Genomic DNA, 114,630 nt, shown 5'->3' with positions numbered 1-114,630 from the left:
CGATAACCCATCACGGTCGAGAAGCGGACGAACACGGGCGTTTTCGTGCCGGGCGTGAAGACCTTGGCCGTCGTCAGGTCGCTGATGTCGGCGCTCGGCACGAATTCACCGAACGCGCCGGTGCCGCGGGCATGCACGACACGCTCGGGGATGCGTTCGCGATCGAAGCGCTGGAGTTTTTCGATGAGATGCGAGTCTTGCAGGAGCACCGGCCCGTTCGGCCCGGCTGTCTGCGAATTCTGGTTGTCGCCGACGGGCGAGCCGTTGTCGCGCGTCAGTTCGGCAGCGTGTGAGGAAGAGGCCAATGCGACGCAGGCCGCGGCAATCATGCTCTGCAAGAAGCGATTCGCGGTGTTTGACATATCGATGAGGTTCCTTGGATGAAATTCGGGGGAAGACCCCGCCGAACTGTAGTCTCGTCGACATGCTCGATGCCAATTGAATCTCCCTAATTGAGTGATAGGTGATCGTTGGTTCTTGCGGATGATTCGGTTAACTAAGTTATTTTATGGTCAGTTGCCGGGCAGCAAGTCAACGCGATACGGGCCACGGATGCTCCATCGATCTGAAGCCGCGCGGTACGTGCATGGAACCGGATCGACGACGCGACGACCATGCCGACTGCAATGCCGCTGGAGATGATCGACAACGCGCGCGGTAGCAGCGGCGGCGGCACGAGGTGCGCCGCCGCGCCCGCACCACTTCAGCCGTCAGCGTCCCGCGTCGTCAATACGCGGATTCGCCGCCGCCCTGGTCGGTGACGATCGCCACTCCCGAGCTCGTGCCGAGCCGCGTCGCGCCGGCCTCGATCATCGCCAGCGCGGCCGCGCGGTCGCGCACGCCGCCCGATGCCTTCACGCCGAGCACGGGGCCGACCGTGCGGCGCATCAGCGCGACATCCGCGAGCGTCGCGCCGCCGTGGCCGAACCCGGTCGACGTCTTCACGAACGCGACGCCGAGATCGCGGCACATCTCGCACACGCGCACCTTCTCGTCGTCGGTCAGCAGCCCCGTTTCGAGGATCACCTTGAGCGGCACCGCACCGCAGGCGCGGTGCACGGCTTCGATGTCGGCCTTCACGTCGTCGGCGCGGCCGCTCTTCAGCGCGCCGATGTTGATTACCATGTCGATCTCGCCGGCGCCCGCCGCGATCGCGGCGGTGGCTTCGAATGCCTTGGCGGCCGACAGCCCCGCGCCGAGCGGAAAACCCACCACGGCGCAGACGAGCACGCCGGTATCGGCCAGCTCGCGCGCGGCGAGCGGCACGTTCGCCGAATTCACGCAGACCGAGTAAAAGCGATGCTCGGCCGCCTGGCGGCAGAGGTCGCGGATCTGCGCGTCGCTCGCGTCGGGCGCGAGCAGCGTGTGATCAATGGTTTGAGCGAGTTGGGCGTTGGAAAGCGGCATGTTTCAGGACTCCACGGATCGTGTGCCGGAAGGGCACACGGAAAGTTGATGTTTTCACATCGGTTTGTTACAAATACGACATTCCGGCCGGGCCTGCGCGCCCGGCACGACAAGCGACGGACGCGGCGCGCACGCAGGATACTGGCATGGAAACGAAGAAGGGCGAACGAATCAAGACGCTGATGAACGTGCTGCAAGGGCAGAACGCGATTCATCTGAAGGAAGTCGCCGAGCTGTTCGGCGTATCGGAAATGACGATCCGCCGCGATCTCGCGGACAACCCGCACGGCCTCAGCCTGATCGGCGGCTACGTGACCCGCCACTTCGCCGCGCAGCGCAGCGACATCGGCGAGTACGTGGTCAGCGCCGAGAACAACCGGCAGACCGAGGAGAAGCGCCGCATCGGCAAGCTGGCCGCGCAGTTCGTGACGACCGGCGACACCATTTTCGTCGACTGCGGCTCGACCACGCCGTTCGTCGTCGACTTCATTCCGGACGACCTCGAATTCACCGCCGTCTGCAATTCGCTGAACGTGTTCGCGAAGCTGCAGCAGAAGCCGCATTGCAGCGTGATCCTGTGCGGCGGTGCGTACCATCGCAAGAACATGGTGTTCGAGTCGGTGGCCGAGACGGGCATCCTCGATACCGTGCGCGTGTCGAAGGCGTTCATCTCGGCGGCCGGCGTGAGCGACCGCTGCGGCGTGACCTGCTTCAACTTCCACGAAGTCGACGCGAAGAAGAAGGTGATGGAACGCGCGCAGAACCGCTTCCTGCTCGTCGACCACACGAAGTTCGACGAAGTGCGCGCGGCCTATTTCGCCGAGCTGACCGACTTCAACTACGTGATCTCGGACGGGCAACTGAGCGGCCGCTACGAAACGGCGATCCGCGAACACGGGATCGCGCTCGTGACCTGACGCCGCGCGGGCGGGCATCGCGCTTTGCATCGCCTCAGGCATGGCGGGCTTCCGCCGCGCTCAGGTAGCCGGTGACGACTTCGAAGCGGCGCGTCGCGCCCGGCGCGAGGGTCGCGACATGGCCCTTGCGGCGCTCGGCCTGATAACCCTCCGGCTCGCAGGTCGACGGCAGCGCGAACGCGGCGACCTGCTGGTCCGCGTTGTGCAGGATCCACCGCGTCGCATGCGGGAATTGCTCGGGGCGGTACGCGGTGTGGAATGCGCCGCCGTCCGGATGCTCGAGCCGGAAATGCGCGACGCCGCCGGCATCCGTTTCCGCCTCGTTCATGAAGAACACGATCTCCGGGTCGTACAGCGCGGGCGCATCGAGCGTGTGAAGCCGTTGCGGTTCGCGCGCGAGCGTGGCCGTGTAGTCGCGCCATGCGGCGGTCGGCTTCACGTGCGCGGGCACGCTGTCGCGCAGCCGCAGCCCGTTGTGCGGCAGCGACTGCACGAAACGGCCGCCGGGCACATACGCGTAGTTCAGGTGCGCCATGTACATCAGGTCCATCGGCGCGCCGCCGAGATTCGTCACGTCCATCGAGATCGTCATCTGCGCGTCGTGCTCCGTGAGCCGCACCGACGGACGCGCCATGTAGTGGCTGCCGAAACCCTGCACGTATTCGTACTCGCCGGTCACTTCGACGAACGCACCGCGCGCATCCGCGCCGATGACCAGGCTCGCGCGGTCCATCGGCGCGCACGGCATCTCGCCGTGCAGCGCATGCGTGTCGTCCGGCCCCGGGCAGCCGTTGCGCAGCAGCCCGCTGTGGAACATGAAGCAGCCGTAGGTATCGAGGATCGAAGCCGCGCGTTTCGGTTGCCGGAACATGTGCTTCATCGTCAGGTCGCGGCCGTCGAACGCGGCGGCCCAGATCATCTGGCCGAGATACGGCAGCACGACGAGATGGCCGCGCCGGTTCTCGAGCTTCAGCGCCTCGACGCCGGACGGATACGCGAACGCGGTGACGGTCAGGCCGTCGGTGCGGTACAGCGTGCGCGGCGTGTCGCGGAAGTCGTCGCGCCGCAGTTCGATTTCGCCTCGCATGCTCATGCTCCCGACGTGTTGCGCGTGGCGGCGTAGCGCGCGGATGCGTGGCCGTCGGCGGTTGTGTCGGGCGTCGCGGCCGGCAGGTGGCGCAGGCAGTAGAAGCCGTAGTAGACGATCACGACGAAGCAGGCGAGCGGCACGACGAACGCGAGCTGCATGTTGCCGCCCGTGTGGTCGGAGATCAGCCCCTGGATCAGCGGCACGACCGCGCCGCCGACGATGCTCATCACGAGGATCGAGCCGCCGTATTCGGTGTCCTTGCCGAGCCCGTCGATCGTGAGGCCGTAGATGGTCGGCCAGCACGGGCCGAGGAACACACTCACGCCCACGGCCGCATAGACGGCCGTGATGTTGTGCACGCTGATCGTGTACGCGAGCAGCGCAATGCACAGGATGCCGTAGACGATCAGCACCTTGGCCGGGCCGACGCGCTTCATCACGAGCGTGGCGACCAGCTTGCCGACGAAGAACGCGAAGAACGTCGCGAGCAGGTAGTGCGACGCGCCGCGCTCGGTGAGGCCGCCGATCTGCATCGCGAGCCGGATCGTGAAGCTCCACACGCCCACCTGCGCGCCGACGTACAGGAACTGCGCGACGACGCCCGCGACGAAGCGCCGGTTGCCGAACAGGCGCGCGAGCGTGCCGCGTGCGTCGATCCGGTGCGTGGCCGCGCCGGGGCCGTTGCCCTTGCAGGCCGGGTAGGGCGTGAGCGCGAACACGATGAACACGGCGACGAGCACGACGATCAGCCACTTGTACGGCTCGAGCGTGGCCTGGATCATCGCGAGCTGGTGCACGTGGGCTTCGGCCGCCGACATCGCGGCAAGCTGCGCGTGCGACGCATCGCCTTCCTTGAAGATCAGGAAGCTGCCCATGTAGACGCCGGCCATCGCGCCGAACGGATAGAACGTCTGCGAGATGTTCAGCCGCCGCGTGCTGGTTTCGCGCGGGCCCATCAGCGTCGAATACGAGTTCGACGCGGTTTCGAGGAACGATAGGCCTGCCGCGATCACGAACAGCGCGACGAGGAACATCCCGTACTTCGCCATCGACGCGGCCGGGAAGAACAGCAGGCAGCCGGTCGTGTAGAGCAGCAGGCCGACCAGGATCGTCGTCTTGTAGCTGAACTTCTTCACGACGGTCGCGGCGGGAATCGCGAGGAAGAAGTAGCCGAGATAGAACGCGGACTGCACGAACGCCGATTCGAAATCGGACAGGAAGAACGACTTCTTGAACTGTGCGATCAGCACGTCGTTCAGGTTCGCGGCGGTGCCCCACAGCGCGAACAGGCAGCACAGCAGCGTGAAGGCGAAGAGCGGCGTGCGGTTCAGGTAATAGCCGTCGGGTGTGTGTTCGATTCTGGCTCGGCCCATGGGTGTCTCCTTCCTGGTTGTCTCGTCGATGAAGGCGCCGTTCAGATGCCGGCGTCGCGGAGGAAGCGTTCGAACGTCGCGGTGTCGGCGTATGACTTCTGCGTGCCGAGGCCCGTGACCGAATGCGCGGCATACGCGGACGCGTAACGCATCGCGTCGAGCGCGTTGCGCGATGCGGCGTAGCAGCGCGCGAAGCAGCCGATATAGGCGTCGCCGGCGCCCGTCGTGTCGCGCGCGTCGACCGGCACGCCGGGCACGTGCCGCACGCCGTCGCGCGAGACCAGCAGCGAACCGTCGCTGCCGAGCGTGACGAGCACGTGCTTCAGCCCGCGCGCGACCAGCGCTTCGGCGGCGCGTGCCGCGGTGTCGCGCGAATCGACCGGCATGCCCGACACGATCGCGAGCTCGGTTTCGTTCGGCACGAAGAATTCGACGGTGCGGATCCGCTCGAAATCGAGATCGGCGACCGCGGGTGCGGGGTTCAGCAGCACCGGGATGCCGTGGCGTGCGCCGAAATCGATCGCGTGATAGACGGTGTCGAGCTCGATCTCGAGCTGCAGCACGATCAGTGCGCATTCGGCGAGCTGCGGCGCGGCCGCGTCGATGTCGGCCGGCGTCAGGTGGCGGTTGGCGCCCTTGACGATCAGGATGCTGTTGCTCGAATCGGGCTCGACGAAGATCGGCGCGACGCCGCTCGGCACGCCGGCGACCTTGCGCACGTGCGTGGTGTCGATGCCTTCGCGCGCGAAGTTGCGGATCGTGTTGTCGGCGAACACGTCGTCGCCGACCTTCGTGACCATCACGACGCGCGCGCCGAGGCGGGCGGCCGCGACCGCCTGGTTCGCGCCCTTGCCGCCGCAGCCCAGTTCGAAATTCGGCGCCTCGAGCGTTTCGCCCCGGGCGGGCATGCGTGCGACGTAGGTCACGAGGTCGACCATGTTGCTGCCGATAACGGCGATTGTCTCCATCTGCGTCTCTTCCTTGGTATGGGGTGCGCCGCGCGGGTGGTGGGCGGCGGCATGCACGATGTGATAATAAAATCACATTGAATGTGAAAATGCAATCACATGATGTTTGAAGGGTTACGCATCGGCGCGCGATGTGCGATGTGGATGCGGTCGCTCACACAACTAAAGTCGTGTCTAAATTTCAACGAAAGTTGTATTGATCGAACGCTCGCTTCTGCCCCGGCCCCCTGCAGCACGCGGGCGCAGGACATTGCGTCTTGCCAGGCCTTGGTTCGCGGCCAATCCCCGGCGGCAAGATCGGCGCGGTGAACTGACCAGCGCAGGTGGCCGCACGCCCGGGAAGCTCCGCCGATCGACCAATTGCGACACCACATGAGTTGAAACTGCGTATTGGGTTAGAGCTTGAGTTGACGCAGTCTTGCCGCTAGACACAATTTTTGTTGAAGCGCGATTTCCTGCTGAGCCTTGCCAGGCATCGATTGGCGGGAATATCTTCGGCGCGGTGATCGGCTGCACCGGTTTTTCCGAGGAAACGAAGCTTTATCACGAAAGCAAAATTATCGGAAAGCGTAGTCGCGAAGTACTGAACCCAACGCCTGGGAGTACAGGGCAACGACATGGGCAGCAAGCGATATCGAGGGGAGCGCTGCGTACACTGCGGCCGCGAGGGTGCGCCCGACACGTGCGACCACGTGATCGCTCGGGGCTTCTTCCTGCCATCGGAGAGCACAGGTGCCTGCCTGCAATCAATGCAACAACGAACAATCACGCATTGAGCATCACCTTTTGATCGTCCTGTCGTTTGGTGCGCGGCACACCGCGGAGGTTCGTACACTTAATGAACTTGAGTCAGGACGCCTCCAGAACAATGAACTGACCTGCGCCGCAATCTTCTCGATGCATGGAACCGGCAATGGCTTGGGGCGTATGCTTAATGATGGACAGGGCACGTCGCGCTGCCACTCGGCAGCAGTCTGGCCAACTCCAAACTGTCCTTCGTGTCCGGTTGCACTCGGTGACTTCAAGACGTTCATCATCAACTGCGCGGAGGCATTCGAACGGTTGGCCGCTGCTGAAATCGGCCCTTCGCTTGCGCCATCACGAATGATCTCGACACCCGGATGAGGGAGGCGTTTGCATGATCACGTCAGTATCCCTGGCCTGCCTTATCTCAGTGCGTGGGGGGATGACCGAACAATCAGGTTGGAAGGAATGGTCGCATGGTCAGCATCTAAACAGCCATCTATAAGCAGGAAACTACAATCGTCCTTCGGATTGTTGGCGCCGTCTGTTTCGCGGTATCGATAGCCGTCTGTCGCCAGCACCCACGATCCAGAAGCATTCGCGGAAATCACTTGGACTTCTGGCTCGTCGAATCGCCTCGCATTCAGCGTGCGTGTGACCGTGTGACGCTTCGATGCATCCACTTCCATACCGAGTTCCTCCAGTGCATTTATCAGCGTATGCGGGCGGGTCAGCCACTCGATGCTCCCATCTTGTGATCGGAGGCCAAGTGTGCAATCGCCGCAGCAAAAGGCATATGCCTCTTGTGCATCGCGTGGAAGCAGGAAGGCGATATACGAAGCTTTCTCGGCGAAGTAGCGCTCGGCCCGAAGATGCTGTTGAGCCTCATGAAGTGCCGAAAGGACGGAAGCTATCGACGGCAGGTCAGGACTCATACGATCAAGCACCTGGGCGATCCAGCATGCATTGAACTGGACGCCACGTTCACCGCGAGGGGCGGCATCCATGACGATAGAGAACGTGTAGGTTTCGGATTCAAAGATGCCGCAGGCATCCCGATTTTCGGAGCACGTCGCTCCTTGTGTGCTGTACCACTGCCAGATAACAGGGATTCGGTCATTCATGTGAGCTTCGCAAAGGAGACGAGGACCTCGACGCGCTGGCTAATCACTTCTTCTCGCGCAGTATCTCCGTTACTTGCCGCCTCGATCGCATATTCAAAATCCCGGTGCTCCTGCAGCGCTGCGAGTTGCGTACCGATGTATGTGCGCATTTCGGCGTCTGCAGCCAATATCTCGTCGGCAATCTCGGGGCGCCCATCGAGCAACGTCAAAATATCTTCAACATCATGACTGTCCAACGGATCATTGTTGCCACGTGAGAGATAAGCTGCAAGTTTGGTGGCGACAAAGTGTGCGGGGCGCACAATTCTCACCGTGACGCCTTCGCCGATATCATGGCTTTCCGCACTGGTAAGCGCGTCCCGGTACCAAGCATTCCCAAAGTTCAGAATGGCTTCATCATCGGGCATGAAGTCGACGCGCAGTCCTGCCAGGAACATGGCGCAGATCGGTGCGTCTTCGTCTGGTTGTTCCCGAAAACCCTTTTGGCGGAGTTGCTCTTTCAAGTTCTCCCAGTGGGCATAGCTCATGACATGCACGATGAGGTCAACGTCATCGGTGTGCCTGACTTGTTGCTTCGTATAGAGATCGGTCAGCAATAGGGCCGTCGTGCAGCCACCGACAAATGCTATTTCCTGACAGAGTTCCGGGCCGATTGCATTTGCAACCGCTCGAATCATTGCTTTGTAGTCGTCGAGGGTTGCCATTTCAGAAATTCAAGAGCCCGTGGAGTTGGGTGATCGCGAGTTTGCGCTCGCGCGGTTGACCCAGTCGGATCGAATCGACTATGGCCAGCAGCTTATACAGCGTTTCGTCGTCACGCGTCGCAGTCGTGACGGTCTTGTATAGCGGTTCCACGGCGAGACCAAGCGTTTCGCCGTGCGGATCCGGCCAGACCGGCCCATGCTCCCCGGCGCTGCGCAGGATGCCATCAAAAATGGGGGCAGTGAGTCCTGTTGGAATGCCGCGTGTGAGACTCTGCATTTGAGCGGGAAATACGAACCTGATGCCGTACGAGAGGAATTCCTCAAGGCCGCGCCGATTGACGGTTGGACCGCCGCCATGCCGTTGAGGTTTGGCGAGGCCGTTGGCATAGCAGCGCCCAAGTGCGTTACTCACTTCGGATTTGCTGATGCCGGTGGCGCTGGACAGGCCGCGTACGCTGTAGGGATCGAGGTCCGGCAACGCGTTGCCGGTGTCTTCATCGAGCACGCCGAATGTAAGAAGTTCGGCAATTCGGCCGCGACGGAGTGGCGTGTTGGCGGGTTTGTCCGCAGCATGCGCTTGCCGCTCCAGTGACACGAGCTTGAGCAGCAACAGGATGTCTTGACTTTTCATCAGTCGCACATGATATGTGTCCACAGTCCATGGACGATGGACGGATTTTTTCGCTCTTTGCCGGTTCTGTCAACACTTTGTCAACACATTGGGTCGAGTAATTGGGGCTAGATACTAAATCCGCAGTCCCGGTCCACGGTCCATGGACGAGGGACGCGCCGATGATGGTGACTCGAAATTGTCAAGTCGAGGTTGGCGAGACGGACTTGCGTCACCGCAGCGGCTCGTTGCCGCGCTTCGATCGGCGGCTTGCCGACTCGTTGATCGAAAGGATTTCCCGGCATCATCCATTCCGGGTCAGGTGCAGGGGATGCGTGCCGCCGATACAGGAAACGAAGCGGACATTATTCATCGATGAAAATAGGTCTGGCACTTTTAGGTGCGGATCGATCTGATCAACGTCGCTCGAGCGGGGCGATGGCGTGTCGAAGTTGCGCTGGCTCGAGGTTTCCCTCATGGGCTGTCCGTGTCCGATCTTCCCTGCACTAGCCGCAGCGCGACCGGGGGAGACAGCACCGCGCTATGAGAACGATTGCAATGATCGGCAGCGTCAAGCTGCACAACGAGCAGATCCAAGGGATTTACCGTGCGCTGCGTGAAGCAGGGATGACCGTGATGATGCCGTAAGGCGACTGAGCTTCCTCTGAAATTTCGCCTTCCAGCAGGTCGATGACAGGTGACGTACGGGTTGCGCCGAACCGGCCGCTGCGGAACAACAATCGCAGAATCGTCACCGCAGCGGCGTATTCGCGAACGTTGTGCGCCCGAGGAACGCGGCGATAGCTGCATTCGGCGCCCCTACACGTTGACGACGCCGCGCCCGAGTTCGATCACGCGCCCGCCGACACCGATCTTGCCGTTTGCACTGACCGACAATCGCAGCAGGCAAGGCCGACCGACGGCTTCCCCCTGCTCGACCTGAAACGCGGCGGGCTGGTCGCGGTTCATCGCCAGCAGCCACCCGCCCAGGTTCGCGCAGGCCGACCCCGTCCCCGGGTCTTCCGACACGCTGCCTTGTTTCACGAAGAAGTAACGCGACACCACCGTGCCCGGCCGCTCGGCATCGAACGCGAATACATACGCGGTCTTGCGGCCGAGGCTGCTGGTCGGCCAGATGCCGATGCCCGCGCTGTCGGGCTGCGCGCGGCGCACGGCGGCGGGGTCCTTCAGCGCGACGAGCAACTGGTCGGCGCCGGTATCGACCCAGATTGGCGGGGCGAGCAGGTCGTCTTCCGTCAGCCCCAGCAGGGCCGCCGTCCGGGCATCGGACAACTCGCAAGCCGCCGTCTTCGGCATGCCGGCATGCGGCGCGGTAAACGTCCACACGTCGCCGTGCGCGCCGACGTCGACCACGCCGGCCTTGAATTCGAGCGCGAGTTCGTTGCCCGCGCCCAGAAGGTCGCGCACGACATGCGCGGTGCCGAGCGTCGGATGGCCGGCAAAGGCCATCTCGTAGCCCGGCGTGAAGATGCGAACCCGCGCATGCGCGCGCTCCGACGGCAGCACGAAGGTCGTTTCGGACAGGTTGAACTGCACGGCGAGCGCCCGCATGGTCGCGTCGTCCATGCCGCGCGCATCCTCGAATACGCAAAGCGGGTTGCCGCCGAACGTCGATTCGGCGAATACGTTCAGCAGGCGGAAGGCATAGGCGGTCATTGGACGCTCGCGTCAGTGGGGTGATTCACGTACCGGGGTGGAGTGCGCGCCGCGCGATGCGCGGGCAGCCGCGCAGGGTCGTATGGGTCAGCTCGCCTTGTCGAGCGGTGCAAGCATCGCCTGCATGTCGGGATGCTTCAGGACTTTCCGGTACTCCGCCGGGCTCATTGCATCGATCAACACGCGCCCGCTCACGTCCGCCTTGATGTACTCGACCGCGAGCAGCGCAATGACCGGGTTGGTCGTCAAGGTGGCGTGATCGGGCGAATGATCGCCGAATTCCGCCACCACGGCCTCGGTGTTGTCCGCCACGGCGACGGCGAGCCGGCGGCCGGACAGCCTGAGCCGCGCGCTGGCGCCGCATTTGGCCATGTCGTAGTGGCGCGGCCCGTTGAGCGTGCGATTGCCGTAAATCGCCACGTGCGTGTCGACGCCGCGTGCCGCGGCGGCCTCGAGCAGCGGCCCGAGGGCGTCGATCTCCTCGTCCCAGACGCCCGCGAAGATCTGCGTTTTCGCATTGACGATGACGCGCGCGAAGGCGCTGGCGATCGCTTCCCGCCCGCTCAGCGACCAGACGAGCCCCGGCTCCTGTTGAACCGGCAGCCGGTCGAGCGCGCCCGCGGCCGTTTCGAGATCCGCATTGAAGCGCTTGCGCAAATCCTCGAGCAACGACCGGTGGGGCACGGCCGCGTAGCGGACGGGCTCGGAACGGTTGACGAGCACCGCACCGCGCGCCTCCAGGCGGCCCAGCGTTTCGTAGATCTTCGAAGGCGGCATGCCGGCGCGCCGGCCGACTTCCGCCCCCGTCAGCGCGGCCTGCCCGACGAGGGCCGCGTAGGCCTGCGCTTCGTACTGGGTAAATCCAAGCCGGATCAACGACGTGATCAGCTCCGTGTTTTCGCTCATGTGTATCGGCTCCGGCTCTTGCGCCCACGGCGACTTGCATGGGCCTGCTTGATTAACTACTGGAGTAGTATACAATCGCTCCAACTTACTACCCAAGTAGTAGGCGACGCTTCTCAACCTGACTGGAGAGATCTTCAACATGCGAAAACGGATCAGCACCGGCTCCCCGTGGGAGCCCAAGGTCGGCTACTCGCGCGCGGTGGTCGTCGACAACACCATCTACATTTCGGGGACGGCCGGCAAAGGCGCGGACGTGTATGCGCAGACACGCGATGCGCTGGCGACGATCGACCGGGTGCTGGCGGACAGCGGGTTCTCGTTGTCCGACGTCGTCCAGAGCCGCCTGGTGGTCGCGGACTTCGACAACTGGGAAGCCGCCGCACGCGCGCACGGGGAGATCTACGGCGATATCCGGCCGGCGTTTTCGCTGGTGCATGCGCTTCCGTTCGTCGATCCGGAGATCCTGGTCGAAGTCGAGGCGATCGCGGTCAGGCCCGCGGCATGACCGACGCCGGCAACCGCGGGCCGCTGTCCCGCACCGCGACGGCTGCGCTTGCGCTGGCGGCCGGCGTGGCGATCGCCAACGGTTATGCGTTGCAGCCGTCGCTGTCGGCGATCGCGAGCGAGTTCGGGGTGGCGGCGTCGCGCATGGCGGCGCTCGCCTCCGTGACGATGCTCGGTTATCTGGTCGGCCTCGCCGTGCTGGTGCCGCTGGTCGACCGCTTCAGCCCGCGCGTGCTCGTCTCGATGCAGATGGGCGCGCTCGCGGTGTTGCTCGCGTGCGCGTCGTTGTCGCCCGGGCCGTTTGTGCTCGATGCCGCGTTTTTCCTGATGGGCGCGGCAACGACGGTGGCGGCGCAATGCAGCGCCGTCGCCGGAAAACACGCGGATCCGCAACGGCGCGGTGTGGCGATGGGAGCCGTGTCGGCGGGCATTTCCGCGGGAATCCTGCTGAGCCGTTTCGCGGGCGGCGTGTTGTCGCAATGGTGCGGATGGCGCGGCGCATTGCTCGTGCTGGCCGGATGCGTTGCGCTGGCCGCCGTCGGCGGTGCGGTGCTGTTGCCGGGCGGCCGGCCGGAAGGGCTGCCCGGCCGTGCGAACGCGATCGGTGCGCTTCCGCGGTTGCTGCGCGACAGTGCGTCGTTGAGGCGTCGTACCTGCGCTGGCATGCTCTGGTTCTTCGCGTTCAACCTGGTCTGGGTGGGGCTCGCGCTTCGTCTGGCCGAGCCGCCGTATAACCTGGGTGCCGCCGCGATCGGTGCATACAGTCTCGCGGGCGTGCTGGGCCTCGGCGTGACGCGCGTTGCCGGAAAACTCGCCGATCGATTCGGCGATCGCGCGGTCATCCGGGGCGGGCTTGTCGTGGCGGCCGTGTCGGCCTTGCTCCTTGCCGGTGCGCTCGGACGTCCCGGATGGCTGGCTGCCGGGCTGGCGTTGTTCGATGCCGGTTGCTTTGCCGCGCAGGTCGCGAACCAGACGCGTGTCGTCGCGATTCAGCCGGCCCGCGCCGGGGCCTTGAGCGCAGCGTACCTGACGCTGTACTACGCGGCCGGTGCCGGCGGTGCCGTGGCGGCCGGGCTGCTCAACGCGCGGGTCGGGTGGGGCGCGATGATGATCGTGACGGCAGCGGCCATCGCGGCGGCCGGGTGGATCGGAACCGCGTCGGCAAGTATCGATGCGCGGAGCGAGCCGACATCCGTCGCTTGAGCGAGGACGCGACGTGCGCGCGCGGTCGAACGGAATCCCGCTTTTTCGTGCATGATCGGTTTCTCCGTTGATCGACGGCGATCGGGTTTCGGCATTCAATCATCCGCAACGCTGGCGGATATTTTTACGCCGGAGCAGACAGTCGCGCACCCGCGCGTGTCATTTGCGATCGCACGCGAACACCGGTTCATCGGATTGACCACAACGACGCCGTGCCCATGCAACACGTGTCGGGTTCAGTGTCGTGCAGCGTGTGCAGGTGCCGCACGCAGGAGGCAGACATGGAACCAGACAGAGGCGTCGTGAATACCGGCGCCGGGTTGGCAAGCGCGCACGCGGAAGCCGGCTCGCCGCAGGCCGTGCTGGACGCGATCGTCCGTGGCGTCGAAGGTCACGGCATTCCTGCCGGCACCGACTGGCCGACGGCGAAGCAATTCCTCGCGGACAACGACGGACAGTGGAAATTCTCGGCGGTGCTGGTCGCGATCGTCGCGCGGCGCGAGCCGACGATCCTGTTGACCCGGCGCGCGTCGAATCTCAGCGAATACTCGTCGCACGTGAGCTTTCCGGGTGGACGCCCGGCGGAAGCCGACCGCGATATCGGCGCGACCGCGTTGCGCGAGGCGTTCGAGGAGATCCGCCTCGCGCCCGGCGCGGTCCGCGTGGTCGGCAGCTTGCCGATCCATAAAACCAGAAAGCGCCACCACGCGATCTTTCCCGTGATCGGCATCGTGCCGGAAACGGCGACATGGGAGGCCGCGCCCGCGGAAGTCGCGGAAATCTTCGAGTTTCCGTTCGCCGCGCTGCTGAATCCGGATCTGCCGCGCCAATACACGGACGGCGAACGCATGGGCGCGTGGTATTGGGCGGAGCAGACCCAGGACATCTGGGGCGTGACGGCCTTCATCCTGAATTCGCTCGCGGGCCTGGCACGCGATGCCGCGCACGGCGAGCCGGCGCGCCGCGCCTAGTTCATGCACCGGGCCTGCGTCCGGCAAGGGTGATTCATGGAGATCGCGGAAACGTTCGGCGACGACGGATTCGACATCCCTCGCCGCTATTTTGCGGCCGTCGCGATTCTGGTCGGCGTATTCATGTCCGCGCTCGACAGCGCGATCGCCGCGCTATCGTTTTTCGCGAGCGTCGCGCGCATCTATCGGCAGCGGGGCCGGATGTGGCCGACGACATGCGGCGCGCGGGCCTGGCGCGGTACCCGATTCAATGCGACGACACGAACACCGCATCGTCGAATGCCGCCGGAATGGCGAAGCTCTCGCGCATGCGCTGCGTTTCCTTCGCTGGCGTCAGGCCGAACAGGCGTTTGAATTCGCGGCTGAACTGCGACGGGCTCGTATAACCGACCGCGTAGCCGGCCGCCTCCGCCGTCAGGTCCTCGCGCACCATCAGCAACCGCGCCTGATGCAGGCGTGTCGACTTCAGGTACTGCATCGGCGATACCTGCGTGATTGCCTTGAAGTGGCTGTGAAAGCTCGGCACGCTCATGCCGGCTGCGTCGGCCAGTTGCGGCACGTCGAGCGGTTGCGCGTAATCGGCGTGAATCACGCGCAATGACCGGCCGATCCGGCCGAACTGCCCGCGCATCGCCAGCGCGCTGCGCATCGCGCTGCCCTGAGCACCGGTGAGCACGCGGAAATACAACTCGCGCAGCAGCGCCGGGCCGAGCACCGCGGCATCGAGCGGCCGGCCCATCGCCTCGACGAAACGCAGCACTGACGCGTGCATCGTTGCATCCATCGGCGTCGACATCATGCTCCTGGGCGCCTGCACGGGCTCCGCGATGCCTTCGCGGTCGATCTGTGCCGCGAGTTCGGCGGCCATCGTGAAATCGAGGTGCAGATACAGCGCGAGCAGCGGGCGCTCGGGCGTGGCGTCGGTTTCCATGCTGAACGGCACGGGCACGGACACCGCCAGGTAGTGATGCTCGTCGTACAGATAGCGCTCGCCGCCGAAGTAGCCGCGCTTGCAGCCCTGGCACACGATCACGATGCCCGGGTCGTACAGCACCGGCGTGCGCGACAGCGCGCGGTTCGACCGCAGGATGCGCACGCTCGGCAATGCCGTCAGGTTGTAGCCTTCGTCGGGCGCCAGCGCGCGCAGCAGCGTCACCAGGCGCTTCCGGTCGCGCGGCGGCAGCGATGGGGATCGGGCGGAGGCGGGCTCGAGGCTCATAGTTTTGTGCAAGAAAATCAGCGGAATCGGGCTTATTCGACGGGGTTCGTCAGACTAGTATGCACGCTCCAATCGATATACGGGAGAAGCTCACATGGCATCCGCAAACCTCATGCTCATTACCGGCGTCAGCAGCGGCTTCGGCCGCGCGCTCGCGCAGGAGGCGCTCGCGGTGGGTCACACGGTGGTCGGCACCGTGAGAAGCGCGCAGGCGGCGCAGGCTTTCGAAGCGCTGTCCGCGCGGGCATTCGCGCGCGTGCTCGACGTGACCGACTTCGATCGCATCGACGGTGTCGTTGCCGAAATCGAGGCGAACGTCGGGCCCGTCGACGTGCTGGTGAACAACGCCGGCTACGGGCACGAAGGGATCATGGAAGAAGCGCCGCTCGCGGAGATGCGCCGGCAGTTCGACGTGAACGTATTCGGCGCGGTGGCGATGATGAAGGCGGTCGTCCCGTTCATGCGCGAGCGGCGGCGCGGGCGCATCCTCAACATCACGTCGATGGGCGGCCACATCACGATGCCGGGCATCGCTTACTACTGCGGCAGCAAGTTCGCGCTGGAAGGCATTTCCGAAGCCGCCGGCAAGGAACTCGAGCCGTTCGGCATCGCGGTGACGGCCGTGGCGCCGGGTTCGTTCCGCACCGACTGGGCCGGCCGGTCGATGATGCGCACGCCGCGCTCGATCGCCGATTACGACGCGATCTTCGACCCGATTCGCCAGGCGCGCGAGGAGAGGAGCGGCAAGCAACCGGGTGATCCGGTGAAAGCGGCGCGGGCGATACTCGCCGTCGTTGCGGCACAACATCCGCCGGCCCATCTGCTGCTCGGCAGCGATGCGCTGCGGCTCGTGCGCGGCAAACTCGCGGCGCTGGACGAGGAAATCCGGGCGTGGGAGGCGGTGACGGTATCGACGGATGGTTGAAGGGCGTAAGTCGAGATGTGAGCTGTCAGGCAGTCGGCGTCAGGTCGGGTCTGGGATTGCTTCGTTGTTGCTTCGTCAGGGGGCCGGGATCGGCCACGACCCGACATTCGCGACTGTCGGTTTTCGGACAGGTGACGAGCACCGTTGGGGAGTGCTCAAGACACTGTAATCAAAGCCCGTAGAGGTGGGTCAGCTCGCGCTGCAGAAGGTGGAACGACGCTTCGACGGTTCCCTTAGGGAAAGGCGAGTAGACCAGACCGTAAAGGTTCGAAGGAACGTTGACGCCTTCCTCGTGAAGCAGGATGACACGACCACGACCGTAGCGGCCTTGAAAGAAACCGATCTCGTGCATGACGTTCTCTCGGGCGCGCTTAACCCCAGCGCCGTCCACATCGTCGCCTGTCCAAACGATCACGGCCGAGTCGCAGCGATCCGCGTTCGCGATCAGCTTCTCGATGATCGTTTGACGACCGTTGTACTCCTGGGCAAGTTCGATGGTCTCGATCCGCACATCCTTCTCAATGAACGGCTGAACCTTGCGCCACTCTTCGGTATTGCCGTGAGTTATAAACACTCGACGAGGCTTCTCTGCTGCTGCGGGTGCTGCAAGCTCGCTATTTGCGCGAATCTCAAAGATCTGCGAGATGTCGCGAGCGAGTGCGAGCATCTGGGCGCGGCTGTACATATTTGATGGCGGATCAGTTGCCATCGGAGTGTCCGGCTCGGTGTCGATCGTCCGAAGCTCGCCGAACAATTCTGGCATCGCGGCGCGTAAGGTTTCAACGTGTTTCGATGTCTGATCAAAGTAATGACCGACGTCGCTGCGCTTATGGTGATGTCGCGGCTGCTTTGTGATGCCGAGTCCTACTAACTCATCTGCGGCGTTTTGAATCGCCTTCAATAGGTCGGCCAGTTTTGCCAGAGTTGCTTGAATTTCGGCCATACATGCTCCCTGATTGGCGCTACGTTATTCGCAGTGGTCACGACTACTTTACAGCAGGATCCATCCGTCGAGCACATGCTCACTCGACGTCCGGTCTCGGGCAAGTTGGTCGGATCGTTGAGTGGCAGATCCGGGTGGTGGATTCAACCGGTCGAGCCGCACCGAGCGCCAACCGGCGCCAACCGGCGACTTCCGGCCAAGAGCCGTAGTGCGCCTTCCCTGCGATCGGACCGTCGAATGGCAGCTACTGTTTGAGGATCAGCCCTTTCAACATCGATCTTCGTGGTTTCGCCAAAGAGACAGTCGCGAGTATGATTTCAACTTGTCTTTTGTAGAACACCAGAAAAGTGGCCCCGGCAGCCGGAAATGCTACTTCTGTCAAGCTAATACTCTTGGCGTGTATTGAGAAAAATGGCAAAGGCATCCTCAACAGATATCGAAAGCGAACTTGTTCAGGCTAAAGCTCGGAGAGGGTACGGCTTTGTTGAGGGCTCGTATTACGAGACGATGGACCGATTGGTGACGTTGGAGCGTTCGCTCGCAAAACTCGGAACTGAGGCAGATGCGGAATTGTACCGTCACTTTCCGGTAGCAGCGATATCAGCCCTTGAGACTCACTTTAAGGTCACGGTGGCGACGATTATCGACAGCGGATCCCCTTATTTTGAGAGGGGGCTTGCGCTTGGCCGCGATAAACTCATGTCTGTTGCTGAGGTGCTGCCGCTGCTACATAGACAGAACGTTAGCGTTGGAGATTTGGTCAGTCATGTCCTTCCTTTTAATTCTGTCGCCAGCTTGGAGAGAGCGTTCTCAATGTTGTTCGGTGAGGATCTGAAGTCACTGGCTAAACGAGTTGAAGATCCCTATTTATTAAGGGCGATGCTTCAGACGGGAGGTCCGATCATAGAGGACGTCTCAACGTTATGGGCTGGATTAGCCAAAACATTTGAACGTCGCCATATTCTTGCGCATGAATCGGCCTCGCAGTATATCGTTGCCTTCGACGATGCAAAGCTAGCACTTACTTCCATCGCAGAATTCGCCAAATTGATCGATGCGATTCTCTGGATGACCGTTTGGAAGGACAGACCTCTTACACAATATGAAATGAATACGTCTGCTGCGAAGAAAACGCAAGACACCCGTGCGATATTGGCAGCGCGTGTGAGGAGGGCATTGCGAATTTCAACCGAAGATGGGCAGCGTGCTAGGTTTCGATCGATGTATCGCGCGTGGCGCCACTACTTTGATGCGTGGATCGGATGGCAAGATGAGAATTTCATTACTGGAAGCATCCGTCCGCTATTTGCTGCCACGAACAGGACTTTGGCGTACAAGTGCCAAATTAAGGAGTTGTCCAACTGGATGGCTAATATGAGGCTCGGCGATCCTCCCGAACCAGAGATCGACTTGTGATGTAAAGACCACATGAAAGAGCCGATAACCACGCTGCTTGCCTTCACGACTCTATTCGTTGGCCTGCGCGCATCCTTGCTTTGGTACAGAGCAAGCAAAGTTGAGATCATTCCCGAAACAAAGTCGCCGTGGAGCGGGATGATAGACCCTATGGATTACGCGTCATACATCGCAGGAGAGGAATCGAAAAAGCGCGTCGCGATTGAGAAAGCATATCAACAAAGCGGGGCGCTGAACGCAAATGCAGCTCTCTGGACAGCCATCGCGGTGTTCGTTGGCACGCTTACGACGTTAGCGGGGATTCCGGGGTGGTGAGCAAGACGTGTGTGGCTGCTCTAGCTTCGAGGCGGCCGTTGGCGTGGCGCAGGGTCGAAGGACCGTTGTGGGTCGGGTGCTGCCGCCTACGTCGGGCAGCAGTCGGCCATGAAGAGACCTACGCCCGACGTAGTCACGTGGACACTCAAGAGGCAGTTTCATTCACCGAACGGTCGCTTGGTCGCCAAGAGCCAGGGCCATGTCGTCGGACTTCCTTATTATTAAGTGGTTAAGATTGAGAAAAATGGATATCATAAAATTTAAAAGACTTGTGGATGAGTCTCTGGCCGCAAAGAAGGATGATAATAAAGCTACAGATATTCCCACATTGCATTACCAGAAAGTCTATGAGCGCGTAGCTCAACTCATTGGCGGCACGAAGGATTGCGGGAAGCGCGTCGGTGCAATACGGAGTGAAATACTTCGTCGTAATGTGGCTTTTGGGGAAGCATTAAACCCCTATCATGGATTCGCCGCCGTCATCGGCGATATATGCCGACAAAGTTATCCTCTCCGCGAAGTTACTGATGCTGACTGGATAGAGGCGATCACCTTAATTTGGGAAAATAGGGCCGCCTTGTATGGAATAAATAAAGACGAATCTACGCTTGAGGCAATTCACAAAAACGACTTCGCTGTCGGCCGCGCAGTGCGAACCCTGATCGACCAAGGATTTCCGGTTCAGATAGACGGTACAGATGTTCCTATGGAACCAGCCGTTCAGTCGGCGTTAGCGCAGAAATTCGATGCGTTGGCGAAGTCAGTTGGGGGCCGACGGCTACTGGATATGACGCTTGCCGACATGCAGCGGACGATTCCGTTTCAATCTAATGTCGGCCAGTTTCTCATGGGGCGCCGTCTTGGGCCGATTACCAGTTCGCCGGATCCGCAAGTCCCATGGGGATTTTTGATGAATTTGGCCATGAAGCACATCTCGGCCGAGCCAAAATGGATTAGTTCATCAGCCTATGACACGCTGAAGGCGCTAAGCTTAGCAGTCTTGGCGGTAGAAGAACTTCAGCCTTACTCTCATTGGGAGGAAGTCTTCGTTGATGCAGACCAGCTACTGTCCTACATGCAGAAAAGTGTCCTGTATGACTCAATCTTCACCTTGAGCCAGATGAAGTGTAAGCACGCTCAATGGCTTTACCAGAAGTTGTGGTCGGAGGAAGAATTGAGAGAGCTCAAATTCGAGGGGCTACATCTCACCTTTCTCATAAAGCTTGCTGATCGAATTCTGGCTCAATCGTCGAATCTGAAGATAACCATAATTTCCGTTTCGAGTATGGCCAGCGCAATGGGGTGCGGGAAAGACAAAATGGCCGGCTATCTTGATTCTCTAAGCCATGTGTTAGCTGGTCCAAATCAAGAGTTGCACTTCCCAGTGCAATTTAAGGTGGATTATAAGAAACGCCCGCTTCTGAAGTTGCATAGCGAAGAATATCTTGTTTTGCCTAGCTCCTTTGTTGCCCCACTTTTGGCGGAGCATGTGGTGGAGTTCTGCTGTACAGCGAGGAAAAGCATTAGAGACACGTTAGGAACTTCGGTCGAGCGCTTTCTACGCGCGCAACTCCTGCAGCGTGGCATAGCGTCAATTTCTGGAGTGTATGACTATAGGAAATCGAAGAGGTCCGATGAGAAGAATAAGGCTGGAGACTGTGACTTTGTGGTAGAGGGTGGGAGAACGACGGTATTTTTTGAATGCAAGAACAAATTGCTTACCTATAGCGCTCGGTTTGGAAATGATGTTGACCTCGTCATCGACATGGCGAAAAGCTTCATCCATTCGCAAACCCAAGCTATGCAGCACGAACAGCTATTGGTTTCAAGAGGAAGTTTGGAGCTGAAGGGGGAGGATGGAAAGACAGAAACACTTCTCTACAAGAACGAGCAAGATATCGAGCGAGTCTCAATATCGCTATGGGGGTTCGGCAGTTTGCAAGCAGATATATTCGTCACGAAATTTTTGCGATTGTGCGTGTGGAACAAATTGTCTTCCAACCAACCCGAGGCTTCGGTGCGAATTGATGATATAGAGAAGAAATATTTGGTGCCATTACGAGAGATGGCTGCAGGAGTAGCCGACTTTCAAAGTGATCGCATAAAATGGCCTCTCCTATCGATGCGATTTCTCTCTGTAGCGCATCTGCTTCTCGCGCTGGATTACTCGACGGATACCGAAAGCTTTGTGAAGGAAACGATGCGTGCAAAGCGAGCTCAGACCGGAACGAGAGATTTCGTCAGTGAATATGCGAATTCTCTGAGACTTGGATAAGGTATTCCTGATAGCTGTTAGCCGACCATTCAAGTGACCGCTTCGCCCCGATAGTGGTCTTTGAAACCGCGACGGCATGACCGGCGGCAACGGGCCGAACTGCGCCGCTCGCGCGTTGTAGAGCGGCGGCCAGCCGCGTTCGACCAGCCGGGATGAAACATCGGCAGGCCGCTTCGATTGATCAAGCGGCCTTTCATCGTCATCTCTTCAAATGGGCTGCGCCGTCGAGAATGCGTGTGCCGCAGCCATCGTATCCAGTGCCTCGCGCAACAGCAGGATTTTGCCGTCGCGTGCCACCAGCCGCCCTGCGTACAACTGGCGATAGATTTTCCCCGTCGATGGAACGAGCGCTTCGACTTCATATTCGGCGAATACCTGCTCAGGCGTTTCGATCAGCAGACGCACATTTCTGAACGCAAAATCCGGCACTTTCGCGAGCAGCGAGGCGATGAAGCCTTCGATCGCTTTTGGCCCCTGTGCTCGCCCGTCAATGCCAAGCGACTTCAGATAAGGGAGTTCCAGAACACCGTCGTCGGCAAACAGTGCGCCGGCCGCGCGTGGGTCACGAATCGATTCGAGGTAAGCGAAAAGCAGTTGTTTGGCGTTGTTCATGATCGGCTCGATAAAGGCGTGAAAGGATGCGATTCATTGCAGACGCGTCTTCAACGCAGTCGCCATCTGCTGCACGGCGGCGCGCGTCGGTGCGTCGGCAGCAAGCACGTTGAGCAGGCCAAAGTCGTGGATCGTGCCTTTGTACCGGGTCGTCGTCACGTCGTTGCCCGCCTGGTCGAGCCGATATCCATATGCCTCGCCTTCGTCGCGCAGCACGTCGAACTGCGCCGTCCGGATGAGCGCGGGCGGCAAGCCCTTCAATTCGTCGAGCGAGGCGCGCAGCGGCGACGCATAGCGTTCGTTGCGCTCGGCTTCGTCGATCGGGTAGGCATTCCAGAACCACTTCATCATGTCGCGGCTCAGGAAGTAGCCATTGGCGAAGGCGTCGTACGAGGCATTGTCGAACGCGTGGTCGGCCACCGGCCACATGAGGCCCTGGAAGCGGATTGCCGGGCCGGTGGCGTTGTTCAGCGCGCCGGGGAAGGCAACCGTCGCGGTATCGGGCGTGTTCGGTGTGACTTGCGTGTTCGTCGTGATTCTCCTTTGCCTGGTCGAGTGGCTTGCGACGTAATGTCGTGCAGCCGGTGGAAAGGAGAATACGGATCGGACGTTATTGTCGAAATAGAATCGTTTGAAATCCATCATTGCATGAATGCAACGATGGACGCCGGCAGATCAACCGCGCCGATCGATCATTTCGGCCACCGCCATGTTGGCTCGGAAAGGTGCTCGGCAAAATAATCCGACAGCGCCGCGACTTTCGCGGGCCGCGCGCGCGCCGACGGCGTAACGAAATAAAGACCGCCCTTCGTCAGCGACCAGTCGGTCAGGATCGCCTCGAGGCGGCCATCGGCCAGATATTCGCCCGCGATGAATTCAGGCAGCTCGGCGATCGCCAGGCCATCGAGCAGCGTCGGCAGCAGCGCATCGGAATTGGTCACGCGCAGCGGGCCCGTCGGCATCACCGGTTCCTCCTCGCCTCGGTCGTTCGTGAAGCGCCATACAGCGCTACGCGCGCGGTACGCGTACGAGAGACAAGGACGATCCGCCAGTTCGCGCGGATGCGTGGGCCGTCCTTCACGCCTCAGATATTCCGGCGACGCCACCACGAATTGCGTCACTGCGCACAACCGCCGCGCGACCAGGGATGAATCCGGAAGCGCGGCGATACGCAGCGCGGCGTCGAACCCATCGGCGACCAGATCGACCGACGCATCCGATAGATGCAGGTCGATCGACACCTCTGGATAAGCGCGAAAAAAGCCCGGTAGCAGCGGCGCAACCCAGCGCAGCCCGTACGACATCGGCACGGCCAGACGCACCAGCCCGCGTGGCTGCACCGACATTTCGCGCGCCGAGCTTTCCGCTTCCTCGGCCTGGCGATAGATCTCGCCGGCTTTCTCGCTGATTGTCCGGCCGAACTCGGTGAGCGACAGCTGGCGCGACGTGCGATTGAACAGCCGTGCGCCCAACCGCTCTTCCAGGCGGGCGACACCGCGGGAGACCGTGGCGACCGACACCCCCGTCGCACGCGCCGCAGCCGCAAACGACCCATGCTCGGCCACCTTCGCAAACATCGCGAGCCCTTCGAAATCAGGTAGTTGAGCCATTTCCCCTCATCATTTCATTTATGCAACGTTTGATTGCGATTAATTCTATTTCGAAACGATCAGGCCGTCGATATTCTCCTCACATCGCAGCACGCAACACCGAACGCAGTTACCCACTTACCAACCGCAAGGAGAATCACCATGGCACGCAAACTCGACAACAAGATCGCACTCGTCACCGGCGCAACCAGCGGTATCGGTCTCGCCACCGCTCAACGCTTCGCGGCGGAAGGCGCTCACGTCTATCTCACGGGCCGCCGCCAGGCGGAACTCGATGCCGCCGTGCAGGGCATTCGCGAAGCCGGCGGCAAGGCGACCGGCGTACGTTCGGATTCCACCAGGCTGGATGAACTCGACGCGCTGTATGCGCAAATCAAGGAAGAACAGGGGCACCTCGACGTGCTGTTCGTGAACGCCGGCGGCGGCTCGATGTTGCCGCTCGGCAGCATCACCGAAGCGCACTACGACGACACCTTCGACCGAAACGTGAAGGGCGTGCTGTTCACGGTGCAAAAGGCGCTGCCGCTGCTTGCCGAGGGCGCATCGGTGATTCTCACCGGCTCGACGGCGGGTAGCGCAGGCACCGCGGCGTTCAGCGTGTATTCGGCTTCGAAAGCGGCGGTGCGTGCCTTTGCACGCAGTTGGATTCTCGACCTCAAGGAGCGCCGCGTCCGCGTGAACACGATCAGCCCGGGCGCGACTCGCACGCCCGGCCTGCTCGACCTTGCCGGTGACGACGCCACGCAACGGCAAGGGCTTGCCGATTACCTGGCTTCCCTGATTCCGATGGGGCGCCTCGGTGAGCCGGAAGAGATCGCCGGCGCGGCGCTGTTCCTGGCCTCGGACGACGCGAGCTTCGTGAACGGTATCGAATTGTTCGTCGACGGCGGCCAGCAGCAGATCTGAGCCAGGCTGAGCACGCGGGGTGTGGTGGACGCGGTCTTCGACGATCGCGATCCACGCCCGGCGCACGCGAATCGAGCATCGTCATGATTGAACATCGATCTTTTCCTTCGCTTGACGCAATCCGGCGCGACGGCGTTGATGTCCGCCAACATTTCCGCGCGGGCGACGTCGGGCACGCTGACCATGCGCCGCTCGGTCCGCTCCATATGTGGAACGACATCGAATTCGCGCAGTACGCGGGCCTCGGGCTTCGTGCTCTCCGCGACGTCGAGATCGTCACATGGGTGCGTTCGGGGGCCATCACCCACGAAGACGACGCGGGCAATCGCGCGCGCCTGGTTGCCAATTCCGTCCACGTGATGAGTGCCGGCACGGCGATCCATCATGCCGAGCGCAATGAGGAAAACATACCCGCGCGGCAGTTCCAGATCTGGCTCCGTCCGCACACACCTGCCGGTACGCCGCGCTGCGCGACGCGCGTCTGTTCGCCAGGATGTCGCGAGGGCCGATTCGTTACGCTGGCGAGCGGCGATCCGGAGGATGTCCGCGCCGGCGCGTTGCCCATTCACGCCGACGCACGTTTGCGTATCGCGACGCTGCGCGAAGGCACGGCAATGCAGCACGTTTTGCCGACGCCCGGTTCTGCTTACCTGGTTGCGGATCATGGGCGACTGGACGTAGGGCCGATCAGGCTGGCGCAACGCGATGGCATTGCCGTTCGCAATGAAACGCGGCTCGTGTTGAGGGCGCGAGACGACACTGATGTCGTGATTGTCGAGCTCTTACGCTAGGACAAGGGCGCCATCAGGGCGTGCCGCCGCCCCATTCATTGCTGTTTCTGCGTTCGGAAAAACACGCCTGTGGGCGTTGGGTGGCTGTTTTGGGGGGAACTGCAGACGTTGATACTGACGTTGCCTGTGGCGGAGATGGGCCGAACCGACTCAGACGATCTGACGCTGTCTGTTCGGCCCATTCCAGCCTTATACAGCTGACGCAGCCCCATCGTTCGCCCTTCGTGGCAGCGCCCACGTTGACCGGATTGCCGACGCTCGCTTGCATCGTGGCGTCATCGTTTAACAATACTGTCCGATAATGGCTCCCGGCCAGTGTGCCATGTTCATCCACGTCACAGGAGCATCGCGATGCCATACGTCACAACGAAGGATCACGTCGAGATTTTCTACAAGGACTGGGGCCCGAAGGACGCGCAGCCCATCATGTTCCACCATGGCTGGCCGCTGTCGAGCGACGACTGGGATGCGCAGATGCTCTTCTTCGTCCAGAAGGGCTATCGCGTGATCGCGCACGACCGGCGCGGCCACGGCCGGTCGACGCAGGTGTCGGACGGCCACGACATGGATCACTACGCGGCCGATGCGTTCGCGGTCGTCGAAGCGCTCGACCTGCGCAACGCGGTGCACATCGGTCATTCGACCGGCGGCGGCGAAGTGGCACGCTACGTCGCGAAGCACGGCGAGCCGGCCGGCCGCGTCGCGAAGGCGGTGCTGGTCAGCGCGGTGCCGCCGCTGATGCTGAAAACCGATTCGAACCCCGAAGGCTTGCCGCTCGAGGTGTTCGACGGCTTCCGGAAGGCGCTCGCCGACAATCGCGCGCAGTTCTTCCTCGATGTCCCGAGCGGCCCGTTCTACGGGTTCAACCGCGAAGGTGCAACCGTGCATCAGGGCGTCATCCGGAACTGGTGGCGGCAGGGGATGGAAGGCAGCGCCAAAGCGCATTACGAAGGCATCAAGGCGTTTTCGGAAACGGACCAGACCGAAGACCTGAAGTCGATCTCCGTGCCGACGCTCGTGCTGCATGGCGAGGACGACCAGATCGTGCCGATCGCGGATGCCGCGCTGAAGTCGATCAAGCTGCTGAAGAACGGCACGCTGAAAACCTATCCGGGCTATTCGCACGGGATGCTGACGGTCAACGCGGACGTCCTCAACGCCGACCTGCTGGCTTTCGTGCAGGCGTAACGGTGACGCTCGACGCAGGCCCGCTTCGGCGGGCTGCGTCGTTTTTGGACGGCTGGCGGCACCCGGTAACCGTAGCCGGTAGCGCCCGTCAGCGCCGTCGCGCCGTCGCCCAGGCGGCCGGTTCGCCGGCCGCAGGGCTCAGCCCGGCCCGTTGAAGCGGATGCCCGGAAACGTCAGGCGCGGCATCCGGCCTTCCAGGAACGCGAGGAGTTCGCGCACCTGCGCGGCTTTGCCGGAGTCTTCCGGCCAGACGAGGTAGTACGCGTCGCCGGTATTGACGGCCGTCTTGAACGGCAGCACGAGCTGCTTCTCGTCGATTGCCGTCGCGCACAGCGCGAGATCGCCGATCGAGATGCCGTGGCCGGCGATGGCCGCCGCGATGCCCTGTTCGAGCATGTCGAACACCTGCCCGCGCGTGATGTCCACCTCCAGGTCGTGGCCGCTGCCCTTGAGCCAGCGGCGCCAGTCGCGCCGGTCGGGCGACGGGTGGATCAGCTCGCACGCCGCCGGATTCGTGCGTGCGACCGTCGCGGTCGCACGCGAGCACACCGGAATCAGCCATTCGTCGAACAGCTTCACGCACTGCGTGGCCTCGCCGAACTTGCCCGTGCCGAGCAAGATCGCGCAATCGTAGGATTCGCTGAAGAAATCGACGGTGTCGACATCCATCCACACGCTCGCGATCTGCACCTCGAATGCGGGCCGCGTGTCGCGAAAGGCGGCCAGCGCGTCGAGCAGCCAGCGCATCGTGAGCGTGGACGGCGCCTTGAGCCGCAGCACGTCGCGTTGCGACTGGAACAGCATGCAGGCTTCCTCGATCTGCCGGAAGCCGCGCCGCAGGCCCGACGCGAGGATCTGCGCTTCCGCCGTCACGGTCATCCTGGGGCCGCGCCGGACGAACAGTTTCCGGCCGAAGTAGGCCTCGAGCGTCCTGACGTGCTTGCTCACCGCGCTCTGCGTGAGGCTCAGTTCCTCGGCGGCAAGCGTAAACGAGCCGGTGCGCGCGGCGCTTTCGAATGCGCGCAACGCGTAGACAGGGGGAAGCGGTTTGGCCTTCACGGGGCTTGAATATGAATAAAACTCATGTCATTCGACAGGATTTTCCGTTTTTCACCAGCGGGCCGGGCACGCGATACTGCAAAAAACCGTGCAATCCGCTGCGCTGAATCCCGATGATGCCATCGTAGCGCGCACGCGCGTCGATCCATCCAACAACTTTTTGTCATGGCACTCCATTACCCGCTGCTGTTCGCCTATCTCGCCGCGATCGTGCTGCTCATCGCGACGCCCGGCCCCGTCGTCATGCTCGTGGTCGGCACCGTCGCGCGGCGCGGGTTCCGCCAGGGCATGCTGACCGCGGTGGGCGCGAATGCCGCGAGCCTCGTGATGATCGCGGGGGCGATGCTGATGGTGTTCGGCGTCGTGCTCGTCAGCGATCGCCTGCTCACGGGGTTGCACGTGGCGGGTTGCGTCTTCATCGCGGTGCTGGCCGTCCGGACGCTGCTCGGCGAATGGCGCGCCGGCCGTACGCGCGACGCCAACTGTGCCGCGCCAGGCGAACCGGCGTCGCAAGCGTGGCGCTTGCCGGGTGTGGTGCGCGGCTTTCTCGTCGGCATCGCGAACCCGAAGGACCTGCTGTTCTTCGTCGCGTTCTTTCCGCAGTTCGTCGGCATCACGCCGGATTCCCGCGTGAGCCTGGCCATCCTGGCCGTGCTGTGGATCGCGGTCGATTTCACGATCATGGCCGGCTACATGGCCGCGATCAACCATCCGCTGATTCACCGCAAGCAACGATGGATCACGGCCTCGTCGGCGGGTGCGCTGCTCGTGATTGCGCTTGCCGGGCTCGGCGGCGCGATCGCGGGCGGTGCGTAAGCCAGCGGGCGATCTGCGTTACGTTTCGTTTGTCCTGTTTTTTATCGAGTTCAATCATGTCCAGCACCGCCCCGACTTTCTCCGAGCACCTCTTTTCCTATGGCACGCTGCAACTCGAACCGGTGCAGCTCGCCACCTTCGGCCGCAGGCTCGACGGTCGCGAGGATGCGATGCCCGGTTACGCGATGACGATGCTGAAGATCGACGATCCGGAGGTGGTCGCGACGAGCGGGAAGACGCATCATCCGGTGGTGGCTTATACCGGCCGACCGGGCGACCGCGTCACGGGCACCGTGTTCGCGATCACGCGCGAGGAACTGCAGCACGCGGACGACTACGAAGTCGACGCGTATCGCCGCGATCGCGTGGTGCTGGAATCGGGCGTCAGCGCGTGGGTGTATGTGGATGCGGGTTCGCCGCGCCCGGAGTGAATCCGGGGTACGGGAACGATCGACGTCGACGCGTGTTTCTCGCTACCCGTTGCGCAGGAACACGACATAACCGCGGAACCACGGGTTTGCCGCGAGGTAGGGCGGCGCGTCCCATTCGCCGCCCTGGATGATGCCGATGCGAAACGGCAACTGCAGCCGCGCGACGCGCGGCAGGTAGTCCGCATAGTCGGGGATCGTGCGGCGGCCCTGGTAGGTCTGCACGACGACTTCGTCGACGATCCCCCTGAGCTGGTTGACCTGGTCGGTATCGATGCGGCTGCTCCAGTCGAGCAGCCCCGTGATGCTCAGCCGGCAATCGGCGGGCAGCGTCTCGCGCAGCGTCCGCAGGAATTCGAGGTAGTCCTGCAGGTGGCGCGTGCGTGCATCGAAGTCGATCTGGATACCGGTGATGGTGCGACCCGACGCGCGCCAGCGTTCGAGTTGCGCGAGCATGATCTGCGTGACGCGCGGCGTCCAGCGCAGCGTATGCGCACGATAGACGAGCCACACGCGCGCATGCGGCGCGGGTGGCAGCGCGACGCCCTGCGCGATCACGCGTACTTGCGACTCGTCGCGCGGGGAGGCCTCGATCTGCCCTTGCAGCACGTAGACGGCGCGGGCGCCGCGCACGACCGCCTGCGGCTTCACGCCCGCCCACAGCCAGAACGTGTCGTACTGCGCGGCATCGACGGTGCCGGCCAGCGCGACGCGTCCGGCCAGCAGCAGCGCCATACACGTGATAAACGCGACATACGCGACATACGCGACACGCTTCACGCGGCGCTTACCAGTAGTAGCGGAGTTTCTGCGCCCACAGGCTGCCCGCGTAGCTGGCCTTCAGCGTATCGAACCAGCGCTTGCGCACGTTCTTCGGCACGTCCTTGCCGCCGCATTCGTTGGAGCCTGCCGGCGCATAGCACCTGATCGCGCGGTAGTACGCATATGCGCGGTCGGTCGGGTTCGCCTGCGCATCGGCCATCACCGTCACGTAGCTCGACATCCGCTCGTACGGCTTGCCAGCGAACTGCGACGGCGCCGCGCCGAGCGTCGGCGGCACGCGCGCGGCGTTCGCCGACGACGCGTTGCGCATCCACGGAGGCACCGCATCGCCTTCGAGGTTGGCCGTGAGCGGGTTGACGCGCACGAACTCGGCGAGGCAGTTCAACCCTTTCGCGTCGGCCGGATTCTGCTGGAGCGTCGCCGCGATGTCGCGCGCGGACGGGCACGTGTAGCCGTCTTCGGTTTTCGCACCGGGCGCGACGAACGGCTTCAACGGATCGGCAGGCGTGCCGGACACCAGCGCGGCATCGGCGATGAACTCGGCGTAGTGCGAACGCGTGAGCTCCTTGTACAGCAGCGTGTAAAGCGCGGTGTCGCGCAGCGCGCTGCCGGCCGCGGGGTTTTGTGCCTGCGCGCGCAGCAGGTCCGCATTGGCGGCGCGCCGCAGCAGCACGGCGCGGATCGCGGCGTTCTGCACGGGCGAATCGTCGGCGAACGCATCGTTGACGAGCCCGGCCTGTTCCAGGTTGATCGCGAGCGCGAGTTCCAGCGCCTCGCGCTGGAAGCGGAATTTCGCGAGCGGGATCAGGTCGCGCCACAGTTGGCGCGCCTTGTCGGCCTGGCCGCTATCCTCCAGCGCGAACCCGCGCAGCGCCTGCTGGCTCAGGCCGAAGTAGTCGAGCGGCTCGGCGGGCGCTTGCGGCAGCAACGCAAGCGCGGCGTCCGGCTTGTGGCCGATCTGGACATACCAGGTCGCGAGCAGGTAGTCGTAGAGCGCGGGCGCGTTCGCGAAGCGCGGCTTCTGCGCCTGCAGTTCGTCCAGCGTCAGCGGCTTGCTGCGGCTCGAATCGCTGTTGTCCGACGTACGCATGCGCAGCAGGTCGACGGTCGCGAGCACGGTCGGCGACTGGATCTGGCGCGCGTCGAATTCCGAGCCGAACAGCAGCTTGCTGTCGAGTTCGTTCGCCAGCTGGATCAGCGGCACGTTCGACGTCGCCGGCGACCAGCGCGCGAGCGCGTGGCCGTAGAGGTCGGCCTGCTGCGTGACGTTGCCGCCGAGCCATGCGACCCGCCGCAACAGCCCGTTCGCGGAGGTCGCGTAGCGTCCCTGCGGATAGACCTTCAGGTAGGTGCGAAACACCGTATTCGCGGCGTCGAGCGACACCTTCGACACGCGGCCGAGCGACGGCGTCGGGTTGTCGTTGTCGAACACGTTGGCCTGCGCGGCGTTCAGCTGCGCGCGCCCGGCCATGTAGAGCCCGGTTTCCTTCAGCCACGGGTTCGCGCTGTGCGACGCGTTCGCGAAGGCCCGGGTCGCGGTGAGGAAATCGGCGCGGTAGAACGCGTTCGTGCCGTCGAGGTACGCGGCGAACTGCTGGCCGAGCGGCGACTTGACCGGCGGTTTCGTCCACGCGGCGCTCGCGCCGCCGGCGGCGCAGGTCTTCTGCGCGATGTCGGCGCGGGCCGCGCGCAGGCGTGCGGCTTCGTCGGCGGGGAGGCCGCCGGCACCGCCCAGTGCGTCGTTGAACGCGTCGGCGCCCGAGTTCATGCTGCGGCAGATGCTGCCTTCGCCGTCGGCGTAGCGGTTCGACGACGCGTCGCTATCCGCCGCGTTGTCGGTCTTGGCGGTCGCGTCAGGCTCCTTCTGCCCGATGTAGATCCACCCGGAGAAGTCCATCGGAAACGGCACGATGATCTGGTTGATCCGGTCTTTCGCGGGGATCGTCTTCGGGTCCGGAAACGCCTGCGCGACCTTGGCGCTGTCGACCATCATCAGCATCGCGTTGATGCGCGTGTCGTTCGCGGGGCTCAGCATCGGCAGGTTGGCGCACGAGTAGGCGGTCTGCCGGAGCGTGGTGGGCGCGTAGCAGCCATCGTCGCCGCTGGCATGGGCAGCCGGAATCCAGAACAGTCCGGCCGCCAGCGCGGCGAACAGGTGTCGGTGCAGAAATGGGTTTCTGGGCATTTTTTTCTTGTGCCGGGTGTGGGGCCGCAGCGGCCGGGTCTCTCAGGTGAGGCGTTTCGCCCCGGCGCGTATCGTACCGCACCCGCGGCCCCGGCCGCGAGCGCGCGCAGGCGGGCCGGCGAAATGGAAGTCCACTCAGTGTGGACGCATCGCCACCTTGAATCCGGACCGCCTGAATTAAGATGCAGCCGGCAGCGACGGACCTTCGACGATAGACGTCTGTCGTCGTCCTCGTTGCCCGACGGGGGCGGTCTGCCGAGGGCGGTGTTCGCATCGGTCCGCACGACGGAGCCGATCATGACGGGGGGCGAACGGACGGCGGCTTTCGTGCCTGTTCAATAGCATTGCTTATCAATATGCCGATCGGTGCGGTACAGCGTGTCGGCGAACGGCAGACGAGAGTACGCCGGAAAGAGAAAAAGAGGATTCCGATGAAACCCATTGCATGGATGGTCATGGCAGCCGCGCTCGCGCTGTCCGCATGCGGCGGTGACGACGTTGCCACGAACGGCGGCGCATCGTTGTCGTCGCCGAACAATCCCGGTTCACCGTCCGGTTCGACCTCGCCCGGCGGCGGCTCGAACGGCGGCTCGAATGGCGGGCCGACGGGCGGCGGGACCACGCAGCCGCAGGCCGGCTGGTCGAAGGCCGCCGCGGTGGACGGCAAGGGGCCGGAAGGCGAGCCGAGCGTGACCATCGACGCGAGCGGCAACGCGCTCGCCACCTGGATGACCAACGGCACGGCCGGCACGACCGGCAACGAGATGTGGGGCGCACGCTATGTGCCGGGCTCGGGTTGGGGAAGCGCGACGCGGCTCGACACGAGCGACGGTTCGCATGCGATGAATTCGCTGACTGGGGTGCAACCGCAACTGGTCGGCAACGCGAGCGGGCAGGCGGTCGCCTTCTGGACCGAGTGGACGCCGGGCCCCAACACGTACGCCCTGTGGGCACGCCCGTACACCCCGAATGGCGGTTGGGGCACACCGGTCGCACTGGTGCCGGACATGGCCGGTTCGTCCTATTCGGCCGGCATGGACAGCCAGGGCAACGCGCTCGTTACATGGACACAGTCGATCAGCCTGCTCGACACGCGCATCGCGTGGACGCGCTATACGCAGGCCGGACAGTGGTCGCCGACGGCGCTGGTCCAGATGCCGGTGCAGACCGGGCCGGGCGCGGTGACCGGCGATACGGACAACGTGAGGCCGATGCTGTCGGTCCTGTCGTCCGGCCGCGCGGTGCTTGCGTGGCGGCAGACCAACCATACGAAGTCGGCGTTGTGGACGGCCACCTACGACGCGACCAACGGCTGGACCAACGTCAACCAGGCCGTATCGAATACGAGCCTGTTCACGACGATCATCTCGCCGGTCGCCGGCATGGACGCGAAGGGCAACATCACGCTGCTCTGGGGGCAACTCGACGTGACGGGCGGGAAGATCTACACCGCCACGATGTCGCAGCGTTACGTCGCCGGAACCGGATGGCAGCCCTCGCAGCCCGTGGCGCCGGCGATCGCGGAGCCGACGGGTTTCATCGCGACGCCGATGCTGGCCGTCAACGAAAACGGCGTGGCCGCCGCGATGTGGGCGGAAGGGGGCGCGGTCCTGCAGGCGAGCGTGTCCGATGCCGGCGGAAACTGGGGGGCGTTGCAGCGGCTGACGGAACACCTGAACGGCTCGGCGCTCCAGTACCCGCCGCTGGTGATCGACGCGGCCGGCAACGTGACCGTCGCCTGGCAGGACACGGGCACACCGAACGCGTCGCTCCTCCTCGTGGCCGGCTATCGGAACGGGACGTGGAGCACGTCGACGCTGGATCCGCAGGACGGGTCATGGCCGGCGCTGGCCGTCAATGCCGCGGGGGCGCTGGCGCTCGTCTGGCAATCGTTCGTCGCGAACGTCGGCAGCCAGATCCAGTCCAGCTTTTTTACGCCGGGCTCGTAATCGTGCCCCACCGGGAATTCGAAGGAGAAACCATGAAGCAGATCCTGCAGTGCGCCGTCACCTTGCGGACGGCGCTGGGCGCGGCGGCCGTCGGCCTCGTGTTGTCCGCGTGCGGTTCGACGCAGATGAACATGGTCGACGTGCAGACGTCGACCGCGAAGACGCTCGGGCTCGCGTCGTCGGACGAGATCACGATCGCGAACGTGCAGTACGGGAAGAAGGACGGGCTCGGTGGCCAGAAGGTGAGTTACGACGCGACGACCGGCAAGGGGCGGCGTTTCGGCTGTACGGTGTTCATGATTCCGGGGCTCACGCCGATCGATCGGCCGACGTACAACAACTGGGAATGCCATCCGCAACGCTGATGGCCGCGGCAACGACGGCGCCCGTCGCGGGGCGCCCGTCGACCGCCTGGGTGGACGATGTGCCGCGCCGGCCTTGCGCCGGCGCAGTTGGGTCCGATAATCTGCGAACCGATCTATCCTCTCGTGTCGGCTCGATAAAAACACTGTCATGGATCAAACGGCATTCGTCCCCGTTTTCAAGTTTCGCACCATCGACTACCCCGAGCGGGACAGGTTCCACGTCTGGGTCAAGGACATGCTGTGCGACTGTCGCCTGGAAGACGACGGCGGCCACGGCGCGTTCGATGCGGAAGCGAGCGGCGCGGCGCTCGGCCCGCTGATCCTGTCGGGCCGCCACTGGCGATCTCGCGCGCCGGCCTACCGGGTGCATCGGACCACGCGGCGGATCCGCCTCGACGGACAGGATTCGATCCGCTTCACCCTGCTGCTCGGTGGCCGGATGGCCAGCCACACCGGCGGGCCCGAACTGGTCAAGGGCGCCGGCGACGTGTTCGTGTACGACGTCGCGCAGATCAACGACTGCAGGGTCGAGGCCGGCGACGTGATCAGCCTGGTCGTGCCCAGGTACCTGCTGCCGAGCCATGCGGCGCAGGCGCACGGGCAGACGCTGACGAGCGGCGTCGGGCGGCTGCTCGGCGACCACATGCTGTCGCTGTTCCGCAATCTGCCGAATCTGCGCACGCACGAGATCCCGAGCATCGTCCAGTCGATGCTGCTGCTGCTCGCCGCGGCGGTTGCCCCGACCGCGCAGGCGCTGCACGACGCACGCGGCCCGATCGACGGGGCGCTGGCCGAGCGGGTCCGCCGCTACATCGACGTGCATCTGCTGGAGCCCGACCTCGATCCCGACCGGATCTGCCGCGACATCGGCGTGTCGAGAGCGCGGCTCTACCAGCTGTTCAAGGAAGACGGCGGCGTGATGCGGCAGATCACGCGGCGGCGGCTGCGTCATGCGTACCACGTGCTCGGCGACCCGCAGCGCCGGCATCAGCGCATCGCGGAAATCGCGTGGGCGCACGGTTTTCCCGACGAGAAGTATTTCCACCGGCTGTTCAAGGCTGAGTTCGGCCATACGCCGAAGGAAACGCTCGAATGCGCGGCCGCGCCGATTCTGCTGCCGTGCGATGCGACCGGCGATCGCTGGGCGGATGGCGGCCGGCTGGCGGGATGGACGCTGCCGTTCGGCGTGCTCACCAACTGAGCGGGCCGCGTGTTCCGGCCGCCGCGCGGCGGCTCGTTTCGTGCGTCACGCGTACACGCTGCTGGCCGCGCCGCCTTCATCGACCTCGTCGATCGCGGCCCGCAAGTCGTCGATCGCCACCATCAGCTCGCGCACCTGCCGCAACGACGGGTACTGGTGCAGCACCGCATGCCATTGCGGCATCGTCAGCAGCGCGTGCCAGACGACGCCGAGGCCGTCAGGAACGGTGTGCGGCTGTTGCGCGAGTGCGCTCGCGTACTCGAGGCTGGCTTGCGCCGACAGCAACTGCATCCGGCTCGCGGCGCCCAGCAGGCGCGGCGTCGCGTCCGCGGACGCATCGCAGCAATAGAGCACTTCCCGTTGCAGTGCGGCGTCGTCGGTCGTCAGCGCCCGCAGCGACGCGCCGTGCACGCGCACCGTGCCCTGATGCGTCTCGAACGAATAGATCGTGTCCGGGTCGGCCTGCGCGAGCAGGGTCAGGCCGCGCAGCAGCCGCGGCAGATCGGTCGTCGCGGCATCCGCGGACGCTTTCGCTTCGACGAGGAAGCGCACGTTCCACGCGGGCGCCGGGTCATCGCCGCGAGGGCGTTCGAGCAGGATCGCGTCCCATTCGGTTTTCGCGCGGTCGTGCCGGCCCGGTATCGACGACGGCACGCGCATCGACGTCACCACCCGGTACGTGCGGCGTGCGTCGACGGCGTCGAGCCTGCGGGCCAGCGCGTCGAGCGCCTGCGCGGCCAGCGCTTCGACGGCTGCGCCGCGCTGCTGCGATGCGACGCCCTGTGCAACGGCGACCGAGCTGCCTTCGAGCGGGCCCTGGCGCACCCACAGCGCACGGTAGCGGCGCACGTGCTCGTCCGATGCCAGGGCGTCGACACGCAGCAGGCGTTCGAGCGCGGGGCTGTCTTTCAGCTTGACGATGTCCTGTTCGAAGGCCGGGTCGGTCTTCATGTCGGGCAGTGCGAGCAGGTGCCGCAGCGTGTCGTGCAGATCGGCCCACGACGCGCCGGTGGCGGCCGCATGCAGCCGCGCGAGCCCGTCGCGTTGCCACGGCCGGGCGCTGCGCTCGAGCTTGGCCGGGTGCGCGATCGCGTTGACGGCCGAGTGCAGCGCGCGACGGTCCTGCTCCGCGTGTGCCGACAACGACGCGTATTCGCGCACGCTCGGCGCATCGTGCCGCAGCACCGCGGCCTGAAACGCGGGATCGCCGGAATGCGTATCCATCGCATCGCGGATCATCTGTGCGAGGGCGTCGATGAAGCGCTGCCGCAGCGCTGCGTCGGGTGTGTGCCCGTCGCTTCGCATCCTGCGCGCTTCCTCGATCACGATCGCAAGCGTGGCGGCCGGGTTCGCGGCGTCGGCCGGCGACGACGCGCTGTCGAGCGGCGGCAGCCGGTAGCGGCGCACGACGGTGCGCAGGGTTTCGTCGAGCAGGGCGGGAAGCGGTGTCAGCGACATGTTCGATATCGGCGTGAAAGCGGTGCGCATGCCAAGGAGTAGGGCGCGGTGGGCGCGGGGATGTGCAACGTTATCACGGTGTGGCCGAAAGAGCGGATGGCAGGGCAGTCGCGCCGGCACAGAACGCGAGTGCTCGCGGTGTCAGTCCCGCGCGATGTCTTTCGTCAGCGTCTCGATCGTCAGGGTGTGGTCGCGCGGTGTGCCCACACCCGCGTCGAACGGGTAGCTCGTCCGTTCCCCGGTTCGCGTATAGCCGCGGCGCAAGTAGAAGTCGATCAGTTCGCTGCGTGCCGACAAGACGACCATGACGGCCTTTCCGATCTGCCAGCGCCGGCAGGCGAATTGTTCGGCTTCGTTCAGCAACGCCTTGCCGAGCCCGCGATCCTGTACCGACGGCGAAACTGCGAGCGTGCCGATATAGGCGACGTTTCCGTCTTTCCTGACTTCGATGCAGCCGGCAATCTGCTCGTCCACGTCGGCGATCAGCAGTACGGAATTCGGGGCGTGCAGCGTATCGACGAGCTGTGACGACACAATTCGCGGACCGTCGACGAGCGCCGCTTCGTGCGTCCATCCGGCTGCAGTCGCTGTCGGGCGGTATGCTGAATTGATCAGTTGAACGAGTGCGTCGACATCGTGCACGTTCGCCGTCCGGTAGCGAGCGGTGCCTGTGATCGGGCCCGTCGTTTCACCCATCGGAGTCACTCCGTGTGAGTTGCTGCGGTTTGTCATGGACGTCACGTCGTCCAGGGATGGTTGAACGGCCGGACGGCGGCGATTGGCGACCGGGGCCGGCCCGGTCAGCCGGGCCCGCGCGCCGCGTGCATCAGGCCGTCAACGTCACCGACAAACTGCCGAGCTCGCCGAAGCGAACCGTCAGCGCATCGCCGAGCGGCACGTCGATCGCGCCCGCATACGATCCGGTCGTCACGATCTGCCCGGCGCGCACCGGGTCGCCGCGCGATGCGAGGAAGTTGACGAGCCACACCAGCGGCTTCAGCGGATCGCCGTCCGGATGGCGGCCGTCGATCGTGCGGTTCAGCGCGCCTTCGAACGACAGCGCCAGCGTCTCGAGCGGCACGTTCAGCCCGTCGGGCACGACCGGGCCGACGCACAGCCCCTGGTTGAATTGCCCGTCGGCCAGCAGTTCGAACTTCGACGCGCGCGTGGGCTCCGCATAGCGGCAGCCGAGCACCTCGATCACGATGCGCACCTCGCGGATCGCGTCGCGCACGTCCTGTTCGTCGTAAGGCTGTTCGCGCGCGGGCAGGTCGCGATCGAGCACGAACGCGATTTCCGGTTCGATCCGCACGATCGGGCCGCCGACGACGCGGTACGGCGCATCGGCCTCGCGGATCGTCGACGCGAAGATCGGTGCGAGGATCACGCGGTCGGGCGGCGGCAGCGCGCATTTCCATCCGCCGACGGATTCGCCGAGCAGGTCGGCCACGCGCTGCTGGATCGCGAGCGCGGTGTCGATGTCGTCGGGGCGCAGTGCATCGGGCAGCAGCGGGCCGGGCGAGCCGGCATGGCGGGCGGCGACGAGATGCTGGGCGGCGCCGTCCACGCGTTCGGTAGTCGTTGTCATGTCGGTTGAGCGAGTTGAAAGTGGGCCGGCAAATAAGGGCCGGACGAAAGTCGCACATCCGATGATAGCGCCTTCGGCATGGTGACCGCTCGATTCCGGTGCGCACGGGCGGCGCGCGGCCGCCGCGGGCCCGGCGGATTCCGTCGTGCGCCGGCGGGTCCGACAAGCACGCGTATCGCGCGCCGCATACGCGAAGACGCACAAGGGTGCGGGCTCCGGCGCGCGTGCCGCGCCCTGCGTCGGCCGGTCGCAGCCGGCATGGTCGCTCGCTTGATCGCCGTCAACATTCGAACCCGCCGTCCGCCGATGATGGTGACAGGGCCGCGCGCACCCAGCCGCGCGGCAATTCACCCCAGCGAGGTTTGCATGTACAAGAAGATCATGGTGGCCGTCGACGGCAGCGCTTCGTCGAAACTGGCGCTTGCCGAGGCCGTAAAGGTCGCGCTGGCAGGCGACGCGCAAGTCAGTGCCGTGTATGTGGTCGACAAGTCGGTGCTGTTCACTTACGCGGGCCGTTTCGATCCGCACGCGCTCGTCGAGGAAATGCGCGACGACGGACGCAAGGTGCTGCGCGAAGCCGAACAGGTCATCGCGCTCGCCGGTGCGAAAGGCGAAGCCGAACTCGTCGAGACGGAGAGCATCGGCGAGGACATCTCGGAACGCCTGCAGCGCTACGTGAAGGAAGGCGGGATCGATCTCGCGGTGGTCGGCACGCACGGGCGGCGCGGCATCCGGCGCGTGCTGCTCGGCAGTGTCGCCGAGCGCTTCGTGCGCGGCTCGAAGTGCCCGGTGCTGCTGATTCGCGGCGACGATGCCGACGTAGCGGCTGCGGCCGCGTAACCCGGAGGGGGCGCAATGATACGCCGCCAATCCAGAATCGTCGTCGCGGCGATCGCCGTGTTCGTCTCGCTCGCGGGGATGATGGCCGTCGTGACGGGGCTATTGTTCGACAACGCGATGGCGCTGCGCGGCGGCGCGATCGCGCTGGTCGTCGGCGTGGCCGGCTTCGTCGTGATGCTCAATCCGGGCGCGAAAGGCGAGGAGTGACGACGCGTTACGCGGCGTCGCTCCTTGAAATCACGGCGCGCGGCGCGTGTCGTTACGTACCGCTCGTACCGCTTGTACCGGGCGACGCCGCGCCGTCCGGGCTCGCCTCCACGTTCAACCGCTTCAGTGTTTCTTCCAGGTCCGCGTTGTCCGGCTGAATCTTCCGCGCCTGCGCGAACGCTTCGCGCGCGTCATTCGCGCGGCCCAGCTTCCACAGTACTTCACCCTTGTGCGTCAGCCCGGTCGCATGGGCTTCGCGCACGTCCTTGTCCGCGTCGCCGTCCTTCGCGAGGATCGCGATCGACCGGTCGAACCACGTCAGCGCTTCGTCGTCGCGACCGAGACGATGGAGCGCCCAGCCCTTGCTGTCGAGCGCATACGGGTCATCGGGTGACTGCGCGAGGCGCGCATCGATCATCGCCATCGCACGATCAATCTTCAGGCCGGCGTTGACGAGGTCGTAGCCGATGCCGTTCAACAGGTCGCCCGAGAAATTGCCTGCGTCGAGCGCGGTGTCGATGCGGCCTTCGTCCCGCTCGGCAATCGCCAGCGCGATCATCTTGGCCGCGATCTGTTCCCGGAGTGCCCGGCCGAGGTGCCGGCCGTCGGCGACCAGGCTGCCGAGATACTGCGTGTAGAGATCGGGCGTGCCCGGATCGCCGGCATGGTTGGCGATGTCCGTGCCGGGCCCCGCACACCAGTCGGTGTCCGCCGGCGCGCGCAATACCGTGCGACGCAACCTGAGCTTGCGGTCCACGTTCGACTGCACGAAGACGGTGTAGCCGTTGGCATCGATGCGCCCGCAGACGAGGTATTCCCCCGTCACGTCGAGTACGTACGGGTAGCGGCCGTAGGGCCGCCCGGTATCTTCGTTGATCACCTGAAACGTCCCGCCGCTGTCGCCTTCGCCCACGACAGGCTGAAGCGCCCATTGGCTCTCGGGGTACCGCGCGGGCAGGCGGATCCGCACGGTGCGTCCGGCGGCATCGGTCGTGCCGAACACGACGCTGTCGCCGCCTGCCTGATGGGGCGGCAGCCCCTCGATTGTGTGTCCGGGCAGCAGCAACCGGTACCGCGCATTCGGCAGCGGCCGGTGCGTGACGGGGTCGCGCAGCACGAACCGATGCACAAAAGGCCCGTTGCCGAACGACGCTGTCGGCGGGACATAGGTGCGCGCGTGGGCAGCGGGCAGCACGGCGCAGCTCAAGGCCGCGGCAGCGAGCGCGGCGAGAAGTCGGAATGTCATGAAATTGGTGTGCTTGTCGGTATGGATCTTGTTGTTCGACGGCCTGAAATCGACATGCGTTGACGCTGTTGCGAAACCGTCGGCGGCCTGCGGCGGATCGTAGGGGCGCTCGGCGCCATTCAGTGCGGAACCCGCGCGCCGCAGCGTCATGCAAGGACGCGGCGGACGAATGACGCGCGAATGCAGTGCGCAGCATAGCAGGCGTGTACCAAGCGCTCGTTTCCCGTTTGGTTTCGGTGTCGCACGTGGATCGACGATATCGCGACTCGTATCGGGGCGTGGCATGTCGACCCGCACGACAATCGATTCCACAGCGATGAAACGGGTGAAACGACCGCAATTCGATCGATCCTCGCATCCTTTCGCGCTACGCGTCACCGCTGCGAACTTTCCGGCGCGCCCCGGCGCCTGCCGTCCCCGGAACGCCGTGCACGACGTATCCGGCCACGCGCGCTTCTGTCAAACTGGCGCCCATGAAACCGCGCTTCGCCTCACCGCCTTCCTCCGATTCCGCGCCTGCGCCCGCAGGTTATCCCGACGCTGACGAACTGGCCGCGCTGCGCGCATGGTACGCGGGCATGACCGTGCGCCAGGCCGTCGAACGCTACCTGCCCGATCGTCTCGGCGAAGGGCGCTCGGCGCGCGGCGTGATCGGCGGGGTTCGCCGCCGCCTCGTGCGCGTCGCACGGCAGGCCGGTCGGCCCGATCTCGCGGAGCGTCTCGGTCATCCCGACGGTGAGCGTATTCGGGAGGCGAAGGCGGCTGCCGAAGCGATCGGCCTGCTGCGTCATGCGCGCGCGCCGGTCCCGCAGATCAGCGACGACGTCGGCCTGTGGCTGCCCGCGCGTGCGGTCACCGCGCTGCGGGCGCACGGGATCGCGACGCTCGCCGATCTCACGGTGCGGATTCCGCGCCGGCGCCAGTGGTGGCGTGCGATCGCGGGCCTCGGCGTGGCCGGTGCGCGGCACATCGAGGCGTTTTTCGCCGCGCATCCGGACCTGACCGAACGGGCGCGCGCGCTGATCGCGGCGACGCCGCGCGGCAGCATCGTGCCGTGGGAGCAGTTGAAGCTGCCGCACGAGGTCGACGGCTCGGCCGGCACGTTCCGCGCGCCGCGCGCGACCAGCACGCTCGATGCGGACAACGATTACGCGGCCGTGCACGCGTGGCTGTCGCTGCACGAATCGGCCGCGACGCGGCGTGCGTACCGGAAGGAGGCGGAGCGGCTGATCCTGTGGGCGATCGTCGAGCGCGGCCGCGCGCTGTCGTCGCTGACGACCGAGGACGCGGTCGCGTATCGCGCATTCGTGCGGCGCCCGAGCCCGCACGAACGCTGGGTCGGGCCCGTGCGGCCGCGCGGCGCGCCCGACTGGCGGCCGTTCTCGGGCGCGCTGTCCGCGCGTTCGGCGGCGTACACGCTGTCGGTGCTCGGCGCGTTGTTCCGCTGGCTGATCGAGCAGCGCTACCTGCTGGCGAATCCGTTCGCGGGCGTCAAGGTGCGCGACACGCGCGGCGCGAACGCACTCGACACGTCGCACGCGTTCACCGAAGGCGAATGGCTGCTCGTGCGCACGATCGCCGACGGGCTCGAGTTCCGCACCGGCACGGCGGCCGGTGCGCCGCAGTCGGGCTGGACGCCGGCCGCCGCGCAACGGCTGCGCTTCATCCTCGATTTCGGTTATGCGACCGGGCTGCGCGCGAGCGAGCTGGTCGGCGCGACGCTCGGCGGCATCGAGACGGATGCGCACGGCGACGCGTGGCTGAAGGTGGTCGGCAAGGGCGGCAAGGCCGCGCGTGTCGCGCTGCCGCCGCTCGCGCGCACGGCGCTCGACCGTTACCTGGTCGCACGCCGGCTGCCGGTCACGCCGGTGCGCTGGCGGCCCGATACGCCGCTGATCGCGAGCCTCGCGGAAGACGGCGCGGCCGCGATCACGAGCGTGCGGCTGTGGAAGGTGATGCAGCGTTTCTTCACGCAGACGGCCGATCAGGTCGAGGCCGACAATCCCGCGCTCGCGCAGAAGCTGCGGCAGGCGAGCCCGCACTGGATGCGTCATACGCATGCGACGCATGCGTTGGCGCGCGGCGCGGAGCTGACGACCGTGCGCGACAACCTGCGGCATGCGTCGATCTCGACGACGTCGATCTACCTGCACGGCGACGACGTGAAGCGGGCGCGGCAGATGTCGAGCGCGTTTGCGGCAGACAAGTAACGGCGTCGCGACGATCCGGCACGGGCCGCGTGCGTGTCATGCCGGTTGCCGGCTCGCGTCGGGCAGCGCAAGGTGCTGCGCCGCACGCGCCACGACCGCATGACGATCGGGCCGCACGCGCTCGAACAGCGCGGACACCGACGCGAGGATGTCCGGCGCGGCCCGCTCGGGACGTCCGCAGTCGAACGGCGGCTCGGGCGCATATTCGATGCCGAGCTGCACCGCTTGCGCATAGGCCGGGCCGGCCAGGTCGGCCATCACAGAAAGCGCCATGTCGATGCCGGCGGTGACGCCGCCGCCCGTGACGACCGGGCCGTCGCGCACCACGCGGCCTTCGTCGACGATCGCGCCGAACGGCGGCAGCAGGTCGCGCCACGCCCAGTGGCAGGCGGCCCGCCTGCCTTGCAGCAACCCGGCCGCGCCGAGCACCAGCGACCCGCTGCACACGGAGGTAACATAGCGGGCGCCGAGCGCGAGCCGGCGCACCTCGCGGACGAATGCAGCGTCGGCGATCGCGTCGATCACGCCGAGCCCGCCCGGCACGCAGACGAGATCGGCGTGCGCGATGTCGGCGAGCCGCTCGACCTCGGCAACGGTCAGGCCGCTGTCCGCGCGAATCGATCCGCCGCGCACCGAGGCCCGCCGGATCCGCGCGCCCGGCAGACGCCAGAACACTTCGTCCGGCCCGGTGAAATCGAGCTGCGTGACATGATCGAACAATGCGAATACGACGACGAACGGCGTGGTGGCCATCACGATCTCCCAAGGTATGAGCGGCGTGTAGCATCGCGCCGCGTGCTGTCCGTCGCAATGTCATTTCTCCCGCACTTTCTGCCATGACCCATCGCGTCGCCATGCTCGTGTATCCCGGTTTCCAGGTGCTGGATGCCGCCGGGCCCGTTTCCGCGTTCGAGATGGCCGACTACGCGCGCGCGCCGTATTACGCGGTTCGCATCGTCGCGGCGCAGCCGGGGCTGGTGCGCAGTTCGTCGGGCGTGAGCTGGCACGCCGAGCCGTTGCCGGATGCGGCGGACCTCGATACGTTGCTGGTCGCGGGCGGCGACGGCGTCGATGCCGCGATGGCCGACGCGGCGACGTGCGCGTTCGTCCGGCGCTGCGCGGCGCGCGGCATCCGGGTGGCGAGTGTCTGTTCGGGCAGCCTGCTGCTGGCCGCCGCCGGTGTGCTGGACGGCCGGCTGGCGACCACGCACTGGGGCTGCGGCGAGCGGTTTGCGCGGGCGTTTCCGCGGGTGCGGCTCGCGCTCGATCGCATCTACGTGAACGACGGGCCGTTCTGGACGAGCGCCGGCATCACGGCCGGCATCGACCTGACGCTCGCGTTGATCGGCGAGGATCGCGGCGAGCGGCTGGCGCGCGCCGTCGCGAAACGTCTGGTCGTGTACTACCGGCGCCCCGGCGGACAGTCGCAGTTCTCGGCGCTGATCGAACTCGACAGCGCGCAAGGGCGCTTCAAGCCGTTGCTCGACCACATTCGCCGCAATCTCGGCGCACGCTTGCGCGTGAGCGACCTGGCCGAGCAGGCGTGCATGAGCCCGCGTCAGTTCGCGCGGGCGTTCCAGACGGAAACCGGCCTCACGCCGGCCAAGGCCGTCGAGAAACTGCGCGTGGAAGCCGCTCGCGCCGCGCTCGAAAGTGGGGCGGTGTCGCTGCAGCGCGTGGCGAACGAGTGCGGTTTCGGCGATACCGAAAACATGCGGCGCAGCTTTCATCGCTGGCTGGGCGTCGCGCCGTCGGCATTGCGTTCGTAGGCGGGCGTTGTCGCATTGTTACGTCGTCGATCGCGGTCGTCTCGCTCGGCCGCGCGCCGTCATGTGACTGTCACGGCATGACACGGCACGCAGCGTGTTGCGGGCCGGGAATGCCTGCACGTGCCTGAATGCACCCGAATGCGCGTTCCGCCGACGAACGGATGACGCACCGCAGCGCATCCGCCGATCAGGCGGAACGGTCGGGCACACGCTGCGGTCATACACCTTTTGCAAGGAGCAGGGATGGCATCGAGCCAGCGCACAGTCGATTTCATCGTCGAGCAGATGGCGGCGGCCGGCACGGTATCGGCGCGCAAGATGTTCGGCGAATACGGTATCTATTGCGACGGCAAGATGGCGGCGCTCGTCTGCGACGATCGGCTGTTCGTCAAGCCGACGCCCGAAGGCCGTGCGTTTCTCGGCACGTGCGAGGAAGGTTCGCCGTATCCGGGCGCGAAGCCGCACCTCGTCATCTCGGGCGAGCGCTGGGACGATCGCGAATGGCTGTCGGCGCTGATCCGGATCACCGCCGCGCAGTTGCCGGTGCCGGTGAAGCGGCGTCGATAGCGGCCTCTTCGCATGCAATGTTGCGCTGCGGCCAGGCGTATTCTGTGACACATGCGCGCGACCATCGCGCGCCAGGCGGGAGCACAAGAATGAAGACATCCGGACATCCGCGCGGCACGTGGCTGGCTCGCCGCGCCCGGTACGCGCTCGTCGCGGCCCTGTGCATGGGCTGGAGCGCGCTGTCGTTCGGCGCGGACGATGCGGCGGCGCTGCTCGACCGTTACCGCAGCCTCGGCGCGCAACTGAAGGACAACGCGTTTCACCGGCCGCTGGTGCTCGAATCGGCGGAAGCGTCATCGTCGCTGAAGGGCGACATCTACGCGGTGGTCGACTATCCGTTCGCGGTCGTGAGCGGCCAGCTCGACGATCCCGCGCAGGGCCCCGCGAACTGGTGCGCGGTGCTGATCCTGCACCTGAACACGAAGTACTGTCATGCATCGGGCGGCGGCAACGGCCCGGTGCTCGACGTGAACCTCGGCCGCAAGATCCAGCAGAAGCTGTCCGACACCTATCGCGTGCAGTTCCGCTATCGCGTGGCGGCCGCATCGCCCGACTATTTCCAGGTCGACCTGACCGCCGACAGCGGCCCGATGGGCACGAAGGATTACCGGATCGCGCTGGAGGCCGTGCCGGTCGGCGCGTCGCGCACGTTCCTGCATCTCACGTATTCGTATGGTTTCGGCACGGTCGGCCGCATGGCGATGAAGACCTACCTCGCGACCGTCGGCAGCGACAAGGTCGGCTTCACGAACGTCGGCGGATCGGCCGCGCAGCCGCAGTACGTCGGCGGCGTGCGCGGGCTGCTGGAGCGCAACACGATGCGCTACTACCTCGCGATCGATGCGTATCTCGCGACGCTCGACAAGCCGCTCGACCAGCGCCTCGCGCGCTGGTTCGACGCAACCGAGCAGTATCCGCAGCAACTGCACGAGGTCGAGCGCGGCGCGTATCTGCAGATGAAAGCGCAGGAGGTGCAGCGGCAGCAGGCGGCGCGATGACGGCGTGGCTCGCGGTCGCGCCGCCGCGCGTCAGTTCGACGCGCCGCCGACCGTGCGGATGCTGTGCCACTGCCCCTGTTCGACGCGGAACAGCGTGTACGGCGGCTTGATCAGGTCGCCGCGCTCGTCGAACGAGATCTTTCCGGTCACGCCGGTGACCGACACGCCGGGCAGGCTCGCGACGATCTTGCCGCGATCGAGCGAATCGGCCTTGCGTACCGCCGCGATCATCGCGAGCGCCGCGTCGTACGAGAACGGCGCATAGAGCTCGACATCCTGGTTGAAGCGTGCCTTGTAGCGCTGCGCGAACGCGACGGCGGACGGCAGCTTGTCGAGCGCCGGCCCCGGTTCGAGATCCTGCGTGCCTTCGCCCGAGGTGCCGGCGATCTTCAGGAATGCATTGCTTTTCAATGCGCCGGCGCCGAACAGCTGCGCGCGGATGCCGAGCGAGCGCATCTGCTTGACGAGCATCGCGCCCTGTTCGTCGAGGCCGCCGAAGAACAGCAGGTCGACGTTGTTGCTCTTCATCGTCGTCAGGATCGCGCGGAAATCGACGGCCTTGTCGTTCGTATATTCGCGCGACACGATGCTGCCGTGCGCATCCTTCACGCCCTTCTCGAACGCGTCGGCGAGACCCTGGCCGAACGCGGTGCGATCGTCGATGATGCCGATCCGTTTCGCCTTCAGCTGCTCGACCGCGAAACGGCCGGCCACCACGCCGCCGACGCCGTCGTGCCCCATCGTGCGGAACACGTTCTTGAAGCCTTGCATCGTCAGTTGCGGATTGGTCGAGCCGGGCGTGATCATCGCGACGTTCGCCTGCTTGTAGACGGCCGACGCGGGAATGCTGCAGCCCGAGTTGTAGTGGCCGATCACGCCGACCACGCCGTCGTCGACGAGCTTCTGCGCGACCTGGATCGCGATGCGCGGATCGGCCTGGTCGTCCTGCACGTCGAGCACGAAGCGCACGGGTTTGCCGCCCACGGTCGGATGTTTCGCGTTCTCTTCGTCGAGCGCGAGTTGCGCGCCGTATTGCAGATCCTTGCCGACGCGCGCGACGGGCCCCGTCAGCGGGCCGGCGAAGCCGATCTTGACGGTTTCCGGGTCCGCGGCCTGCGCGGATGCGCCGACCGTGCCGATCGAACAGACGGCCAGCCAAACCAGCCAGTTACGACGATTCATGATGGATGCCTCCTTGCAGTGGTGAAAGTCGCGGCGCGCGTCAGAATCGCGCGGCCCGGTACGGTGCGAGGTCCAGCGGCGGTGCGCGCTGGGCGACGAGGTCGGCGACGATTTGCCCGGTGATGCCGGCGAGCGTCACGCCGAGATGCTGATGGCCGAATGCGTGGATCACGCGCGCGCTGCGCCGCGCGCGGCCGATCACGGGCACGCCGTCCGGCAGCGTCGGCCGGAAGCCGAGCCAGCTGCGCGTCGGTGCGCCGAGCGACGGCACGGCTTCGCGCGCGGAACGCGTGAGCAGCGCGACGAGCGACGGATTCATCGGCGCGTCGAAGCCGCCGAGTTCGACGGTGCCGGCCGCGCGCAGCCCTTCGTCGAGCGGCGTCATGTAGAAGCCGCGCTCGGCCCAGCCGACCGGCCGCGAGACGATCGGCTCGTGCGCGCCGAATTGCACGTGATAACCGCGCTCGGTATCGAGCGGCACCGTGTCGCCGCACGCGGCCGCGAGTGCGCGCGAGCGGGCGCCGGCGGCAATGACGACATGATCGAACGCGCGCATGGCGCCGCCCGCATGCACGTTCACGCTGTCGCCGGCGGGCTCGATCCGTTCGACGCGCGCGCGTTCGAGCGCGACGCCGCCGGTGGCGAGGTGCGCGAACAGGGCGCCGAGAAATCCGCACGGATCGGAGAAGTGCCAGCTTCCGACGAACAGCACGCCGCGCGTGAAGATCGGCGCGAGTGCGGGCTCGAGCCGGCGGATCGCGCTCGCGTCGAGCGTCTCGAACGGCACGCCGAGCCGGCGCCGCAGCGCGAGCGACGGCTGCGCGGCGTCGAACGACGCCTGCCGCGCATACAGGTACAGGCATTCGCGCGGCCGCACGAACGCGGCGAGCCGCGACGGTGCAAGCAGCGGCGCATAACCGTCGGCGGCGCGCGACAGCAGCGCGGCCAGCGCGGTTGCGCTGCGTGCGTGGCGCGCGGGCGTCGATGCGAGCAGGAACCGCGCGAGCCACGGCGCACCATGCAGCAGGTACGGCCAGCGGATGCGCAGCGGGCTGTCGGCGGCGAACAGGAAGTGCGGCATGTCGCGGAACACCGACGGGCCGTTCACCGGCACGCAGCCGTAAGGCGCGAACGTCGCGGCATTGCCGAACGACGCGCCCTGGCCGATGCCGGCCGGGTCGAACAGCGTCACGCGATGCCCGTCGCGCTGCAGCCATGCCGCCGCGCCGAGCCCGATGAAGCCTGCACCCACGATGGCGACATTCGCCATGACGCGTTCCCTCCGGTCCACATGATTCACACAAAGTTGCGATCAAGAATCACACAGTAATTTTTTGTGTGCAATCAAAATGAGATTGTGTGGCGCTAGTGTTTACCCGATTCCAACTGACTGATTCGACAGACTTTTCAACTGACGTTTGACGGGAAGGGGATGTCGGATACAATCGCTGGGCAGGTCAAAATGGCAGACAAACGCTTTTTGTGTGGTCACGGGCGATAAATGGCATCAGACAAACTTTCCGGCGAGCGCGACGGCGGCGCGCCGGCGCAGGCGAAGCGGCCGACCTACGTCGAGGTATCGAGCTCGATCGAGGAGGAAATCCGCAGCGGCATGTATCCGCCGGGCAGCCGCCTGCCGCCGCAGCGCCAGCTCGCGACCGAGCTCGGCATCAACGTGTCGACCGTGTCCCGGGCGTACAAGGAATTGCAGCTGCGCGGCCTCGTGATCGGCAGCAAACGGCGCGGCTCGCTCGTCACCGGCGGCGCGATGCCGAGCATCGAGCCGACCCGCGCGTCGCTCGCGGCGGGCAACGGCGTGATCGACCTGACGGTGAACCGCCCGGCCACCGGCGAGTTTCTCGCGAGCCTCGCGCAGACGTTCGGCACGCTGCCGAACGACCCGCGTTTCGCCGCCCTCCAGGAATACCAGCCGCCGCAGGGCCCCGACTGGGCGCGTGCCGCCGGCGCGCAGTGGCTCGCCGCGCCGGGCTTCGCGCCGTCGCGCGACCAGGTGGTCGTCACGAGCGGCGCGCAGCACGGGCTGTACGCGGTGCTGAACAGCCTGATCGGCACCGACGGCGTGATCGTGGCCGACCGCCTCACGTATTACGGGCTCAAGGCGCTCGCGCCGGTATTCCAGTTCGAGATCGTCAGCGCGCCGGCCGACGACGACGGCCTGCTGCCCGACGAGATCGAGCGGATCTGCCAGCGCATGCCGGTCAAGGCGATCTTCGTCGTGCCGAACCTGCAGAACCCGACCGTGACGACGATGAGCCTCGCGCGCCGGATGGCGCTCGTCGACATCGCGCGCCGCCATCACGTGACGATCATCGAGGACGACGTATACGGCCCGCTCGTGCGCGACCGGCTGCCGGCGATCGCGGGGCTGTGCCCCGAGCTGACGTTTCATATCGGCGCGACGTCGAAGATCCTCGCGCCGGGGCTGCGCCTCGGCTATCTGAGCTGCCCGCGCGACAGCGTCGCACTGTGCGCGGAGGCGGTGCGCACGACCGCGTGGATGCCGGCCCCCACGTCGATGCTGATCGCGACCGTGTGGATCGAGGACGGCACCGCCGAGCGGATCATGGGCGCGCAACTCGTGGAGATCCGCGCGCGCGTCGATCTGGCGCGGGAGCTGCTGCCGGCCGGGCAGCTGAAATCCGATCCGGCGTGCATGTTCGTGTGGTTGCGCCTGCCACCGCCGTGGCGTGCCGACGACTTCGCCGCGAACGCGAAGGCGCGCGGCGTGATCGTGATGCCGTCGTCGACGTTCGCGGTCGATCGCGCGGACATCGAGCACGGCGTGCGCATCAACCTCGCGTGCCCGGCCTCGCGCGACGAACTCGTCAACGGGCTGCGGATTCTCGCCGGCACGCTGAAGGACCGGCCGCGCGCGCTGTTCGGTTCGATCTGACGGCGTCCGCTCAATCGAGCAACCCCGCGACGACGTCGACGATCCGCTGCAGCAGCGCTTCGTCGTAAGGCAGCCACGGCACCGCGCTCAGCGGCGACGGCGGCGGCTCGATCGCGGCATCGACGGGCTCGCCGTCGCGCATCACACGCCCGGTCGCGCAATGCACCGACCACGCGCCGACGCGCACGTGCCGTTCATCGATCGTCATCTTCCCTTGCGCCACCGGCCCGGCGAACACGAGCGACAGCACGTGCCGGCGATGCCGCGCCATCGTGCCCAGCGGCACGTCCGACAACCGGTTCAGGCGCTGCCAGCGTTGTGCTTCGCGCTCGCGCTGGCGTACCGGGTCGGCCGTGAGCGCGGCCGTCGCCGCGCGGGTTGCGTCGTCGTCGAGCGCGAACGCGGCGACGCTGACGAGCAGATCGACCGCGCGCGCCACTTCCGAGAACACCACACGATCGATTTCGCCGATCGGCAGCGGTATCCAGTGCCGGTCGTGCCGGCGTTCGAAGTGCAGCCGGCGCGACGTGCCGTGGCTTTCCGAGCCCGGATAGAGCCGCGCATCGACGAAGAAGGTCGCGCGCACGTCGCCGAATTCGCGGACGAGCCCGTCGTCGTACGCGCGGATCGACCAGCCTTCGCGACGCGCGACGCCGATCAACTGCCGGCTCGACAGCACGTGGCCTTCGAACATCGCGGAATCGCTCGCGGACGCGTCGCCGTCGGCCGGTACGTAGTATTCGCGGAAGGCCTGCCTGACTGGCTGCCGCAGCGTGCGGCCGACGATCGCGCGTTGCCACGCGAGCCGCTCGTCCGCATCGGCCAGCAGCGGGTGCCATAACCGGATGTCGCTGTCACCGGCGATGTCGATCGCGTGCCCGGCCGCGTCGCGCAGCACGACCTTGCCCTTTGCGATCTCGGGCATGAACGACTGCGTCGACCCATCGCGGCCGCGCGCGTGCCAGATCGTGCGCGCCGCGAACGCGGCGCCGGCCGGCGCATCGACGAGGCGTTCGCGCCATTCGGCGTGGCCGAGCGTCATCGACTGCCAGAAGCCGGCTTCCATGCAGGTCGCGAGCATCGCGAGCTGTTTCTTGTCGGGCTTTGCGTCGAGCGTCATGCGCAGCGCGGTGTGCGGCCGCTCGCCGAGCGCGCGTTCGGCCGGTTTCAGGTTGCGTGCCAGCTTCTTCTGCACGCCGGCGTGACGCACGATGGCGAGTGCATCGCGCAGCGCGCGCACGCCCTCGGGGGTCGGGATCGTCTCGACCGCGTGGCCGAGCGCGATCGCGAGCGACTGGGACGGCGCGGTCTTCGCGGCCGTCGGCGCGACGCATACGCCGGTCAGCAGCGGCCCGATCAACGGGCGCAGCCACGCTTCGTCGCGATAGGCGGCCACGCGGGCGGCCCGGGCGACGACCTGCGCGTCGTCGGTCGTGAATGCACGATCGGCCTCGTATGGGACGGCGCCCGCATGGAGCGCCGCCAGTCGTTGCGCGGCTTCCGTCAGCGCATCGCGCGCGAACGCGACATACGCGGCGTCTTCCGCGAGCGTGACGGCCGGATCGCTCAAGTCGAGCCACAACCGCCTCGGCGCGAAATAACCGTTGTTCGTCGCGGCCAGCGCGAGCAGCCCGGCCAGCCCGAGTTCGGGCAGCACGTCGAGTTCGCGCACGCGAAACGGCGAATCCGCCAGCGCCTGCGCATACGCGTCGCGTCGCGCCGAGAAGTCGCGGCGGCCGGCGAACCGGTCGAGCGTATACACGCCATACGTGCTGGACGCGGTGCGCTCGTCGCCTTCCTCCGGCTCGCCCGCGATGCGCGCGAGTTCGGCCTGCAGCGCGGGCGACGGCAGCGCGTCGAGGCAGGGCAATTCCTCCAGTGCGCGTTTCCAGCCGCCGGCCGGGATGTCGCGGAACAGTTCGAGCGCGGCATCGGCGTCGACGAGCGGCACGAGTCCGAGCGCATCGATCTGCCGGTGCAGCCAGCGAGCGAAATCGGCGCGCGGATCCTCGAATGCCTGGTCGTGCACCATGATCTCGTACTCGACACGGCGCAGGGCCGGCCAGACCGCGCCGAGCGCGTGCGCGTCGAGTGTCGACAGGTCGATCGGCGCGCCGGTGAAGCGCTGATGGTCGGCGCGGCTGGTCAGCCGCGCGACGAGCTGGTCGACGAGGGCGCGATCAGTCATCCGTGGGCCTCGGTGCCGGCCGCGTCGTTCCTGCGCCATTTCTGTACGTTTCGGGCGTCACGGATCACGCCGCCGAGGTCGGATGCCTGTTCGATCGTGTACTGCATGGTCTGACTCCGGGAATGAAAACCGAGCGGACGCACAGTATTGCACCCCAATTGATGCAGCCGGGCGGAAGGCCGTGCGGCGGGCGTTCCGGGCCGATCCGGCCACGCTGTGCGCCGCTTGCGGCGGCCCGGCCGTTTCATAAGACGTACAGTTCTCCCGCGATGCGCGATTCGCGCCGAACTGTACTCTTGTTCGCGCGGACGATGTGTGTACTCGTCGCCAACTGTTCTGCTCTTAATATTCTGCCATCAAGGGCACAGTGCCGCAGATCCAGTCGTACCGGAACCCTGTTGGCGCATCTTCAAGAGCGAGCCAGTGCGATGGAAAAGGCAAAACCGGAGGGAAAGATCAGGAACCACGATGGCCCGGTCGACGGGCGGAACCCGTGCGTATCGGATGCGCGCAGCGGGGCGGGGCGGCTGCGCAGGCCGGCGGGAGGCACGCGATGAAACTCTATGAAAAGCTCGCGGACGACATCGAGCGCCTGATCCGCCAGGGCGTGTACCGGCACGGCGACCGGATTCCGTCGGTGCGGCAGGCAAGCCAGCAGCACCGGATCAGCATCACGACCGTGCTGCACGCGTATCTGCTGCTGGAAAGCCGCGGGCTGCTGGAAAGCCGCCCGCAGTCCGGCTATTTCGTGAACCTGCGGCGCGACGACGGCCATGCGCCGGTGCGCGAGCTGCGGCCGTCGAAGCCGATCGCGATCTCGTCGTCGGTCGACGTGAGCCGGCTCGTGCTGTCGACGCTGCGCTCGATCGGCACCGACGACGCGGTGCCGCTCGGCTCGCCGTACCCGGACCCGAGCCTGTTCCCGTTCGAGAAGCTGAACCGCTACGCGTATGCGGCCGGCCGCGACAAGTCGCTGTGGGGCGTGACGGACGGATTGCCGCCGGGCCATCCGCGGCTGATCCGGCAGATTGCACGGCGCTACCTGGAAAACGGGATGTCGGTGGACCCGAACGAGATCATCGTGACGGTCGGTGCGACGGAGGCGATCAACCTGTGCCTGCAGGCGGTGGCGAAGCCGGGCGACACGATCGCGGTGGAATCGCCGACGTTCTACGCGATGCTGCACGCGATCGAGCGGATGGGGATGAAGGCGATCGAGGTGGCGACGCATCCGGAATACGGGATCGACATCGCCGCGCTGGCCGCGATCGCGAAGTCGCAGCCGATCGCCGCGTGCATGGTGATGCCGAACTTCCAGAACCCGCTCGGCTTCCAGATGCCCGACGAACGCAAGCGCGAACTGGTCGAGTTCGCGACGAAGGCCGGAATGCCGCTGATCGAGAACGGTGTGTATAACGAACTGTATTTCGGCGATGCACATCCGAGTTCGTTGAAGTCGTATGACCGCAACGGGATCGTGCTGCATTGCTCGTCGTTCTCGAAGAGCCTGACGGCCGCGTACCGGATCGGCTGGGCGCTGCCGGGCCGTTATCGCGATCAGGTCGAGAAGCTGAAATTCCTGAACACGCTCGCGACGCCGTCGCTGCCGCAGCTCGCGATCGCGGAGTTTCTCGAACGCGACGGTTACGAGCATCACCTGCGGCGCCTGCGCAAGGCGTATGCGCAGCAGGCGAACCTGATGCGGGCGATGGTGTCGCGGTTTTTCCCGGAAGGCACGCGCATCTCGAGCCCGGCGGGGGGGTACGTGCTGTGGGTCGAGTTGCCCGCGCAGGTCGATGCGATGCGGCTGTACCAGCTCGCGCTGGAGCAGGGCATCACGATCGGGCCCGGCTACATGTTCTCGATCACGGACAACTACCGGAACTTCATCCGGCTGAACTACAGCAGTCCGTGGTCGCCGGAGATCGAGCAGGCGGTGATTGCCGTGGGGAAGCTCGCCTCGGCTTGCATGAAGTGACGGGGGCGTGTTGTTGCTCGAGGGGGCATGACGAAGCCGGCTTGGGGCCGGCTTTGTTTTTGGTTTGGCGGGGGAGGGCGATGAGCTTTGCCACGTTGTCGTTGGCAGGACAACGCCACACTGTTGACGCTGCCATGCAGGCGTCGCCGCATGGATTCGGGGTAATACCGGTGAAAGGGCGCCGGGTTTCGAATCGCGTCGCGAAGTTGCTTGCGGTGGCGTGAAGCCCGCAGCAAATGACGACTGAACGCGAAGTGTTGGCGAATCGGAGCGAAGCACGGCAGGAATGCCTGCTTCCGCCCCGGCAGTCGAAAGCTGCGCATGCGTCGCTTGAGTTCGCGCTTGGGCGGATGACTGTTCTCGGCGCGGCTGTTCATGCGCGCAGCCGTTTTGACGAAAACATGCTCACTCTTGCAAGCTCCGGATCGGTGACGATCTTGTCCGGTGCGGAGCACTCGCTCGAAGAAGCATTGGGCCGCGGCGTTGCCACACCGCTTCCGAAGCAGGACACAGTGTTCGTCGACGGTGCGCCGCGCAACGTCACGAAGATTTCTCCGAGACGACAGGTTGTGCCCGGGGCGGTGCCGGTTGGGCATGATCCGGTGGGCGAAACTGGCGCCGAACTTGTCGTACCGACAGCGGACCAGTCTCGTGACCGGTGAACACGCTGTGCTCGAACAGCACTTCCTTGCGTAAATCGAGACCTGATCTGTCAGTCAGCGTCAGATCAGGTCCGAGATTGCTTCGCCGTCGCTTCGTCAAGGGCCGTGATCGATCCACTGCCGCTGTTCGACTGGTTTTTCGGAATGTCCGAACGACGCTCGAAACCAGCCGCCGCAGGGCCGTGGAGATCACGCCCTGCGTCGAAAGTGCGCTGACAGCGGCGACTGATCAGTGCACTGACTTTTCGCCCCTGAATGGCCCCTGGATTTTTCGCTTGCAGGCGGGCGAGCGATGTCATGCAGTCACGTGTTCACTGTGCGCAAGTCTCACGCAGCAGTTCGTCCTCCGTTGACCCGGAGAATTTCCCCGGTCATGAAACTCGCTTTTTTCGATGCCACAAACATGATTGCATCCGCAATCTCTTCAGGCGTTCCCGCACGTTTAAGTGGCACGGTGGCGAGCATCGCCGCCTTGCCCGATTCGGAACCCGTTATCCGGTCGAGCATTTCTGTTTGTATCGGCCCTGGTGCTACTGCGTTGACCCGAATATTGAACGCGGCTGTCTCGAGCGCGGCGGATTTCGTGAGACCCTCGACGGCGTGCTTGCTGGCGACATAAAGTGCGTTCCTTGGCGCGCCGCGAATCCCCATCGTCGACGATACATTGACGATGCTCCCGCCGCCCTGGGCTGTCATGACGCGGATCTCGTGCTTGAGCGCGAGCCACGTGCCGAGAACATTCGTATCGAAAACGAAAGCGTATTGATCGACGCTCTGTTCGACTATCGGTGCCGGGTCGCCTTCGTAACCGGCGCTGTTCACCGCAATATCCAGGCGACCAAAGCGGGCAACGACGCTGTCGATCAGGGCCTGCACCTGTTCCTCGAAACGCACGTCCGCTTGCAGGAATTCCACTTCGGCACCGGACGAACGTAGTTCCTCCGCGAACTTCCTGCCTTCTTCAAGCCGACGGCCCGAGATGACCAGTCGGGTTTTCTCTTTGGCGAAGGCAATCGCAGTCGCGCGACCGATTCCGGAAAGCGCTCCCGTTACAAGTACTACGGGCGAATCATTCATTTTCCGACTCCTTTGGCAACCAGTAAAAGGTTCTGGGTGATCGGAGCCACGAAACGGCAAAGATTGCGTCACGTGGCTCGTATTGCGTTACGCGCTATAACCACCGTCGACGGGAATAATCGCGCCGGTAATGAAGCTCGCCGCAGGGCTGGCGACGAAAGCGACCACGGAGGCGATCTCTTCAGGCCGACCGAAGCGTCCGAGCGCGGTGGCGGCTGCCTGCGCCTCGGCAAAGGGGCTGTTATCAGGGTTCATCTCGGTATTCGTCGAACCGGTGCCGATAACGTTGACGGTAATGCCCTTCGGGCCCAGATCCCGCGCGGCGCCTTTGCTGTAGCCCTCGATCGCGCGCTTCGTTGCGCTGTAGTCGGCAAGGCCGGGCCAGGTTGATCGCCAGGCGAGAGCCGACGAAATCGAGATGATCCTGCCGCCGCTCTCCATCACCCGCGAGGCTTCTCGAATAGCGGTCACCACGGCTTCGTAGTTGATCTTCTGTTGTTGCTCAAAGCCCGATGTATCCGTGGTCTCGGCCACCGTGCCCGTCACGAAAACGGCGGCGTTATTGACCAGAATGTCGATCCGGCCGAATCGTTCGACAACTTCCGCAATCAATGCCTTGACCGCTGCTGCGTCCGCCTGGTCGGCCTTCAGGGCAATAGCCTTGCCACCGGACGCTTCGATCGTTGCAATGACCTCTCTGGCTGCGGTCTCGCTGCTGGAATAACTTAGCGCGACGGTGGCGCCTTCCGCAGCGAGCTGGATGGCGGTTGCGGCGCCGATGCCGCGTGAGCCGCCGGTCACAAGAGCAATCTTTCCTTGAAGAGTACGTGCCATGATTCTGTCCATTAAGTAGAGGGTGAGTCGCGGGCACATGGATCGCCCGCATGCTTTTCAAACGCTGGAAGTGCGAGTTGAAACTTCGTTGCGCGGGAGGTCGTGACAGACGACTGCCGCAAATTACAGCGTGACTACGATCCTGCCGATATGCAGGTTCTTCTCCAGTTCGCGATGCGCTTCGACGATTTGCTCGAACCGGAAGTACTTCGAAATAATTGCCTTCAGCTTGCCCGCTTCGAGATTTTCATAAACGAATCGGGCAACCTTGGCCTGACGGGCCGGGGTGGTCGTAATCGAGAACAGGTTATAGCCTCGGATCACGATCTCCTTTGCGAGCGTCCGGAGCATCGGAAGCGGTGTCACTTCGTCGCTCAACGCGCCATAGATCATCACCGTGCCGCCCGGCGCCAGGGCGTCGACAAGCTTGGGGAAAGTGGGGCCGCCGACCGGATCGAACGCGACGGTTGCACCGGCGCCCTGGGTTATCCGCTCGACCTCGACCACCAGATCCTCGTCGTCGGTGACGATGACATGGTCGGCGCCCGCCATTTCGATTTGCGCGACCTTTTCCCTGGTGCGCGTCGTTGCGATGACCTTCGCGCCTGCAAGCTTCGCAACCTGGATTGCACCGATGCCCACGCTGCTCGAACCGGCAGTGATGATCACGGTATCCTTGTCCGTCACGATGCCGCTTTCGATGAACGCTCCCCACGGCGTGATGAACGGATTCCAGATTGAAACCGCTTCTTCGAACGAGATCGACGATGGTTTCTTCACCGCCGCGCTTGCCGGAGCCAGCACATGATCGCCATACAGGCCGTAATCGTTCATCGAGAAGGCCGGCATGGTGGAAACTTCATCGCCCACCGCGAGGTGCCTGACGTTTTCTCCCACGGCCTCTACGACGCCTGCGGACTCATAGCCCAGCCGGCCGGGAAGATTGACCGGTTCAACATAAACGCCCGTGCGCCACATCGATTCCGCACGGTTCAATCCGATCGCCTTGACGGCGATGCGGATCTCATCCTGTCCCGGCTCCGGCAATGCGACTTCCTCGATCTTCAGAACATCGGGTGCGCCGTATTCGGCAAAGGTGACGATGCGTGCCATGGAGAATTCCTTTATCGGAGAATGAAATCAGACGACCGCGCCGGGCTCGTGCTGAAAAAAACGGTTGGATGGCCGTGGAAGGCCGAGATGCTCGCGCAATGTGCGCCCTTCATATTCGCGTCGGAACAAACCGCGCCGCTGGAGCTCCGGGACGAGCTTGTCGACCACCTCGTCGAGGCCGCCCGGAATCCAGGGGAACATGACGTTGAAGCCATCGGAGGCCTCGGTCTCCAGCCACTCCTGCATCTCGTCGGCGATCGATGTTGCGGTGCCGACGAAAGCGAAGCCCGAATAACTGCCGGCGGCCCGCGCGAGCTCCCGGATCGTCAGACCTTTCTCCCGGGCGAGATTGACCATGCGCTCGCGCTGGGAGCGACCGGCTTCGGTCTCCGGGATCTCCGGCAGTGGTCCGTCGGGATCATGGTCGGAAACGTCGAATCCAAGCATCGAGTTCAGAGACCCGATACCACTGTCGTAGTGGACGAGACTATCGAGCGTTGCACGGCGCTCGAGCGCCTCATTCATGCTGTCAGCCACGACAACGAAAGCGCCGGGCAGGTAACGCAGCGTGTCGGGTGTGCGGCCGATCGCAGCCATGCGCGAACGCACATCGGCATTGAAGCTGCGTGCGGCCTCTATCGTCGGCGGAGCGCCGAAAATGACTTCAGCGGTTTCCGCCGCGAGCTGCCGGCCTGCCGGCGAAGCACCGGCCTGGACAATCACGGGCCAGCCCTGCGGAGGCCGTGCGATGTTGAGCGGGCCGCGCACTTTCAGTGACGGACCTTTGTGACTGATCGCATGAATTCGTGCGGGATCGACGAAGACTCCGCTTTCTGCGTCCCTGACGAAGGCGTCGTCGGCGAAGCTGTCCCAGAGGCCGGTGACCACTTCGACGAACTCGCGCGCAAGCTCATAACGATCGTCATGATCCAGCTGCGATTCGTGGCCGAAGTTGAGGGCCGCGTCGGGGTTCGCCGTCGTCACCACGTTCCAGCCGGCCCGACCACCGCTGATGTGGTCCAGCGACGCGAACCGCCTGGCAATGTGATAGGGCGCATCGAAGGTTGTCGAGGCTGTTGCGATCAGCCCGATCCGCTCGGTAACCGCCGACAGCGCCGAGAGCAGCGTGAAAGGCTCGAATGACGTCACCGTGTGGCTCCTCATGAGCGCCGCGATCGGCATGTTCAATAACGCCAGGTGGTCGGCCATGAAGAAGGCATCGAACTTCGCCTGTTCCAGTCGCCGGATCGAGCGCCGCATTTGTTCGAGGCTGAAATTCGCATGCGGGTCGGCGCCCGGATAGCGCCACGCGCCCGTGTGAATGGCCGCCGGCCGCATGAAGGCACCGAGATGGAGTTGGCGAGGTTTAGCCATCTGTCGCTCCGTCGCGTCAGGTGTCGCTGGCCCGATTGACGAGCCAGCGGCGGGTGTCAGGCGTCGAGGAAGGTCGTCGCGTTGGCGACGAACGTCTCCGGATACTGATAGATCGACCCGTGATTGGCGTCCGGATAGACGATCAGCTGCGCGTTCGGCAGATGTTGCTGGAGCGTGAACGAATGCTTCGTCGGAATGATGACGTCGTTGCTGCCCTGGACGACCAGCACGGGCTGCCGGATCGACTTCAGATACTCCAGCGCGCTATCGTTCGGCACATGCCACTTGCCGATCGCCTCGCCCTGGGCGGCAATGGTTTGCGCGCTCACCTGCGGATCGCGATCCTGACGACGCAGCTTGCGCTCGAGGAAGGCAAGGCCGGCCTTCTGGCTGGCTTCGGAAGGCCCAAAATGGACGGCAAGCCACAGATGTTCGGGCGGGTCATAGCTCCCGGCGAAGATTTCCGCGGAGCGGCTTTCCGACATGTCCTGCGAACGATGCCCGGTGCCGACGAGGATGATCTTGCGGACAAGGTCGCCGCCCTGCAGCGCGATCTCCTGCGCCACAAAACCACCAATCGAGATGCCAAGCACGTCGACCTGGGTCAGGCCCAGCGCGCGAATGAAGGCAATCGCATTGGCGCCCATCTCCTGGAAACTCGTCGGGGTCTCGCCCGATGAGCTGGAGACGCCGGCATTATTGAAAAGGATCACTTCCCGGTCCTTTGCAAGACCATCGGTTACTGCCGGGTCCCAGTGGTCCAAGGTGCCGGTGTAGTGCTGATTGAAGACAAGCGGCACGCCACCCTGCTTGCCGAACCGGCGGTAGGCGAAGCGGATGCCGTTGGCCTCGACGAATTGGGTCGGCGCTGTATCGTGATTGATGCTGTTCATGGTTCAATCCTCTGCGGGCTGGTGTGAAATGCTCTAACTCGTGAAGGCAGAGTAGCGTTTCAGCTCGCAGCGGAAAAAGACTTTCGAGGCTCCCCCGCATGCCTGGGAAGCATGGCTCCGAAGTCGGTAAGCGTGGGAAGGCATGACTGCTCGTTCACGCTAACGCGCCGCATGCCTTGATTTGAAAGTGCGCGCAGCGTCTTACGTCTCGGTTTCGGCGGTGCCGAGTGGATCCAGGTGACTGGGACTTGAGTGCGCCCCAACGGCGGAAACGGGTCGAGTAGCGACCACCGCCTCCACGGCGCGACGGCACACTGAATCTCCTTCCGACTGGAAGGCGATCGTCACGGAAACGCAGCATGGTCGCGCAGGCAACCGTGTGACGTGACCGATGCCGCGCGCTCAGTACCTGCGCGGCCGGCCTCTGCGATTCACCTCACGGCCGGCAAGCGTCGGACCTGCCCCAATGTCACTCGCATCCGCTGATTGATGCGTCACGGGAAAGATGGCATCGAGCGCGGCTTTCGCGTCGCCTTTCATGTGTCCGAGCCGGGCAAGGCTCATCGAGCAACGCGCCTGCCACGCCAGGAATCCGTATGTCCGAGCCATCTGAAGGGCTTCGGCCAGAATCGATTCGGCCGCCGGTATCGCTTCGTCGCCGTTGCTCGCGACCAGCACCTCCGCCTTCGCTCGCCATAGCTCCGGCAGAGCGCACTTGTCGTCGGTTCGCGTCGCGCGGGCGACCGACGCGTCGATGATCTCCGCCGCCTCGGAAATCATGCCTCGCCGGCATAGCGCCTCGGCCAGCGCCGTCACGTAGGGCGACAGCGATACATAGAAGCGTTTCGAACCGATACTCGTCATGGCCGGGGAAATCGTCCGGGCGAACACGGTCGTGTCGCCCGCGCGCAGATCGAGCAGCCCTTGCCACATTTGCGCCCGGGCGCACCACGTCGAAATACTGTGACGCCGCGTTTCGGCAGCGAGAGACGCGACGGCCGCATCGAGCGCGGCATCGTCGCCGCGCAACAAGGCAAGCGTGCAAACGGCCTCGCTCAGTGCATAGCAGATCGAGACCGGATGGTCGAATTCTCGGGCATCGTCGAGCGACTGTTGTGCAGCCTGCCGTGCCAGCTCCGTCTCTCCCATGAACCACAGCGTGAGCGCAAGCGATGCGTGGGACAGCATCTTCTCGTCGTACAAGAAGCGCATCCGCTGTGCGCGCGGGAGCGGCTCGGTATCGTTCGCTGCACGTTGCAGGTCTGCAAGCGCGCCAGGAAGATCGCCGGCGAAAAGACGCGACATGCCGCTCAGCCGAAGGGCGGCCAGATGATCGCATTTGCGTGACGACGTCGACGCGAGCTCGTTAAAGCGGTGAGCGAGCGGGATGGCTCGCGCGTATTCACCGTTCAGGTAGTGGCACATCCAGCGCCCCCACATGCCCAGCAGTTGGTAGTCCAGGTTACCGACCCGAGCCGCGATGTCGACGACCGATTCGAAGGCATCGCTGGTGCTGGTTGCGACGGTATGGCAAAGCAGACACATCCCTCGTGCAGCATGAAGCTTCATATGCCGCTCGTCGACCGGGCCGCCCTCGCGCGATAGCCACTCCAGTGCCTTGTCCACGGTCTCGAGGCATTCCTGAAGCAGCGCAAGATGCATCAGAAACGGAATGCCGGCGACCGTGAGTTCGACGGCGAGCTCCATGTCTCCTTCAACACTGAAGCACCACTGCATCGCCGCGCGAAGGTCGTCAAGGTGCGGCACGTAGGCGTTTCTCCAGTCGACGTCAGCGTGCACCTCTGCCTGCCGCGCGGCGGTCCGGAAAATCTCGAGGAAGTAGCTCGCGTGCCGCCTCGACCATTCACGCATCGCGCCGCTCGCGCGCAGCGCGTCGCGCGCGTACGCGCGAGTCGATTCGAGCAGCCGATATCGGACAATGCCGCTACCCGAGGCCATCGAAACAAGCGATTTGTCGACGAGCTGCATCAAGGCCGTTACGACTGCGTCGGGCGGAAGTGCATCGCAACTCGCCATTTCCTGCGCGGACGCCAGCGTGAACGTCCCTGCGAACAGGCTCAGCCGATTCAGCACAGATCGCTGTTCGTCGGACAGCAGGTCGTAGCTCCAGTCGAGCGCGGCACGTAGTGTCTGCTGCCTCGGGAGCACGGTGCGCGAGCCGTGCGTGAGGATCTGAAACCGATTCCCGAGCCGGTCGGCCACGCCCTGAAGTCCAAGCGACGGAACACAGGCCGCGGCCAGTTCCAGCGCAAGCGGAATTCCATCGAGCCGGCGGCAAATTTGCGACTTCAGCCTCAATGCAGCCCGTGAATCCGGACTGAGTCCGGCATGCGGTCCGACCCGCGCTTCGAAGAGACGCACGGCGCTGTAGTCGAGTGCGTCATCGCAATTGTCGTCCGGCGGTACCTCGAGCGACGGGACACGATAGGCGAGTTCGCCGGCCACGCGCAGCGGTTCGCGGCTCGTGGCAAGCACGACCGCCCGAGGGGCGATGCGAAGGAACTGTTCGGCAATCCTTGCCGCCCCGTCGATCAGGTGCTCGCAGTTGTCCAGAACGAGCAGCAAATGCCGCGACACCAGGCTCGGCGCGAGCCGCTCGAGCGAAGACGTGCCGTCGCACGGGGGAAATCCGAGCGCGACGGCTATCGTAGTGGGAATATGATCCGTCGCCGTGGCGGCCGCGAGTTCAGCCACGAACGCGCCATCCGAAAAATCGGGCGCCGACAGGCGCGCGGCCTCGCGCGCCAACCGTGTTTTTCCCACACCGCCGGTACCCAGCAGGGTAATCAGGCGATGCGTCTGCAAACCGCGGCAAATCTCGCGTATCGCAACTTCCTGACCGATGAGAGGGCAGACCTCGGCAGACAGCCGACGGCTTGAAGGAGCCGCCCCGTTCATGGATGCGGCAATGGGCTCATCCGAATCCTTGGCTTGAGGGAACAGTTCTGCGACGAACTGATATCCGCGGCCCGACACGGTACGTATTGCTGCCCGATCGACACCGAGCGCGCGGCGAAGTGCGCAGACCTGAGCTTCGACGGCGTTGTATTCGACGACCCGGTCATTCCACACCCTCGCGACGATCTGCTGCTTGCTCAGAACGGAGCCGTGCGATTCCGCGAGCAGAAGAAGCAGGTCGAACGCCCGATCTCCTATGTCGACTCTGATTCCGCGATGCAGTACCTCGCGGCGTCGCGGCGCGACGACCGTTTCTCCGAAAGCGAAGTCACCGTGATGCAGCATGCACGCGTCCATTCGGACCTCCTCGTGACGAGGCGAAAACAGCGGGGGCTTGTCTGCTATTCAATACCAGGAAAGAGGGTGCGCGGTTCGAGCGTGCATCGGATTGTACCGCCGGGGCGTGACGGAACGGCGGGGCACATTGGACTCGGCTTATTGGTCTGACGTGAACCTTGGCTTGCTTGCCGCCAGCATGCCAGTCAGCAGGAGAGTAGGGGCTGGTTTCACGAGTGTCGCCGGAATTATCGGGGGCCCGGAGAGCCGCGAGCACCGGCGAGAATCAGCTTCCTTCAGGACGTTTCAGCACGCGCAGGACTGCATCCCGTGCAGGTTGTCGTTCTCTTACGTATTGCCTACGGCGTCGCCCAACTTATTGCTTGATCTGGTCGAGGCGCGACAGAAACGTCGACAGGATCGGCGAGCGGTTGTTCCGGTTATAGCCGACCACCAGCTCGATCTTCGGCGGTTCGCCCTTGAGTGGTCGGCTTGTCACCGACCAGGGTAAGAGCTTCTCGGCATAGGCGGGCAGCAGTGCAACGCCTCTTGTCGAGGCGATCAGCGACATCGCCATCGTCAGGTTGTGGACGCGATGCGCCGGCTCGATGGCGAGATCGTTTGTCGCCAGGTAGTTGTCGATCGCGCCGCGCATGGGGCCGGCTACGTCTGAGCCGCTGATGAATAGTTCACTCGCCAGTTCGTGCACGTCGATCTCATCGAGGGCCGCGAGGCGATGATCGCTCGGCATCAGTACGACGAAAGGCTCGCGTGCGACCGTCACATACTCGAGGTCGGGTCGGTTGGCCTCGGCGCGCATGAAGGCGACGTCCAGCCGTCCGGTCGACAATCCCTCCGCGAGATCAGGGGAGTGCTCGCTCGACACGGTCATTTCTATGTTCTGCAGATCGCTCGCGAGCACACGAGTCGCTTCGCCGAGCCAGGTCACTTCCTGCCCGCTCAGGAAGCCCACCGCAAACGTCGGTTTCGACGGCCGCGCCGCCCGCCGTGCCGCCTCGCACGCGGCATCGACCTGCGCAAGGGCCAGGCGTGCATGGTCCAGAAATGCCTTGCCGGCATCGGTCAGCTCGATGCCGCGCGGGCTGCGCACAAACAGTTGCGCACCCACTTCGTACTCCAGGTCCCGGATCTGCCGGCTCAGGGATGGCTGGGACGTGTATAGCCGACGTTCCGCCGCGACGGTCAGGCTGCCCTCTTCAGCCACCGCGACAAAATAACGAAGATGACGCAGTTCCATACACGCGCTCCTTTGAGTCATGCCTGACAGGTATGGGGGTCAGCTTACAAAGTCTTTTTCGCGCGGACAAGTGCTGGCTATCGTTCGATCACATCAGCCGGACGAAACCCCTTTCGCCTCAACGTCAGTTCTCTGCTGGAAGGACGATCATGAACACCCTGACAGGAAAGACCGCGCTCGTCACCGGCGCTTCCCGTGGCATCGGGCGCGCCACTGCACTTGCGCTCGCTCAGGCTGGCGCTCAGATCATCGTTCACTATGGCCGCAGTGCGTCCGAGGCCAAGGCCGTCGTCGCGGAAATCACTGCGGCGGGCAGCCGTGCCCGATGCCTGCAGGCCGATCTGGCCGAATCCGATGGGCCGCACCGTCTTGCGCGCCATGTCCGGGCAATTGTCGGCGAACGGCTCGACATCCTCGTTGCCAACGCAGCCATCGCGAAGGTAGCCACGCTCGAAGAAACGGCCGTGGAGGATTTCGATGACCTGTTCGCAGTCAACGTGCGCGCGCCGTATTTTCTCATTCAGCAATTGCTGCCGATCATGTGCAAGGGCAGCAGCGTCACGCTGCTTTCCTCGCTCGCGGCACACGTCGCCATCGGTGAGCTGTCGGCCTACTCCGCGACGAAAGGCGCCGTCGATACGCTCGTACGCCATCTGGCAGCTGACCTTGGACCGCGCGGCATCCGCGTGAACGCGGTCGCGCCCGGTGTGGTGAAAACCGACATGTCGAGCTTCACCCGCACCGATGAGGGTCGCCGCATGACGCTCGGCCTGCAGGCCATCAAGCGCCTGGCCGAACCGGGCGACATCGCCGCCGCCATTGCTTTTCTCGCCTCTGACCAGGCCAGATGGACAACAGGCGCGACGCTGCATGTCGACGGCGGCTCGAAGCTGTAGGCGCGTCGACCGCAATGCTGTCAATTCGGCAACCCAACACGGTTCACGCACAGGAACACATCATGACGCAAATCACCTCGATCGATCCCCCGCGGACGCGAAGCTGGCTCGCGGTTCTTTCGGTCGCACTCAGTGCGACCGTGTTCTGCACAACTGAATTCCTGCCCGTCGGGCTACTGCGCTATATCAGCCAGGGACTGCGCGTCAGTGAAGGGTCCGCCGGCATCATGATCACGGCGCCCGGACTGCTGGCTGCCATCGCCGCGCCGCTTCTGACCGTAGCGGTGGGGCGCTTCGACCGTCGGCGCGTGCTGCTGGGCCTGGGCCTGCTGCTCGTGATCTCGAATCTCACGGCCATGCTCGCGCCCAATTTCGCGACTCTCGTCGTGGCGCGCGCGCTGTTCGGTGTCGGCATCGGCGGATTCTGGGCGATCAGCGTGGGCCTCGGCGGCCGACTCGTCGAGGAGGCGCATGTCGGCCGGGCAACGTCGCTGATCTTTGCGGGCGTATCGCTCGGCATGTTGATCGGCGGCCCGGCCTGGGCGCTGATCGGGGAGCTGGCGGGTTGGCGAACCGCATTTGCCGCGGCGCTCGCGCTGTCCGTTGCGGCGCTGGTCGCCCAGTGGGTTTCGTTGCCGTCGCTGCACGTCACCCATCGGGTCGCCGCACGCGATCTGCTCCGCATCTTCGGTACCCGAGCGGCCCGCATCGGACTGATCGCGATGACACTCGTCCTGTGCGGACAGTTCGCGACCTATACCTATATCACCCCGTTCCTCGCGAAAGTGTCCGGCTTTGGCGGCACTGTCATCTCGTCGCTGCTGCTCGGCTACACATTCATCGGCCTGGTCGGCAATTTCATCGGTGGCTCCACCGCGCAACGCAACGTCAAGGCGACCTTGATCGCAAGCATCCTGTTCATCGCAGTGCCGCTCGCCATGCTGCCGGTACTCGGCACCAGCCGGCCGTGGGTACTGGTCGCGCTGGCCGCATGGGGGACCGCGTACGGTGCGCTGCCGGTCGCGCTGCAGATGTGGATGGCCCAGGCAACCCGCGAAGTGCGCGAAGGCGGCATGGCGCTGTTCGTCGCCAACTTCCAGATCTCGATTGCACTGGGTTCGTTCGTCGGCGGCCGGATCGTCGACGGCCTGGGTCTCTTCAACGCAATGTACTTCGGCGTGGGACTCGCGATGGTCTCGATCCTGACGCTCTCGCTGACCGGCGGGCATCCTCGCAGCGTCGACGAACCCGCGACCACCTGAATGCAATCCGGCGGGCTGTTTTCCACGCGGCCCGCTGCCCTTCGCGTTTCCACCAGGAGTTGATCATGTCCACCACGCATTCACACGACAAACCCGTCAAGATTCCGGGCCCCGACCATCCGATCACCATTGAACGCCATCCGTCGAGAGTTGTCGTCAAGGCCGGCGGCAAGGTGGTCGCCGATACCCGCGAGGCGCTGACGCTGCGCGAGGCACGCTACCCGGCCGTGATCTACATCCCGCGCGAAGACGTCGACATGACGCTGCTTGAGCGCACCGACCACGCCACTTATTGCCCGTACAAGGGCGACTGTGCGTATTTCTCGATCCCTTCCGCCGGCGAACGAGGCGTCAATGCTGTCTGGACGTATGAGCAGCCTTACGCGGCCGTCGCATCGATCCGCGAGCATCTGGCTTTCTACCCCGACCGGATCGACGCGATCGAGGAACTGCCCGTCGACGCGATTTCCGGTTAATTCCGTTTCCTGCACGCCTGCGCGTCAACGGCAGCACGACAGCCTGAATTCTGTGGAGCAGCGTATTCGAAGTGCTCCGATAGCCACTGGAGAACGACATGACCACGACCACCCCCGCACAAAACAAGGCGCTACTCCTCGAGGCCTTCAATACGCTTTTCAACCGGCGCGACTACGCCGCAGCCGAGCGCTTCTGGTCCGACAACTATATCCAGCACAGCGCGCACATTGCGCCCGGACGTGAAGGCCTGTTTGACCTGATCCGCACCTTGCCCGACACGTTGCGCTACGAGAATCAGCTCGTGGTGGCAGAAGGCGATTACGTGATCGCGCATGGCCGGTTTTCCGGTAATGGCAGGCCCGATGCCTGGATTGCCGCCGACATCGTGCGTTTCGAGAACGGCAAGCTGGCAGAACATTGGGACGTGCTCCAGGACGAGGCCCGCGCGACGCAGTCCGTCAGCGGCCTGCCGATGTTCGGCGAACGTTTTCCGTCCTGATTCGCGTAGGTGACCGGCATGCGAGGCTCATACCTGCAAGGCATGGCCGCGTGCCTACAAAGTCTTTTTCCTGACGGCGGGCAGGGCATACATTACTCATCAACGGGCACCGCTCCACGAGATCCGCGTTTCCAGATTCCTGTCCTGAGCCGTTGATCGCCACATCCGTATTTCCATCGCGTAATCCAAGGAGAATTAATTGTGAGTGCTAATCTTGATGGCAAGACCGCCCTCGTCACGGGCGCTTCACGCGGCATCGGCCGTGCAACCGCCCTGGCCCTGGCCACAGCAGGCGCGCGAGTGCTGGTGCATTTCGGCAGCGACGAGCAGGCTGCGAACGCCGTGGTCGCGACGATCCGTGCAGCGGGCGGCCTGGCCGACAAGGTCGCGGCCGACCTGAGCACCGGTAACGGCCCCCACGAACTGGCCCGCCAGGTGCGCACGCTGGTCGGCGACCGCCTCGACATTCTCGTTGCGAATGCCGGGATCTCGAAGAACGCGCCCATCGAAGAAACGACGGTCGAGGATTTCGACCGCCTGTTCGCCGTCAACGTACGCGCACCGTACTTCCTCGTCCAGCAACTGCTGCCTGTCCTGGGCGAAGGCAGCAGCGTGGTCCTGCTGTCCTCGCTTGCTGCCCGCAGCGCGGTGGGCAACCTGTCCGCATACGCCGCGACCAAGGGCGCGATCGACACGCTGGTCACGCACTTCGCCGCGCTGCTCGGCGAGCGCGGTATCCGCGTGAATGCCATCGCGCCGGGTGTCGTCGAGACCGATATGTCGAATTTCGCCAGAACCGACGCCGGACGCGAGTTCACACTCGGCCTGCAGGCGCTCAAGCGCGTGGCGCAACCCGACGACATCGCAAGCGCGGCGCTGTTCCTCGCTTCCGACGCAGCGCGCTGGGTAACCGGCGACACGCTGCGTGTCGACGGCGGCTCGAAGCTCTGACGCACCGGCAGACGACCATGTCCCGCGCAGCTTGCCGGACCGTTCCCGCGAATCAGGGCGGCGGCGTCCGCCGGTACACGAGCGTCGTGCTCGACCGCCGGGCCAGCTTCTGGGTCTCGGCCGGCGTGGTCGCGCATACCCTCTGGACCAGCGCGGCGCCCGCCATGACGTACCGGCTGTACGCAAGCGAATGGCATCTCACTTCGACGACCACGGCCGAGATTTTCGCCATCTACCCGATCGTGGTCGTCGGCGTGCTCGTCCTGTTCGGCGGGCTGTCCGACCAGATCGGCCGGCGCGCGACGATGTTGCTGGGCCTCGGCGCATCGTTCCTCGGTGCGTTGATCCTCGCACTTGCCCCGGATGTGTTCTGGCTTTTCGTCGCCCGGGCATTCATGGGGATCGGCGTCGGCCTGACCGCCGGACCGTCGACGGCCGCAGTGGTCGAGTTCAATGAAGGCGGTACGCCCCGGCGAGCCTCCGTCGTCGCCACCGCCGCCCAGGCCGTCGGCTTCGCGGCAGCGCTCGTCGTAGGCGGCGCGCTGACGCAATACGCACCCTGGCCCCTGCATCTGGTCTTCTGGCTGCTCGCTTTCCTGATCGCGGCCTTGTTCGCCATCGCGTGGTTCCTGCCTCGACCTGCGCAGAGCGGTGCGACAGGCGGCTGGACACCACGCCTGCCGTCCGTGCCCAGGCGCGCGCGCAAGGCGTTCGTGGTCGCCGCGTTCGCGATGACGACCGCCTATACCCACGGCGTCATGATCCTGTCGCTCGGCGGACAGATCGCACACGACCTGGTCCGGTCACCGAACACGCTCGTCAACGGCTCGATCCTCGCAGTCTTTGCCGTCATGTCCGGCATCGTGAGCTTGCTGGCCAGATCGCTGCCGACCCGGACCGCCATGATCGCGGGTGCCGCGGCGTCCGGCGCGGGCATGATGTTGCTTGCGGCCGCAACCGTTTTTCATGCGATGGCACTGTTTCTGTCTGCGAGCGCCATGACTGGAGCCGGCTATAGCCTGCTGTTTCTGAGTGCCCTGGACGTCATCGGCAGTGCGGCACCCGTCGAGCGACGAGGCCAAATCCTGTCGGCGCTGTACCTCCTGGGTTATCTGGCCATGGGCATGCTCGCGCCGATCCTGGGACACGTCGCCGCGGTTCATGGACTGGGCGTCGCTGTTTATCTGGGCACCGGTCTCATTGCCGCGTTGAGCTTCGTCACGCTCGGGCTCGCGCTCGGCTTGCGTCACGTCGCGGACGACCAGCGGCGCGGATCCCCGACGGGAACGCCGAATCTGCCTGCCCCGAACGACTGACGATTAGCCAATTCCCGGAAGAGAGAAAACAATGAAAAACCCTGTCGATCACTTCCCCGATGTGCTGCCGAGCGGCGCATCGCCTTCCGCCCGTGCAGTGCCCGGAACGGCCATGCTCGAGCACTATCGCCTCGTTCGCGCGCATACGGAAGCACTGGCAGCCCCGCTGAGCGACGAAGACCAGGCCATCCAGTCGATGCCGGATGCCAGTCCGACCAAGTGGCATCTGGCCCACACGACATGGTTCTGGGAAACCTTCGTGCTCGAGCAGCATCTGCCCGGCTATACGCGGTTCGATCCGGATTTTCCGTTCCTTTTCAATTCATACTACGAGTCGCTGGGCCCTCGCCATCCTCGTCCGCAACGCGGCCTTCTGAGCCGTCCCGGACGCTCGCGGGTCGCCGACTACCGGCATTACGTCGACCGATACGTCGAGGAACTGTTCGCAACGCTGCCGGCCGCGAAACTGAACAGTATCGAGCCGCTTGTCCGGCTCGGCCTCGCGCATGAGCAGCAGCATCAGGAGCTGCTCCTGATGGACATCCTGCATCTGTTCTCGCAGTCGCCGCTCTATCCCGCATACCGACCCGACTGGCCGCGACCGGATACCGGCAGGCCGGGCGAATTCCGCCGGCACGACGGCGGGCTGGTCTCGATCGGAGACGCAGACGCGCCGTTCGCCTTCGACAACGAACGACCACGCCATCGGACCTGGATCGAACCGTTCGAAATCAGCGACCGTTTGGTCACGAACCGCGACTGGCTGCGATTCATCGACGACGGCGGATATACGACTGCCCGCTACTGGCTATCCGACGGTTGGGACCGGGTTCGAGCCGAGGGCTGGGACGCGCCGCTCTACTGGCGACGCCCGACCGCCGAGCGCGGCTGGGCGGAAATCACGCTGCGCGGCCTCGACCCGCTGGACCTCGATGCGCCCGTCATGCACGTCAGCTATTACGAGGCCGCGGCCTTCGCGGCCTGGGCGGGCGCGCGACTGCCGACCGAAGCGGAATGGGAGATCGCGGAGCGGGCCGGGCTGCTCGAGCAGGCCGGCGATGTGGCATGGCAATGGACGAACAGCGCCTACGCACCGTATCCGGGATTCAGGCCCGCCGCAGACGCAGCCGGTGAATACAACGGCAAGTTCATGAGTGGACAGATGGTACTGCGTGGCGGTGCGTTCGCCACGCCGGACGGACATACGCGCGCGAGTTACCGCAACTTCTTCCGCCCCGAGCAACGCTGGATGTTCTCGGGCGTGCGTCTCGCACGGGACATTGCCGACGGCAACGGCAACGGCAACGGCAACGGCAACGGCGAGCGTCGACGCGCTCCTTCGTCCGGCACGAATGAGTTCGGGCGCGACGTACTCGAAGGACTGTCGCGTCCAGCCAAGTCGTTGCCCCCCAAGTACTTCTACGATGCGCAGGGGTCGGCACTGTTCGAGGCAATCTGCGCGACACCCGAGTATTACCCGACGCGCACGGAAACCGCGTTGCTCGCGGAGATCGCCGCGCAGCTCGCGTCGGAGATTCCGGATGGCGCCACCTTGGTCGAATTCGGGAGCGGAGCGAGCACGAAGACGCGGGTCATCCTTGACGCCGCCCGGCAAATCCTCACCTATATACCGATCGACATCAGCCCTGCGGCACTGGAACAGGCACGGCAGCGCATCGCCGATGCCTATCCTGCCCTGGATGTCCGACCGGTCGCGGGTGACTTCACTCGCGACATGGTGCTGCCCGGCGCGCCCGCGAACGATTCCTTGGTCGGGTTCTTCCCTGGATCGACAATCGGAAATTTCGAGCCGAGCGAGGCAATTGCCTTCCTGCGCACGGCGAAGAAACTCCTTGGCAGTCGGGCAAAGCTCATTGTCGGCGTCGATATGGTCAAGGATGTACCGACGCTTCTGTCCGCCTACAACGATGCAGAAGGGGTTACCGCACGATTCAATCTCAACCTGCTGATCCGCATCAATCGCGAGCTGGACGGAAATTTTGAGCTCGGCGCGTTTGCCCATTCAGCCATCTGGAATGGCGATCTCGATCGGATCGAGATGTATCTGGTCAGCCAGGCACATCAGACGGTTCGTGTGTGGGATCATGAGATCCGGTTTCGAGTTGGCGAACGTGTGCACACCGAGAATTCGCACAAGTACACCAGTGATTCCTTCGAGAGGCTCGCAAGATCTGCCGAGTGGGAAGTGACGCGCTCCTGGATGAGTGCCGCGCCTCGGTTCGGCGTTTTTCTACTCGAAGCCGTGGAACGATGAGCGCGGCATTTTTCCTTTCAGTTGTTTCAACGGCGAGCGCAACAGCACACAAAAGCACGGGGGAGGGGAGCTTCGAATGGCTGCTTGCAACCAAGGCGTGGTCGGCCGAACGTGGTAGCAGGAGTGCTGAAGAATGACACCTTCTGGCCGAACTGAGTCAGCCGATCTGGCGCTGTCGGTTTGATCTGGTCCAGCCGTGTACAAATTCTTCGATATCTTGCAGGTTCAGTGGGAACAGGACAGACCACCGAACTGCCTGGCTGATAACCGATGAAGGGACCGGTGGCCGTGTTAGAGGGGTTGTGATTTCTTCAACGCCTCATCTGAGCCGACCGGTTTCTCGACGTGATCACGCGGGCTGGCACACGCCCGCGTACCCAGACTCATACCATAACGGGTCACACACGCGTCATGCAGCTTCGCTCAATCGTGCGTGATCGAGCACTCCGCTGCTGAGCAGGCCGCCTACATCTTTCAGCCCGCTGCCCGTAATCAAAATGACGGTGGTTTCGTCTCGTTGCGCGGAGCCAAACTTTTGCGCCGCAGCGTAAGCCGCGACCGCGCCCGGCTCTGCGAATACACCCGACTCGCGCGCCAACTCGATTTGCCGCTGGAAGATTTCGGCGTCGCTCACGCGGACGAACTGGCCGCCTGTCGCCTCGATGGCGCGAAAGGCCTTGATCCGGTCGCGCGGCAACACCACGCTGATGCTGCTGGCCGAGGTCTTCGCCATTTTGCGTTCCGCATGATGCGGTCCCTCGCCTTGTACCCAGGCGCGATACATGTAGTCGCTGCCTTCGGCCTGCGCACCCATGATCTGTGGCATGTGCCCGGTCAGCCCCATGCGCCGGAGTTCCTCGAAGCCCTTGTAGACCGCGCCCACGATACAACCGTTGCCCACGGGGACAAAGATGCGGTCAGGCACGGCCCAGCCCAGTTGCTCGAAAATTTCGAATGCGACGGTCTTCTTGCCCTCGGTCATATACGAATTGATGCCCGTGCTACGGTTGTACCAACCGTGCTTCTCGCACGCTTCGAGGCACGCGGCGAACGCTTCGTCATAGCCGCCGCTGACCTGCACGACGTCTGCACCATACGCCCTGATTTGCACGAGTTTTTCGCGTGCAGTGCTGGTCGGGGCGAAGATCACGCAACGCAGATCGCTGCCCGCGGTCATGCAGGCCAGTGCAGCCGCCGCGTTGCCTGTGCTCGCCGCAGCGATGGTGCCCACGCCCTGGTGACGCGCGAGCGCCACGGCCAACGCGCTTGCACGGTCCTTCAGCGACCCGCTGGGATTACGGCTGTCGTCCTTGATGAAGACCAGGCCGTCGCCGCGCATCGGCAACTGATAGAACGGCGTACCCCCGGTATGTGGCTTCGGGGCATGCTCCAGACCCGCCGGCAACAGAGTGCGGTAGCGCCACATATCGAATGCGCGGGTCTTTTCGCCCAGCGCTTTCGCAAACACCGGCGCCGCAGCGCCGTAGTCGTATTCGACATCGAGCGCGCCGTCCAGCTTGCACTGCGGGCAAAAGTAGCCAACGCTTTCCAGCGGGTACTCGGCATCGCAATTCAAACATCTCAGCGCCGTCGAAAATCCAAAACTCATTGTTATCTCCCTTTTTACGCCTGTCCGAAACGTGCCAAAGCCGGTGGCGCCGCCATCGGCTTTCGTTAGCGATGCTCTGCCAAGGGGGCTCAGTCGGGTAGGGCCAGGATGGCGTCGATGGCCACCATCGTGCCGCGTGCAAGGCTCGCCGCGCCAACTGTCGTACGGGCCGGGTAAGGCTGAGGGAAGTATTCGGCCATGATCGAGTTCATCGTCCCGAATTTCGAAATATCCGTGATGTACACCGTGACCTGCACAACATTCGCGAGTGTGCAGTCGCAAGCTTGCGCCATTGCGCGAAGATTCCTGAAGGTCTGGTGAAGCTGCCCTTCGAAGCCGCCTTCTGCGACTTCGTTCGTTTCCGGCACGACCGGCGTCTGGGCCGCAAGATAGACCGTATTGCCAACGCGCACGCCTTGGGAATAAGTCCCCAGCGGGGCCGGTGCCTTGTCGGTCAGGATGATTTCGTTATTGGTCTGAATATTGTTTTCGGAATGGCCGTTCATTTAGTTAACCTTAGTATTTGACTGATTGCAATTTACAGAGTACGACGTTCAACGATTAATTCAGGTTTGCGACCGGTACAACGATTCGTGCATCCGCACCGAGCAGTCGGGCCGGCGAGGTGTCGGCTGCGTCCAGACCCGCCAGATCGCCGGGGATGGCTTCTCCGCTTGCCAGCGCAGCACAGAAGCGCGCCATGGCCGGCGCGGTCTGAATGCCATAGCCGCCTAGCGCTGCGGCCCAGATGAATCCCGCGACGGTGGGGTCGGGGCCGACGACCGGCGAGCGATCCGGAGCAAACACGCGCAGCCCCGCCCAGCGATTGAGGACACGCTTGGGGCGTAGCGTCGTGGCATGCTCCAGCCGGTCCATTGTGATCGCGACACCCAGTTCGTCGGGCATTGCATCACAGGGGGCGCTCGGCGCTTCATCGCAAGGCGAGATCATCAGACGGCCCACATCGGGCTTGACGAAGATCTGTTCATCCACCGTGCCGATGTAAGGGCAACGGCTCACATCCTGTTCCGGATCCACGACCACCACCGTGCGCAGCAGCGGCTGGATCGCCAGCGGCGCGACACCGCATGCCAGTGCCACGTCGTCGGCCCATGCGCCTGCGGCATTGACGATCGTATGGGCCTCGATGCGCGCGCCATCTGTCGTTTCGATGTGCCAGACGCCATCCGCCCGGCGCGCGCGACGTAGTTCCGTCGCCGTGCGCACTTCGCCGCCGGCCTTGCGTACTCCGCGCAGAAATGCCGTGTGAATGGCGTGCACGTCCAGATCGAATGCATCGGGTTCGTAGATGCCGCCGAGCCATTTTTCCGCGAGAAACGGCACCATCTCCGCGATCTCGACCCGATCGAGCCATTGCGCGTTCGGCACCTGGTGCAGGATCGATTGATAGCGCGCCTGCAATTTGCCCCAGTTCGCCTCGTCTCCCACGATCAGCGCCCCGCGGGGTGAGCACAGCGCATCATCGGTCAACGCGTGCGGCGGGTTCTCGTAGAAACCGCGCGATGCGCAGGTCAGATGGCGAATCACCTCGTTGCCATAGCTTTCCATGGAGATGGCGGCGGAGCGACCCGTCGTATGGTAAGCAAGGCTGGTTTCCCGTTCCAGGATGAGGACCGTGCCACGCTTGACCAGTTCTGCGCCCACGGCAACGCCGGCAATGCCTCCCCCGACGACCACAAAATCAAATTGATGCTTTTGCATGATGCTTTTTCCGTCTTCTGTCTCGATCAAATCTTGTTCATGGCCGGCGCCTTGCCGTCGCGCAGTCGCCAGCTTCGATGCAGGATGGCATAGGCAAGCGCGCCGATGGCGAGCCCCCAGAACGCCGAACCCAGGCCAAGAAAGCTCATGCCCGACGCCGTGACGAGGAACGTGATGATGCTGGCATCACGATGCTTGTCGTCCTGTGCCACGCCGATCACGCCAGTCGTGATCGCACCGATCAAGGCCAGCCCCGCAAGCGCCGCGATCAGTTCCGCGGGCAACGCGCGGAACAGTAGCGCCAGGGTTCCGCCGAATACGCCGATGCCGATATAGATCAGGCCGCTGGCGATACCGGCGATGTAACGGCGATCGGGATCCTCGTGCGCCTCCTTGCCCGTGCAGATTGCCGCCGTGATGGCCGCGAGGTTCACGCCATGCGAGCCAAACGGCGCCAGCAGCAGTGACAAAATGCCGGTCGTGCCGATAATGCCGCTCGCCGCAACCCGATAGCCCGACGTGCGCAGCACGGCCATGCCCGGCACGTATTGGCCCGTGAGCGTGACCAGGGCCAGGGGCACGCCCAAGCCCAGCAACACGTGCCAGTTCCAGGCCGGAGCGATGAAGACGGGGGCAACGGGTGCAAGGCGCAATTGTGAAAGATGCGTGGTGCCCGACGCGATGGCGATGACGATCCCGACCACCATCACGGTGGCGATCGCATAGCGCGGCCAGACCCGCTTCATCGCCAGAAAGGTGAGAAGCATGGAGAACACCAGCAGCGGACTGGCGCTGATGGAAGCAAACACCTGCATGCCGAAGTGCAGAAGAATCCCGGCCAGCATCGCGGCGGCAATGCCCTTGGGAATGCGCTCGATAAAGCGGTCGAATACTCCGGACACGCCCACCAGCGTCACGATGGCTGCGCTCAGCAGATACGCGCCGATGGCCTGCGGCAACGGTACGCCCGGCAACATGCCGACGAGCAGCGCGGCCCCCGGAGTGGACCACGCCGTGATGATCGGCGTGCGCAGTTTCCAGCTCAGGACCAGCCCGGAAATTCCGCTGCCGATCGACACTGCCCAGATCCACGACGACGTGACCTCGGTCGAAAGATGCGCCTGATTTGCGGCCTGAAACACGATCACGAGCGGGCCAGCGTAGGAGATCAGGACGGCCAGAAAGCCCGCCACGAGCGCGGAAAGAGAGGCGTCAGCACGCCATTGACTCAGTGTGCGAATCACGATGACCTCAGTTGTAGACGGGGAAGCGCTTGCACAGCGCACGGACCTGTTCCAGCGTGCTCGCGCGCACGTCGGCGTCATGGGGCGCAAGCACGATGTCCGCGACCAGGGTGGCGACCAGCCGAGATTCGTCGAGGCCAAAGCCCCGCGTCGTGATGGCCGGTGTGCCGACGCGGATACCGCTCGTCACGGCCGGCTTGCGCGGGTCGTTGGGCACCGCATTCTTGTTGCAGGTGATGCAGACTTCGCCCAGCGCCTGCTCGGCATCGCGGCCCGACAGTTCGAGCGAGCGAAGATCGATCAGCATCATGTGGCTTTCGGTGCGCCCGGAAACGATGCTCAGCCCACGCGACTGAAACACCTCCGCCATGGCTTGCGCGTTCTCCAGCACACGGCGCTGATACGCCTTGAATTCATCGGTGGCGGCCAATTTGAACGCGACGGCTTTCGCCGCGATCACGTGAACAAGCGGGCCGCCCTGAATGCCGGGGAAGATCGCCGAGTTGATGCGCTTCTCGTGTTCTTCCTTCATCAGGATGACGCCGCCGCGCGGCCCGCGCAGCCCTTTGTGCGTGGTGGTCGTGACGAAGTCGGCATGCGGCACCGGATTCGGGTACACGCCGCCCGCGATCAGGCCGGAATAGTGAGCCATGTCGACCATGAACAGCGCGCCGACCTCGCGTGCCACGCGTCCGAAGCGCTCGAAGTCGATGCGCAAAGAGTAGGCGGACGCGCCCGCGATGATCAGACGCGGTTTGATCTCGCGCGCCTGACGTTCCATCGCGTCGTAGTCGATCTCGCCCGCTTCGTTCAACCCGTAGCTGGCCACCTTGAACCACTTGCCGCTGATGTTCAGCGGCATGCCGTGCGTGAGGTGACCGCCTTCGGCCAGACTCATGCCCAGAATCGTGTCGCCGGGCTCAAGCGCCGCAAAGAAGACGGCCTGATTGGCCTGGGAGCCCGAATGCGGCTGCACATTGGCCGCCTCTGCGCCGAACAGGGCCTTCAGACGGTCGATGGCGAGCCGCTCCGCTTCATCGATGACTTCGCAGCCACCGTAGTAGCGCTTGCCGGGATAGCCCTCGGCGTACTTGTTGGTGAGTTGCGAACCCACAGCGGTTAGCACCGCAGGAGAGGTGTAATTCTCCGATGCAATGAGTTCAATGTGGTCTTCCTGCCTTTGATTCTCCCGGCAAATCACGTCCCAGATCGCGGGATCGACGTGCTGCAGGGCATCCTTTTCCGTGTCGAACATCCTATCCTCTTTGTCGAATCGATCGATTTAATATACATCGATTTAATTGCGTCTGAAAGTCACTTGATTAAGTCGACTCAATCAGTCAACCATTTCGATGCGATATCCGGTGTGCGGGCGGGGAGTGCCCAAGGAACAAGGCACTGGATCCGTTGATTCGACAACGAATGATGATTCGATTACACTGCCACCTTACATTCATTGCACCGATTCAAGGAGAGTCGTCCCCATGTGGGCACCGGACCTGAAGGAATATGCCGGGGCGATCTATGAAAGGATTGCAGCGGCGCTCGAGAGCGACATCCACGCGGGCCGCCTGACGGCGGGCGCCCGGTTGCCGACGCTGAAGGAACTCGCCGCGCAGATCGGCGTGACGCCCGGCACCGTCAATCGTGCGTACGAACTCGCGCAACGGCGGGGCCTCGTCGAGGGCGAAGTCGGGCGCGGGACCTTCGTGCTACGTCGCGAAACGCCCGCTGCGAGCCGTGTCCAGTCGGTGCCGCCCGTCCAGGATTCCTCCGGCGGAATCATCGATCTGTCGATCGTCAAACCCAACCTTCTGCTTCAGGAGCCGTATATCCGCGCGGCGCTTGGAGAACTTGCGCAATCGAGCTCGTTGCCGGACATGCTCGATTACACGCCCGATGGCGGTCATCCCCTGCACCGACAGGCGGGGGCAATGTGGATGCAGCACTCCGGTTTTCCCGCCCGAACCGAACAGGTTCTCCTCACGGCCGGTGCTCAACACGGGCTCTGGGTGGCGGTCAATGCACTCACGAAACCCGGCGACCTCGTGTGCTGCGAGTCGCTTTGTTACCCGGGCGTGGCCTCGGTCGTGCTGAGTCTGGGCCGCCGCATTCGCGGCGTACGTCAGGATCAGGAGGGCATGGAGCCGGAAAGCCTGCGCGAGATCTGCCGTGAGGAACGTCCCGCTCTGGTGATCTGCATCGCTACCTGCCAGAACCCCACCACGGCGGTGATGCCGGAAAACCGGCGACGCGAGATCGCACAGATCGCGCGCGATTTTGATTTTCTCCTGCTCGACGACGACCTGTACGGTTTTCTGGCGCCCACGCCGGTTCCTCCACTCGCTACCTTCGCCCCCGAGCGCACGATCTATTTGACGAGCCTGTCGAAGTCCGTTGCGTCGACCATACGCCTCGGCTACATGCATTGCCCGCCGGAGTGGCTGGCGCGCATGACCGCAAGCGTGCGAACGAGCGTCTGGATGGTGTCACCCCTTGCGGCACAGATCGCGACGCATCTGATCACGAGCGGGCAAGCCGCGGAAATGGCCCACAACCAGTGTCAGGAAGCGCGCGCGCGGCAAATCATGGTGCGTGAATTGCTCGGGCAATTTGAGTACAAGGCCCAGCCGACCTCGTTCCACATCTGGCTCAAATTGCCGTCGCGCTGGTCGAGCGGAGAGCACTTTGCCGTGCTTGCGCGAAGCCATCAGTTGATGATTTCCGGCGGCGACACCTTTGCGGTCAACCGCGATGAACAGGGGCGTCAGTGGATTCGCGTCGCTGTGATGGCATCGACGCAGGACCATATGCGTTTCGTGCTCACCAAGCTGGCCGGGCTGATGAACACGCCGGACTCGGTCTGGCTGTAACGCCGATTCGTTCCCTATGCATTGAAGAATCGGTCGGTGGTCCTTGCAGGCAGATGGCCAGCGCCGTATCTGGGTGGGGCGCGCCTTGGCGGTCAATGGCGCGGATTTGCTGAACGTCTCGCGTGCGTTCAGCGAAGGGAAGTGAGTGCTCGATGGGGATCGAGACGGTCCAGCAGGTTATCGGTGGCGGCTGCGGCTGCGGCGGCGTTGACCGACAGACGGTGTGCAGCCGGTATAGGCTGCGGATTCAATGCCGACGCGCACTTCATGGAGAATCCTGCGGGAGTGGGATCAAAATAAACCAGTCGACCACCCCCTTTTAGGGATCTGCGTGGCAACGACCGATTTGCATGCACGTCTTGCGACGATGGCATGTGAGTCGACGTGGTTCCGGCCAGCACTCACCGCGGTCCACAACCTGAATCCACACGCGTGGCGCATCGTGCATCGGCAGATACATGCCTGCATGTATCGGATGGCGGCGAGAACGCGAGCGCCGTACTTCGCGCGAGCGCCTCGCCTGCATGCATGTCCGTTGACTGAACGACCAACGTCTCTTCCGAAAGTCAGAAGACCGCCAGTCCGCCAACGGCATGCCTGACATCCTCAATCATCCGACCTCACCGGACGTCATCGCCGAGCGTACCGTACGACGTGCCCGTCGTCGGCGGAGCACGAATGCGAAGACACCGAGCAGCACGACAACCACCGGCGCCGCGAGCATCAGCGGCCGGGCCCGCACGAGCAGCGGAACCGGGCCGCCATTGCGCGCGACGGCCACGTCGTCGGGCGTCACGGTCACGTTCGCGTTGCCGTACTGCGCGAGTACGTAGTTCGCGATCGCGGCGACCTGATCGTCCTTCAGCGGCTGGACGTAGGAATCCTCACCGAACGACGGCATCAGCGCGTGCTGGCCGCCCGCGTCGCGATCGACACCGTACAGGATCGCCGCAATCAGGTTCGAAGGATTGCGCGAGCCCGTGGCGGTATTGTTCGACAGCGACGGATAGGCCTGACTCGGGCTGCCCTTGCCGTTGGCCTGGTGACAGCTCGCGCAGTAACCGCTGAACAGCGCTTCACCCGTCGTCAGCGTACCGTTCGCATTCAACGCGGTCGTGCCGCGCAACGTCGCTTCGCTGCTGACCGCGCGCCCGTGCGCGAATGCCGGGACGGACTCGTGCTCGTCGCGGATCGGCTTCGTGCTGCGCAGATACGTGACGATCGATTTCAGGTCCGCGTCCGACAGATACTGCAGGCTGTTCTGCACGGCCTCCGCCATCGGTCCGGCCGCCTGGTTCTTGCCGGGTGCGCGGCCGGTCTTCAGGTACGACACCAGCTCGTCGTCGGTCCATGCGCCGATGCCGCTTACCGGATCCGACGTGATGTTCGGCGCATACCACGCGCCGAGCTGTGCACCGCCCAGGTTGCGGCCGAAGTCTTCGGCCATCAGCGCATTGCGCGGCGTATGGCACGCACTGCAGTGCGCGAGCACATTGGTCAGGTACGCGCCGCGATTCCACTGCGCGTCGTGCGCCGGATCGGCTTCGAGACGCTTGTTCGACAGGAACAGCATGTTCCAGCCCGTCATCGCAACGCGCATGCCGAACGGGAACGGCAGGTTCGTCGCGGGCGCGGGTTCGTCGACCGGCTTCACGGCGTGCATGAAGTAGCTGTAGAGTGCGTGCACGTCGTTGTCGCTGAGGCCGCTGTACGACGTATACGGCATGGCCGGATACAGGCGCGCGCCGTCCGCGCGCACGCCTCCGCGCAGCGCGCGTGCGAACTGCACCTCGGTGTAGTTGCCGATGCCGGCCGTTTTCGACGGCGTGATGTTGCTCGAATAGATCTGCCCCATCGGCGACGCGATGCCGTACCCGCCCGCGAACGGCTTGCCGCCGTCGAGCGCCGTATGGCACGCCATGCAGTCCGCCGCGATCGCGAGTTGATGGCCTTTTTCGATCAGCGCGGCGTCGGCCGACGTCGACGCCGCGCCGGTCGCTGTTTCCTGCGCGAACGCGGGCGTGCTGCCGATGCCGCCGAACAGCGCGAGTGCGATGGCCGCGCGGTAGCCGGCGCCGCGCAGCGTGCGAAGTTGTCGTTGGATCGTGTGTGTCATCGAATCAACCCTTCGCGAGGCTCGCGGAAATCGAATCCGCGGCCTTCAGGCCGAGGGCCGCCATCGACAGCGTCGTATTGACGACCGACGCCGACGGCATCGCGCCGCCGCCCGGCAACCACAGGTTCGCGTGATCGTGCGTGCGGCAGTCGCCGTCGACGACCGAGTTCTTCGGATCGGAGCCCATGATCGTGCCGCCCATGATGTGATTGTTCGCGTTCAGCGTCTTCGTGATGTTGAACTCGACCGCGTCGAACAGGCTGCCGATATGCGTGAGCTGCTTGCATGCCGCGTCGTAGCCGTGCCGCACATAGTCGCCGACGTCGTAGTGAATGTCGGGGCATGCGAGGCCGAGCGGATCGAAGCGTGTCTTGCTGAGCGTCAGGCGGTTGTTCGGGTCCGGCAGCGGTTCGAGGCTGATCGACAGGTCGACGCCGTAGATCGCGCGGCGCCGGATTTCCTCGTCGAGCGCCTTGCCGACCAGGCCGAGCTTCAGCGCCTGCTGCGTGGCCGGCCCGACGCGCGAGATGTTGTTCAGGATCATCTTGTTCGCCGAATACTGCCCGCGGAAATCGCCGTCGCGCGGGCCGACGATACAGCTGCTCTGCGCGGGGCCACGGCCGAGCCACATCGGCTCGTTCGCGAGGAACGTGCAGTGGAAGCCCGAGTGATCCATCATGTTGCGCCCGACCTGGTCCGAGCCGTTCGCGATGCCGTGCGGATTGCGTTCGTTCGCGGCCAGCAGCAGCAGGCGCGGCGTCTCGATGCCGTTGCACGCGAGCACGAACATCTTGCCGCTGGCCTTGTGCGACTTGTGCGACGCGTCGTACCAGTGCACGGCCGTCACGCGATTGTTCGCGTCGGTGTCGATCTTGTAGACGACCGATTCGGCGAGCACTTTCGCACCCTTGCGTTCCGCGCGCTCGATATGGTGGATGCCGTTGTACATCGCGCCGATCGGGCAGATCGGCTGGCAATTGTTGTTGCCGCAGCAGACCGGACGGCCGTGCCAAGGCCGCGTGCTGCGCGCCTGCGGAATCGGGATCGACCGGTAGCCATGCGCATTGACGATTTCGGCGAAGCGCCGGTCGCCATGGCCCCACGGCACCATGTCCATCGGATACGGGCGGCTGCGTTGCGACGGCGACTGCATCGCCGGATCGCTCGGCCCGGCGACGCCCATTTCCTCTTCCGCGCGGCAATAGTACGGCTCGAGGTCGTCATAGGAGATCGGCCAGTCGCGGCCGACGCCATAGGTCGACTTCATCCGGAAATCGACCGGCAGGTGTCGCCAGCTCGACGCGGCCCAGTGCCACGTCGTGCCGCCGACGGTGCGCAGATAGCCCTGCTGGAAACTCTGGCCATCCCGTCCGCTCAGGCCGACGTAGTTGTTCTTCGGAAAATAGAGCGGGGCGGGCGCATTCGGCGCCTGCGGGTAGAGCCCCTGGAAGTCGGAGCCCACGCGATTGTCGAAGGGCATGTTGCGCCAGTTCTCGACCGCCTGACCACGCTCGATGCGCAAGCCGGATTCGATGACCAGCACCGAATGCCCCTGGCTGACCAACTGGTCGGCGATCAGGCCGCCAACCACGCCGGAGCCCACGATCACGACATCGGCCGATACGTCGCCGTTCGATTCAAATACAGGAGTTCTCATGAGGTTCAGGCGTGCGGTTGCGGGTGCGGGGTAGTTGCTGACGCAACCGTTTTGCGGGGCGGCGCGACATCGGCCGGTGGCGGTTCGGCGGTCCACCATAGCGGGCCGTTCGAACAATAGGTCGGCGCGCTCATGCCGTCGTGGACGGTGTCGTACATCAGCGCATCGGCATAGGCGACCATCACGGCCTTCTGGCCGTGGCCGACGGTGCCCGTGTACCACGCGGCGACGATCGCGAGCGCCGTGTCGTGCAGGCCTGCGCCGTCGGCATCGGCCAGCAGTTGCGCGGGTGTCTGGCCGGCGCGGACGCGTTGCGCCAGCGCGGCTGCACGCGCGGCAAAGCCGGGGTCCGTGCGACGGAATGCGTCGACGAGGCGCGCAGCCGTCGTCGGGTCGAGATTCGCGTGGCCGGTGAGCGCTTTCGACAGCGCGAGAAAGGTCCGGGCGTCGAGCGACGGCTGCTGCGCGAATGCATGTCCGGGTGCGGCGGTGAGCAATCCGACTTGCGTCAGCGCCGCCGCCATCATTTTCAGCACCGCTCTACGGGTCATGCCGGCGCGCGCATGAATGCGCGATTCATTTTTGTGTGGGGCCATGTCGTTTTCGTCTTTTTCGCGAGTCGTTGCTCGCCTGTTTTCTTTCTTCCGAATATTCCGCGTCGGGAGCCGCTCCGGGCCGAAACGACCCGAATACGTCCCCCGCGGCGCTGCGTTACCTGTCCGAGCGCATCGGCAAACGACCATTGCCGGCTGGACGAGGGATTGCACGCGCCGCATGCGGAGATTTTTATCTGTTCACGCGAGACAGCGTTCGGGCACGAGATTATGGAACCGGTTCCATTCGCGCGTCCAGTGTCTCGTTCAAATTTCATCTCAACGGCGGAGTGTATCGATATCGGTCGAATCGCGTATTTTCAACACGGTATCGGTCCGCTGCGACCGATTTAGAACGAAATCGAAAGCTTGAAGTAATTAAAACGTCGGGATTCGGCTGCTGTATTGCCGAAGTGAGCAGTGCGACGGCAGCGCGAGCGTCGTCGACGATCCGGTTTCGCGACAGGCGCGATGGCGTGCGACTTACTTGATTGCCGCGGCACCGGCTGCCGCGATGACGCTATCCTGCACACCCGCGCCACCGCTGGCCCCGATCGCGCCGATCAGGTGCCCGTCGATCACGATCGGGATGCCGCCTTCGCCCGCGAGGATGCCCGGGATGCTGAGATTACCGGTCGCGCCGTTGTTGACGGCGTTTTGCATGTCCCGGGTCTGCCTGCGGAATCGCGCCGACGCGCGCGCCTTGGCCTCCGCGATTTCAACCGATGCGAGTTGCGTCCCGTCCATTTTGTCGCACGAAACCAGGTTCCCGCCGCTGTCGACCACGGCAATCGCGTATTTCCAGTTTCGGCGTCGTGCCTCCGTTTCGGCCGCGGCCATGGCGGTACGCGCCTGCGTCAGCGTGATGGGCGGGCCGTAAGGGATGTCATATGGCAGTTGTTCGGGGATGGGCGCGGACGCGCTGGTTTGTGCTGATGCATGGGCCGCGAATATTGCGCTGGCTGCGATGAGAATCGGGAATTTATTCGAAAACATGGAGTGCCGATACGGATGCCCCTGATTACTTCAGGTGCCGGTGAATGAGAATGAACACGATGCGATTCCGCGACGATGCATTTCCTGGCTCGAATGCCGGGGCATGTCGCGATCGCGGGGAAAATATATTGCATCCTGGGTTGGCGTGCAGTGAAGCGGGGCGGCTGCGAGGGCGACAGGCACCGGCGACCTGTTTGCGGAGTGCCGGCACGAAGCGTCGATGTAGCGGGGCGGCGCGTGTCGCCACGAGGTTTCCGGCGGCCGGCAGACGAACCTGCGCGGGCAGGTTCGCCCTGAGATCGATCATCGCCGGCAGGGGCATTGCGCGCACATGCGGGTAGCAGAACGCTGGCCGGTCCGGCCAGCGATACCGTGGCGGGCATGTGTCGTCCGGATCAACTGAAGTGATGGCTGAACTCGAGCCACAGCGTGCGGCCGTAGGGCATGTAGTAGCCCACGGTGTAGTACGGCCAGCCGGAGGAATCGTCGTGCTTGATCGTATTGAACACGTTGTTCATCACGAAGGTCAGTGACGTATCCCGCGAGAACTGGTGCGAGATGCTCAGGTTCGCGAGTGTGGTCGGCGTCAGATACGCGGTCTGGGCGGCGTTCGGTACCTTGCCGTAGCGCTCGAGCTGCACCGTCGACGTCCACTTCGGGATCGACCAGGTCAGGCTCAGCATGAGCTTGTCCGGCCATTCGGGGTTGCCGGTCGGGTTGGCGAGCGAATGCAGGAGATCCTGTACCGGGCCGTTCGTGTACTGCTGGTATTTGTGGCTCAGGACCTTGGTGAAGTTGGCGCTCAGCAGGAAGGTGCCAGCGCGGCCGAGGCGAAAGCGCCATTTGCCGCCGAGGTCGAAGCCCGTCGTCTTTTCCATCGCGGCGTTGATCGGGTTCACAAGGATCGTGTTGATCGCGCCGGGATCGAGCACGGCCGTCAGCGGGTTGCGGATCACGCGGCTCAGCGCGTCCACGCAGTTGGGCGAGCTGGCGCTCAGTTGCCCCGCTCGGCACGCGGCCTCGGTTCTCAGCAGGTTGTCCGGGTCGATGGTCGTCACCAGATTGTCGATGCGAATGTTGTAGTAATCGGCCGACAGGTCGATGTCCGGCGTGGGCGCGAGCACGAAGCCGGCGCCCCATGATTTCCCGTTTTCCGGCTTCAGGTTCGCATTGCCCTTCTGAATGAAGTTCGAGCCCGGCGACACGTTCGCGTATTCGCATGACGCGAGCGATTTCCCCGACTGGTTGCAGCGGAAGTAGTCGGTGGTCGATTCGAAATAGCCCTTCGACTGGCTCATGAAGATGTAATTCATGTCCGGCGCGCGAAAGCTCGTGCCGTAATTGCCGCGCAGCAACAGCTCGCGCAGCGGCCTGTATTCGAGCCCGAGGTCGTAGGTCAGCTTGTTGTTGCGGGTGCCCGCGAACGAGTAGTCGTCATAGCGCGTTGCGACGTTCGCGGTCAGCTGGCTCAGGATCGGGACGCGCAGCTCGACCGCGGCGGCGTAGCGCTTGCGGTTGCCGCTCGCACCGGTCGCGCCGGCGGCGTTGTAGTAGACGCCCTGGTTCAGCGCAGGGTCGATCGAATTGCTGAAGCCTTGCGTGCCGTATTCGATCACGCCGGCGGCGCGCACGGGGCCGGCCGGCAGCGAGAACAGGTTGCCGTTGGCGGCGAGGCTGAAGGTCTGCGTCCACGTGTTGTTCCTGCTGGTCGATTCACCGTACATCGACGCGAACTGGTTCGGTGTGAGCGGGGTCGCGAAGCGTGCGGCGCTGGGCGCGTAGATCGGTGCGCCGTCGGCGGCCGTGCCGAGCTGCGGGCCGAGGTAATAGCTGTCGACGTTCGACAGCAGGCGCGGCACGGTCGCGCGGCTCTGATAGCCGGACGCGCTGTACGTGAACTCGTAGTTCCAGCTGCTGTCGGGCACTTTGCCGCGCAGGCCGGTGATCAGGTTGCCCGCGACGTCGTTCCAGTGCTTGTTCCATACCGACGCGCCGCCGATTTCCTGGGGCGAGATGCGCTTGGTCCACGCCTCGTTCGCGCCGGTTTCCTGGTTGAAGAAATAGCCGGTCGTCGCCGCGGCCGACGTCCAGCTCGGGCCGCGCGTGTTGTTCTCGGTCTGGTTCCAGGCGGTCGATACGGAGCCGAACAGCGTGACGAGATCGCTCAGCCGGTATTCGACGCCGCCGTACAGGTTCTCGCTGACATTGTTCGTTTGTGTCGTCCAGTACGACGGCTGCGCGCCGCCGCTGCCGCAGTACGCGCCATTGCGGGTGCCGACGGTCGAGGTGCCGCCGAATGCGCCGATGCCGGCGAGCGGGCCGCACGCGCCGGCGGCGCCGACGTAGCGGCCCGTGTCGAGGTTCTGGCGCGCCCAGGTCTTGGTCGGCGGTTCGCCTTCGAGCGTCGACGACGCCATGAAGTCGCGCTGCCCCGACCAGATCGGGTTGGTCTTGCTGATCTCGAGACCGAACACCGTGCTCAACGCGCCGAATTCCTTGCCGCCCGACACCTGCAGCCGCCCGTTGCCGCCGCCGCCGTCCCAGGTGCGGCCGCCCTTGACGTTGACCTCGATGCCGTCGATGTGCTTCTTCATGATGATGTTGACGACGCCTGCAATCGCGTCCGAGCCGTACACGGCGGAGGCCGCGCCGTTCAGGATTTCGATGCGGTCGATCATCGCGGACGGAATGTTGGCCAGGTTCACGAAGTTGACGTTGCCGTCGTATGCGATCGGGTAGTCCGCCACGCGCCGGCCGTCGACGAGCACTAGCGTGTGGTTCGGGCCGAGGCCGCGCAGGCTGAGCGCATTCGCGGCCGGCGTGAACGTGTTGCCGTAGTCGGCGCCTTGCGTGAAGCCGGTATTCTGGGTTTGCGACTGGAGCGCGTCGAAGACGTTTCGGTACCCTTTCGATTCGAGCTCCTGACCGGTAATGACGGTGACGGGCGTCGCCCCTTCCTTCTCGGAGCGCGGAATGCGTGATCCCGTCACGACAAACGCCTTCAACGATGCGGCGGCCGGCTTTTGCGTGGCAGCTTCGCCACGGGCCGGCGCGGAGGGGCTGGCCGCATTCGGCGGTGCGGTGACGGCGGCGGGGCCCGACGCGGCTTCCTGTGCCGCGACGGGCATCCAGGGTGTCGCGAGGCCGGACAGGCAGAGCGCGATTGCGCCCACGCGCTTGATATGGAGCGACGTGTTTTGCATCTTCAAGTTGTGTTGACGAGCAAGTTCAATGGTTAGCAGTTGCCGAGCGTCCATGCCGTTTGCGATGGCATGTCGACTCGCAACCCCCTGTCGTTCGCGCAATTCCTGTATTCGGATCGAGCGCCCGGAATCACGGATGTAATCCGAATTCTGGTGGGCGGATCAATTGTTCCATCGGATGCCGAATTCGAGATTAATGGCCGGCGCACGTGGCGAGAGACTTTATCGATCGATTTTTGGTCGGGCAAATGATCGATGCTTGTATTGATATGGATAGGGCGGGGTAAATTGAAATCACCCTGGAATTGGATTTGTTTTTTGAAAACGAGGAAAGACATCCGGATTAAGGCGGTGTGCGAGGTTGCGGCCGTTCGTTCGCCGCGGGTTCACTCCGCCGGGCTGCGTGTCGCAACGGTCGATCGGCGTGCATGGAACCGGCGCGACCACTGGCCTGCAATCCGCCGGAATGTACGACGTGCGCGGTATTTGGGGCTGTGGATGATGCGTGCCCCGGCAGTTCGGCGATGATGCACGGCGCCGGATGCCGATCCCGTTCGAGTCGACTTCTGCGTCGGGAAGCACCGCTTCCGACGAACAAATTCATGTGGAAGTTTGATGTGGTTAAACTTGTCCGGATTATCGTGTGCACTGAAATAGGGAATGTTTGATGTAATTAAACTCGTGTATTCGTCATCGTCAATTCGAAAAGTTTGATGTGATCAAACTTTTGTCTTTCCATCAAAAAAAGTTTGACGGTCAAAATTTTTTCTTGATATCTTCTGTAATCAACGGGTGGCGTCTTTTGATGGATTAATTCCTTATCGAATATCTTTGCCTTCCATTCGCATGATTGCGTCTGGGCGGCACTCCGTCGATCTCTGTTCGAGCGGACGGGCATCCGTTTCATTCTCCGGAATCTAATCAATTTCGATGGGCAGTTATTTTCCCCGTATCGAGCGATCGACGCGCAGGAATCGTATTTTCGAAAACAAGTAATTCGGGCTTTCCGGGCTTCGAATCAGACACTGCCGCTATCCGGGCCGTGGGGCATCGTGCATCGGCGACATTCGCGTTGGGGGACTGAAGGTGGGTATCAAGATCGAGGATGGCGTGCTCGCGTCCGGAGGCGGACCGGCGAGGCCCGGACGCCAGCGGCAGTTCGGCGGGAAACAGCGGAACCCGGTGCGCCGCTTCGGCGGTATCGCGGCCGTTCTGCTGCTGCATGTGTTGCTGGTCTACGCGCTCCTCAACGGCCTCGCGACCAAGGTCGTGCAGGTTATCCAGCATCCGATCGAAACCCGCATCATCGAACCGGTGAAGCCGCCGCCGCCCCCGCCGCCTTTGCCGGTGGTCAAGCTGCCGCCGCCGAAGGCGACGTTGCCGCCGCCGCCGTTCGTGCCGCCGGCGGAGGTGCCGGTGCAGGCGCCTCCGCAGGCAGCGATCACGCATCAGGCCGCGCCCGTGCCGTCCGCGCCGGCCGTGCAGGCACCCGTCGTCGCGCCGCCGGCGCCGGCGGCGAAGCCGGTCAGCCATGAAGTCGGCGTGGTCTGCCCGAATTCCGACCAGATGCGCGCATCGATGCAGTATCCGAAGGAAGCGCAGGAAAACAACATCACGGGCGACGTCACGATCGAATTCGTCGTCGATGCGGACGGCAACGTCACCAACGTACGGGTGTCGCAGTCGGCCGATCCAGTCCTGGATCGCGCTGCCTACAACACGGTCAAGCGGTTCAAGTGCATGGCGCAGGGGCAGCCGGTGCGTGTGCAGGTTCCGTTCTCGTTCAACCTGAACTGACCCATGCAGGGCCCGGGGCGGCAGGACGGGAATTTCAATCGATCAGTTAAACGAAATAATTGGAGTAGGTATGGCAAAGCGTTCACTGGCTGCACTCGCGGCCTGCATGTTGATATCCTCCGTCGCGCTCGAGGCGCTGGTTGCGCCGCAGCCGGCGTTTGCCGAGGCGAGCGCGCCGGTGGCCGTGGCCGCGACGGCGTCCGCGCCGCAGGCGGCGGCGGACGAGCCATTGCCGCCGCCTGCACCGGCGGCGACGCAGGCCGTCGAGAATCCGTACGGGCTCGGCGCGTTGTGGAAGAACGGCGATTTCGTCGCACGATTCGTGCTGATTCTGCTCGTGATCATGTCGATGGGCAGCTGGTACATCATGATCGCGAAGTTCCTCGAGCAATTCCGCGCGAACCGGCGTGCGAAGCTCGCGGACGAGCAGCTCTGGTCAGCGCCGTCGCTGTCGGCCGGCGCGAGCCTGCTCGACGAGGCGTCGCCGTTTCGGTTCATCGCCGAGACCGCGATCGAGGCCGGCGAGCATCACGACGCGGCGTTGCTCGAGGCGGTCGATCGCAACACGTGGATCGACGTCTCGGTGGAGCGCGCGATCACCAACGTGTCGAACCGGCTGCAGGATGGTCTCGCGTTCCTCGCGACAGTCGGATCGACCGCGCCGTTCGTCGGCCTGTTCGGCACCGTGTGGGGCATCTATCACGCGCTGACGGCCATCGGCATCGCCGGGCAGGCGTCGATCGACAAGGTCGCGGGCCCGGTGGGCGAGGCGCTGATCATGACCGCGATCGGGCTTGCTGTCGCGGTGCCGGCCGTGCTCGGCTACAACTTCCTGGTCCGCCGCAACAAGTCGGTGATGGAGCGGGTGCGCAACTTCGGCGCACAGCTGCATACGGTACTGCTCGCGGGCGGCAAGCGCACGGTGCGGGCCGCCGGAACGCCGGCCGCATCGCTCGTGCACTGACGCAGGCGGGAGTGCGCGATGGCCATGAACGTCGGGCAGGACGACAACGACGACGTGATCGCCAACATCAACACGACGCCGCTCGTCGACGTGATGCTGGTGTTGCTGATCATTTTCCTGATCACGATCCCGGTCGTGACTCACACGATTCCGCTGGAGCTGCCGAAGGAAACGGTGCAGCCGTTGGAGACGACGCCGAAAAGCGTCGAAATCGCGGTGAATCGCAACGGGCAATTCTTCTGGGGCGAAACGCACGTGGACGGCCCGACGCTGCTCGCGAAGCTGAAGGGCATCTCGCAGATGTCGCCGCAGCCCGATGTGCACGTACGCGGCGACGAGAACACGCGCTACGAATTCATCGGGCGCGTGATCACCGCGTGCGAACGGTCGGGCATCGCCAAGGTTTCTTTCATCACCGAGCCGCCGGCGCGCGGCGGGTAGGAGTCGACGATGGGCATGAACGTATCTTCGGGCGGCGGCGAGCCGGACGTGATGGTGGACATCAACACCACGCCGCTGATCGACGTGATGCTGGTGCTGCTGATCATGTTGATCATCACGATCCCGATCCAGATGCACTCGGTCCGGATGGACCTGCCGGTCGGCAATCCGCCGCCACCGTCGAAGCCGCCGGAGGCCGTGCAGATCGACATCGCCGCCGATGGCGCAACGACCTGGAACGGCGCGCGAGTGCCGGATCGCGCGGCGCTCGAGCAGAAGCTCGCGCACGTCGCCGCGGAGCCCGTGCAGGCGGAGATCCGCCTGCGTCCGGACAAGCTCGCGCCGTACCGGGCCGTCGCCGGCGTGCTGGCAAGCGCGCAGCGTGTCGGGGCGACGAAGATCGGCCTCATCGGCAACGAGCAGTACATGCCGTGAGGCTGGCGGCAGGGCCGGAGACCGGCACCTTGCGAGGCCCGACGAACCCTTGACGGAGCGGACGATGCGACACGACCACCGGGAATCCATGTCGATCAGTAGTGCAAATGGAAGGAGGCGATGTGAAAACCGGGAAAGCCGTAACATCGAATGTCCGCCGCGCGATCACGGTTTCCGTCGGTACGCAGTCGCGCTGAATGCGCACTGCGATCGCGTCGACCGGGGGAGCGTATTCATCAAACAGTTTCGACTACGGGTTCGTGTCTCACTATGGTTTCGTCTTCCGATGAATCGATGCTTGTCGCCACCTCGATGGGAAACAAGATTCGCACGCTGCGCCGGCAGCTCAAGCTCACGCTGGATGTGACCGCCGCTGCGGCCGGCATTTCCAAACCGTTCCTGTCGCAGATCGAACGCGGACGCGCGATGCCGTCGATCGCGACGCTCGTCGGCATCGCGAAGGCGCTGGGCGTGACGATCGACCATTTCGTCGGCGGGTCGCCCGACATGCCGCCGGCGTGCCAGTGCGAAGCGCTGCAGCACTGCGGCGTCGAGTCGCTCGCCAGTGCGTTCGCACAGCTTTCGCATCTGGCGAGCGGAACGAAGCTGGATGCGAGGCTGTTCCGGATTCCACGCGGCCGGGCCACGCCGGAAGCGGCGCCCTACGCCGGCGAGGCATTCGTCTACGTGATGAACGGCGAGCTCGAGCTGACGCTGGAGGACCGCACCGTCGTGCTGAAAGCGGGCGATGCCGCGCACTACGAGTCGACCCCGACCCAGGTCTGGAGCAACGCCACCAACGAGGAAGCGGTGATCGTCTGGGTCGGGGCGCCGACCGGAGCCTGAGAGAACACGAAAACGCATCCGTTTCACCGGGTGCTTACATAAGTATTACTGAATGTTTTTGGACGGAATGCGTGAGGCGTGCGGTCGGGATGGCCGCGCCGAACGAAGGGGCCGGCAACACGGGGCGCAGGTGCCGCGCAGTTCGCGTTGCCGGTGGGCTCGAGGCAGTGCAGGTGGCAGGTCGGAAATCACGGGGCCGGTACGCAGGGGCCCGGAAGCGGGCGGGGATTCACAAGATCCCGGGCAAAACCGGTGGGTTCTTATTGATGAACGAGTGGACCAAGATGAAGCAGAGAGTTTTGGCGTTGGCTATCAAGAGGATGATCTGGGCGGAAATGGCGCTGACGGCCACGCTGGCTGCGCCGGCATTCGCGCAGAGTCAGCCGTCGCCCGGGGGGGCAGAGATTGCGACGGCGGTCGCGCAGGATGCGCCGGTGCCAACCGGTGAGCCGGGCCCGGGAGCCGGTGTGCCGGCCGGCGGCGCGGCGGCGGCGCAGGGCAAGGTCGCGCAGATCAAGCGCTTCGAGGTGACGGGTTCGCTGATCCGCAGCGCGGACAAGGTCGGCTTCAACCAGGTGCAGACCGTCACGGCCAAGGACATCGAGAACAGCGGCTATACGACGGTATCGGACTTCCTGCGCGGCGTGTCGGCGAACTCGTCAAGCAGTTGGGGCGAAGGCTCGGGCGCGCAGGGCAGTTTCGCGCCGGGCGGTGCGGGCATCGCATTGCGCGGCCTCAGCGAAAAGTACACGCTGGTGCTGGTGGACGGGCAGCGTGTGGCACCCTACGCGTTCGCCGTGAACGGCACCGACCAGTTCTTCGACCTGAACACGCTGCCGATCAACATCATCGACCGCATCGAGATCGTCAAGACCGGCGCTGTGTCGCAGTACGGCTCGGATGCCATCGCGGGCGTCGTGAACATCATCACCAAGAAGAACTTCCAGGGGCTCGAGCTTGGCGGCAGCTACGGCGGCGCGACGCAGGGCGGCGGCGGCGCGGGCACGACCCAGTTCAGCATCCTGGGCGGCATCGGCGACCTGAACTCGGATCGCTTCAACGTGACCGCGGCACTCAGCTACTACAAGTCCAACGGGATTCTGGCGTCCGATCGCGACATGTCGCAGAACCAGAACTTCTCGAATTTCCCCGGCGGCCTGAACAACGAATCGCTGTCGTACTGGCGGCGCAATGGCACCGACGTGCCGCTGTCGCCATGCCCGCGCGGCGGCAAGGCGATTCCGGCCGGCTCGACCGCGCAGGCATTCGGCGAAAGCGGCAGCGTGTGCGGCAACAACACCGCATACGCATCGTCGATCTCGCCGTGGACCGAACGCTTGAGCGCGAAGGTGCATGCCGACTTCAAGATCAACGACGCGATGCAGGCATTCGCCGACCTGTGGGAAAGCAACAATACGACGGTCACGAACACCGGCGTCGAGCGCCTGCGTTCGAATACGCAGACGTACGATCCCGCGACGGGGGGCGTCAAGCTGGTGCCGAACGTCGTGCCGGGCAGCAATCCGTACAATCCGTTCGGCACGCCGACGCAGCTTCGCTACACGTTCGGAGACACGCAGTCTGTTCGCACGAGCGCGAATTTCTGGCGGGCGGCGACGGGCGTCAAGGGTACCTTCTCCACGCCCAAGGTGGGCGACTGGGATTGGTCGGTGGCGTACTCGCACTCGCAGAGCGAGGTGTCGAACGACTTCTCGAACCGGATGCGGGCGTCCGCGCTGGAGAACATCGTTCAGAACGGCGGGTTCGACTTCGCGAATCCGGCCGCGACGCCGCATGGCCTCGATGGCGCCTATGGCAGCACCAGTACGCAGGCGATCACGAAACTCGACTCGGTCGATGCGACGATTGCGACGCCGAACCTGTTCACGCTGCCCACCGGCAACGTCGGCCTCGGCCTGGGTACGCAATTCCTGCATGAAACCCAGTACATCGGCACTGGCTCGGGCTGGGCGGACGGCACGCTCATCCGGCCGGCGATGCAGTCGGTCAACGGCCAGCGCAATGTCGCGGCGGTCTACTACCAGCTCGACGTACCGATCCTGAAAAACCTCACCTTCAGCCAGTCGGGCCGCTACGATCACTACAGCGATTTCGGCGGGGCGTTCTCGCCGCGCTTCGCGCTGCGTTTCCAGCCGGTGCGCGAGTTCACGACCTACGCGTCGTACACGCGCGGCTTCCGTGCACCGACGCTGATCGAGAATACGGCGTCGCGTACCTTCTCCACGCAAGGCGTGATCGACGCGCACGATCGGAACGCGCCCGGCTCGTACAACCTGACGGAAGAAATCCAGGCGGGCAACCAGAACCTGCAGCCCGAGCGCACGAAGAACTACAACATCGGCTTCCAGCTGTCGCCGACGCGCACGACCGACATCGGCTTCGACTGGTACAAGATCCACGTCGACAACGTGATCGGCACCGACGACGTGCAGAGCGTGGTCGACGCGAACGATCCGTCTCGCGTGATACGCAACCCGAACGGTTCGATCGCGTACGTGGTGATGCCGTACAAGAACCTGTCGCATCTCGACACGGACGGCTTCGAGACGACGTTCCGCCAGTCGGTGAAGACGGCGATCGGCACGTTCACGCTGTCGGGCGACTGGGCGTACGTGTGGCACTTCAAGATGCCGGTGGGCGGCGTCGATACCGACTTCGCGGGCAACAACGGTTCGGTGAACCAGCCGTTCGGCGGCAGCTTCCCGCGCTGGAAGGGCAATACGGACCTGAACTGGAACTACCGGAAGTGGAACACGACGCTGACGTGGATCTACGTGGGCCCGTACAGCCAGGCGATCCTGCCGGCCGGGAACTACCCGAACATGCAGGACAGCGTCGCGTCGTACAGCCAGTTCAACATGACCGTCAGCTATACCGGGTTCAAGCACTGGACGCTGTATGCGGGCATCAACAACATCTTCAACCGCAAGCCGCCGTTCGATCCCGTGTACATGAACGCGGCCTACCAGACCGGCTACGACACGTCGCTGTACACGTACGTCGGCCGCTTTGCGCAGGCCGGTGCGACCTACCGGTTCTGACGGCGCGTGCCCGCGCATGCGGTCGGCCGTTGCGGTCGCCGGCGGCATGCGTTCCCGCATTTCGAATCGACATGGCACCGGCCGCGCGCCGGTGCGATCACACGAAGACCGATGATGACAGTATCGATGTTGCATGCGCGGCGCGCGATCGCCGTGTGCGCAGCCGCGCTCGCGTACGGCGTCGCGATCGCGAGCGCGGTGGCTGCGCCGGCGATCGCGCAGTTCGGCGCGCCGAAGTATCCGGCGGGATTCACGCATTTCGCGTATGCGGACCCCGACGCGCCGGACGACGGCACGCTGGCCTTTCAGAACTACAACGAAGCGCAGAGCTACGATTCGCTGAACCCGTTCCTCGTGCGCGGCTCGCCCGCACCGGACATCAAGAACCTGATGTTCGACACGCTGATGCAACGCAGCTGGGACGAGCTCGCATCCGAGTATGCGTTGATCGCCGACGACGTTCAGGTCGCGCCCGACGGGCTGTCGGCCACGTTCCACATCGATCCGGCCGCACGTTTCTCCAACGGTGACCCGATCACCGCGGACGACGTCAAATACTCGTTCGACACGCTGTCGGGCCCGCAGGCGTCGCCGCTCTTCAACGCGCAGTTTTCGGTGATCCGGCGCGCAGTGGTCGTCGACGGCCACACGGTGCGCTTCGAGTTCAAGCATGCGGAGCGCGACGCCGCGCTGATCGCGGGCGACCTGCCGGTGTTCTCGCCGAAGTGGGGCATGCGGGCCGACGGCACGCGGCCGCCGTTCGACCAGATCGCGACGGTGCCGCCCATCGCGAGCGGCCCTTACCTGATCGAGCAGCGCAAGAACGACAAGCAGATCGTCTATGTGCGCAACCCGCGTTACTGGGCCGCGAACCTGCCGTCGCGGCGCGGCATGTACCGCTTCGCGCGCGTGTCGTTCAAGCTGTATCTCGACCAGTACACGATGCTGGAGGCATTCAAGGCCGGCGACATCGATGCGCGCATGGAATACAGCGCGACGCAATGGGCACGTCGTTACGTCGGCCGCAATTTCCGCAACGGGATGCTGAAGCAGGGGGAATTCCCGGACGGCCCCGCACAGATGCAGGGCTTTTTGATCAACCTGCGCAAACCGCAGTTCGCCGACGTACGCGTGCGTCATGCGTTGACGCTCGCATTCGACTACGACTGGATGAACCGGATGATGTTCTACGGGCAGTACCGCCGCACGGACAGCTTCTGGGCGGCGAGCCCGTTCGGCGCGAAGGGCATGCCGAGCGAGCGCGAGCTGGCGCTGCTCGCACCGTATCGCGCCGAACTGCCGGCCGAGGTGTTCGGCCCGATGATCCTGCCGCCGTCGACGCTGCCGCCTGGCTCGTTGCGCGCGAACCTGAAGCAGGCGCGCGACCTGCTCGCGCAAGCCGGCTGGCATTTCCGGGACGGTGCGCTGCGCGACGCGAACGGCACGCCGATGACGATCGAGATCATCGACGACCAGCCGGGCATGGACCGGCTGATCCTGCCGTACATCCAGGCGCTCGGCACGCTCGGCATCCGCGCGTCGCTGCACGAGCTCGACAGCGCGCTTTACCAGCGGCGCCTCGACAACTTCCAGTACGACATGACGACCTTCATCTATTCGCCCGTCACGATCCCGGGGGCGGAGCTCGCGCGCCGTTTCGGCAGCGCGGCGGCGTCGCAGGTCGGCTCCGAGAACTATCCGGGCGTGAAGTCGAAGGCGGTCGACGCACTGATCCGCGCGGCGCTCGCGGCCGACACGCTCGACGATCTCGAGACGGCCACGCACGCGCTCGACCGCGTGCTGATCAACCTGTACATCCTCGTGCCGCATTACTACCTGCCGAACGCGCGGATCGCGTACAAGGCGAGTTACGGACATCCGGCCATCGTTCCGGATTCCTACCAGTACGAGGACTGGATCATCAGCTACTGGTACCGGAAGAATCCGGCGGGCGCCGCGCGGGTTTCCGGTACATGACGGAACGGAGAGCACCATGATGATTGGCTACATATTCCGGCGGCTGCTGCTGATGGTCCCGACGCTGATCGGCGTCGTGACGATCACGTTCGCGGTCACGCAGTTCGTGCCGGGCGGCCCGGTCGAGCAGGTCCTCACGCAGTTGCGCCACGGCAGCGCGCACTGCGGCGAGGCGGGCGGCGGAGGCGGGGGCTACCACGGCAGCCAGGGCGTCGATCCGCAGCAGGTCGAGCAGATCCGCAGGCAGTTCGGCTTCGACAAGCCGCCGCTCGAGCGCTACTGGATGATGCTGAAGGCATACGCGCGATTCGACCTCGGCGATTCGTACTTCGTCCATGCGCGCGTGTGGGACGTGATCCGCTCGAAGCTGCCGGTGTCGATCACGCTCGGGATGTGGACGGTGATCCTCACGTACCTGGTGTCGGTGCCGCTCGGCATTGCGAAGGCGGTGCGCAACGGGTCGCGGTTCGACACCGTGACGAGCGTGCTGGTGCTGGCCGGCTACGCGGTGCCAGGCTTCGTGCTCGGCGTGCTGCTGCTGATGCTGTTCGGCGGCGGCACGTTCTGGCAGGTGTTCCCGATGCGCGGGCTCACGTCCGACAACTTCGACGACCTGACGCTGATCGGGAAGGCGCTCGACTATCTGTGGCACATCGTGATGCCGGTGACGGCGTCGGTCGTCGGCAACTTCGCGATCGTCACGATCCTGACCAAGAACACGTTCCTCGATGAAATCGGCCGGCAGTACGTACTGACCGCCCGCGCGAAAGGCGTGCCCGAGCGCGACGTGCTGTGGAAGCACGTGCTGCGCAACGCGGCGATCCCGCTGCTGACCGGGCTGCCGGCCGCGTTCGTCGGTGCATTCCTGAACGGCAACCTGCTGATCGAGACGCTGTTCTCGCTCGACGGCATGGGGCAACTGTCGTACGACTCGGTGATCCGCCGCGACTATCCGGTCGTGCTCGGCTCGCTGTTCCTGTTCACGCTCATCGGTCTTCTGACCAAACTCATCGCGGATATCTGCTATGTCCTCGTCGACCCCCGTATCCAGTTCAACAGCCTGGACCGCTGAGCGCGACCGCGCCGGCCAATCGCCGTCGCCGTGGCGGCGCACGTGGTTGCGTTTTCGCGCGCAGCCGCTCGGCTACTGGAGTTTCGTGATCTTCGTCGCGCTGTTCGCGATCAGCCTGTTCGCCGACGTGCTGTCGAACGACCGGCCGCTCGTGCTGCGGTATGACGGGCACTACGCGTTCCCGATCGTGAAGGACTATCCGGAAACGCGCTTTGGCGGCGATTTTCCCGCGAAGACGAACTATCTCGACCCTGCCATTCGCGCGAACCTCGATGCGCGCGGCAACTTCGCGATCTTCCCGCCGAACCGATACCGCTACGACACGATCGACTATTTCGCGTCGCGCCCGTATCCTGCGCCGCCGTCGGCCAGCAACTGGCTCGGCACCGACCAGTTCGGGCGCGACGTGCTCGCGCGGCTGCTGTACGGGTTCCGGCTGTCGGTGCTGATGGCGTTTGCGCTGACCGCGTCGGGCATGCTGATCGGCGTGCTCGCGGGGGCGGTGCAGGGTTTCTACGGCGGGCGCACCGACCTGATCGGCCAGCGCCTGATCGAGATCTGGAGCGCGCTGCCCGACCTGTACCTGCTGATCATCTTCGCGTCGATCTTCACGCCGTCGCTGTGGCTGCTGTTCGGGCTGCTGTCGATGTTCGGCTGGCTCGTGCTGTCCGACTACGTCCGCGCCGAATTCCTGCGCAACCGCGCGCTCGACTACGTGAAAGCGGCACGCACGATGGGGCTGTCGAACGCGCAGATCATCTGGCGCCACGTGCTGCCGAACAGCCTCACGCCGGTGATCACGTTCCTGCCGTTCCGGATGAGCGCGGCAATCCTGTCGCTGACGAGCCTCGACTTCCTCGGGCTCGGCGTGCCGCCGCCGACGCCGAGCCTCGGCGAGCTGCTCAAGCAAGGCAAGAACAATCTCGACGCGTGGTGGATCTCGGTATCGGCGTTCGCGGCGCTGGTCGTCACGCTGCTGCTGCTGACCTTCATCGGCGACGCGCTGCGCAACGCGCTCGATGCACGCACGCGTGGCTCGGCATTTGGCGGAGGCCGGTGATGACGACCCCGTTGCTGGAAATGGATGGCTTCTCCGCCCGATTCGGCGACCGGACGGTCGTGCGCGAGCTGAGCCTGTCGGTCGAACGCGGTGAGCGGGTCGCGCTCGTCGGTGAATCGGGCTCGGGCAAGAGCGTGACCGCGCTGTCGATCATGCGGTTGGTGCGGCAGGCAAGCTTGTCGGGGCGCGTGCTGTTCGACGGTGAGGATCTGCTGACGAAGAGCGAGCGGCAGATGCGCGGCATCCGCGGCGCGGACATCGCGATGGTGTTCCAGGAGCCGATGACGGCGCTCAATCCGCTGTTTACGATCGGCCGGCAGATCGCCGAGAGCTTGCGGCTGCACGAAGGGCTGAGGCCCGGCGCGGCGCGGACGCGCGGTATTGAGCTGCTGCGCCGCACCGGGATTCCGGAGCCGGAGCGGCGTATCGACAGCTTTCCGCACCAGTTGTCGGGCGGCCAGCGGCAGCGCGCGATGATCGCGATGGCACTCGCGTGCCGTCCGCGGCTGCTGCTCGCGGACGAGCCGACCACCGCGCTCGACGTGACCGTGCGCCAGCAGATCGTCGAACTGTTGCTCGACCTGCAGGAGCAGGAGGCCGCCGCGCGCGGAATGGCCGTGCTGTTGATCACGCATGACCTGAACCTCGTGCGGCGCTTCGCGCAGCGCGTGGCGGTGATGGAGCACGGCGTGCTCGTCGAGGCAAACGAAACCGGCGCGCTGTTCGACGCGCCGCGGCATCCCTATACGCGCCGGCTGCTCGACAGTGCGCCGCGCCGCGCGATCGAGCCTGTCGCGGCCGACGCGCGAACGATCCTTGACGTGCGTGCGCTCGCGGTCGACTACCGGACCACCGCGAAAGGCTGGCGCGCGGTATTCGGGCAGACCGCTTTCCGCGCGGTGCACGATGCGCAGCTGAGCTTGCGTCGTGGCGAGACGGTCGGGATCGTCGGCGAGTCGGGCTCGGGGAAATCGACGCTCGCGTCGGCGGTGCTCGGCCTGCAGCGGCCTGCGTCGGGCGAGATCGAGATCGACGGGCTGCCGCTTGCGGCGCTGCGCGCGAAAGCGGAGCGCCGCGCGCTATACGGGCGCCTTCAGGTGGTGTTTCAGGATCCGTTCGGTTCGCTGGCGCCGCGCATGACGATCGAGCAGATCGTCGGCGAAGGGCTCGCGCTGCATCGGCCGGAACTGGCGGGGGGCGCGCGCCGCGCGCGCGTCGCGGCGTTGCTGGAGGAAGTCGGGCTGCCGGCCGACACGATGCTGCGTTATCCGCACGAGTTTTCCGGCGGGCAGCGGCAGCGGATCGCGATCGCACGGGCGCTGGCGGTGGAGCCCGAGCTGCTCGTGCTCGACGAGCCGACCAGCGCCCTCGACGTATCGATCCAGAAGCAGGTGCTGGCGTTGCTGACGAGCCTGCAGGCCCGGTATCGGCTCAGCTACCTGTTCATCACGCACGATCTGGCGGTGATGCGCGCGATGGCGCACCGCGTGATCGTGATGCAGGCGGGGCGCATCGTCGAAGAGGGCGACACGCTGCAGGTGCTCAATTCGCCGTCACACCCCTACACGCGCGCGCTGCTGGCGTCGTCGATGCTCGACGACGCTGCCGGGGCGCAGATCGTGCAAGCGTGTGCCGGATCGACTGACGGTTCGGCCCGGCTCATCACCTGAGCCATCAGCCGGACGCGCGCATGGGGCCGACAGGCGAATTGACTGACGAATGCGTGGCGGAGCGATTGCAGCAAAGCAGCCATGATCCGCGACAACCGACGGCGTTCAGGCGGCTGCCTTTTGAATCGAGTCGTGCTGCTGCTCGCCCCCGAGGCTTTCGACGAGATCGGCGAGCATCCGCGCCAATTCACCCGTCATCAGCGTGACGTCCGAATCGAAGCGTTCATCGTCGTTCTGCGCGGTGGGATCCGCCGCCTCCTTGATCACGTCGAGCGGCGTCACGCGCTTGATCGTCAGCGATGGCGTCAGCACGAACGAGATCCGGTCGTTCCAGGTCATCGCGAGGCGCATGCATTGCTTGCCGGCCTCGATGTGCCGGCGCATGTCGCTCGCTTCCAGCGCGTGGCCGACGTATCGCACCGTGGCGCCGCCTTCGCCGCTCGAACGCAACTCGGCGTCCTGGTCCACGGTGAATCCGCCCGGCGCCTCGCCGGACAGCAGCCAGTCCGTCATCGCGGCAACCGGCGAATGCGCCACTTGAACGCCGGCGAGCGGCAACTGGTCGATCGATTTGACGAGCAGGCCGCGAATCTCGTCGGCGAGCGCCTGTGAAGCCGCATCGATGACGAGCCAGCCGTTCACCGTATCGATCCACACGCGAGTATCGCGGCGAATGCTGAACGCGCGCGGCAGCAGTTCGTCGGTGATCTGCTCCTTGAGTTCGCGCAGCTGCTTTCGTCCGACCTTGAAGCCCTGTTGCTCCTCGACCTCGAGCGCCCGGGCCTTGGTCACCTGATTGATGACCGACGCCGGGAGCAGCTTCTTTTCCGAACGAAACACCAGCAGCATCTGCCGGTTGTTCGAATACACAAGCGCGCCGTCGTCACGCGGCGACGCCCATCCGAAGCGCTGCATCTCGATGCTGTTGCACGGCTGAAACGCGTAGGGCGCCAGCCAGGCTTCCATCTGGTCGGGGGTAACGGCCCAGGGGGCCGGAAGACGATGAAGCTGAAGATTCTTGAACCACATGGGCGTACGGGCAAAGCGCATCATTCTATATGACGGGGACGTTCGCCGGCCAGGCAGGGCATCAAACGTCGATACACCGGCTGAACGATTCCATCGCGCTGTCGCATGGACCGGCTGAATTTGCCGTCGACGCCGGACGGCGACTTCGCGCGAAAGCCCGATGCCCGATGCCCGTCATGGATCGAATCGCACCGACAGACGCGAGCGTCGAATGCCGGCCTCGGTCGAAGCAGCGGCCCTCCGATCGTGGAGTAGTATTCCCCCCATGTCCGGGTTATTGTTCTGCCTCTCTGGCCGACGGCCAGCCTGTCCATGACGGGGGCAGCAAGCTCGTTGAAGGGTGTGGAAACTGCTTCAACGATACGTGTGGCGGCGTTGGCCATGACAACGGCATCGACGGGAATGCATCATGTCAACCGAGTGGAAACATCGCGTCAGACTGTTTATCCAGCGCTTCTGGCAGCCGACCAGTGCGTGCATGACCTGCATGCCGGGGAGCTGGGGCAACATCATGAGCGTTGCCCACTGGACTATCGCATTTCATACAGGTCTGCTTACCGGACTCCTGGCCGTCCTTTTGACGTTCACGCCCGTGGCGAAACTCTATGCGCATCGATACGGCAATGCGCTGATCGTCGGCTGCCTGACGACGTTGGGCGACGCCTACTCGCACACGAGTCACTACCGCATCCCCTATCTCGAGCACATCGTGACGGGCGCAATTTCAGGGCTCCTGACGCTGGCGGCCTCCTATCTCCTCGAAGACCGCGCGCGACGCCTTCGGGCGGTATGGGCGCGGGTATTCGGATAGCTTGTCCGTTTCATCGGAGCACTCCAGGAAATCCACCGACGAATGCCCACGGCATCGGGGCGTTCTTGGTGTCTTTCAACCTGTATTTCGCTACCCGTTCACGCGATGGAACACCCTGGTCTGTCCCGGCGCGGAAATGCCGAGGTCGCCGCGCAGAAGCATCTTCCCGTCCTTGATGGTCGCCTTGCAGGCGTACGTGCGTCCGGATGAGTCGTCGTAGAGAGAGCCGCCGATCCGTCCGCGAAAGACAACCGGATCGTAAGGGCCGAGGCTGGATCGCACAGTGACGGATGGCGCTGCTCCCGTTGCGAACGGCGCCATTCCGCGCGGAACAGGGGCTGCGCTGCGGATTGCTTCCCGGCCGCCGCGCTCGCCATGGCGCGAATTGCGACCGGAGTGGCGCCTTTCGTTAGTGCGTCGGCGCCGTGCGGCGAGTAACGTTCACGCCAGTCAGAACTCGGTGAGAGACCACGATGTTTGATAGAAGCAAGAAGACGGCCCTCGTGACGGGCGCCTCCTCGGGCATGGGCAAGGAAATCGCCCGGCAACTGATCCAGGACGGCTTCCAGGTCTACGTCGCTGCACGGAACCTGGACAAGATGACCGACCTCGAACGCCTCGGCGCGAGGCTGCTGCGCATGGACATTTCCCGCGACGCGGAGATCGTGGCGGCCGTCGAGACGATTCTCAAGGAAACCGGGGGCGTGGATGTGCTCGTGAACAACGCCGGGTTTGGGCTGTACGGGCCGGTGGAAGACATCGGCATCGAGGAGGCGCGATACCAGTTCGAGGTCAACGTGTTCGGCACGGCCCGCCTCACGCAGTTGCTCCTGCCCGCCATGCGCGAGAAGGGCAGCGGCACGATCGTCAACATCACGTCGATGGGCGGCAAGATCTATACGCCGCTCGGTGCGTGGTATCACGCGACGAAGCATGCCCTCGAAGGCTGGTCGGATTGCCTGCGGCTCGAACTCGCGCCGTTCGGCATCCGCGTCGTGATCGTGGAGCCCGGCCTGATCGAGACGGGGTTCGGCGACGTGGTTTCGCGCAGCCTGCTGACCCGCTCCGGTAGCGGCGCCTATGCGAAGCTGATCCAGGCTGTCGCGAAGGCGACGCAGCAAGCCTACGGCAACGGACGCGGCACCGACCCGGATGTCATCGCCAACGTCGTATCGCAGGCAGTGCGCGCGAGGAAACCGCGCACGCGATACGTCGCCGGCAAGTACGCGAAACCGATGATTCTGATCCGCGCCTGGTTGGGCGACCGCGCGTTCGACCGCATCATCATGAGCCAGATGCGCTAGGATGATCCGCGCGCCCGTCACGAGCCGGGCGCACGAGCGGCAGGGGCTTTTCCACGCAGGGGCAACGATGGGCGCAGTCATGGCAGACAGATGCAAGATACCGCGGGCATTCTGGCGCTCGATGGCGCACGCCGGCTTGGCGCCGGCCGCGGTACTGCGTCAGGCCCGGCTACCCGCCACGCTGCACCTGAATCCGCAAGCGCTCGTGAGCACCGACCAGTACTTCGCGCTATGGAAAGCGATCGGGCAGCTGGCGCCCGAGCCCGGTCTGGGCATCGCGCTGGTGACCGGAAGCGAAGCCGCAACGCATCCCCCTTTCATCGTGGCTGCGTTCCATGCGCGAGACTATCGCGACGGCCTCGAGCGGGTCGCCCGCTTCAAGCGGCTCTGCACGCCGGAGCAGTTGCATATCGTCGAAGAGGGCGGCGAATGCATCCTTGCCTCGGCTTGGCCGTACGCCACTGAACCGGAACCCGCCGTTGCCACCGACGTCACGTTCGCGATGCTGCTCGAACTCGGCAGGCGCGGCACCGGGCAACACGTGACGCCGCGTCGCGTGGAGTTCGTTCGTACCGGCCCGAGGGACGAGGTCTACCGCGCGTATTTCGGCTGTCCGATTCGCTACGGTGCTTCGCGCAATGCGCTCGTGCTGAAATCGACCGATCTGGGCCGTCCGTTTCCCGGCCACAATCCTGAATTGCTCGACATGCTGACCCCCGCACTGACGGCGGCGTTGGGGGAAATCGACGCGCGCAGCCCGATCCGCGAGCAGGTGAAAGTCGTACTCAAGCGATGCCTCGCAAGCGGCCGGCCGGAACTGTCGGGCGTCGCGCGCGACCTCGGAATGAGCGAGCGGACGCTGCAACGGCGCATCACGGACGAAGGCACGACATTCCGGGATCTGCTTGCCGAAGCGAGACAGGAGCTCTGGCGCCGGTTGCTTGCGGACCCGGCCGCGGGAATCGATGAGGTGTCCTGCCTGCTGGGTTACCAGGACACGAGCTCGTTCTATCGTGCGTTCCGCGATTGGGAGGGCATCACCCCGAACCGGTGGCGTGAACTGAATTCGCCGGGCGTTGCGACCGAACCGATCTGACGCGCGGACATACTGCCCTGAACTTCCCACCGTAGCCGCGACTGGTTGACGGCTACGCAGAAGCAGGCGGCCAAAGCGCGTCACCCTGTATGACGGTGACGTGCCCCGGACGGAAGATTGCTCAGCGCGCCGAACCAGGTCGCAACGGCGGAACTATCGGCCGGGTTGGCGAGGAAGCGACAGGATTTACCCATATTGCGCGTCGTGTCGGGGTGCACGCCGCCGTGTTCTTTTCCATACAGTCAAAAAGTTGTCAAACTTCTTCTTGCATGTGGAATCGAGGCAGGGGCGGTAATGAAATGTCGCGATCATTCAGGTGAAAATCTTGACCATCGTTTCATTGCCCGACTGAATGCGGAGGAATTCTTATACCCCAATCTGGCAGCTATCTCCTTGATTGTATATTCCTTTTCCGCAAGATACCGCGACGTCAGATCTTGTCGGACAATATCATACAGGTCGCTAAACGACGTACCCATTTCCTGAAGCTTCCGCTGCAAACTCCGCATTGACATTCCAAGCTTTCTGGATTGCTCGGCGATATCCTGGCACGTAGGGTCATCATACATAAGACCGAGCAGCCGCCCGATGAGGTCGGACGGAACCCAGTGCGCCAGTTCAAATTCACGCTTGGCGCACGCTTTCCTCGCGACTTCGAATTCGATCGGATGGGCGAGCGGAAGGGCAATCTCCAGCACCGATGAGCTGAATTCGAGGTAATTTTCGTCGGCCTCGAATTCGATGGGGCAGTCAAAATATTCGGCGTAAGAACTCGCGTGTGGCGGCTCGGGAAAAACAAACCCTATTCTGGAAAAATCGGGATTGTGTCCGATCAAATCGCGTATCTGTCGACGTAAGGCGGTAAATACCATATCGGTATTTACGACAAGCAGGTCGGTACGATAGGTATAGCCGCCAACTATAATTCTCGCGGTCTCGCCTATTGTGGTCACCCGGATTCTGAAATAACTGATCCCGAGCAACGGATGCTCGAAGCCCATGCGCAGCGCATCGCCCAACGTCGGGCTCACCAGCATTGCGTGGCCGCGCAGGCCGTACGACGTCACCGGGATCGCATATCCGATATGCAGTCCGATCGCGCTGTTGCCGGTCGCTTCCAGCGCATTCGCAAACAGGACCATTTCCTGTGCATGCGTCACCATTGCACCCGGTCGCTCGATGTCTGCAGGAGAAATGCCGGTGCCTTTCAGCAAGACGTCGACCGGAACACCCATGCGCTTCATCAAGTCGAGCGTGATGAAGATGGTGTGCAGTGGCGCTGGACATTGCGCAGCAGTGCGGCGAATCGCGTCGGCTACCGGCTTCATTCGACTCCTTGGATTCTAGTCCACAAGCAACTTTGTAAATACGACCTGACACCCGTACTCGTCCAATTCGCCGCGCTTCCACCCAAGACGCTGGTAAAAGCCATCGGCCCGCGAGCCTGGATCGGTCACAAGGGTGACATGATTCACTCCCTTGTCTTTCAGCCATGCAAGCGCACGGGCAAGCAGCTCGCGGCCGATGCCGACACCATGGAACCGCGGGGCCACAAACAAGGCCGAGATGAACGGCGTCTCGGTGATGACCGGCAGACAGACCCCGGCGACCTCGTCGCCACATTCACAGATCCAGCCACCTCCCTGCCTGATTTTCTCGATCAGGAGGTTGCGGTTCAGAAGATGAACCTGGTGGGGATGGATTCTATTCTCGCTCACGGAGAATCGCACATCATAAAAAGCGCCGACGTCGCGCTCGGTCATCGGTCGGTATTCTAGCTGCTCAGCAGTGGCCATGTTTTTACCGTCTCTCTTCTCGTTATGTGAAATTTACGTGGCGAAACTCGGATAACTATCTCACGATTTTTGCAAATTCTCCAACGAACGTGATCGCGGGTGTCAGATAGCCGTGGTGGTCAACGGAGCACTATAACGAACATCCGTCAACAGAATTATTGTGAGTGTTATTGAGCCAGTTGAAGTGCGTCGCTTGTTGTTCGCGATGGCGCAGTTGGCGCTGCATGGAAACCGTGGCATCCATGCGTTCGCTCCGGAGGCTGGAGTCAAGCGATTCTGCCGGTGACGTCGTCGCACAACCCGCGAATTACCGGTTTGGCGTCGGCGCATGGCGCTGTGCACCGTGACCGAACATTTAGACGAAATGTTCGGTTAGCCCCGAAAATTGCGGATGGCGCCCTCAGTAAGATTCGAACGCGGGAATTTCTAAATATGCAATAATCCGCAATAAAATACATTTCCTCAAATTTATAATGGAAATGGCACACAGGGATAACACATTGGCGTGATCGGCACACATGCCGACTATAAATGATGCCATCGATTTGGTACGCTTCTTGCCAATCGAACTGAATGATTTGAGGTAGTTGGCGGTGCGCCGAGTCCCAATACTCAATCTGCTGAAATCATGGCGGCCAATGACCAGCCCGACGGCGCTCGTCATGATCGCGGGCGTTGTCCTTCCGATGATCGTTCTGGCAGTGGTCTCGCTCAGTGCACCGCGCGACTTCGGCGGCGTCTCGTGGGGCGACTTCACTGCCGGGGCATACGAGCGGATTCTCTTCGATCGGGACTGGGATGGGGGGCGCGTCCTTCAGCAGGGTTATCTCGCCATTTTCATCAGGTCGATGACCATGGCCGTACTGACTACCGCGGGATGCCTGCTGATCGGGTTCCCGACGGCGCTGTTCATGGCGACGCGCTCCCTGAAGTGGAAGGCCGCGTTGCTGATCCTGATCACGATCCCGTTTTGGACCTGCGTCGTCGTCCAGATGTACGGATTGATCATCGTCATTGCGGACGACGGCCTCTTGAATCAGATGTTGTCCCGAGCCGGCCTCATGCATGGCCCGCTCGGATTGCTCTACACCGATCTTGCGACGCTGATCGGTCTCGTCTATGCGTTCACGCCGTTCATGGTCCTGCCGATCTTCGCTGCGCTCGATGACTTCGACTGGCGGTTGGTCGAAGCGGCCTACGATCTGGGGGCACACAAGCCGGCGGTGCTGGTCCATGTCGTCGTACCGTGTTGCCGTCCGGGCATCATGGCAGGAATCGGGCTCGTCTTTGTTCCGGCGCTGGGTTCCTATACGATCCCGGGTCTGCTCGGCGGCAACCACGCTTTCATGATCGGCAATCTGATCGACTTCCAGTTTGCCGGCGGACGGGATTGGCCTTTGGGCGCCGCGATGTCGTTCGCGTTGCTCGCCGCTGTGCTGCTGGCGATGCTCGCATCTCGACTAGGTTCGCTCTTCCAACGGCAGGAGCGCGTTCATGATTTCGCCTGAACTGCGCCGGTTTCCGCTGACCGCAACGATCGCGTGCGCGGTGCTGGTGTTCCTCTATCTGCCGATGCTGACCGTGATGGCGATGAGCTTCAACGTCGGCCCGTCGGCCCTCATATGGGACGGGTTTGGCATTCGAGGTTACGTTGAGGCCTGGTCCGATCCGACACTGGTCCGCGCTGCGAAGAATTCACTGTTGCTGGCGCTGGCGTCGACGGTGTTCTCCACCACGCTCGCGACGAGTGCGGCGGTCGCCTGGTGGTCGAGAAGTGACCGGCGTGGTTTCGATCCGGTCGGACTCGTCATTGCGCTTCCGCTCGCGATACCTGAAATCGTGCTGGCGATCGCGACCATGATGCTGTTCTCGATGTTCGAGTCAGAGCTTGGATTCGGCGCCGTTCTGTTTGCTCATGTGGTGTTCAGTGTGCCGCTTGCCTATCTGCCGATCAGAGCAAGACTCAAGACGATCGATCGCACGCTGCTCGAGGCGGCCGCGGACCTGTCGGCCACGCCATGGGCTGCATTTCGGCAAATTACCGCGCCTTTGGCTCTGCCCGGCATCATCGCAGGGGCTTTGCTGTCGTTCGTCGCGTCGATGAATGATTACGTCACCAGCTACTTTCTCGCCGGCGCCGGCATGACCACGTTGCCGATGTATATCTTCGGTGCATTGAAGATCGGAATCACACCGAAGGTCAGCGCCGTGTCAACCGTCGTCATCGGCCTGTCGACAATACAACTGACGGTAGTCTGGATCATCGGTGCTCGAGGTAAAAGAAGATCCCGAGCCGAGCAGTCCGAAATACACCACGCCAATCTCCACGCAATAGGAACAGCATGAAAAAAACAATCGGTGCGATGTTGCTTCTTGCCGCTGTCACGACCCAGGCCGCCGAGCTACATATCGGAAGCTGGCCGAACATCCTGCCTGTCAATTTGCTCAAGAAGTTCCAGGCTGATACCGGCATCGAGACGACACTCGACACCTATGCGAGCGATGCAGCGCTGACCCAGAAACTGCAGGCAGGAGGAGGGGGGTACGACGTTGTGGTCGCCGGCGACTACTACGTTCCGGTGCTCGTGAAGTCCGGCCTTCTGCTCAAGCTCGACAAGCGCAAGTTGCCGAATGTCGCAAACATCAAGCCCGAGTACCGCCATCCGTCGTTCGATCCCCAGCGGGATTACGCGATGCCCTTCACGGTCGTCCTGACCGGGTTTGCTTACGACAGCGCGCGTGTGCCGGGCGGACGCCTCGACGATAGCTGGAAGTCGTTCTTCGAGCCCCCCGTCGCACTTCGCGGCGAGGTCGGCGATCTGGACGTCGAGGAGGAACTGTACATGGCAGCGAGCTGGTATCTGGGACAGGATGAATGCACCGAGCGCCCCGACGATGCGAAACGCGTCCTCGACGTGCTGCAGAAGCAGAAGCCATTCGTGAAGACCTATAGCAACGATGGAACGGTCGATCGTCTCGCGTCCAGGCAAATCATCGTTCAGCACGTCTGGAACGGTGCGGCTGCGCGGGCACAGGATCGCTTGCCGACTATCCGATTCGTGTACCCGAAAGAGGGCGTCCGACTGTTCATGGACAGCCTGCTTATTCCGGCAAAAGCACGAAATGTCGACTCGGCCTACAAGTTCATCGACTGGATGATGCGACCCGAGAACATCGCGCTGGTGACGAACGCGCTACGGTACAGCAACGAGATTGCCGGATCGGAGCGCTACATTGATCCTGCACTGCATGACAATCCTGCGATCAAGACGCCGGAGCAGTATAAGGATCGACTCAAGCCTTACAAGATGTGTTCACCTGCAGCGATTCAACTGCGTAACAAGGTCTGGCTGAAGCTGAAGGGAAATCAATGAAGCGCGTTGAACGTCGGTGGCGTCCCGGATGACCGATCCGCTCTGGCAGAAGCGGAGTCGATCGTGAACGAGGCGCGCCGCGCAAGCGCGCCAGCCACTGCTTCTGCCCGAATCACCCAATGCGGTCGTTGTCCCCAACGGGGATCGAACACCGGGGCACGGAGCCGGTAATCTGTCGCCGGCCCTGCCTGTGTTCGGCGACTCGCGAGATCTCAGCGCAGGCGGTTCGCGATCCTCCTCCCGATCGCGCTTTTGATTTCATATGGGTGTGGTGCGTCTGATTCATATAATTCGCATACCTATATTTAATGATCGAAACACCCGAGAACCAAGGCGAGTGCTTGGCTCTCTTCTCTTCGAGAATACGATATGCAAAGCTACCGTGATTTGAAAGAGCAGATTCAGGAACTTCAGAAGCAGGCTGAGCTTGCTCGCACTCAGGAATTGGCGAGTGCGGTCAAGGAAATACAAAAATTGATCGAGGAATTCGACCTGATGCCGGAGGACCTGTTCTCTGAACGCAAGCTCAAGCTGCGTCGCGGCAAGCGTCGCGGCCCGGCCACGGTAAAGTATCGTGATCCGGAGTCCGGCGCCTTATGGAGCGGGCGGGGACGAGAGCCTCGGTGGATCGCTGGCCGGGCAAGGGAACAGTTCCTGATCCACCGGGCGAATCGGATCGCGGAGCCGGCGGCATCATCGGTAGCCGATGCACTGAGTTGACTTGCCATGCCATCGTCCGTCGTCACGCATCATCCCGAATACGGTCGTTGGCCACTGAGTGCCGGTCCGGTTCATGCATAGGCTTATGCCCTGCCATGTCCATATCCTTGTTGCTCGACCGAATTCGCGTTGCGTCGGGACGCATTCGTGCTCGGGTTTCGAGTTGCATTCCCGCGGCGAATCGCAAGCCAATCGGCCCTCAATCGTCGAGCGTGCTTGTCGAGGATCCGAGCGGGGCCGACGTAGTCCTCGCCGCTACCATTTCTGCCGTCAGAGCGGAAGCGAGTGTCTCCGAACTCGAAAGTCTCGAAGTTCGGCACTCGAGGCTGCCGACCGCGCATTTTCCGAGCACTCGCGCTCACATAGACCTGATCGGCTCACGTGTCCGGAAAGCCCGGTTCCACGCCGCGCGCGCCCGCGCCCACGCCAACGCTGCGGTTTTGATTTTCATGGGTGGAACGGAGGATCACTTGGGTCCGCCGTTGGAAGACCTCAAGCGCCACGCGGAGCAAGCGAAACAGGCGCAAGTGCTCGCAAGTGATCTCCTGGAAATTTCGCTCACGTTAGAGCGCAGGGAAAAATCTCGTTCCCCGCGATGCCGATGAAGGCACGGTTCAAAGTCCGGCGTCTCGGAGTCAATAGCGTAAGCGTGTTCTTTTCCGTTGCATGAAGCGACCCCGCGAAGGAACGCCGGTGAGCTTGGCCCGGACCGACAACGGTGCCGGCAATATCCGCTGCGCCGCGATGGTCGTGTTTGCGAGGATCGTGATGAAGTGGCTGCATTGATGCGCGCCGCGTTGCCGGCCGGTATGGGCAGCCGGCCCTGTTCAATTCGATACAGCGCCGGGTTCCCGTTCAGCAAATATCCTCGGGCTGATCGGAACAGGGATTCCCTGATCGGGATGGTCTACTACCGCTTCAAGGAGAATGTGCGCCGCGGCGACGGCGCGGGGGAATCGAGGGCCGGCAAACGAGCGGGTGGCCGGAAACCGGTATCGGGATCGGTATCACGAAGGGCAAGCAGCCGACAAGCGCCGGCCCGTATCCGACACCGGAGGGATCCCGCCCGTCGCGACGTCACCCGCCCGTCACCGGCGGGAAAAACGCGACCTCGCTGTCCTCCCGCACGACGAATTCACCTGTCACCATCTCGAGGTTGACGGCCGCGCGCACGGGCCGGTCCATCCGCAGCGCGTCCGCGCTGCGGGCGTCGCGCGCGGCCAGCGTGCTGCGCAGCGCGTCGACGGTGAGTTCGCGTGCGTCGACCTCGACGGTTTCCTCGTCGCGCTCGAGTTGTTCGCGAATGCTTGCGAAGTATTTGATCGTCAGTTTCATTGCGATGTCTTGAATGGAGTCGGCGGAATCGGAAAACGCGCGGCGGACCGGCTCAGCCCCAGCGCCGCATCGCCTGGTCGTCGTGCGCCTTCGCCTCGACCCAGCCGGATTCGCCGTCGTGCCGGATCTCCTTCTTCCAGAACGGCGCGTGGGTCTTCAGGAAGTCCATCAGGAATTCGCACGCATCGAACGCACACGCGCGATGCGCGGCGGCCACCACGACCAGCACGACGGCCTGGCCGAGCGGGATACGCCCGACGCGATGCACGATCTTCACCGCTTCGAGCTGCCAGCGCGCGCTGGCTTCCTCGACGATGCTCCACAGGGCCTGCTCGGTCATCGTCGGGTAGTGCTCGACCTCGAGCGCGACGACATCGTCGACATCACCTTCGTTACGCACGACCCCGAGAAAATTCACGACCGCGCCGACATTCGGATTGCGAACGATCGGCGCAAGCTCCGCGCCTGCGTCGATCGGCGCGTACTGCACGCGCACTTCGAAGCCGGCGGTAATCGCGGGCGGCGGTTCGTGGTGCGGGTCGGCCGCATCGACGGGAGGCGGGTGGCCGCCGGCACGCAACGGATCGTCCGGCAGCCCGGCAGGGGATTCGGTGAAGGTCGTCATGACTGGTTCTCCATTTGGCGGCGCGTGCGGTGTCGCGCGGCGGCCCTCAGCCGCCGACGAGCGACATGCGCACGGTCGGATAGGTCTTGCCCGGCACGCGGGCCGGCCGCGCGGCCCGGCGCTCGGAATAGCGGTCGTCGCGGTGCGTCCAGCGATCGCGCACGGCGGCGGCGAGGTCGGCGCTCGATGCTGCTTCGTCGAGCCACGGCCGCAGGTCGGTGCCTTGCGTGGCGAACAGGCACGTATAGAGTGTGCCGTCGGCCGACACGCGGGCGCGCGAACAGGTGCCGCAGAACGGATGCGACACGCTCGCGATGAAGCCGACCTCGCCTGCACCGTCGATGTGCGCGCAACGGATCGCGGTCGCATCGTGCGCCGGTTCGCCGACGAGCACGAGCGGATAGTGCGCATCGATCAGCGCGCGCATCTGCGCGGCCGGCACGACCTTGTCGCCCGACCAGAAGCTCGCGCCGCCGACATCCATGTATTCGATGAAACGCACGGCCACGCCGGTATGCCGGAAGTGCCGCACGAGCGGCAGGATCTGGTCGTCGTTCACACCGCGCTCGATCACCGCGTTGACCTTGACCGGCGCGAGCCCGGCCGCCTGCGCGGCCTCGATGCCGGCCAGCACGCGCGACACGGGCACGTCGGCGTCGCTCATCCGGCGGAACATCGCGTCGTCGAGCGCATCGAGGCTGACGGTCACGCGCGACAGGCCCGTGTCGCGCA

100 protein-coding genes and 2 pseudogenes (2 of these 102 only partly in view) are annotated in these 114,630 nt (G+C 64.3%); 52 read left to right on the top strand and 50 right to left on the bottom strand.

Going from position 1 to position 114,630, the window contains the following annotated elements:
* Both PQB87_RS38425 and deoC read right to left on the bottom strand, forming a co-directional pair.
* Positions 1-329, bottom strand: partial view of a catalase gene (locus PQB87_RS38425; protein ID WP_489245148.1) — the start only. It extends 1,174 nt beyond the left edge of the window; the window shows 329 of its 1,503 coding nt (coding positions 1-329); the start codon lies at positions 327-329; the stop codon falls past the left edge of the window.
* 397 nt (positions 330-726) lie between these two features.
* Positions 727-1,407 carry a deoxyribose-phosphate aldolase gene (deoC, locus tag PQB87_RS38420; protein WP_059585868.1) on the bottom strand — a complete coding sequence of 227 codons (681 nt, stop codon included), beginning with the start codon at positions 1,405-1,407 and terminating at the stop codon, positions 727-729.
* 146 nt (positions 1,408-1,553) lie between these two features.
* Between deoC and deoR the strand changes: the two genes are divergently transcribed.
* Positions 1,554-2,324: a DNA-binding transcriptional repressor DeoR gene (gene deoR, locus PQB87_RS38415; protein ID WP_104766998.1), complete on the top strand. Its 771-nt coding sequence runs from the start codon at positions 1,554-1,556 to the stop codon at positions 2,322-2,324.
* A gap of 34 nt (positions 2,325-2,358) precedes the next feature.
* Here deoR and PQB87_RS38410 read toward each other — a convergent pair whose 3' ends face one another.
* Genes PQB87_RS38410 through rbsK form a run of 3 tightly spaced genes read right to left on the bottom strand, consistent with a single transcriptional unit; the run spans position 2,359 to position 5,755 of the window.
* Positions 2,359-3,411: an aldose 1-epimerase family protein gene (locus PQB87_RS38410; protein WP_489244573.1), complete on the bottom strand. Its 1,053-nt coding sequence runs from the start codon at positions 3,409-3,411 to the stop codon at positions 2,359-2,361.
* A gap of 2 nt (positions 3,412-3,413) precedes the next feature.
* Entirely contained in the window at positions 3,414-4,787 is a 1,374-nt protein-coding gene (fucP, locus tag PQB87_RS38405; protein ID WP_111941921.1) for an L-fucose:H+ symporter permease, read from the bottom strand.
* A gap of 41 nt (positions 4,788-4,828) precedes the next feature.
* Positions 4,829-5,755, bottom strand: coding sequence for a ribokinase (gene rbsK / locus PQB87_RS38400; protein ID WP_226143727.1), 927 nt, complete (start codon positions 5,753-5,755; stop codon positions 4,829-4,831).
* A gap of 732 nt (positions 5,756-6,487) precedes the next feature.
* Between rbsK and PQB87_RS38395 the strand changes: the two genes are divergently transcribed.
* Complete coding sequence (locus PQB87_RS38395) at positions 6,488-6,880, top strand: hypothetical protein (protein WP_489244570.1); 393 nt, start codon at positions 6,488-6,490, stop codon at positions 6,878-6,880.
* A 41-nt stretch (positions 6,881-6,921) separates the two neighbouring features.
* Here the strand turns inward: PQB87_RS38395 and PQB87_RS38390 are convergent, their stop codons facing one another.
* The 5 genes from PQB87_RS38390 to PQB87_RS38370 form a co-directional block, all read right to left on the bottom strand.
* On the bottom strand, positions 6,922-7,623 hold the full coding sequence (locus PQB87_RS38390) for a hypothetical protein (protein ID WP_146756361.1): 702 nt from the start codon (positions 7,621-7,623) through the stop codon (positions 6,922-6,924).
* The gene (locus PQB87_RS38385; RefSeq protein WP_111941919.1) at positions 7,620-8,327 is read right to left on the bottom strand and encodes a hypothetical protein; all 708 of its coding nucleotides are present in this window, start codon (positions 8,325-8,327) and stop codon (positions 7,620-7,622) included. Before PQB87_RS38385 ends, PQB87_RS38390 begins: the two co-directional genes overlap by 4 nt.
* Before the next feature lies 1 nt (position 8,328).
* The gene (locus PQB87_RS38380; RefSeq protein WP_153491095.1) at positions 8,329-8,958 is read right to left on the bottom strand and encodes a hypothetical protein; all 630 of its coding nucleotides are present in this window, start codon (positions 8,956-8,958) and stop codon (positions 8,329-8,331) included.
* 798 nt (positions 8,959-9,756) lie between these two features.
* Positions 9,757-10,614 carry a PhzF family phenazine biosynthesis protein gene (locus PQB87_RS38375; RefSeq protein ID WP_489244568.1) on the bottom strand — a complete coding sequence of 286 codons (858 nt, stop codon included), beginning with the start codon at positions 10,612-10,614 and terminating at the stop codon, positions 9,757-9,759.
* An 87-nt stretch (positions 10,615-10,701) separates the two neighbouring features.
* A complete protein-coding gene (locus PQB87_RS38370) occupies positions 10,702-11,520 on the bottom strand; it encodes a TrmB family transcriptional regulator (protein WP_059687477.1) in 819 nt (272 codons plus the stop codon).
* 139 nt (positions 11,521-11,659) lie between these two features.
* Between PQB87_RS38370 and PQB87_RS38365 the strand changes: the two genes are divergently transcribed.
* The 3 genes from PQB87_RS38365 to PQB87_RS38355 all read left to right on the top strand — a co-directional run bounded on the left by PQB87_RS38365 (position 11,660) and on the right by PQB87_RS38355 (position 14,198).
* The gene (locus PQB87_RS38365) at positions 11,660-12,025 is read left to right on the top strand and encodes a RidA family protein (protein WP_027792402.1); all 366 of its coding nucleotides are present in this window, start codon (positions 11,660-11,662) and stop codon (positions 12,023-12,025) included.
* Positions 12,022-13,227, top strand: a complete 1,206-nt coding sequence (locus PQB87_RS38360) for an MFS transporter (protein ID WP_489244566.1) — start codon at positions 12,022-12,024, stop codon at positions 13,225-13,227. Before PQB87_RS38365 ends, PQB87_RS38360 begins: the two co-directional genes overlap by 4 nt.
* A gap of 281 nt (positions 13,228-13,508) precedes the next feature.
* Complete coding sequence (locus tag PQB87_RS38355; protein WP_489244565.1) at positions 13,509-14,198, top strand: NUDIX hydrolase; 690 nt, start codon at positions 13,509-13,511, stop codon at positions 14,196-14,198.
* Between the two features lie 247 nt (positions 14,199-14,445).
* Here PQB87_RS38355 and PQB87_RS38350 read toward each other — a convergent pair whose 3' ends face one another.
* Positions 14,446-15,417 carry an AraC family transcriptional regulator gene (locus tag PQB87_RS38350; protein ID WP_111941905.1) on the bottom strand — a complete coding sequence of 324 codons (972 nt, stop codon included), beginning with the start codon at positions 15,415-15,417 and terminating at the stop codon, positions 14,446-14,448.
* Between the two features lie 94 nt (positions 15,418-15,511).
* Between PQB87_RS38350 and PQB87_RS38345 the strand changes: the two genes are divergently transcribed.
* The gene (locus tag PQB87_RS38345) at positions 15,512-16,342 is read left to right on the top strand and encodes an oxidoreductase (RefSeq protein WP_489244563.1); all 831 of its coding nucleotides are present in this window, start codon (positions 15,512-15,514) and stop codon (positions 16,340-16,342) included.
* Positions 16,343-16,511: 169 nt separating this feature from the next.
* On the opposite strand, the gene PQB87_RS38340 is transcribed toward PQB87_RS38345, so the two are convergent.
* The gene (locus PQB87_RS38340) at positions 16,512-17,285 is read right to left on the bottom strand and encodes a TIR domain-containing protein (protein ID WP_489244561.1); all 774 of its coding nucleotides are present in this window, start codon (positions 17,283-17,285) and stop codon (positions 16,512-16,514) included.
* A gap of 411 nt (positions 17,286-17,696) precedes the next feature.
* Here PQB87_RS38340 and PQB87_RS38335 point away from each other — a divergent pair, with 411 nt between their 5' ends.
* The 3 genes from PQB87_RS38335 (at position 17,697) to PQB87_RS38325 (ending at position 21,291) form a co-directional block, all read left to right on the top strand.
* Positions 17,697-18,701 carry a lysozyme inhibitor LprI family protein gene (locus PQB87_RS38335; protein ID WP_489244559.1) on the top strand — a complete coding sequence of 335 codons (1,005 nt, stop codon included), beginning with the start codon at positions 17,697-17,699 and terminating at the stop codon, positions 18,699-18,701.
* Between the two features lie 12 nt (positions 18,702-18,713).
* The gene (locus tag PQB87_RS38330) at positions 18,714-19,016 is read left to right on the top strand and encodes a hypothetical protein (RefSeq protein WP_489244557.1); all 303 of its coding nucleotides are present in this window, start codon (positions 18,714-18,716) and stop codon (positions 19,014-19,016) included.
* Between the two features lie 199 nt (positions 19,017-19,215).
* Positions 19,216-21,291 carry a hypothetical protein gene (locus PQB87_RS38325; protein ID WP_489244555.1) on the top strand — a complete coding sequence of 692 codons (2,076 nt, stop codon included), beginning with the start codon at positions 19,216-19,218 and terminating at the stop codon, positions 21,289-21,291.
* A gap of 207 nt (positions 21,292-21,498) precedes the next feature.
* On the opposite strand, the gene PQB87_RS38320 is transcribed toward PQB87_RS38325, so the two are convergent.
* From PQB87_RS38320 to PQB87_RS38310, 3 genes and pseudogenes are all read right to left on the bottom strand, one after another.
* Positions 21,499-21,903 (bottom strand): nuclear transport factor 2 family protein, encoded by a 405-nt coding sequence (locus PQB87_RS38320; protein WP_060088645.1) that lies wholly within the window; start codon positions 21,901-21,903, stop codon positions 21,499-21,501.
* A gap of 33 nt (positions 21,904-21,936) precedes the next feature.
* Positions 21,937-22,359, bottom strand: a pseudogene (locus PQB87_RS38315) (alpha/beta hydrolase fold domain-containing protein); the annotation flags it as partial.
* 236 nt (positions 22,360-22,595) lie between these two features.
* A complete protein-coding gene (locus PQB87_RS38310; protein WP_021157877.1) occupies positions 22,596-23,513 on the bottom strand; it encodes a LysR family transcriptional regulator in 918 nt (305 codons plus the stop codon).
* 141 nt (positions 23,514-23,654) lie between these two features.
* On the opposite strand from PQB87_RS38310, the gene PQB87_RS38305 reads away from it, so the two are divergent.
* The 3 genes from PQB87_RS38305 to PQB87_RS38295 all read left to right on the top strand — a co-directional run bounded on the left by PQB87_RS38305 (position 23,655) and on the right by PQB87_RS38295 (position 26,398).
* Positions 23,655-24,419, top strand: coding sequence for an SDR family NAD(P)-dependent oxidoreductase (locus PQB87_RS38305; RefSeq protein ID WP_059492642.1), 765 nt, complete (start codon positions 23,655-23,657; stop codon positions 24,417-24,419).
* Between the two features lie 83 nt (positions 24,420-24,502).
* A complete protein-coding gene (locus PQB87_RS38300) occupies positions 24,503-25,210 on the top strand; it encodes a pirin family protein (protein WP_489244554.1) in 708 nt (235 codons plus the stop codon).
* Between the two features lie 351 nt (positions 25,211-25,561).
* Positions 25,562-26,398: an alpha/beta fold hydrolase gene (locus tag PQB87_RS38295; protein WP_059687472.1), complete on the top strand. Its 837-nt coding sequence runs from the start codon at positions 25,562-25,564 to the stop codon at positions 26,396-26,398.
* A gap of 138 nt (positions 26,399-26,536) precedes the next feature.
* On the opposite strand, the gene PQB87_RS38290 is transcribed toward PQB87_RS38295, so the two are convergent.
* Positions 26,537-27,457, bottom strand: coding sequence for a LysR substrate-binding domain-containing protein (locus PQB87_RS38290; RefSeq protein ID WP_489244552.1), 921 nt, complete (start codon positions 27,455-27,457; stop codon positions 26,537-26,539).
* Positions 27,458-27,622: 165 nt separating this feature from the next.
* Between PQB87_RS38290 and PQB87_RS38285 the strand changes: the two genes are divergently transcribed.
* Both PQB87_RS38285 and PQB87_RS38280 read left to right on the top strand, forming a co-directional pair.
* Complete coding sequence (locus tag PQB87_RS38285; protein ID WP_489244550.1) at positions 27,623-28,273, top strand: LysE family translocator; 651 nt, start codon at positions 27,623-27,625, stop codon at positions 28,271-28,273.
* A 56-nt stretch (positions 28,274-28,329) separates the two neighbouring features.
* On the top strand, positions 28,330-28,704 hold the full coding sequence (locus tag PQB87_RS38280) for a gamma-glutamylcyclotransferase family protein (protein ID WP_059687470.1): 375 nt from the start codon (positions 28,330-28,332) through the stop codon (positions 28,702-28,704).
* A 42-nt stretch (positions 28,705-28,746) separates the two neighbouring features.
* Here the strand turns inward: PQB87_RS38280 and PQB87_RS38275 are convergent, their stop codons facing one another.
* Together PQB87_RS38275 and PQB87_RS38270 are read right to left on the bottom strand one after the other, a co-directional pair.
* On the bottom strand, positions 28,747-29,436 hold the full coding sequence (locus PQB87_RS38275; protein WP_048028434.1) for a DUF3142 domain-containing protein: 690 nt from the start codon (positions 29,434-29,436) through the stop codon (positions 28,747-28,749).
* Between the two features lie 52 nt (positions 29,437-29,488).
* Complete coding sequence (locus PQB87_RS38270) at positions 29,489-31,669, bottom strand: PA5441 family protein (protein ID WP_489244548.1); 2,181 nt, start codon at positions 31,667-31,669, stop codon at positions 29,489-29,491.
* 431 nt (positions 31,670-32,100) lie between these two features.
* Between PQB87_RS38270 and PQB87_RS38265 the strand changes: the two genes are divergently transcribed.
* The 3 genes from PQB87_RS38265 (at position 32,101) to PQB87_RS38255 (ending at position 35,184) form a co-directional block, all read left to right on the top strand.
* A complete protein-coding gene (locus tag PQB87_RS38265; protein ID WP_489244546.1) occupies positions 32,101-33,618 on the top strand; it encodes a hypothetical protein in 1,518 nt (505 codons plus the stop codon).
* Between the two features lie 32 nt (positions 33,619-33,650).
* A complete protein-coding gene (locus tag PQB87_RS38260) occupies positions 33,651-33,983 on the top strand; it encodes a hypothetical protein (protein ID WP_431209088.1) in 333 nt (110 codons plus the stop codon).
* Positions 33,984-34,131: 148 nt separating this feature from the next.
* Positions 34,132-35,184 (top strand): AraC family transcriptional regulator, encoded by a 1,053-nt coding sequence (locus tag PQB87_RS38255; RefSeq protein ID WP_059687466.1) that lies wholly within the window; start codon positions 34,132-34,134, stop codon positions 35,182-35,184.
* Positions 35,185-35,229: 45 nt separating this feature from the next.
* Here the strand turns inward: PQB87_RS38255 and PQB87_RS38250 are convergent, their stop codons facing one another.
* The 3 genes from PQB87_RS38250 to PQB87_RS38240 all read right to left on the bottom strand — a co-directional run bounded on the left by PQB87_RS38250 (position 35,230) and on the right by PQB87_RS38240 (position 38,230).
* Positions 35,230-36,642 carry a 3-deoxy-D-arabino-heptulosonate 7-phosphate synthase gene (locus PQB87_RS38250; protein WP_321941092.1) on the bottom strand — a complete coding sequence of 471 codons (1,413 nt, stop codon included), beginning with the start codon at positions 36,640-36,642 and terminating at the stop codon, positions 35,230-35,232.
* 141 nt (positions 36,643-36,783) lie between these two features.
* Positions 36,784-37,374 (bottom strand): GNAT family N-acetyltransferase, encoded by a 591-nt coding sequence (locus tag PQB87_RS38245; RefSeq protein WP_489244544.1) that lies wholly within the window; start codon positions 37,372-37,374, stop codon positions 36,784-36,786.
* Positions 37,375-37,468: 94 nt separating this feature from the next.
* The gene (locus PQB87_RS38240) at positions 37,469-38,230 is read right to left on the bottom strand and encodes a 2-keto-4-pentenoate hydratase (protein ID WP_489244543.1); all 762 of its coding nucleotides are present in this window, start codon (positions 38,228-38,230) and stop codon (positions 37,469-37,471) included.
* 366 nt (positions 38,231-38,596) lie between these two features.
* Here PQB87_RS38240 and PQB87_RS38235 point away from each other — a divergent pair, with 366 nt between their 5' ends.
* Both PQB87_RS38235 and PQB87_RS38230 read left to right on the top strand, forming a co-directional pair.
* Complete coding sequence (locus PQB87_RS38235; RefSeq protein WP_027792431.1) at positions 38,597-39,070, top strand: universal stress protein; 474 nt, start codon at positions 38,597-38,599, stop codon at positions 39,068-39,070.
* A gap of 15 nt (positions 39,071-39,085) precedes the next feature.
* Positions 39,086-39,277, top strand: coding sequence for a DUF2964 family protein (locus PQB87_RS38230; RefSeq protein ID WP_059524694.1), 192 nt, complete (start codon positions 39,086-39,088; stop codon positions 39,275-39,277).
* A 52-nt stretch (positions 39,278-39,329) separates the two neighbouring features.
* Here the strand turns inward: PQB87_RS38230 and PQB87_RS38225 are convergent, their stop codons facing one another.
* Positions 39,330-40,523 (bottom strand): tetratricopeptide repeat protein, encoded by a 1,194-nt coding sequence (locus PQB87_RS38225; RefSeq protein ID WP_489244541.1) that lies wholly within the window; start codon positions 40,521-40,523, stop codon positions 39,330-39,332.
* A 473-nt stretch (positions 40,524-40,996) separates the two neighbouring features.
* On the opposite strand from PQB87_RS38225, the gene PQB87_RS38220 reads away from it, so the two are divergent.
* Positions 40,997-42,733, top strand: a complete 1,737-nt coding sequence (locus PQB87_RS38220; protein ID WP_489244539.1) for a site-specific integrase — start codon at positions 40,997-40,999, stop codon at positions 42,731-42,733.
* Positions 42,734-42,769: 36 nt separating this feature from the next.
* Here PQB87_RS38220 and PQB87_RS38215 read toward each other — a convergent pair whose 3' ends face one another.
* Positions 42,770-43,486 (bottom strand): DJ-1/PfpI family protein, encoded by a 717-nt coding sequence (locus PQB87_RS38215; RefSeq protein ID WP_222153834.1) that lies wholly within the window; start codon positions 43,484-43,486, stop codon positions 42,770-42,772.
* 83 nt (positions 43,487-43,569) lie between these two features.
* On the opposite strand from PQB87_RS38215, the gene PQB87_RS38210 reads away from it, so the two are divergent.
* The 3 genes from PQB87_RS38210 to PQB87_RS38200 all read left to right on the top strand — a co-directional run bounded on the left by PQB87_RS38210 (position 43,570) and on the right by PQB87_RS38200 (position 46,067).
* Positions 43,570-44,502 carry a GlxA family transcriptional regulator gene (locus tag PQB87_RS38210; protein ID WP_489244538.1) on the top strand — a complete coding sequence of 311 codons (933 nt, stop codon included), beginning with the start codon at positions 43,570-43,572 and terminating at the stop codon, positions 44,500-44,502.
* 243 nt (positions 44,503-44,745) lie between these two features.
* Positions 44,746-45,069, top strand: a complete 324-nt coding sequence (locus PQB87_RS38205; RefSeq protein WP_059687460.1) for a TfoX/Sxy family protein — start codon at positions 44,746-44,748, stop codon at positions 45,067-45,069.
* 89 nt (positions 45,070-45,158) lie between these two features.
* Complete coding sequence (locus PQB87_RS38200) at positions 45,159-46,067, top strand: hypothetical protein (RefSeq protein ID WP_111941871.1); 909 nt, start codon at positions 45,159-45,161, stop codon at positions 46,065-46,067.
* Between the two features lie 30 nt (positions 46,068-46,097).
* Here the strand turns inward: PQB87_RS38200 and PQB87_RS38195 are convergent, their stop codons facing one another.
* Together PQB87_RS38195 and PQB87_RS38190 are read right to left on the bottom strand one after the other, a co-directional pair.
* Positions 46,098-47,249, bottom strand: coding sequence for a branched-chain amino acid ABC transporter substrate-binding protein (locus PQB87_RS38195; RefSeq protein WP_021157897.1), 1,152 nt, complete (start codon positions 47,247-47,249; stop codon positions 46,098-46,100).
* Positions 47,250-47,289: 40 nt separating this feature from the next.
* On the bottom strand, positions 47,290-48,519 hold the full coding sequence (locus tag PQB87_RS38190; RefSeq protein ID WP_489244535.1) for an NAD(P)/FAD-dependent oxidoreductase: 1,230 nt from the start codon (positions 48,517-48,519) through the stop codon (positions 47,290-47,292).
* Positions 48,520-48,750: 231 nt separating this feature from the next.
* Between PQB87_RS38190 and PQB87_RS38185 the strand changes: the two genes are divergently transcribed.
* Positions 48,751-50,163 carry an aminotransferase-like domain-containing protein gene (locus PQB87_RS38185; RefSeq protein ID WP_301862133.1) on the top strand — a complete coding sequence of 471 codons (1,413 nt, stop codon included), beginning with the start codon at positions 48,751-48,753 and terminating at the stop codon, positions 50,161-50,163.
* Positions 50,164-50,173: 10 nt separating this feature from the next.
* Here PQB87_RS38185 and PQB87_RS38180 read toward each other — a convergent pair whose 3' ends face one another.
* Positions 50,174-52,351 (bottom strand): DUF4132 domain-containing protein, encoded by a 2,178-nt coding sequence (locus PQB87_RS38180; protein WP_301862136.1) that lies wholly within the window; start codon positions 52,349-52,351, stop codon positions 50,174-50,176.
* A gap of 553 nt (positions 52,352-52,904) precedes the next feature.
* Here PQB87_RS38180 and PQB87_RS38175 point away from each other — a divergent pair.
* Both PQB87_RS38175 and PQB87_RS38170 read left to right on the top strand, forming a co-directional pair.
* The gene (locus PQB87_RS38175; protein ID WP_027792441.1) at positions 52,905-54,329 is read left to right on the top strand and encodes an aminotransferase-like domain-containing protein; all 1,425 of its coding nucleotides are present in this window, start codon (positions 52,905-52,907) and stop codon (positions 54,327-54,329) included.
* A 236-nt stretch (positions 54,330-54,565) separates the two neighbouring features.
* Positions 54,566-54,991 (top strand): hypothetical protein, encoded by a 426-nt coding sequence (locus PQB87_RS38170; RefSeq protein WP_301862137.1) that lies wholly within the window; start codon positions 54,566-54,568, stop codon positions 54,989-54,991.
* A 65-nt stretch (positions 54,992-55,056) separates the two neighbouring features.
* On the opposite strand, the gene PQB87_RS38165 is transcribed toward PQB87_RS38170, so the two are convergent.
* The 8 genes from PQB87_RS38165 to PQB87_RS38130 all read right to left on the bottom strand — a co-directional run bounded on the left by PQB87_RS38165 (position 55,057) and on the right by PQB87_RS38130 (position 64,795).
* Positions 55,057-55,290: a hypothetical protein gene (locus PQB87_RS38165; RefSeq protein WP_301862138.1), complete on the bottom strand. Its 234-nt coding sequence runs from the start codon at positions 55,288-55,290 to the stop codon at positions 55,057-55,059.
* 28 nt (positions 55,291-55,318) lie between these two features.
* Entirely contained in the window at positions 55,319-56,068 is a 750-nt protein-coding gene (locus tag PQB87_RS38160; protein ID WP_153491055.1) for an SDR family NAD(P)-dependent oxidoreductase, read from the bottom strand.
* Between the two features lie 87 nt (positions 56,069-56,155).
* Positions 56,156-56,902 (bottom strand): SDR family NAD(P)-dependent oxidoreductase, encoded by a 747-nt coding sequence (locus PQB87_RS38155; RefSeq protein ID WP_111941955.1) that lies wholly within the window; start codon positions 56,900-56,902, stop codon positions 56,156-56,158.
* 123 nt (positions 56,903-57,025) lie between these two features.
* On the bottom strand, positions 57,026-58,015 hold the full coding sequence (locus PQB87_RS38150; protein WP_301862139.1) for a zinc-dependent alcohol dehydrogenase family protein: 990 nt from the start codon (positions 58,013-58,015) through the stop codon (positions 57,026-57,028).
* 27 nt (positions 58,016-58,042) lie between these two features.
* On the bottom strand, positions 58,043-59,389 hold the full coding sequence (locus tag PQB87_RS38145; protein WP_111941857.1) for an LLM class flavin-dependent oxidoreductase: 1,347 nt from the start codon (positions 59,387-59,389) through the stop codon (positions 58,043-58,045).
* Positions 59,390-59,445: 56 nt separating this feature from the next.
* Complete coding sequence (locus PQB87_RS38140; RefSeq protein WP_153491051.1) at positions 59,446-60,282, bottom strand: alpha/beta fold hydrolase; 837 nt, start codon at positions 60,280-60,282, stop codon at positions 59,446-59,448.
* 402 nt (positions 60,283-60,684) lie between these two features.
* The gene (locus PQB87_RS38135; protein ID WP_489244531.1) at positions 60,685-63,558 is read right to left on the bottom strand and encodes an ATP-binding protein; all 2,874 of its coding nucleotides are present in this window, start codon (positions 63,556-63,558) and stop codon (positions 60,685-60,687) included.
* A 355-nt stretch (positions 63,559-63,913) separates the two neighbouring features.
* On the bottom strand, positions 63,914-64,795 hold the full coding sequence (locus PQB87_RS38130; RefSeq protein ID WP_111941851.1) for a LysR family transcriptional regulator: 882 nt from the start codon (positions 64,793-64,795) through the stop codon (positions 63,914-63,916).
* 149 nt (positions 64,796-64,944) lie between these two features.
* Here PQB87_RS38130 and PQB87_RS38125 point away from each other — a divergent pair, with 149 nt between their 5' ends.
* The 8 genes and pseudogenes from PQB87_RS38125 to egtD all read left to right on the top strand — a co-directional run bounded on the left by PQB87_RS38125 (position 64,945) and on the right by egtD (position 72,471).
* The gene (locus tag PQB87_RS38125) at positions 64,945-65,691 is read left to right on the top strand and encodes an SDR family NAD(P)-dependent oxidoreductase (RefSeq protein ID WP_489244530.1); all 747 of its coding nucleotides are present in this window, start codon (positions 64,945-64,947) and stop codon (positions 65,689-65,691) included.
* A gap of 62 nt (positions 65,692-65,753) precedes the next feature.
* Positions 65,754-66,953, top strand: a complete 1,200-nt coding sequence (locus tag PQB87_RS38120) for an MFS transporter (RefSeq protein ID WP_489244528.1) — start codon at positions 65,754-65,756, stop codon at positions 66,951-66,953.
* 65 nt (positions 66,954-67,018) lie between these two features.
* Positions 67,019-67,429 (top strand): DUF427 domain-containing protein, encoded by a 411-nt coding sequence (locus PQB87_RS38115; protein ID WP_153491046.1) that lies wholly within the window; start codon positions 67,019-67,021, stop codon positions 67,427-67,429.
* Between the two features lie 98 nt (positions 67,430-67,527).
* Positions 67,528-67,929: a nuclear transport factor 2 family protein gene (locus PQB87_RS38110; RefSeq protein ID WP_111941843.1), complete on the top strand. Its 402-nt coding sequence runs from the start codon at positions 67,528-67,530 to the stop codon at positions 67,927-67,929.
* A gap of 201 nt (positions 67,930-68,130) precedes the next feature.
* Complete coding sequence (locus PQB87_RS38105; protein WP_367651033.1) at positions 68,131-68,880, top strand: SDR family NAD(P)-dependent oxidoreductase; 750 nt, start codon at positions 68,131-68,133, stop codon at positions 68,878-68,880.
* A 17-nt stretch (positions 68,881-68,897) separates the two neighbouring features.
* Positions 68,898-70,196, top strand: a complete 1,299-nt coding sequence (locus tag PQB87_RS38100; RefSeq protein ID WP_174414185.1) for an MFS transporter — start codon at positions 68,898-68,900, stop codon at positions 70,194-70,196.
* Between the two features lie 112 nt (positions 70,197-70,308).
* Positions 70,309-71,478: pseudogene (gene egtB / locus PQB87_RS38095) on the top strand (ergothioneine biosynthesis protein EgtB); the annotation flags it as partial.
* Entirely contained in the window at positions 71,458-72,471 is a 1,014-nt protein-coding gene (gene egtD / locus PQB87_RS38090; RefSeq protein WP_502291572.1) for an L-histidine N(alpha)-methyltransferase, read from the top strand. The pseudogene egtB and the gene egtD, both read left to right, overlap by 21 nt.
* Before the next feature lie 409 nt (positions 72,472-72,880).
* Here egtD and thrC read toward each other — a convergent pair whose 3' ends face one another.
* The 5 genes from thrC to glyA all read right to left on the bottom strand — a co-directional run bounded on the left by thrC (position 72,881) and on the right by glyA (position 78,301).
* On the bottom strand, positions 72,881-74,080 hold the full coding sequence (gene thrC / locus PQB87_RS38085) for a threonine synthase (protein ID WP_174392194.1): 1,200 nt from the start codon (positions 74,078-74,080) through the stop codon (positions 72,881-72,883).
* An 89-nt stretch (positions 74,081-74,169) separates the two neighbouring features.
* Positions 74,170-74,586: a Rid family detoxifying hydrolase gene (locus tag PQB87_RS38080; protein ID WP_059696019.1), complete on the bottom strand. Its 417-nt coding sequence runs from the start codon at positions 74,584-74,586 to the stop codon at positions 74,170-74,172.
* A 55-nt stretch (positions 74,587-74,641) separates the two neighbouring features.
* Positions 74,642-75,802 (bottom strand): NAD(P)/FAD-dependent oxidoreductase, encoded by a 1,161-nt coding sequence (locus PQB87_RS38075; RefSeq protein WP_174414187.1) that lies wholly within the window; start codon positions 75,800-75,802, stop codon positions 74,642-74,644.
* Between the two features lie 26 nt (positions 75,803-75,828).
* Positions 75,829-77,046, bottom strand: coding sequence for a benzoate/H(+) symporter BenE family transporter (locus PQB87_RS38070; protein ID WP_226113600.1), 1,218 nt, complete (start codon positions 77,044-77,046; stop codon positions 75,829-75,831).
* A gap of 7 nt (positions 77,047-77,053) precedes the next feature.
* Positions 77,054-78,301, bottom strand: a complete 1,248-nt coding sequence (glyA, locus tag PQB87_RS38065; RefSeq protein WP_059688566.1) for a serine hydroxymethyltransferase — start codon at positions 78,299-78,301, stop codon at positions 77,054-77,056.
* 229 nt (positions 78,302-78,530) lie between these two features.
* Between glyA and PQB87_RS38060 the strand changes: the two genes are divergently transcribed.
* Complete coding sequence (locus PQB87_RS38060; protein ID WP_091921629.1) at positions 78,531-79,919, top strand: aminotransferase-like domain-containing protein; 1,389 nt, start codon at positions 78,531-78,533, stop codon at positions 79,917-79,919.
* 610 nt (positions 79,920-80,529) lie between these two features.
* Here PQB87_RS38060 and PQB87_RS38055 read toward each other — a convergent pair.
* The 5 genes from PQB87_RS38055 to PQB87_RS38035 form a co-directional block, all read right to left on the bottom strand.
* Positions 80,530-82,035 carry a cytochrome c gene (locus tag PQB87_RS38055; protein ID WP_233344828.1) on the bottom strand — a complete coding sequence of 502 codons (1,506 nt, stop codon included), beginning with the start codon at positions 82,033-82,035 and terminating at the stop codon, positions 80,530-80,532.
* A 4-nt stretch (positions 82,036-82,039) separates the two neighbouring features.
* A complete protein-coding gene (locus PQB87_RS38050; protein WP_059688568.1) occupies positions 82,040-83,692 on the bottom strand; it encodes a GMC family oxidoreductase in 1,653 nt (550 codons plus the stop codon).
* A 5-nt stretch (positions 83,693-83,697) separates the two neighbouring features.
* Positions 83,698-84,459, bottom strand: coding sequence for a sugar dehydrogenase complex small subunit (locus tag PQB87_RS38045; RefSeq protein WP_489244522.1), 762 nt, complete (start codon positions 84,457-84,459; stop codon positions 83,698-83,700).
* A 309-nt stretch (positions 84,460-84,768) separates the two neighbouring features.
* Positions 84,769-85,281 carry a GlcG/HbpS family heme-binding protein gene (locus tag PQB87_RS38040; protein WP_174414189.1) on the bottom strand — a complete coding sequence of 171 codons (513 nt, stop codon included), beginning with the start codon at positions 85,279-85,281 and terminating at the stop codon, positions 84,769-84,771.
* Between the two features lie 395 nt (positions 85,282-85,676).
* Positions 85,677-88,484: a TonB-dependent receptor domain-containing protein gene (locus PQB87_RS38035; protein ID WP_489244521.1), complete on the bottom strand. Its 2,808-nt coding sequence runs from the start codon at positions 88,482-88,484 to the stop codon at positions 85,677-85,679.
* A 1,092-nt stretch (positions 88,485-89,576) separates the two neighbouring features.
* Here PQB87_RS38035 and PQB87_RS38030 point away from each other — a divergent pair.
* The 10 genes from PQB87_RS38030 to PQB87_RS37985 all read left to right on the top strand — a co-directional run bounded on the left by PQB87_RS38030 (position 89,577) and on the right by PQB87_RS37985 (position 101,808).
* Positions 89,577-90,281, top strand: coding sequence for an energy transducer TonB (locus tag PQB87_RS38030; protein ID WP_059688577.1), 705 nt, complete (start codon positions 89,577-89,579; stop codon positions 90,279-90,281).
* 70 nt (positions 90,282-90,351) lie between these two features.
* Entirely contained in the window at positions 90,352-91,245 is an 894-nt protein-coding gene (locus PQB87_RS38025) for a MotA/TolQ/ExbB proton channel family protein (RefSeq protein ID WP_060085598.1), read from the top strand.
* 18 nt (positions 91,246-91,263) lie between these two features.
* Positions 91,264-91,686 carry an ExbD/TolR family protein gene (locus PQB87_RS38020; protein WP_059688572.1) on the top strand — a complete coding sequence of 141 codons (423 nt, stop codon included), beginning with the start codon at positions 91,264-91,266 and terminating at the stop codon, positions 91,684-91,686.
* Between the two features lie 9 nt (positions 91,687-91,695).
* Positions 91,696-92,121 carry an ExbD/TolR family protein gene (locus PQB87_RS38015; RefSeq protein WP_027792450.1) on the top strand — a complete coding sequence of 142 codons (426 nt, stop codon included), beginning with the start codon at positions 91,696-91,698 and terminating at the stop codon, positions 92,119-92,121.
* A gap of 270 nt (positions 92,122-92,391) precedes the next feature.
* On the top strand, positions 92,392-92,967 hold the full coding sequence (locus tag PQB87_RS38010; protein WP_489244518.1) for a helix-turn-helix domain-containing protein: 576 nt from the start codon (positions 92,392-92,394) through the stop codon (positions 92,965-92,967).
* Between the two features lie 284 nt (positions 92,968-93,251).
* The gene (locus PQB87_RS38005; RefSeq protein WP_060061181.1) at positions 93,252-96,029 is read left to right on the top strand and encodes a TonB-dependent receptor; all 2,778 of its coding nucleotides are present in this window, start codon (positions 93,252-93,254) and stop codon (positions 96,027-96,029) included.
* A 114-nt stretch (positions 96,030-96,143) separates the two neighbouring features.
* Positions 96,144-98,006, top strand: coding sequence for an extracellular solute-binding protein (locus PQB87_RS38000; protein ID WP_489244516.1), 1,863 nt, complete (start codon positions 96,144-96,146; stop codon positions 98,004-98,006).
* A 19-nt stretch (positions 98,007-98,025) separates the two neighbouring features.
* Positions 98,026-99,078, top strand: coding sequence for a microcin C ABC transporter permease YejB (locus PQB87_RS37995; protein WP_489245146.1), 1,053 nt, complete (start codon positions 98,026-98,028; stop codon positions 99,076-99,078).
* Entirely contained in the window at positions 99,032-100,138 is a 1,107-nt protein-coding gene (locus PQB87_RS37990; protein ID WP_153491035.1) for an ABC transporter permease, read from the top strand. The genes PQB87_RS37995 and PQB87_RS37990 overlap by 47 nt, the downstream gene beginning before the upstream one ends.
* A complete protein-coding gene (locus PQB87_RS37985) occupies positions 100,138-101,808 on the top strand; it encodes an ABC transporter ATP-binding protein (protein WP_489244515.1) in 1,671 nt (556 codons plus the stop codon). Before PQB87_RS37990 ends, PQB87_RS37985 begins: the two co-directional genes overlap by 1 nt.
* Positions 101,809-101,913: 105 nt before the next feature.
* On the opposite strand, the gene PQB87_RS37980 is transcribed toward PQB87_RS37985, so the two are convergent.
* Positions 101,914-102,837, bottom strand: a complete 924-nt coding sequence (locus PQB87_RS37980) for a recombination-associated protein RdgC (RefSeq protein ID WP_060060985.1) — start codon at positions 102,835-102,837, stop codon at positions 101,914-101,916.
* A gap of 409 nt (positions 102,838-103,246) precedes the next feature.
* Between PQB87_RS37980 and PQB87_RS37975 the strand changes: the two genes are divergently transcribed.
* From PQB87_RS37975 to PQB87_RS37965, 3 genes are all read left to right on the top strand, one after another.
* Complete coding sequence (locus PQB87_RS37975; protein ID WP_021157904.1) at positions 103,247-103,648, top strand: hypothetical protein; 402 nt, start codon at positions 103,247-103,249, stop codon at positions 103,646-103,648.
* 473 nt (positions 103,649-104,121) lie between these two features.
* Positions 104,122-104,952, top strand: a complete 831-nt coding sequence (locus tag PQB87_RS37970; RefSeq protein WP_153491034.1) for an oxidoreductase — start codon at positions 104,122-104,124, stop codon at positions 104,950-104,952.
* 79 nt (positions 104,953-105,031) lie between these two features.
* On the top strand, positions 105,032-106,048 hold the full coding sequence (locus PQB87_RS37965; RefSeq protein ID WP_502291565.1) for an AraC family transcriptional regulator: 1,017 nt from the start codon (positions 105,032-105,034) through the stop codon (positions 106,046-106,048).
* Positions 106,049-106,356: 308 nt separating this feature from the next.
* On the opposite strand, the gene PQB87_RS37960 is transcribed toward PQB87_RS37965, so the two are convergent.
* Positions 106,357-107,376, bottom strand: coding sequence for an AraC family transcriptional regulator (locus PQB87_RS37960; protein ID WP_059682476.1), 1,020 nt, complete (start codon positions 107,374-107,376; stop codon positions 106,357-106,359).
* 15 nt (positions 107,377-107,391) lie between these two features.
* A complete protein-coding gene (locus tag PQB87_RS37955; protein ID WP_048028446.1) occupies positions 107,392-107,844 on the bottom strand; it encodes a GNAT family N-acetyltransferase in 453 nt (150 codons plus the stop codon).
* Positions 107,845-108,482: 638 nt separating this feature from the next.
* Between PQB87_RS37955 and PQB87_RS37950 the strand changes: the two genes are divergently transcribed.
* The 4 genes from PQB87_RS37950 (at position 108,483) to PQB87_RS37935 (ending at position 111,938) form a co-directional block, all read left to right on the top strand.
* Positions 108,483-109,352, top strand: coding sequence for an ABC transporter permease (locus tag PQB87_RS37950; protein ID WP_175936067.1), 870 nt, complete (start codon positions 108,483-108,485; stop codon positions 109,350-109,352).
* Positions 109,339-110,190, top strand: coding sequence for an ABC transporter permease (locus PQB87_RS37945; protein ID WP_489244512.1), 852 nt, complete (start codon positions 109,339-109,341; stop codon positions 110,188-110,190). The genes PQB87_RS37950 and PQB87_RS37945 overlap by 14 nt, the downstream gene beginning before the upstream one ends.
* A complete protein-coding gene (locus PQB87_RS37940) occupies positions 110,187-111,218 on the top strand; it encodes an extracellular solute-binding protein (RefSeq protein ID WP_059682470.1) in 1,032 nt (343 codons plus the stop codon). The genes PQB87_RS37945 and PQB87_RS37940 overlap by 4 nt, the downstream gene beginning before the upstream one ends.
* A 369-nt stretch (positions 111,219-111,587) precedes the next feature.
* Positions 111,588-111,938 (top strand): H-NS histone family protein, encoded by a 351-nt coding sequence (locus PQB87_RS37935; RefSeq protein WP_489244510.1) that lies wholly within the window; start codon positions 111,588-111,590, stop codon positions 111,936-111,938.
* A 1,077-nt stretch (positions 111,939-113,015) separates the two neighbouring features.
* On the opposite strand, the gene moaD is transcribed toward PQB87_RS37935, so the two are convergent.
* The 3 genes in view from moaD to moaA are tightly spaced (at most 52 nt apart) and all read right to left on the bottom strand, a layout consistent with a single transcriptional unit that may run on beyond the window.
* Positions 113,016-113,273: a molybdopterin converting factor subunit 1 gene (gene moaD / locus PQB87_RS37930; RefSeq protein ID WP_021157913.1), complete on the bottom strand. Its 258-nt coding sequence runs from the start codon at positions 113,271-113,273 to the stop codon at positions 113,016-113,018.
* Between the two features lie 52 nt (positions 113,274-113,325).
* Positions 113,326-113,898 carry a molybdenum cofactor biosynthesis protein MoaE gene (locus tag PQB87_RS37925; protein ID WP_021157914.1) on the bottom strand — a complete coding sequence of 191 codons (573 nt, stop codon included), beginning with the start codon at positions 113,896-113,898 and terminating at the stop codon, positions 113,326-113,328.
* Between the two features lie 46 nt (positions 113,899-113,944).
* Positions 113,945-114,630, bottom strand: the 3' portion of a protein-coding gene (gene moaA, locus PQB87_RS37920) for a GTP 3',8-cyclase MoaA (RefSeq protein ID WP_489244508.1). It continues 439 nt past the right edge of the window; 686 of the gene's 1,125 nt are visible here — the last part of the coding sequence; its start codon lies beyond the right edge, outside the window — the gene reads right to left on this strand; its stop codon occupies positions 113,945-113,947.

The organism is Burkholderia sp. KL41, assembly GCF_057005415.2.
Note: the sequence above shows the minus strand (reverse complement) of the source record. Positions and strands in the feature narration are given on the sequence as shown.

Excerpts from the sequence above, each read along its gene's own strand:
- PQB87_RS38080 (WP_059696019.1), bottom strand. The coding sequence starts at position 74,586 with ATGAACGGCCATTCCGAAAACAATATTCAGACCAATAACGAAATCATC.
- PQB87_RS38205 (WP_059687460.1), top strand. The coding sequence starts at position 44,746 with ATGGCATCGAGCCAGCGCACAGTCGATTTCATCGTCGAGCAGATGGCG.
- moaD (WP_021157913.1), bottom strand. The coding sequence starts at position 113,273 with ATGAAACTGACGATCAAATACTTCGCAAGCATTCGCGAACAACTCGAG.
- PQB87_RS38195 (WP_021157897.1), bottom strand. The coding sequence starts at position 47,249 with ATGAATCGTCGTAACTGGCTGGTTTGGCTGGCCGTCTGTTCGATCGGC.
- PQB87_RS38040 (WP_174414189.1), bottom strand. The coding sequence starts at position 85,281 with ATGTTTTCGAATAAATTCCCGATTCTCATCGCAGCCAGCGCAATATTC.
- PQB87_RS37955 (WP_048028446.1), bottom strand. The coding sequence starts at position 107,844 with ATGGCCACTGCTGAGCAGCTAGAATACCGACCGATGACCGAGCGCGAC.
- PQB87_RS37985 (WP_489244515.1), top strand. The coding sequence starts at position 100,138 with ATGACGACCCCGTTGCTGGAAATGGATGGCTTCTCCGCCCGATTCGGC.
- PQB87_RS38250 (WP_321941092.1), bottom strand. The coding sequence starts at position 36,642 with ATGTCGCTGACACCGCTTCCCGCCCTGCTCGACGAAACCCTGCGCACC.
- PQB87_RS38280 (WP_059687470.1), top strand. The coding sequence starts at position 28,330 with ATGTCCAGCACCGCCCCGACTTTCTCCGAGCACCTCTTTTCCTATGGC.
- PQB87_RS38055 (WP_233344828.1), bottom strand. The coding sequence starts at position 82,035 with ATGACACACACGATCCAACGACAACTTCGCACGCTGCGCGGCGCCGGC.
- PQB87_RS38075 (WP_174414187.1), bottom strand. The coding sequence starts at position 75,802 with ATGCAAAAGCATCAATTTGATTTTGTGGTCGTCGGGGGAGGCATTGCC.
- PQB87_RS38265 (WP_489244546.1), top strand. The coding sequence starts at position 32,101 with ATGAAACCCATTGCATGGATGGTCATGGCAGCCGCGCTCGCGCTGTCC.
- PQB87_RS38360 (WP_489244566.1), top strand. The coding sequence starts at position 12,022 with ATGACCGACGCCGGCAACCGCGGGCCGCTGTCCCGCACCGCGACGGCT.
- PQB87_RS38335 (WP_489244559.1), top strand. The coding sequence starts at position 17,697 with ATGGCAAAGGCATCCTCAACAGATATCGAAAGCGAACTTGTTCAGGCT.
- PQB87_RS38275 (WP_048028434.1), bottom strand. The coding sequence starts at position 29,436 with ATGGCGCTGCTGCTGGCCGGACGCGTCGCGCTGGCCGGCACCGTCGAT.
- PQB87_RS38110 (WP_111941843.1), top strand. The coding sequence starts at position 67,528 with ATGACCACGACCACCCCCGCACAAAACAAGGCGCTACTCCTCGAGGCC.
- PQB87_RS38350 (WP_111941905.1), bottom strand. The coding sequence starts at position 15,417 with ATGAGCCTCGAGCCCGCCTCCGCCCGATCCCCATCGCTGCCGCCGCGC.
- PQB87_RS38135 (WP_489244531.1), bottom strand. The coding sequence starts at position 63,558 with ATGGACGCGTGCATGCTGCATCACGGTGACTTCGCTTTCGGAGAAACG.
- PQB87_RS38375 (WP_489244568.1), bottom strand. The coding sequence starts at position 10,614 with ATGACCGCCTATGCCTTCCGCCTGCTGAACGTATTCGCCGAATCGACG.
- PQB87_RS38005 (WP_060061181.1), top strand. The coding sequence starts at position 93,252 with ATGAAGCAGAGAGTTTTGGCGTTGGCTATCAAGAGGATGATCTGGGCG.
- PQB87_RS38215 (WP_222153834.1), bottom strand. The coding sequence starts at position 43,486 with ATGGCCACCACGCCGTTCGTCGTCGTATTCGCATTGTTCGATCATGTC.
- PQB87_RS38385 (WP_111941919.1), bottom strand. The coding sequence starts at position 8,327 with ATGGCAACCCTCGACGACTACAAAGCAATGATTCGAGCGGTTGCAAAT.
- PQB87_RS38340 (WP_489244561.1), bottom strand. The coding sequence starts at position 17,285 with ATGGCCGAAATTCAAGCAACTCTGGCAAAACTGGCCGACCTATTGAAG.
- PQB87_RS38230 (WP_059524694.1), top strand. The coding sequence starts at position 39,086 with ATGATACGCCGCCAATCCAGAATCGTCGTCGCGGCGATCGCCGTGTTC.
- PQB87_RS38185 (WP_301862133.1), top strand. The coding sequence starts at position 48,751 with ATGGCATCAGACAAACTTTCCGGCGAGCGCGACGGCGGCGCGCCGGCG.
- PQB87_RS38125 (WP_489244530.1), top strand. The coding sequence starts at position 64,945 with ATGAACACCCTGACAGGAAAGACCGCGCTCGTCACCGGCGCTTCCCGT.
- PQB87_RS38220 (WP_489244539.1), top strand. The coding sequence starts at position 40,997 with ATGAAACCGCGCTTCGCCTCACCGCCTTCCTCCGATTCCGCGCCTGCG.
- PQB87_RS38015 (WP_027792450.1), top strand. The coding sequence starts at position 91,696 with ATGGGCATGAACGTATCTTCGGGCGGCGGCGAGCCGGACGTGATGGTG.
- PQB87_RS38210 (WP_489244538.1), top strand. The coding sequence starts at position 43,570 with ATGACCCATCGCGTCGCCATGCTCGTGTATCCCGGTTTCCAGGTGCTG.
- PQB87_RS38355 (WP_489244565.1), top strand. The coding sequence starts at position 13,509 with ATGGAACCAGACAGAGGCGTCGTGAATACCGGCGCCGGGTTGGCAAGC.
- PQB87_RS38130 (WP_111941851.1), bottom strand. The coding sequence starts at position 64,795 with ATGGAACTGCGTCATCTTCGTTATTTTGTCGCGGTGGCTGAAGAGGGC.
- PQB87_RS38380 (WP_153491095.1), bottom strand. The coding sequence starts at position 8,958 with ATGAAAAGTCAAGACATCCTGTTGCTGCTCAAGCTCGTGTCACTGGAG.
- PQB87_RS38270 (WP_489244548.1), bottom strand. The coding sequence starts at position 31,669 with ATGCCCAGAAACCCATTTCTGCACCGACACCTGTTCGCCGCGCTGGCG.
- PQB87_RS38330 (WP_489244557.1), top strand. The coding sequence starts at position 18,714 with ATGAAAGAGCCGATAACCACGCTGCTTGCCTTCACGACTCTATTCGTT.
- PQB87_RS38300 (WP_489244554.1), top strand. The coding sequence starts at position 24,503 with ATGATTGAACATCGATCTTTTCCTTCGCTTGACGCAATCCGGCGCGAC.
- PQB87_RS37995 (WP_489245146.1), top strand. The coding sequence starts at position 98,026 with ATGATTGGCTACATATTCCGGCGGCTGCTGCTGATGGTCCCGACGCTG.
- PQB87_RS37925 (WP_021157914.1), bottom strand. The coding sequence starts at position 113,898 with ATGACGACCTTCACCGAATCCCCTGCCGGGCTGCCGGACGATCCGTTG.
- PQB87_RS38410 (WP_489244573.1), bottom strand. The coding sequence starts at position 3,411 with ATGCGAGGCGAAATCGAACTGCGGCGCGACGACTTCCGCGACACGCCG.
- PQB87_RS38240 (WP_489244543.1), bottom strand. The coding sequence starts at position 38,230 with ATGACAACGACTACCGAACGCGTGGACGGCGCCGCCCAGCATCTCGTC.
- PQB87_RS38035 (WP_489244521.1), bottom strand. The coding sequence starts at position 88,484 with ATGCAAAACACGTCGCTCCATATCAAGCGCGTGGGCGCAATCGCGCTC.
- PQB87_RS38370 (WP_059687477.1), bottom strand. The coding sequence starts at position 11,520 with ATGAGCGAAAACACGGAGCTGATCACGTCGTTGATCCGGCTTGGATTT.
- rbsK (WP_226143727.1), bottom strand. The coding sequence starts at position 5,755 with ATGGAGACAATCGCCGTTATCGGCAGCAACATGGTCGACCTCGTGACC.
- PQB87_RS37980 (WP_060060985.1), bottom strand. The coding sequence starts at position 102,837 with ATGTGGTTCAAGAATCTTCAGCTTCATCGTCTTCCGGCCCCCTGGGCC.
- PQB87_RS38010 (WP_489244518.1), top strand. The coding sequence starts at position 92,392 with ATGGTTTCGTCTTCCGATGAATCGATGCTTGTCGCCACCTCGATGGGA.
- PQB87_RS38000 (WP_489244516.1), top strand. The coding sequence starts at position 96,144 with ATGACAGTATCGATGTTGCATGCGCGGCGCGCGATCGCCGTGTGCGCA.
- PQB87_RS37950 (WP_175936067.1), top strand. The coding sequence starts at position 108,483 with ATGACCAGCCCGACGGCGCTCGTCATGATCGCGGGCGTTGTCCTTCCG.
- PQB87_RS37945 (WP_489244512.1), top strand. The coding sequence starts at position 109,339 with ATGATTTCGCCTGAACTGCGCCGGTTTCCGCTGACCGCAACGATCGCG.
- PQB87_RS38235 (WP_027792431.1), top strand. The coding sequence starts at position 38,597 with ATGTACAAGAAGATCATGGTGGCCGTCGACGGCAGCGCTTCGTCGAAA.
- PQB87_RS38025 (WP_060085598.1), top strand. The coding sequence starts at position 90,352 with ATGGCAAAGCGTTCACTGGCTGCACTCGCGGCCTGCATGTTGATATCC.
- deoR (WP_104766998.1), top strand. The coding sequence starts at position 1,554 with ATGGAAACGAAGAAGGGCGAACGAATCAAGACGCTGATGAACGTGCTG.
- PQB87_RS38145 (WP_111941857.1), bottom strand. The coding sequence starts at position 59,389 with ATGGCTAAACCTCGCCAACTCCATCTCGGTGCCTTCATGCGGCCGGCG.
- PQB87_RS38305 (WP_059492642.1), top strand. The coding sequence starts at position 23,655 with ATGGCACGCAAACTCGACAACAAGATCGCACTCGTCACCGGCGCAACC.
- PQB87_RS37940 (WP_059682470.1), top strand. The coding sequence starts at position 110,187 with ATGAAAAAAACAATCGGTGCGATGTTGCTTCTTGCCGCTGTCACGACC.
- PQB87_RS38170 (WP_301862137.1), top strand. The coding sequence starts at position 54,566 with ATGACGACTGAACGCGAAGTGTTGGCGAATCGGAGCGAAGCACGGCAG.
- PQB87_RS38320 (WP_060088645.1), bottom strand. The coding sequence starts at position 21,903 with ATGAACAACGCCAAACAACTGCTTTTCGCTTACCTCGAATCGATTCGT.
- PQB87_RS38225 (WP_489244541.1), bottom strand. The coding sequence starts at position 40,523 with ATGACATTCCGACTTCTCGCCGCGCTCGCTGCCGCGGCCTTGAGCTGC.
- PQB87_RS37935 (WP_489244510.1), top strand. The coding sequence starts at position 111,588 with ATGCAAAGCTACCGTGATTTGAAAGAGCAGATTCAGGAACTTCAGAAG.
- PQB87_RS37965 (WP_502291565.1), top strand. The coding sequence starts at position 105,032 with ATGGCAGACAGATGCAAGATACCGCGGGCATTCTGGCGCTCGATGGCG.
- PQB87_RS38175 (WP_027792441.1), top strand. The coding sequence starts at position 52,905 with ATGAAACTCTATGAAAAGCTCGCGGACGACATCGAGCGCCTGATCCGC.
- PQB87_RS38295 (WP_059687472.1), top strand. The coding sequence starts at position 25,562 with ATGCCATACGTCACAACGAAGGATCACGTCGAGATTTTCTACAAGGAC.
- PQB87_RS38390 (WP_146756361.1), bottom strand. The coding sequence starts at position 7,623 with ATGAATGACCGAATCCCTGTTATCTGGCAGTGGTACAGCACACAAGGA.
- PQB87_RS38255 (WP_059687466.1), top strand. The coding sequence starts at position 34,132 with ATGGATCAAACGGCATTCGTCCCCGTTTTCAAGTTTCGCACCATCGAC.
- PQB87_RS37990 (WP_153491035.1), top strand. The coding sequence starts at position 99,032 with ATGTCCTCGTCGACCCCCGTATCCAGTTCAACAGCCTGGACCGCTGAG.
- PQB87_RS38160 (WP_153491055.1), bottom strand. The coding sequence starts at position 56,068 with ATGAATGATTCGCCCGTAGTACTTGTAACGGGAGCGCTTTCCGGAATC.
- PQB87_RS38060 (WP_091921629.1), top strand. The coding sequence starts at position 78,531 with ATGTGGGCACCGGACCTGAAGGAATATGCCGGGGCGATCTATGAAAGG.
- PQB87_RS38180 (WP_301862136.1), bottom strand. The coding sequence starts at position 52,351 with ATGACTGATCGCGCCCTCGTCGACCAGCTCGTCGCGCGGCTGACCAGC.
- PQB87_RS38100 (WP_174414185.1), top strand. The coding sequence starts at position 68,898 with ATGTCCCGCGCAGCTTGCCGGACCGTTCCCGCGAATCAGGGCGGCGGC.
- PQB87_RS38140 (WP_153491051.1), bottom strand. The coding sequence starts at position 60,282 with ATGAACAGCATCAATCACGATACAGCGCCGACCCAATTCGTCGAGGCC.
- PQB87_RS38285 (WP_489244550.1), top strand. The coding sequence starts at position 27,623 with ATGGCACTCCATTACCCGCTGCTGTTCGCCTATCTCGCCGCGATCGTG.
- glyA (WP_059688566.1), bottom strand. The coding sequence starts at position 78,301 with ATGTTCGACACGGAAAAGGATGCCCTGCAGCACGTCGATCCCGCGATC.
- deoC (WP_059585868.1), bottom strand. The coding sequence starts at position 1,407 with ATGCCGCTTTCCAACGCCCAACTCGCTCAAACCATTGATCACACGCTG.
- PQB87_RS37975 (WP_021157904.1), top strand. The coding sequence starts at position 103,247 with ATGTCAACCGAGTGGAAACATCGCGTCAGACTGTTTATCCAGCGCTTC.
- fucP (WP_111941921.1), bottom strand. The coding sequence starts at position 4,787 with ATGGGCCGAGCCAGAATCGAACACACACCCGACGGCTATTACCTGAAC.
- PQB87_RS38310 (WP_021157877.1), bottom strand. The coding sequence starts at position 23,513 with ATGGCTCAACTACCTGATTTCGAAGGGCTCGCGATGTTTGCGAAGGTG.
- PQB87_RS38245 (WP_489244544.1), bottom strand. The coding sequence starts at position 37,374 with ATGACAAACCGCAGCAACTCACACGGAGTGACTCCGATGGGTGAAACG.
- PQB87_RS38020 (WP_059688572.1), top strand. The coding sequence starts at position 91,264 with ATGGCCATGAACGTCGGGCAGGACGACAACGACGACGTGATCGCCAAC.
- PQB87_RS38050 (WP_059688568.1), bottom strand. The coding sequence starts at position 83,692 with ATGAGAACTCCTGTATTTGAATCGAACGGCGACGTATCGGCCGATGTC.
- PQB87_RS38200 (WP_111941871.1), top strand. The coding sequence starts at position 45,159 with ATGAAGACATCCGGACATCCGCGCGGCACGTGGCTGGCTCGCCGCGCC.
- PQB87_RS38325 (WP_489244555.1), top strand. The coding sequence starts at position 19,216 with ATGTCGTCGGACTTCCTTATTATTAAGTGGTTAAGATTGAGAAAAATG.
- PQB87_RS38120 (WP_489244528.1), top strand. The coding sequence starts at position 65,754 with ATGACGCAAATCACCTCGATCGATCCCCCGCGGACGCGAAGCTGGCTC.
- PQB87_RS38345 (WP_489244563.1), top strand. The coding sequence starts at position 15,512 with ATGGCATCCGCAAACCTCATGCTCATTACCGGCGTCAGCAGCGGCTTC.
- PQB87_RS38165 (WP_301862138.1), bottom strand. The coding sequence starts at position 55,290 with ATGACATCGCTCGCCCGCCTGCAAGCGAAAAATCCAGGGGCCATTCAG.
- PQB87_RS38190 (WP_489244535.1), bottom strand. The coding sequence starts at position 48,519 with ATGGCGAATGTCGCCATCGTGGGTGCAGGCTTCATCGGGCTCGGCGCG.
- PQB87_RS38365 (WP_027792402.1), top strand. The coding sequence starts at position 11,660 with ATGCGAAAACGGATCAGCACCGGCTCCCCGTGGGAGCCCAAGGTCGGC.
- PQB87_RS38150 (WP_301862139.1), bottom strand. The coding sequence starts at position 58,015 with ATGGCACGCATCGTCACCTTTGCCGAATACGGCGCACCCGATGTTCTG.
- PQB87_RS38155 (WP_111941955.1), bottom strand. The coding sequence starts at position 56,902 with ATGGCACGTACTCTTCAAGGAAAGATTGCTCTTGTGACCGGCGGCTCA.
- PQB87_RS37960 (WP_059682476.1), bottom strand. The coding sequence starts at position 107,376 with ATGAAGCCGGTAGCCGACGCGATTCGCCGCACTGCTGCGCAATGTCCA.
- thrC (WP_174392194.1), bottom strand. The coding sequence starts at position 74,080 with ATGAGTTTTGGATTTTCGACGGCGCTGAGATGTTTGAATTGCGATGCC.
- PQB87_RS38115 (WP_153491046.1), top strand. The coding sequence starts at position 67,019 with ATGTCCACCACGCATTCACACGACAAACCCGTCAAGATTCCGGGCCCC.
- PQB87_RS37970 (WP_153491034.1), top strand. The coding sequence starts at position 104,122 with ATGTTTGATAGAAGCAAGAAGACGGCCCTCGTGACGGGCGCCTCCTCG.
- PQB87_RS38260 (WP_431209088.1), top strand. The coding sequence starts at position 33,651 with ATGAAGCAGATCCTGCAGTGCGCCGTCACCTTGCGGACGGCGCTGGGC.